Genomic DNA, 113015 nt, shown 5'->3' with positions numbered 1-113015 from the left:
CGGTTGCGCAAGCGATCGAAGCGGCTGAACGTGGTGCCGATGTAATTATCGCGCAGGGCGGTGAGGCGGGCGGCTACGGCGGCATCGTAAGTACGATGGCTCTTGTTCCGCAGGTCGTCGATGTCGTTTCACCCATCCCAGTGGTCGCAGCCGGTGGCATCTTTGACGGACGCGGCATCGCCGCGGCGTTCATGCTAGGGGCGGTCGGCGTCAACATGGGGACCCGCTTCCTCGCGTCCAAAGAGGCTCCTATCGAGGACGCATGGAAGGCGGCAATCGCTTCGGCCCAATCCGAGGATGCGGTGAAGGTAGAAGTTCTAAACGATATTCAACCCCTTCCGGGCACAGCGGGGTACGGCACGGTCTTGCGCTCTTTGCGCACGCCGTTCATGGACGAGTGGGGTACAAAGCGTGAGGAGGCGCGCCGGGATGGCGAGCGCCTTTGGACAGAGATCCAGGCAAGAGCCCGGGTCGGACGGCGCCACGAGACGCTGCTCACAGCGGGGCAGACCTCCGGCGGTATTACGGAAATCCTGTCAGTAGCCGAGATCATACGGCAATTAACCGCAGAGGCTGAAAAGGTTTTGTCACGAGGGCCGAGTTTGGCCTCACGCTGACAAAGAAAGCGTCCCGGCCGGATTGACCCAACACCTAGACCAGTGCCGCTCCGCGGCCCGGACTCCTGGATTATTCACAGGCATTCACGTCGGCTGATGGCCTCCAGCGGCCCTTAGCCAAGGTCCACTAATCCGTAGCTGAGTGAGGACTAGCGGACATTGGATCGTCTCATCGAGTCACCTTGTAGTTCCCCACGCCTATGGCTGGCTCAGCTCGAAAGCTCTACCCTGCCCTCCGATCGTCCAATGCGACCACCTTGGTGCTAGTCAGGAATGCGGCCCAATCTTTCATCAGAGCTCGACGCTTTTCGAGCTTCTGACCACGTTGATAAGCCGCAGTCGTCTCGCTCTTGTACTTATGGGCGAGCGCAGCTTCTCGGACTCCATCAGGATAGTCGGTGCATTCCTCGGCCCAGGTGGCAAAGGTAGACCGGAAGCCATGCACAGTAACATGTCCGTAGCCGAGACGATCGAGTACCGCCAGCATCGCATTTTCGGAGAATGCTCCGCCATCGGGATTAGTAAAGATCAGCTCACCTTGGCTGCCATTCCGCATCTCGTCGAGCACAGCTAGCGCAGGATCTGTCAAGGGAACGTGATGGTCTAGGTCCATCTTCATCCGCTCGCCAGGGATTTTCCAAGTGGCGGCCGGACTATCGATTTCACACCAATGCGCTTCGACGGCCTCGTTCGTGCGGCAAGCCGTGAAGATTAGGAAGCGCAACATGGCGGCGGCGGTTCCAGACGCGCCGGCGAGTACCCTCATGAACTCCGGCGCCTCGCTGTATGGCAAGGCTGGATGATGGCGAACCACCCGCTTGGGGCGCTTTGGCAGCTTCTCGCGCAATTGCCTCGTCAATTCAGCCGGGTTGCGAAAGTCTGGATCGTCGATATCGACGTTCTTCGCGATGATCGTTTCGATCCGGCCGCGGACCCGGTTCGCGGTCTCCCGCTTTTCTACCCAAATCGGCTTCAGCAGATCGTGGATGTGGCTCGGCTTGATCTCGGAGATCGTCAGTTTGCCGATGGTGGGATAAGCGTAGCGCTTCAGGGAGGATGGCCACTGATCGCGATGCTTTTCGCTCCAGGTCGACCAGTTCGCCCGGATGTAGGCTTCCGCGCATTCCTCGAACGTCGACAACATCACCTTGGCCTCGACGGCTTTCGCCTCTTCGCGCCCCTTTCGCCTCTCCTGGACGATGTCCACGCCAGCGGTGCTACGATCGCCTTTCACCCGCAGCCGGGCTGCATCACGGGCGAGTCGCGCATCCTTTAGCGACACATCCTTAAAGGAGCCGAGGCCGTGCCAGCGCTCCTTGCCGTCTTTCCAATATCGGTAGGACCAACTCTTCGATGTCGGTCCGTTGACGATCAAGTAGAGACCTTCGCCGTCGGCGTATTTGCCGGCCTCGTTTTGGCGCTCTACGTCTATAGGTTTCAGCCTTCCAGCCATTGTTCCTCCGGGAAACCGTCCTCCGAACCCACGGTCTAAAGCTACGGTCAGCGTCCCGATTAAGGAGAACACCGGCGAACTGCGAAGTACAGTCTTTCGGCGCAAGTCACTGATTTTGCTGTGGAGTTCGAACGACTGAGAACAGTGGTGAACAATATACTGGCGGAAGGGGTGGGATTCGAACCCACGGTACCCTTGCGGGCACGCCGGTTTTCAAGACCGGTGCCTTAAACCACTCGGCCACCCTTCCAAGCTCGGAATGCAAGTCCGGAATGGCTGTCGCTTAACGCAGTCGGCCGCGCAAGGCAACGCGAAGTTGGGCCGCTCGCACCGCCCGCCCTGCCTTTTTGCGGGAACGGGGATCTGTCAGGCGCGCGTCAGTTTGGTCCTCTAGCCTCGGTCGGGACTGACGATGCCGCCCAGGGCGTCGGCGGTCGCGAGGCCCGGTTGGAGTAGCCTCCATTTCCGGGCCTCGCTTGGCTTCGCCCGCAAAAGAAAACGCGGCGCCCTTTTGGGCACCGCGCGAAGTCTGTTTGTTGCGATGGTTGTTGTTGCGTTGGCTCAGTAGCCGCAGTTTCCGCAGCTCGGCGCCACCGGCGCGTAATAGGAATAGCCCGGCGAAACCATCTCGACGCGCTGGCGCGTGGCGTATTGCGGCGGGATGCGCTCGTATTGGACGCTCGGCGGCGCAACCATTACGGTCTGCGGCACCATCACGGTGCGATACTGCGCGGGCGAGCGATGCGCGACCGTGGCGCCGGGCGAAACCATCACGGTCTCGTCGACGGTGCGGTATTGCGGCTGCACATATTGCTGCTGATAGCAGGTCGTGCACGGCGGCGGCGTGTAGCAATTGTAGCAGCCGGCGGAGGCCGCGGTCGTCATGGCAAGAGCAGCGACGGCCGTGGAGAAAACGACAGCAAGAGTACGAGACATTATGGTGGTGCCCCAGTTGCCCAAAATGGATTTGCGAAGGTCGCTGGCAGTATACGCCGCAAAATCCTGAGCTGCCGAAGTTCGTTGGGGCATCCTTAATGCGAACGGCCGGTTTTCACCGGCCGTTCAGAACTTGTTGACCATGCGCGTTGCGCGACCGCGATGTTTGCGATCGCGTCCACGCGAGTCGCGTCTACTTCGTGCGCCGCTTCACTTCACGCACAGCGCCGCGTGCGGCACTGGTAGTGAGTGCGGCATAGGCCTGCAGCGCGGTCGAGACGTTGCGCTTGCGTGCGGCGGGCTGCCAGGCGGCATCGCCCTTCGCCTCTTCCGCGGCACGGCGGCTGGCGAGTTCCTCGTCGGAGATTTCGAGGCTGATGCTACGGTTCGGGATGTCGATCGCGATGCGGTCACCGGTGCGCACCAGACCGATGTTGCCGCCCTCGGCGGCTTCCGGCGAGAGATGGCCGATCGACAGGCCCGACGAGCCGCCGGAGAAGCGGCCATCGGTGACGAGCGCGCAGGCCTTTCCAAGACCCATCGATTTCAGATAGCTCGTCGGATACAGCATTTCCTGCATGCCGGGACCGCCACGCGGACCTTCGTAGATGATGACGACGATCTCGCCGGCCGTGACCTTGCCGCCCAGAATGCCTTCGACGGCGGCATCCTGGCTCTCGAACACGCGCGCGGGGCCTTCGAATTTCAGGATCGAGGCGTCAACGCCGGCGGTCTTCACGATGCAGCCGTCCTGCGCGAGGTTGCCGTAGAGCACGGCAAGCCCGCCGTCCTTGCTGAAGGCGTGCGCGAGATTGCGGACCACACCCTTCTCGCGATCGGTATCGAGCTCGTCGTAGCGGCGCTCCTGGCTGAAGGCGACCTGGGTCGGAATGCCGCCGGGCGAGGCACGGAAAAAGGTGCGGACCGTTTCGCTCTTGGAGCGCTTGACGTCCCAGCGCTCCAGCGCATCGTTCATGGTCGGCGCGTGCACGGTCGAGACCGACGTGTCGATCAGGCCGGCGCGGTCGAGCTCGCCCAGAATGCCCATGATGCCGCCGGCACGATGCACGTCCTCGACATGCACGTCGGCGACCGACGGCGCGACCTTGCAGAGCACGGGCACGCGGCGCGACAGCCGGTCGATGTCCTGCATGGTGAATTCGACTTGCCCTTCATGGGCCGCGGCCAACAGATGCAGCACCGTGTTGGTCGAACCGCCCATCGCGATGTCGAGCGTCATCGCGTTCTCGAACGCCTTGAAGTTCGCGACGTTGCGCGGAAGCACGCTGGCGTCGTCCTGCTCGTAGTGGCGGCGCACGATATCGACGATGGTGTGGCCGGCCTCGACGAATAGCCGCTTGCGGTCGGCGTGCGTTGCGACCACCGTGCCGTTGCCGGGCAGCGCGAGGCCAAGGGCCTCGGTGAGGCAGTTCATCGAATTCGCCGTGAACATGCCCGAGCAGGAGCCGCAGGTCGGGCACGCCGAGCGCTCGATCACCTTGACGTCCTCGTCGCTGACTTTGGAATCGGCGGCTGCGACCATGGCATCGATCAGGTCGACCGCCTTGGTCTTGCCCTGGAGCGTGACCTTGCCGGCCTCCATCGGGCCGCCCGAGACGAACACGGCGGGGATGTTGAGCCGCAGCGCCGCCATCAGCATGCCGGGCGTGATCTTGTCGCAGTTGGAGATGCAGACCATGCCATCGGCGCAATGCGCGTTGACCATGTATTCGACGCTGTCGGCGATCAGCTCGCGCGACGGCAGGCTGTAGAGCATGCCGTCATGGCCCATGGCGATGCCGTCGTCGACCGCGATGGTGTTGAATTCCTTGGCGACGCCGCCGGCCTGCTCGATCTCGCGGGCGACGAGCTGGCCGAGATCCTTGAGGTGGACGTGGCCGGGCACGAACTGGGTGAAGGAGTTGACGACCGCGATGATCGGCTTGCCGAAATCCGCATCCTTCATGCCCGTCGCGCGCCAGAGGCCGCGGGCGCCCGCCATGTTGCGGCCGTGGGTGGTGGTGCGGGAGCGATAGGCTGGCATGGCGGTTTCCGTCCTCGGGTTTGACCGGCCGGGCGGGAAAATATGGAGCCGCCTCAGGCCTTTCCGGCCGGATAGCGCACGGGGTGGGCTGGCGCAACGGGAACTTGGGCCGAACGGAGCCGGATCGGCCTATCGCAGGCCTCCCCTGCTCCCTGCGCGGGCTCTTCGTAGCCCGGATGGAGCGGAGCGTAATCCGGGACCGGTCTCGCCCCGATGCACCCGCCCCGGATTTCGCTGCGCGCCATCCGGGCTACAGGGGCCCAACTTGCCCCTACTGCAGGGTCGGATCCAGCCGGTCGCGCAGCCAGTCGCCGATCACGGAGACGGCCAGCGTGGTCACCACGATTGTGGTCGCCGGCGCCAGCATGATCCAGGGCGCCCGCGTCAGGTACTCGCGGCCATAGCCGACCATGTTGCCGAGGCTGGTCATCGGCGGCTGCACGCCGAGGCCGAGGAAGGACAGGCCTGACTCCATCAGGATCACCTCGGGAAACACCAGCGTGGTCGAGACGATCAGGGTCGAGGCGATGTTGGGCAGGATGTGGCGCAGGTAGATCCGCGCCGGCGTGGCGCCGAGTTGGCGGACGGCGGCGGCGTAGCCCTGCGCATTGGCTGAGATGGCGAGGCCGCGGGCGATGCGGGCGTAACGCTCCCAGCCGAACAGGCCCATCAGGCCGATCAGCAGCGGCAGCGAATTGCCGAAGAAGGCGAGCACCGCGAGCGCCATGATCAGGAACGGCATGCTGGCCTGGAAATCGGTCAGCATCAGCACGAACTGTTCGACGGCCCCACGAAAATGCGCGGCGAGGAAGCCGAGCGCGGTGCCGACGACGGCCGAGATCGCGGTCGCGCCGAACGCGATCAGCAGCGAGATGCGGATGGAGACTAGCAGCCGCGACAGCACGTCGCGGCCGAGCTCGTCGGTGCCGAGCCAGTGCGCGACATTGCCGGGCGCAGCCAGGCGATTGCGCAGATCGAATTGGGTGTAGCCATAGGGCGCGATCTTCTCGGCGAGCGCAGCGATCACCAGCATGGCGATGATCCAGCTGACCGCAAGTGCGACGGAGACGGGGATCGTCGGCAGGCTGATGCGGCGGCGGACGGCCGTATCCTTCAGCGTCGCATCGGTCATGCGTGAGCCCCTTTCGCGCGCAGCCGCGGATCGAGGAAGCCATAGAGGAAATCGACGATCAGGTTTGACGTGACCATGGTCAGCGCCACCAGCAGCAGGATGCACTGCACGACGGCGAGATCGCGGTTGGCGACCGCAACGACGAGGAGGCGCCCTACCCCCGGCCACGAGAACACGCTTTCGACCACGACCGCGCCCGCAATCAATGAGCCCACCATGAAGCCCAGGATCGTCACGGTCGGGATCGCCGCGTTCGGCAGCGCGTGCGAGATCACAACACGATGCCAGGGCACCCCTTTCGCCGACGCCGTGCGGATATAGGGCTGGCCCAGCACCTCCAGCATGGCGCTGCGGGTGAAACGCGCCAGCACGGCGGCGCCGCCAAGGCTGAGTGTCACGATCGGCAGAATGGCGTGACGCCAGCTGTCCTGCCCGCCCGACGGCAACCAGCCGAGCTGCACGGCAAAGACCAGCACGAGCAGCAGCGCGAGCACAAAACTCGGCACGGTGAAGCCGGCGACCGCCGTCATCATCACGGCGCGGTCGATTCCCGAACCGCGATGCAGCGCGGCGTAGATTCCGGCGGGAATGCCGAGCGCGACCTTGAAGACGAAGGCCGGCAAGGTCAGCGCCAGCGTTGCCGGGATCCGCTCCAGCACGAGCTGGATCGCCGGTCGTCCATCACGCATGGAACGGCCGAGCTCGCCCTTGGCGATGGCGCCGAAATAATCGAGATACTGAAACCAGATGGGGTCATCGAGGCCCCACGCCTTGCGGAAGGCGGCAAGGACTTCAGGAGGTGCTTCCGGTCCCAAAATCATCAGCGCGGGATCGCCTGATAGCCGCAGCACCACGAAGGCGAAGGTGAGGACGAGCACGATCGTGAGCGCCGCGCGCCCAATCCGAATGGCGAAATAGCGTCCCATCACGCCGCGTCCCGGGTCTCGGCCTGCGGCCCCGTCACGAGATGGCAGGCGACTTGGCGGTCGCCGCCGACCAGCGAGAGCGTCGGCACCTCGCTTGCGCAGCGTGCGATCGCGCGCGGGCAGCGCGGATGGAACGCGCAGCCGCTCGGACGAGCGGCTGGGTTCGGCGGATCGCCCGCCAGCACGATGCGGCTTGCGCTGCGGCGGCCGGGAGCGGGTGAAGCCGACACCAGCGCCTGCGTGTACGGATGCTCAGGGCGTGCAAAGAGATCATCGGCGCTGCCGATCTCGACGATGCGACCGAGATACATCACAGCGACGATATTGCTGATCTGGCGAACGACACGCAGATCGTGGCTGATGAACACCAGCGTGAGCCCAAGCTGCGCCTGGAGATCGGCGAGCAGATTCACCACCTGGGCCTGGATCGAGACGTCGAGCGCGCTGACAGGCTCGTCGCAGACGAGGAAATCGGGCTTTGTCGCCAGCGCCCGTGCCAGCACGATGCGCTGGCGCTGACCGCCGGACAGCGCGCCCGGATAGCGCGCGCCATGCGCGGGCGTGAGCTCGACGGCGCGCAGCAACTCGCGGGCGCGATCCTCGCGCTCGGCCGGTGTGCCGAGGCCATGAATATCGAGGGGCTCGCGGATCTGGGTCGCCACCGGCAAACGCCGGTCCAGCGCGCCCAGCGGGTCCTGAAAGATCATCTGCATGCGGGCGCGCTGTGCACGCCACGCCTGTGTCCCGGGCGCGGCCATCGGCTTGCCGCCGAAGCAGACCTCGCCACGATCCGGCGGCTCGAGGCCGAGCACGACGCGCCCCGTCGTAGACTTGCCCGAGCCGGACTCGCCGACAAGGCCGAGCGTTTCGCCCTTGGGAATGCTCAGCGACACGGCGTCGACGGCGTGCACGGCCGTGCTGCGGCCGAACATCCCGGAGCGCATCGAGTAACTGCGCGAGATCGAGGACACCTCGACGAGCGGCGCGCTCATTCGGCCGCGATCCCGAGCAGCGCGCGGCGCGAGGCCTCGGCGCGGATGCAGGCCACAGTGCGGTCGTCTGCGATCGGCGCGAGGGTCGGCACGGCGAGGCGGCAGGGCTCGGCCGCGAGCGCACAGCGTGGCGCGAACGCGCATCCATCAGGCATGTGCGCGGGATCGGGCACGGTGCCGGGAATGGCGGTGAGACGGCGGCGCGGCCCATCAAGCGGCGGCAGCGCGCCGATCAGGCCTTGCGCATAGGGGTGCACGGGATCGGCGAAGAGCTGATTGGCGGGCGCCTGCTCGACGATGCGGCCGGCATACATCACCGCGACGCGGTCGCAGTTTTCAGCAACGACGCCGAGATCGTGGCTGATCAGGACCATCGCCATGCTCATCTCGCGGCGGATGGTGGAGAGCAGCTCCAGAATCTGCGCCTGGATGGTGGCATCGAGCGCGGTGGTCGGCTCGTCCGCGATCAGCAGATCGGGATTTCCGGCGAGCGCCATCGCGATCATGATGCGCTGGACCTGGCCGCCGGAGAATTCATGCGGATAAGCGGACAGGCGCCTCGTCGCGTCGGGAATGCCGACAAGATTGAGCAGCCGCAGCGCTTCTGCCTTCACGGCCTCACCGGAGAGATCGCGATGCAGCACCAGCGCCTCGCAGAGCTGCTTGCGGATAGTCAGCACCGGATTGAGCGCGCTCGCCGGGTCCTGGAAGATCATGGCGACCCGCCCGCCCCGCACCTGGTCGAGCTCGGACGCCGGCGCCCCGAGAATCTCGCGTCCGTCGAGACGGACAGAGCCCGAGATCTTCGCATGCCGCGGCAGCAATCCAAGAGCGGCGAGCCAGGTCACGGACTTGCCGGAGCCGGACTCGCCGACGAGGCCAAGGGCCTCGCCCTTGCCGAGAGCGAGATCGACGCCGCGCAGCACCGGCACGCCGTTGAAGGCGACGCTGAGGCCTTCAATGCTGACCAGCGGCGCCATGGATTAAGCCTCGAAATTGCCGGCGCGGAAATCCATCGCGAAAGCGGGCGACGCCTTCCATTTGATCGACTTCGGCTTGGCCGTGAAGGTCGCGTTCTGGTGCAGCACCGTATAAGCGGGGTCCTCGCGCTCGGCGATCTCCAGCATGCGGTGGAACGCCTTCTTGCGCGCGGCGCGGTCGGTCGAGGTCTCCAGGAACTCCGAGAGCTTGTTCAGCTCTGCGTTGGTCCACTCGCCGATCTGCTGCTGCTGGCCGTTCGGACCGTGCTGGGCAACGATCGACGACACCGGATCGTTGAAGGCGGCGGAGTTCGACCAGTCGCGCACGGCGCGGGTCGGCGCGCGCTCCATGATCTGAGACCAGTTTTCCTTGGTCTCGATCTCTACGTTGAGGCCGACCGATTTCCACATCTCGACCAGCACCTGCCCGGTCGCGACCTGGTTGGTGTAGTAGTTGTTGAGCAGGCGATACGGGATCGGATCGCCCTTGTAGTTGGCCTGCTTCAAAAGATCCTGCGCGAGCTTGGGATCGTAAGCCGGCACGCTCCAATCGGCGTTGAACATGTCGCCGTAAAATTCCCACTGCAGGCCCTTCGGCACGCGGGTGCGGCCGGCCCACAGGCTGTCGACGATGGCCTGGCGATCGATCGCGTGGGTGAAGGCACGCCGCACCAGCGGATTGGCGAGCTGGGCGTGGTTCTTGTCAAACACGGTCAGGCGGTGATTGAGAATGGTGCCGCCCTGCACTTCGAACGCGGAATTCTTCTCGATGCCGGCGATCTGGTCCGGCGGGATGTCGCAGGCAAACTGGTATTCGCCGGACAAAAGCCCGTTGATGCGGCTCGCGACCTCGGGCACTTCCAGGAAGCGGATGCGCTTGAGCGGCGGCCGGCCGCCCCAATATTCGTCGTGCGCTTCCAGCGTCAGCGACACGTCGGGCTTGAGCTCGACGACTTTGTAGGGACCGGTGGTGACCGGCTTGCGCGCCCAGTCGAGATAGCTCGCGGCTTCATCCCAGGCGCGGCGGTTGGCGATATCCGAGCCATACCGCGACAGCCGGCCCTCGATAGTGACGTCGGGCGTCGCGTTGTAGAAGCGCACCGTGTACTTGTCGACGGCGTCGACGCGGACGAGGTCGGGCCAGATACGGCGCGCGACGGCGGGCACGTCAGGCGGCAATTCCTTGCCGGGCTTCGGCATCGGGATCTTTTCGAAAGCCTGGATGGTGGAGCGGCTCTTGGCTTCGGTCTCGCCGAACATGCGCTCACGGCTGAAGGTGAAGACGACATCTTCGGCGGTCAGCTCGTCGCCATTGTGGAATTTCACGCCCTGCCGCAGCTTCACTTCCACGGTCTGATCGTCGATGCGTCGCCATTCGGTGGCGAGGCCCGGCACGGCCTCGAGATTGCCGCGGAAATTCTTCGAGATCAGGCCTTCCCAGATCGAGGAGAAGAACACGCGCTCGCCGACATTGGACTGCTCGCGCAGCACGTCGAGCACGTTGGCGTTCGTCACCTTCTGCACGGCGATCGTCACCGACGGACGATTGTCGGCCTGCCCGATCGCAAAGCGCGGTAGCAGCAGCGTGCCGGCGGCAGCGCTGCCGGATTTCAGGATGGTGCGACGGGTGAAGTTGCTCATGACGGTGACCCCTGCCCTCTGTGATCTGGTTATTCGGCGAGACCGAGCGCGGCGAGATGCGCGGCGCCCTTGCGGACGTCGTCGTGGTTGCGGAGCTCGAGGATCAGCCGCGGGTTCGAGGTCAGCCGGCCCAACGCGCGGAACACGGCGACCCAGGGAATGTTGCCTTCGCCCGGCGCCCAATGGCGATCAGCAAAGCCGTCGGTGTCCTGGAGGTGCACATGCGTCAACATGTCACCGGCGATTTCGACGTAATAGTCGACCGGCGGCGCGCCGGTGGAGACGTGGGCGTAGTTGGCGTGGCCGGTGTCGAGGGAGACTCGGACCTTGCTGCTCTCGAGCGCCTTGGCGAGGCGCACGCGGTCGCGCGGGTCCTTGTCCTCGATGTTCTCGATGACGATCTCGCAGCCGATGGTCTCGGCGCGCGCGATCACCTCGGCCAGCGTCGCCTTGACACGCTCGACGATGTTGGCGCGACTGTCCGGATAGAGATCGAGATTGTTGTGGTCCCAGGTCGTGAACGGCGAATGCATCACCATCTGGGTCGCGCCGAGGAATTCAGCGGCATCAAGGCCCTGCAGCAGGCGCTTGGTCACGGCCTGGCGGATCATCGGATCATGGCTGTCGATCTTGAAGCCCCAGAACGGGCCGTGGATGCCGAGGCGACCGGTATGGCCTGAGAGCATCTGCTTGATGTCGGTGGCAGCGCTGCGCCAGTCGCCGTCGAGCAGATCGGCGCGGAAGAAGTCCTGGACTTCGAGATCGCGTTGTCGTTCCAGAAGCCAGTCACGGTGAGCGGGGATCGATTTGATGGAAAGTGCGGCGCCCAACACCGGCTTCGACATGGCTTTCTCCCTTGGCCGTCAGCGATGACGGGGAGCAGCGCTAGACCAGTTCAATGACACGCCGGTGAAATGCGGATTCGGCAGATGTGGACATCCTGCCGCTCGCTTGCATCGAATTCGGGCAGCGGCGAGCGCACCGCGCGCAGACGCATGCATCCGCGCGCGAAATCAAGCACGATTAAATCCGTAGTGATCCGGAATGGAGTCCTAATCCGATCTCGCGTACATCGCGGGACATCGATCGGCGGCCTTCCAAGGGCATCACCCTCTGATCGCGCACCACGGGGTTGGGGGACCACTTGGGGCGGGGGGATCAAAGGCTGGGGCAAGGTTACGAGGTCCGGACTCCTAGGCACTCCGGACCTCGTGCTTTCTAGATTGAACGCAATTTCTTCGCGCCGCCGGCTGTATGAGCCGCGCGGCGCGAAGTCGTTTTGGACTGCCCTCTTCGCTTATTTCGGCACGTTCCGCTCGAGATCCTCGAGCCAGGCCGCAGCACTCGAATCCGACGGCGCTCGCCAATCGCCGCGCGGCGACAGCGAGCCGCCGGCCGAGACCTTCGGTCCGTTCGGCATCGCCGAGCGCTTGAACTGGCTGAACGCGAAGAAACGGCGCAGGAACACCTCAAGCCACCGCCGAATTTCCGGAAGATCGTAGGCACGGCGCTGGTCGGCCGGGAATGCCGGCGGCCATTCGCCCTCGGCGACGTCCTTCCAGGCCTGGAACGCCATGAAGGCGATCTTGGACGGCCGCAGGCCGAAGCGCAGCGTGTAGAACAGGTTGAAATCCTGCAGCTCGTAGGGCCCGACGGAGGCCTCCGTGCTCTGCGGCTTCTCGCCCGGCTTGACCGGAACCAGCTCCGGCGAGATTTCGGCCGACAGGATCGAGGTGAGAGTCCCGTTCACATCGCCGCTGAACTGCTTCGAGGCGATCACCCAGCGGATCAGGTGCTGGATCAGCGTCTTCGGCACGCCGGCGTTGACATTATAATGCGCCATCTGGTCGCCGACGCCGTAGGTGCACCAGCCGAGCGCAAGTTCCGAGAGATCGCCGGTGCCGATGACGATGCCGCCGTGGTGGTTGGCGAGCCGGAACAGATAGTCGGTGCGCAGGCCCGCCTGCACGTTCTCGAAGGTGACATCGTAGACCTTCTCGCCCTTGCCGAAGGGATGGCCGATGTCTTTCAGCATCTGCGTGGCCGTGGTGCGGATGTCGAGTTCCTGCCAATTGGTCTGCAACGCCTTCATCAGTGCCAGCGCATTGGTCTTGCTCTCGCTGCCGGTGGCAAAGCCCGGCATGGTGTAGGCGAGGATGTTTTCGCGCGGCAGGCCCAAGAGATCGACGGCCTTGGCGGCAACGATCAGCGCATGGGTGGAATCGAGACCGCCTGATACACCGATCACGACGCGCTTGGTGCCGGTGGCGCGCATGCGCTGCACCAGGCCTGCGACCTGGATGTTATAGGCCTCGTAGCAATCCTGCTCGAGCAGGCTTTCATCGCTCGGCACGAACGGAAAGCGCTCGATCTTGCGCAGGAAGCCGATGTCGGTGGCCGGCGGGGTCACGGCGAATGTCACCTTGCGGAAGCTGCCCCCGCGCTGCCGGCGGTTGTCGTCGAACGTGCCCATCAGGGCGCGCTCCTGCCTGAGCAGGTCGAGGTCGACGTCGGCCAGCGTGATCTGGCCGTCCTGCCGGAACCGCTCGCCCTCGGCCAGCAGCACGCCGTTCTCGTAGATCGAGGTCTGGCCGTCCCAGGCCAGATCTGTGGTGGATTCCCCTGCCCCGGCGGCGGAATAGACATAGGCCGCCAGGCAGCGTGCCGAGGTCGACTGGCACAACAGCGCGCGCGAGCGCGCCCGGCCGATCGTGATCGGGCTGCCCGACAGATTGATCAGCACACTCGCGCCGGCCAATGCGAGTTCGGACGCCGGCGTCACCGGGATCCACATGTCCTCGCAGATCTCGACGCCGATGGTGAGGCCGGGGACGTCCTCGGCCGCAAACAGCAGATCGGCGCCAAACGGCGCGTGCAGCCCGCCGAACGCGATCGCCTCCCCCGCGATGCCGGCGCCGGAGGCGAAATGACGGCCCTCGTAGAATTCGCGATAGGTCGGCAGATAGCTCTTGGGCACGACGCCCAGAACATTCCCGCGGTGAATGACGACGGCGCAATTGTAGATGCGATTGCCGAACCGTAACGGCGCCCCGACGATCAGCACAGTCATCAGCGCCGCGGAGGCCTCGACGATCGACGCAAGTCCACGCTCGACTGCGTCGAGCAGCGGATCCTGCTTGACGAGGTCCTCGATCGCATAGCCGGACAGGCACAGCTCGGGAAACACGGCCACCGCGACCGATTGCGCGTCACAATTTTTCGCCGCCGCCATGACCGCCTTCGCATTGGCCGCGGGATCGGCCACATGGGAGGTGGTGACGCAGGCCGCGACGCGCGCAAACCCGTGGGCGTAGATCGAGTGGAAGCTCATCGAGCAAAGAACCCTTAAATCTTGTCGGACCGGCCGCAGCCAGCTCTCGTCTCTATTTAACCCATCGATAGGCCCCCGTGCAGGCCATCCGGCATCATGCATAACGGATTTGCAGCTTCGGAGGCCGTCAGGCGCTACGTGCCAACACGCTGGAGAGGTCGCTGCGCAGCCATTCCGCGATCCGGGGCCAGGCATGGGCGTGTGTCCGCGCGCCCATGAACAGGCCGAGATGATTGCTGGGCTCGGAGCTTGCTGCAACGAAAGCCGGCGGCGTGCCGACAAGCCCGGCGGTGGCGAGCGCCTGTGTGGCCGGCACGACATCGTCGTCGAGTCCGGCCAGCAGGAAGATGGGCGACTTGACGTCCTTCAGCTTGATCGCGCGGCCGAGGGCCGTGAAATGGCCTGACGCGATCCGGTTCTCGCGAAAGATCCAGTTGACGATCTGGAGATAGTAGGTGCCCGGCAGGTTCAGCGGCTCGCTATTCCAGCGCTCGAAGCGGGCGAGCAGGGCCGCACCCTCCTCGTCCGAGATATCTCTCTGCAATGCCGCCGCGATGTCGTCGGGGCCAGGCGCCTTCGACCAGACACGCAGCATCTCCTCGCCGCTGACATTGCCGCCGCCGCGCGCGACGAGCTGATCGTAGACGATCTCGGGCGCGTTGCGGGCGAGCTGCGACAGCCTGGACTCGACCGAGAGGTCGACCGGCGCACCCGCTAGCACCAGCCGCCGCACCTTGGCCGGAAACCGCGCCGCATAGAGCAGCGAGAGCCAGCCGCCCTGGCACAGCCCGACCAGATCGACCGGTGCGCCGATCTCGTCGACGGCAACGTTGAGATCGCCGAGATAGCTGTCGATCGAGAGATAGCGCATGCTAGGCGTGGCCGAGCGCCAGTCGGTGAGATAGATCCGATCGATGCCGCTCTGTTGCAGCGACTGCACCACGCTGTGGCCGGGTGCAAAATCGGCGATCAGGGCCCGATGTAGCGCATAGGGCGCGCAAACCAAGGCCGGCTGACCTGATCGCGACCGCGAACAATCGCGCAGCCGCATGGTGGCCAACTCCAGGGCCACGGTGCCAGACGTGGTCCAGGCGAGGTCGCCCTCGCCCTGCCCCGCCGGGACGCGCTCAAGCCACCAGAAGCAGGCATCCGTGGCAAGCCGTGCCGCCGCAAACGGCCATAGCATGGGGTCGTCGGGACCGCGCCCCGCTTCGCCGGGCTGCTGACCGCTCTTCTCCGCCACCATTACTGCATGATCCTCACAAAAACGCCTCCAGGCTGACGACGGAAATGCCGAGCTCCTTAAAACTTTGATGGGTCGCTGCGACCGAGCCGTCGAGGTCGATGCCGCGAGAGGCATCCTCGATCACGGCAATTTCGAACCCGGCCTTGCGCGCATCCTCCGCGGAAAAGCGGACGCAGAAATCGAGCGCCAGGCCGGCGACGAAAACCGTCTTCAGCTCGCGCTCGCGCAGATAGCCAAGCATACCGGTCGGCGTCTTGTGGTCATTCTCGAACAGCGCCGAATAGGAATCGATCCCGCGGCGGAAACCCTTGCGCACCACAAGGTTCGCGCGGGTGACCTCGAGCTCGCGGTGGAATTCGGCACCGGCCGTGCCCTGCACGCAATGCGTCGGCCAGAGCACCTGGGTGCCGTAGTCGAGCTCGACGGTCTGGAACGGCTGCTTGCCCGCATGGTTCGGCGCGAAGGAGACGTGGTCGGCCGGATGCCAGTCCTGCGTCAGCACCACATTGGCGAATTTTTGGGCGATCCGGTTGATGTCGGGGACGACCTTCTCTCCGCCGGGAACGGCGAGCGCCCCGCCCGTGCAGAAGTCGTTCTGCACGTCGATCACCAGCAGCACGTCGCGGTCGGATATCTTCATCGCAGACCCCATCTCGTCCGTCCGGCGCAATCGGCGCCAATCGCTGCCTGCAATGTCGATCTTCCCGCGCGGCTTCGCAACCTCCGACACCCTGCAACGATGTCGCGCAAACGGCCGGCTGATCCCCGCGCTGATCCCCACCTGGATGCAACGCTTTGGCCTCGTCCGTGTTGACTAGCTGTACCTGAGGGCGGAATCTCTGATATCCGCGCCATGCGGATCGCGGCGAAGGTGTGGAGGAAAGGGTTCCCAAAGCCTGCAAGGCTACGGCAGCCAAATGGTCATGAGTATCGGCAAGACAGGCAACATTCTTCTCGCCGATATCGGCGGCACCAATGCGCGCTTCGCGCTGAGCAATGGCGAGCAGATCGGCGCGATCGACTATGTGAAAGTCGCTGACCATCCGACGGTCCGCGAAGCCATCGTCGACGTGCTGCGGCGGGCCGACAGCGAGAAGCCGGCCAGGGCCGTCCTCGCCGTCGCCGGTCCCGTCACCAACAATCGCTGCGTCATGACCAACAGCCCCTGGGTGATCGACGGCAACGAGCTCCAGCCGGCGCTTGGCTTCGACAGTGTCCACGTGCTCAACGATTTCGAGGTGGTGGCCTGGTCCCTGCCGGCCTTGCAGCCGGCGGACCTGATTCCGCTCGGCGGCCAGGACGGCATGTCCGGGGAGCCGCTGCTGGTGGTCGGGCCCGGGACGGGTTTCGGCGTCTCCTGCCTGGTCGAGCGTCACGGCTCCCGGCTGGCCGTCGTCACGGAGGCCGGTCACGCTACGCTCCCGGCGGAGAACGAGCGCGAGGAGCGTGTGATCGCCGCCATGCGCCGGCGCTTTGGCCATGTCTCCATCGAGCGCGGCGCCCTGTCCGGCTCCGGGCTGCAATCCCTCTATGAAGCGATGGCCGAGGTCGACCAAGCCCAGGTGCCGCAACGCGATGCGGCAGCGATCACCAGGGCGGCGCTGGACGGGACTTGCGAGCTCAGCCGCGCGACGCTGGAGATGTTTTGCGAGATCCTCGGCTCGGTCGCCGGCAATCTTGCGGTGACCTTCGGCTCCAGAGGCGGCGTCTACATTGCCGGCGGAATCGTGCCGCGCTTTCCGGAGTTCCTTTCGGCTTCAGCGTTCCGCGCGCGTTTCGAAGCCAAAGGGCGCTTCCAGGACTATTTGCGCAACATCCCGACCCGTCTCGTCGTGAAGCCCGACGCGAGCTTCGTCGGCCTGAAGATGTTCGCCGACCACAATCTGGACTGAAGCGCGCCCGCCCTCGCACCTTCCGTTAAGCAATTCACAGCTGATTGCAGCGTACACGCGGTTCCACGTAGGATCGTGCTTGCCCCGTTGTTTCCGATGGGAAACAATTCGCGCCTGTGTGTGGCGTAGGCACGGGGGCGTGACATGCGTAAGCAGGATGTGGGCTTCGACTATCACCGCTATCACCGGCTGCTGACCGAGGCAGACGATGACGACAAGCGCATGGCGCTGATCGAGCTGCTGATCGAGGAGAAGGCCCGGGACCGGTTGGCGGCCCAGCGTGCCTCGGATCGCGCCGCCATGACGGCCCATACCATCGCCAAGGTGCTGAAGGCCGGCCGCAACTAAGGCTTGCAGGACCTCCTGTCGGCCGGTTGCGAGTCCGCGATCGATTGCGATTCCGTTAAGGATCTCTCGCAAGCCTATGTCAAACTTTTTGCTCTAAGAGTTCCCTCACCTGATGCAATTCAGGATCAACAAGGGGGGAATGAACATGAGCATGATTTCGCTCGCCGAAATGCCGGCTGCCATCCAGACCCGGTCGACCGATTATTCTTTTAAAGCCATTATCATCTTCTGCGGCCTGGGGCTCATCGCCTCGTTCAGCCTGATGGCACACGGCGTTGACCTCAGCGCCGGCCTGATGTGAGACACTGACGGACCTTCCGTCCCAAATGGCCGCCCCTGTCGGGCGGCCATTTTCGTTGACCAAGTCTTCGTTGACCAAGTCTTCGTTGATCGCCTCTCGATCGTTGACAATGTCAGTGTGGCGCCCTGGATCAGTACGATGCCTTGGCCGGCGCATCCGGAAACAGCGAGTCGATCATGATCTTGAGCTGGTCGAGCGCAATCGGCTTGCGCAAAATCGGCCGGCGCCGGAGCAACGACGGCAACAATTCCGGCCCATAGCCCGTCGCGAACAAAAACGGCTTGCCGCGGCGCTCGATCAAATCGGCGACCGGATCGACGTAAACGCCCATCAGATTGATGTCGAGGATCGCGAAATCGTACTGCGCGGTCATCGCAAAAGCGCTCGCATCGCGCACATTGTCCGCTTCTGCGACGACATGGTGGCCAAGTTCCTCCACCATGTCAGCCATCATCATCCGGATCAACGCCTCGTCTTCGACCAGGAAAACGGAGAGTCCGTCCGCCATATCAACCCCGCAGCCATCTTGCGGAGATAAGCATACCCGATTTGCGAGAAGGATTCACGAATTCGTGGGCTTCAAATTCCACGAATGCATGCAATCCAACTCAAGCTTGATCAATCCAGGCCGCGCTCATGGCTGAGCCGAACCATCTCCTCGATGAACACCTGCTTCTGCTTGTCATCGAGGCTCGAGAACAACGGTTCGGCAGCATCGGCGACATTGCGCTGATCGGCGGCGCGGTCGATCAGGAATTGCGACTCGTTGCGCATCTGCTCGATGATGTCGTCGGGCGGATCGCGCTTGGCGCGCTCCATCCGCAGGTTGAGCCGCTCGGCGCCATTATGCCCGAGATAGTGCATGGCGCTGGAGAAGCCGAACCAGTGCTTTTCCTGATCGGGGGTCAGGTTCAGCTCCTTCTTGATGCGCTCGATATAGGAATCGCTGTTGGAGACGATCTGGTCCGCGGTCAGCTGCGGCGCGCCGGGCTGGGTCAGGACGGTGACGTCCTCGTTGTCCTGGGGCGTGTTCTTGGCTTCCTTGGTCGCCTTGGCACCCTTGCCGCCCTTGGCATTGTCCTTGGCGCCCTTGGCATCCTTGGCGCCGCCCGGCTGCTTGGAGTCCTTCGCATCCTTGGATGCGTCCTTGCTGGCATCCTTGTTCGCATCCTTGGCAGCCGGCGCCTGGCCATTATTGTTGTTGACGCCCAGCACGCCGGTGAAGACGCCGACTACGCCGCCGATGGCACCGCCAAGGACGCCACCAACGGGACCCGCCGCTTTGTTACCGGCCGCGGCCCCATCCTGAACGCCCTTGACCAAACCTTGTGCATTCGCAACCGCGGCCGCGCCAATCAGCACTGTCAGCACGGAGCCGAGCGCGAGCCAACGTCGCAGGCCAAGCCGCGCAGGCGGCGTCGGGGGGATCATTTGGGTCTTCATGTCGATCTGCTTGCCTTCTGGGAAACGGCAGGCCTCCTGCCGGTTGCAACTCTACCGTTTTCGCGACACCGAGGTCTAGGCGCGGACCATCGCTGTCCCCCTTTGAAAGGCCTGTGGCGCGAAGCGGTTATGCAGGCTTATTCGGAACTGCGGCGTAATTGCGCACGGATCGTCTCCAGCCGTCGCACGCCGAAGTGTGCGTCGCAATAAGAGCAGCCACAGCCCACCACCGACGCAGGCCGCGATCATTTCGTACACAACGTTAGTTCTAGAGCGCGAGGCATTCGGCTTTCTCGACAGACGCAATCAATCGTGGTCTGATCGCGCTACCAATTTGCCGCGTCCCCGCGCGATTTGCCGCAGGGATGACGACGCTAATAAGAAACGTCCAACAACAAAATCAAAAACAAACTCAGGAAAGTCAGAGGAAACGACAGAACAATAAAACACACCAAGGCGAGGAAACGAGATGTCACGCAAGACACTGACGCGACGTCAATTTGTAGCTGCCACTGCAATGTCCTCCACGGCGCTGATCGCGGCGCCCTATGTCCGAGGCGCTTACGCCGCCGGCAAACTCTCGATCGGCTTCTGGGACCATTGGGTGCCCGGCGCCAACGACGCCTCCACCGCCATGGTCAAGGAATGGGCTGAAAAGGAGAAGGTCGAAGTCTCCATCGATTACATCACCAGCAACAACAAGAAGATCGAGCTGACGGTCGCGGCCGAAGCGCAGGCCAAATCCGGTCACGACATTCTTCAGATGTACACCTGGTGGCCGCATGCTTACGCCGAGCAGTTTGAACCGGTGAACGACGTGGTCGAGGAGGCGATCAAGCAGAACGGTGAGGTCAACGATACGGTCAAATATCTCGGCAAGGCCGACGGCAAATGGCTTGCTGTCCCCGCAACCCCGGGGAGCCAGATCAAGGGGCCCTGCTCGCGCATCGACCTGATGAAGAAGCATGCGGGGATCGACGTCCAGGAACTGTACCCCGTCGGCGCGCCGCCCAAGGCCGATAGCTGGAATATGGACACATTCCTGAAGGCGGCGGAAGCCTGCCAGAAGGCAGGTTTCCCATTCGGAATCGGTCTCGGCGAGACCACTGACAGCGTCGATACCGCGGGCGCCATCTTCCAATCGTTCGGCGCCGAACTCGTCAACGCCAAGGGCGATGTCACGGTGAAGACCGATGAGGTTCGCCAGGCGCTCGAATATTACAAGAAGCTGATCGCCTTCCTGCCGCCGGACGCACCGTCCTGGGACGATGCCTCGAACAACAAATGGCTGATCTCCGGCCGCGGCGCCCTCATCATGAATCCGCCGAGCGCCTGGGCGGTGGCCAAGCGCGACGCGCCGCAGGTCGCCGAGCAATGCTGGACGCACGGCTTCCCCTCCGGTCCTAAGGGCCGGTACGCGCCGTTCCTGCCCTATTTCTGGGGTCTCTGGAATTTCTCCAAGAACAAGGCATCGGCCAAGAGCCTTCTCGCTTTTCTGTCACAGCCGTCATCGATCGAAAAGTTCGTCGCGGCGAGCGGCGGCTACGATTTGCCGGCTTATGCAAAGATGACGACGCTGAAGACCTGGGCCGAGGTAGGCCCGCCGAAGGGCACGCTCTATCACTATCCAAATCCCTACAATCATCAGACGCTGTCGATTGCGGCCTCTCCGGCGCCGCCGAAGATCGCCCAGCAGATCTACGCGCAGGCCACGCTGACCAAGATGGCGCTGCGCTTTGCGCAGGGGGAAAAGTTGGAGACCGCGCTCGCCTGGGGCGAAGGCGAGTGTGAAGGCTTCATGCGAACCTAAGCCGGGGTGTGCCACGGCGGTTCACGCATCCCAGCGTGAGCCGCCAGGGCACCCCGCCGTTCGGTGGACTTGACCAGATTGGGCCGACACGCAGGTGCCGGCTTCGCCGTTGGACATTCCGCAAGGAAGCTTGACCCAAGGAAACTGACATGGCCGATGTCGTCGTTGAGCACGGTCGCGTCGCCCGCACGGCGAGCGCGCGCAAACGGACGGGCCTGCACAATGCGTTGAAGCGGAAATCGACTGTGGCGTTCTTCCTGACGCTGCCGCTGATCCTGCTGATCGCACTGTTCGTGCTTTACCCTGCCTTGTTCTCGATCCACCTCGCGACGCTGAACAAGTCGATGCAGAAATTCGTCGGCTTCGGCAACTTCACCTTCCTGTTCAAGCGCGAGACGTTCTGGATGGTGGTGAAGCAGTCCTGCATCTTTGCGGTTACCGCCGTGTTCTTCAAGGCGCTGATCGGCTTCATCGTCGCGCATTTCGTGCACAACATACCGGCCAAGGGCCAGCGCAAATGGCGCGGCATGCTGCTGGTGCCCTGGGTGATCCCGCCGGCGATGAGCACGCTCGCCTGGCTGTGGCTGTTCGACCCATCCTACAGCGCGTTCAACTACACGCTCTCATTTTTCGGCATCGGTCCCATCAACTGGCTCGGCGATGCCGCCTGGGCGCGCTTTTCCGTCATCCTCGTCAACGTCTGGTACGGCGCGCCGTTCTTCCTGATCATGTATCTGGCGGCGCTGAAATCGGTGCCGGACCAGCTCTACGAGGCCGCCGCAATCGACGGCGCCAATTGGTGGCAGAAGATCTGGTTCATAACGCTGCCGATGATGCGCAACATCATCGCGATCACGACGCTGTTCTCGCTGATCGTCACCTTCGCCAATTTCGACATCGTCCGCATCCTGACCTCAGGCGGGCCTCTCGACCAGACCCAGATCTTTGCCACCTATGCGTTCCGGGTCGGCATCGAGAGCAACGACATTCCGCTCGGTGCCAGCGTCTCGTTATTTATGGTCCCGATCCTCGCCGTCGCAGCGATCTTCATCCTGCGCGACGTCAACAAACGCGGGAACGAATCCTGATGAGCACAATCGCGATCGACAAGGCCGGACCAACCCGCAAACTCGGCAGCATGAGCCGGGACCGTACTTGGGCGCTGCGCTGGTCCTATTTCTTCCTGGTGCTGTTTGCGATCTTCTTTCTGACGCCGCCGCTGTACATGGTGATCACCTCGCTCAAGAGCAGCGCGGAGATCTCGGCTGCGACCAATCCGTGGTGGGTGTTCCACCCGACGCTGGCGAACTATGTCGAACTGCTGACGTCGAGCCAATTCCTCCGGTTCTTCTGGAATTCGACCATCGTGTCGCTGGTGGTTGTGCTCGTCACGATGCTGATCAGCATCCCTGCCGCCTTCGCGCTCGCGCGGATGAAGTTCTGGGGCTCGACGACGCTCGCGACCGGCGTGTTCCTGACCTACCTGGTCCCGGACAGCCTCCTCTTCATCCCGCTGTTCAAGATGCTGGCGCTGGTTCAGGACATCACCGGCATCACACTCCTGAACCGATGGTACGTGCTGCTATTCGTCTATCCGACGCTGACGGTGCCGTTCTGTACCTGGATCATGATCGGCTATTTCGCCTCGATCCCGAAGGAGCTCGACGAGGCCGCGATCATCGACGGCGCCTCCTGGCTCCAGACCCTGCTGCGGATCTTCATTCCGGTGGCGCTTCCCGGCCTGATCGCGGCGACCATCTTTGCCTTCACGGTGTCCTGGGCCCAGTTCCTCTATCCCCTGGTGTTCACGACGTCGATCGACCAGCTGGTGCTGCCGGTCGGCATCACCACCACGCTGATCAAGGGCGACGTCTTCAACTGGGGGCAGATCATGACCGGCGCACTGCTCGGCGCAGCACCGCCGCTGATCATCTACGCCTTCCTGATGGACTACTACATTGCCGGCCTGACCGCCGGCGCGACAAAGGGTTGATGTCTCATGGCTGACGTTGCATTGCGGAAGGTCGTCAAGCGGTACGATGATGTCGAAGCCGTGCGCGGCATCGACCTGGATATCGCCGACCACGAGTTCATCGTGCTGGTCGGACCCTCCGGCTGCGGCAAGTCGACCACGCTGCGCATGATCGCAGGCCTCGAGGACATCAGCGACGGCGACATTATGATCGGGGGCGACGTCGTCAACGACGTGCCGCCGAAGGACCGCGACATCGCCATGGTGTTCCAGAACTACGCGCTCTACCCGCACATGACGGTCGCCGAGAACATGTCGTTCGGGCTGCGCCTGAAGCACTACCCGAAGGCCGAGATCAAGGCGCGGGTGACGGAAGCCGCACGCCTGCTCGACATCACCGATCTGATCGACCGCAAGCCAAAACAGCTCTCCGGCGGCCAACGCCAGCGCGTCGCCATGGGGCGCGCCATCGTGCGCAATCCAAAGGTCTTCCTGTTCGACGAACCGCTGTCCAATCTCGACGCCAAGCTGCGGGTGCAGATGCGGATCGAGATCAAGAAGGTGCACCAGAAGGTGCGCACCACGACCGTCTACGTCACCCACGACCAGGTCGAGGCGATGACGCTGGCCGACCGCGTGGTGGTCATGAACAAGGGACGGATCGAGCAGATCGGTACGCCGAACGAGCTCTACCACAAGCCAGCGACACGCTTTGTTGCAGGCTTTATCGGCTCGCCCGCAATGAATTTTATCCCGTGCCGGCTGGAGGATTCAGGCGGCAAGCTCAACATCCGCTTGACCGACCGCATCTCGTTCCCGCTGCCACCCGCCAGGGCCGGCCGCTACAACGCGTTGCCGCGCACCGACAAGCTGCTGCTCGGCGTCCGTCCTGAACACCTCACGGAATCGAATGCGCATCTGGAGCCCGGCGTCGAAACCTTCGACACCGTGCTCGACGTCACCGAGCCGATGGGGATGGAGACTCTGGTCTATTTCGGGCTCGACGGCACGCCGGTCTGCGGCCGCGTCAATCCCAATGCCGGCGCCAAGGACGGAGCTCCCATGCGTTTGGCGATGGACCTCAACAACATGCACCTGCTAAACGAGGAGACCGGCGTCGTGCTGTGACGCGGGCTCAAGAAAGGCTAGCAGGCGGGGAGCGATGACGACCAACAAGAAGAAGATTTTCATTACACAAACTTTGTCGCAAGGGGCACGCGCCCTCCTCACCCAGCGGGACGATATCGAGCTCATCGAGTTTCCGAACCTGATCTCCGCCAAGGACTTTGAGGCCCTGCTGAAGAGCCATGCGCCGGTTCACGGTGTGGCACTCGGTGCCACCGCTTTCGGCGAGACCGAGCTCGAGGCCTCCAAGGACATGAAGGTGGTGACCCGCATCGGCGTCGGCTACGACGCCGTCGACGTGCCCGCCCTCTCCCGCCGCAAGGTGCCGCTGATGGTTGCGGGCAGCGCGAACTCACCGTCCGTCGCCGAGCAGGCCCTTTTCATGATGCTGACCCTGGCAAAACGCGCGAATGAAATGCACGCCTGCGTCAGGGATGGCCAATGGGCCAACCGGCTCGGCATGCTGCCGTTCGATCTCTACGGCAAGACCGTGCTGATCATCGGCTTCGGCCGCATCGGCACCCGCACCGCCAAGCGCTGCCAGGCGATGGAAATGAAGGTGCATGTCTACGATCCCTACAAGCCCGCCGCCGACATCAAGGCCGCCGGCTGCGAGCCGGTCGCGGATCTCGACGCGGCGCTGCCCAGCGCCGACTTCGTCACCATCCACTGCCCGAAGACGCCGGAAACGGTCGGCCTGTTCGATGCAGCGCGGATCGCCCGGATGAAGCCGAAGTCCTATCTCATCAACACCGCGCGCGGCGGCATCGTGAAGGAGGCCGCGCTGTACGACGCGCTGGTCTCCGGCAAGCTCGCCGGTGCCGGTATCGACGTGTTCGAAGTCGAACCGCCGCCGGTCAGCAATGCGCTGTTCGCGCTGCCCAACGTCATCATGGCCCCGCACGTGGCCGGCGTGACCGTGGAGGCGGTGAGCCGCATGAGCGAGCAGACCGCGCGCAACATCCTGAGTGTGCTGGACGGCGATCCGATCCGGCAGAACATCATCAATCAGGACGTTCTGGGCTGAGGACAATCCGAAGGCGGCCAATCGGGCCGCCTTCGGAAGGCCAGAATGCGTCCCATTTTGGTGCAGATCGGGCCCCAACTCAGCCTTAATCAAACCCGCGTAATGTATCCGGCCGCGGCGGCAGTGGGACAGACTTTGCCGGCCGCGTCGAGCTGGAGGATGCACCCTTGTCAGAGATCGACCCGACCGACCAAGCGCTGGCGACCATCGCCAGCATTTTCGAGCACCCCGAGCCCGTTCTCGTCGTCCGCGACACCGAGACGGAAGCGGCGGCTGCCGATGACTATGCGGTCGCAGACGAGCATCATGCCTCCGACGAGGATCATGCCTCTGGCGAGCATCAAGCCTCCGACGAGCATCCGGTGGTCGAGGAGCAGCCGCTGGTGCCGGACCACACCGACGCCGACGGCTACAGCAAGGTCGGTCCCGGGCCGATGGTCGCGATCCGCCTGAAATGGACGGTCCATCGCGGCGACGACGGCCAGTACTATGTGCACGAGACCATCGGCGAGCAGTCCGCCCCGGTGATCAGCGGCCCGATGACCAGCGAGGCCGCCGTGCATTTCGTCGACGAACACGAGAACGAGGCGCATCGGCGCTTCGAGCTGCTGCGCAGCGAGATCGCGGGCCGCAGTTCGCTCGCCGACTACGAGCGCAAGGGCGAAGCGTAAGCCTTATTTTTTGAGCATGATCTTTTCGGAAAACCGCTTCACACTTTTCCGGATCATGCTCTACTTCCTCCCGAGGAAGTCCTTCTTCACGAGCTCGACGCCCGCGTGCCGCAACAGGTCGTACGCGGTCGTGACGTGGAAGAAGAATTGCGGGACGCTGTTGGTGAGCAGCAACGTCCGCCCGGTAAAGGGCAGCTCGGTCCCGTTCTTCAGCCTGAAGAAGACCTTCAGCTCCGCGGCCGCATCGATCTCGGCGCGCGGCAGGCTTTCAATAAATTCGATTGAGGTGGCGATCCGCGCCTGAAGCCCGGCCATCTCGTGCTCCAGCGGCGGCAGCGCGACCGGCTCGCATTGCGCCAGCAAGGCCGGAGCGACGGTGGCGTGGCGGCAGGCCTCGCCGATCTGCTGTGCCAGATCGTACATGTTCGGCGCCATGCGCATGCCGAGCAGGACCGCCGGATTGAACTTGCGGGTCTCGGCATAGGCAACGCCCTTGTCGAGCAGCACGGACAGATTGCGCAAATAAGGCACGAACAGGCCGACCGAGGCCTCGTACATCGAGATCGTCACTTCAAGATTCCCTTCAATTGCGTCTCGCCAGAAACTGGCATCTGGTCTAAATCCACGTTCAAGAACTGCACAATGACAGCTTGGGCATGGGTGGAAAAGAGATGATCGTTCGTATTCTGGCGGCTTTGGCCGTGATGTTGCTGGCAAACCTTTCGGCGCACGCGCAGCAGCCAGCGCCCTCGCGTCTCGACGAGATCATCAAGCGCGGCACTCTGCGCGTCGGCATGACCGGCGACTACAAGCCCTTCACCTATCTGGACAAGACCACGCAGCAGTTCTCTGGTTTTGACGTCGACATGGCGGAGGCGCTGGGCAAGGCGCTCGGCGTCAAGGTCGAATACGTAGCCACGGCCTGGCCGAAGCTGATGAAGGATTTCGAGGCGGACCAGTTCGACATCGCCATGGGCGGTGTCTCGGTCACGCTCGACCGCCAGAAGAAGGGCTATTTCACGATGCCGATCATGCGCGAGGGCAAGACGCCGATCGCGCGCTGCGCCGATGTCGGCAAGTATCAGAGCATTTCCGACATCGACAAGAAGGGCACCCGCGTCATCGTCAATCCCGGCGGGACCAATGAGCGTTTCGCGCGCGCCAACGTCAAGGACGCCGACATCACCGTCTTCCCCGACAATACCGCGATCTTCGACGAGATCGCCAAGGGCAACGCCGACCTGATGATGACGGACGCCTCCGAAACCCGCTATCAGCAGAAGCAGCACTCCGGCGTGCTCTGCGCGGTGCATCCCGAAGAACCATTCGACTTCTCGGAGAAGGCTTACTGGCTCCAGCGCGACATGGCGCTGAAGGCATTCGTAGACCAGTGGCTGCACATCTCCATGGAGGACGGCAGCTACAAGAAGATCTACGCCGCGTGGTTCGATTAGAGCGTTTTCCAGCGAAGCGGGTACCGGTTCGCGTAAGAAAACGCGTCAAAACGAGAGTCCCGCGTCCTCCTGTCGCTTGCCCCGGTCAAACTTTGGGCTGGCTCCGGGTCTATTGAACCCGGAACCGCCAAAAGGCGACTCATACCGAGAAACAGTGATCTAGATCACTTTTCGCGATCGAACCGGGGCGTATGCATCGGTGCGGGGACCACCTGTTCGGGAGATGGAAATGAGGAAGCTGTTGGCTACGGCCGCATTCCTTTTGGCGAGCACCGCTGCGCAGGCGCAGTACACCTTCGAATATGGCGGGCGCACCATCCGCATCGATCCGGATCGCGGCACGGTGCAGATTCCCGGCGTCTACGACAACACCGGTCAGGGCAAGGCCAAGAAGGCCAAGAAGAACGACACGAAGCCGGACCAGCAGGCGCCGCAGCAGGCCAAGGTCGATCCGCAAACACCGGGCGCCCCGGCTCCGGCACCTGCTCCAATCGCAGCGCCGCCCGCAGTGGAACAAGCTCCTGCGGCACCTGCCCCCGCAGCCGCCGCGCCGCCTCCCGCCGCGCCGCCACCTCCGGCTGCCAGCGCAAACAACGCGCCGACCGACGACGCGATGGTGCCGCCGCCTCAGCCGGCGCCGAGCGCTGCCCCGACCGTGGCCGCAGCACCGCCCGCACCGCCTCCGCCGCCCGCTCCGACCGTCGCAGCTGCGCCTCCGGCGCCGCCTCAGCCGGCTGCTCCGGCGTCCGCTCCCGCCCCCGTTCAGTCCGCCGCCGTCGCGCCTCCGGTTCCGGCGGCAGCGCCCGCGCGCGATCTCAATTCACCGCTCGGCGTCTGGCTCACCGAGGAGAAGGAAGGCAAGGTCCGCATCGAGCAGTGCGGCAATAACCTCTGCGGCTATTCGGTCGACAGCAAATCGAACCAGAACGGCGAGCAGGTTTTGATCAACATGAAGCCCGGCAAGGAGCAGAAATGGTCCGGCCGCATCCTCGATCCCAACACCGGCTCGACCTACGATTCGACGATCTCGCTGAAGGGCGGCGACCGCCTGCGCGTGCAGGGATGCGCCTTCGGCGGCATGTTCTGCGGCGGCCAGACCTGGACACGCGTGAACTAGGTTCGCACCCGCTATTTTTTGGAGAGACAGGGGGCCCGTGATCCGGGCCCCTTCGCTTTTGCCTGCAGTGTCGCTGCGATGTGCGTCACCTCACAGAGAGCCCGGCGCGCGTGACAGCCCTCACATCGCCGGTTCCGCGCCCGTGACACGATCCCCGCATGGTCAACCCCAAGGGGCGTGTCATGAACGGATTTCGCAAAGCACTCTTCGCCACCATCATCGCCATCGTCGTCCCGCTCACGCAGGCGAATGCCGCGGGCTCGACTTTCGACGGTGCATGGAATGTCCGCATCTCGTCATCGAGCGACACCTGCGGCAACGGCGCGACCGTCGCGATCGGCATCAGCAACGGTCAGATCGCTTCGAGCAGCGCTGCGGTGACGGCGTCGGGCCGCGTCGCCGATGCCGGCGCCATCAACGTCAGCCTGAGCACGGGCATTAAGCACGCCGTCGGCTACGGCCGGCTCAGCGGCACCTCAGGCTCCGGCACCTGGCGCGGCGCCCTGTGCTCGGGCACGTGGACGGCCGAGCGGATGTAGTCCCAAGCCGGAGCTGGCGACGCATCGCCTTGGTGGCGATGCGTCTTGTCAGAGAACGGAGCTAGCCGAGCGGCGCGCCGTATTCCGCGTCCGTCACCGGCTCGAGCCAGGTCGAGAACACGCCGTCGAGGGCTTCCTGCATGGCGATGTGGCACATGCTGTTACCCGGCGAGGCGCCGTGCCAGTGCACTTCACCCGGCGGGATCCAGACAGTGTCGCCGGGACGGATTTCCTTGACCGCGCCGCCCTTGGTCTGGACGCGGCCGACGCCCGAAATCACGTAGAGCGTCTGCCCGAGCGGATGATGGTGCCAGTTGGTGCGGGCACCCGGCTCGAACGAGACGCGCGAGACGTTTAGCCGCGCCGGCGCAGGCGCCATGTTGATGGGATCCTGCAGCACGGTGCCGGTAAAGTTTTCCTTGGGCGCGCGGCGGGTCGGCCGCGTGCCTGCGAGCGTGATGTCCATGGGGGTCCTCGTTTCCTGTTACTTCTTGCTGGCGGCGTAGCGCGCCTTGGTCTCGGCGTTCATGGGATAGAGGCCCGGCAACGCCGCGCCGTTGTTCACCTCGTTGACGATCCAGGCTTCCATCCGCTCCTGCTCGACGCCTTCATTGAGCACGTGCTCGAGCATCGCCTGCGGGATCAGCACGCAGCCGTCCTGGTCGGCGACCACGATGTCGTTCGGGAACACGGCGACGCCGCCGCAGCCGATCGGCTCGCCCCAGCCGACGAAGGTCAGGCCCGCGACCGACGGCGGCGCGGCATAGCCGTCGCACCACACCGGAAGATTGGTGCCGAGCACGCCCTCGACGTCACGCACCACGCCGTCGGTGACGAGCGCCGTGACGCCACGCTTCATCATGCGGGCGCAGAGAATGTCGCCGAAAATGCCGGCGTCGGTAATGCCCATGGCATCGACCACGGCGATGCAGCCTTCCGGCATCGCCTCGATCGCGGTGCGGGTCGAGATCGGCGACGACCAGGATTCCGGCGTCGCCAGATCCTCGCGCGCCGGCACGAAGCGCAGCGTGAAGGCGGGGCCCACCAGGCGCGGCAAGCCCGGGCGCAGCGGACGCGCGCCGCGCATCCACACATTGCGCAGGCCCTTCTTCAGCAGGACCGTGGTGATGGTGGCAGTGGTGATGCCGGCGAGGGTCTTGCGGGCTTCGGGGGACAGCGACATGGAAACAGACGAGCTCCGGATGGGCGGGAAAGAACGCGCGCATCTTGCGAGCCGGGCGCTTGCCGTCAAGGGCCAAGAACGCGGCCCTGCCGGGCTGTTATGCGACGCGATAACAAGGCTTTATCGGCACCCCCTGCATTAATTTATTGGACTTGCGGGTGCATTTACGCGAAGCAGGTCAACGCGGAACTCAAGGACGAGCCCGCGTTTTCACCAGAAGCCCGATTTCGACAGCCCTTTGACAGCTCAATGGCCGCGACGCTTCCCCCGCCCCGCCTTCTGCCCAGTGGCGACAGCGCCGTCACGGTCGAGTTCAGCCGCACCATCGACGACGCCGCCAACGAGCGCGTGCTCGCGCTCGACAAGGCACTTGCAGCCGCGCCGATCGAGGGCATCTCCGAGACCATCCCAACCTACCGATCGCTGCTGGTGCATTACGATCCCGGCACGATCGGCTTTGACGCGCTGGGCGAAAAGCTGCTCGCGATCGCGAGCCAACCGCTGCCGCCCGCGACGAAGGCGCGGCGCTGGCGCATCCCTGTCGCCTATGGCGGCGAGCACGGCATCGACCTCGAGGATGTCGCCAAAGCCCTGAACACCACGCCCGACGATATCGTCGCCCGTCACGCCGGGGGTGACTACCGCGTCGCCATGATCGGCTTCACGCCGGGCTGGTCCTATCTGAGCGGCCTCGACAAATCGCTGCACATGTCGCGACGGCAGTCGCCGAGACTGTTCACGCCGGCAGGTACGATCTCGATCGGCGGTATCCAGGCCGGGATCCAGTGCCTGGCCGCGCCCAGCGGCTGGCACCTGCTTGGCCGCACCCCGGTGCGGACCTATCAGCTCCACCGGAATCCGACCTTCCTCACCGAACCCGGTGATCGCGTGACGTTTTTTGCCATCGACCACAAGACGTTCGAGGAGCAGGATCGCGCCGCGGAAGCCGGCGAGATCATTGCGGAGCGGGTAGACGCATGAGCCGGCTCGTCGTCGCCAGCATCGGGCCTGCAAGCTCCGTCCAGGATGGCGGACGCTACGGCGCGCAGCGCTATGGCCTGACGGTCAGCGGCGCGATGGACCGGCTGGCGCTGTCGGCGGCGAACACGCTGGTCGGCAATCAGCCGTTCGCAGCCGTGGTCGAGATCGGCCCGTTCGGTGCCACGTTCACCGCCAAGGACGGTGCCGTGCGCGTCGCCATTGCCGGCGCGCCGCGCAATGCAGACATCGCCGGGCGGCCGGTGGCGATGGACACATCCGTCACGCTCAAGGACGGCGAGACGCTGACGCTGGGCTTTGCCCGCGGCGGTGCGTTCACCTATCTGGCGATCGAAGGGGCCATCAAAGGCGAGCTGGTGTTCGGCAGCCTGGCGGTCAATGCCCGCGCCGGTCTCGGCAGCCCCTACCCGCGCCCGCTTCAGGCCGGCGACGAGTTCACGGTCAACGCCGCAAGCGGCGCACCCGAGCTGCGCATCGAGCTGCCGAAGCCTTTGGCCGGCCCGATCCGCGTCGTGCTGGGGCCTCAGGACGACGAGTTCGACGACGCCAACAAGGCGCTGTTCCTCGACAGCGAGTGGAAGATCTCGGCAACCTCCGACCGCATGGGCTACCGGCTCGAGGGCCCCGCGATCAAGCATCTGCACGGCCACAACATCGTCTCCGATGGCACGGTCAACGGCAGCATCCAGGTACCCGGCAACGGCGCGCCGATCGCGCTGATGATGGATCGCGGCACCTCCGGCGGCTATCCCAAGATCGCAACCGTGATCACGGCCGATGTCGGCCGCCTCGCCCAGACCTCGGCGGGCATGGCTTTCCGCTTCAAGGCCGTCACCATGGCCGAGGCGCAGGACGAGGCGCGCAAATTTCAACAGCTGATCCGCACCCTGCCCGATCGCCTGCGGTCCTCCGATACGGTCGAGCTCAACATCGAGGCGCTCAGCGATGCCAACGTCGCGGGCTATGCAGTGAGCGCGATGGATGCCGGGACCTGGCAGGTGACGGCCGAGCCGTAAACAACAAGATCAAAGGCGGAGTGCAACCATGAAGACGATCGATCTCAATTGCGACCTCGGCGAAGGTTTTGGCGCGTGGGAGATGGGCAACGACGCCGCCATGATTGAGCTCGCGAGCTCGGTCAACGTGGCCTGCGGCTTCCATGCCGGCGACCCCAACATCATGCGGCGGACGGTGGAGCTGGCAAAGGCGCGCGGCGTCTCGGTCGGCGCGCATCCCGGCTATCGCGACCTGCACGGTTTTGGCCGGCACCCGATCGCGGGGCTGAAGTCATCCGAGATCGAGAACCTCGTCGCCTACCAGATCGGCGCGCTGCAGGCGATCGCGACCGCGGCCGGCCACAAGGTGACGCATGTGAAGGCGCATGGCGCGCTTTCCAACGTCGCCTGCGAGGACGACATGACAGCAAAGGCCATCGCCGCCGGCATTAGGGCGGTCGACCCCAGCCTGATCTTCGTCGTGCTCGCCAACTCGAAGCTGGTGAAGGCCGGCGAAGAGGCCAACCTGCCGATGGTGCACGAGGTGTTTGCCGACCGCGCCTATGAGGACGATGGCAATCTCGTCTCGCGCAAGAAGCCCGGCGCGGTGCTGCACGACGCCAAGGCGATCGCTGAACGCGTGGTGCGCATGGTGCAGGACGGCGCGGTGGTGTCGGTGACAGGCAAGGTCATCAAGATGCGCACGGATACGGTCTGCATCCATGGCGATACCCACGGCGCCGTCGAGATCGCGCGCACCTTGCGTCAGTCCCTGAAGGATGCCGGCATCGAGGTCGCGCCGTTCAAGCGCGGGGCGTGATCAGAACGGGTGCACCGAGAGCGTGCCGAACAAGATCGCGGCGATGACGGCGAAGGCGCTGTAGAGACCGATATGATGGGCGTTCGCCGCGGTCCGACGCGAGAGCGAGCGCGCGTAGAAGTGCAGTCTGGCTTCCGCCGATAGTTCGCGCATGGTCGATCTCCAACGCCCCATTTGCGGGATTATGAGGGATCGACCGGGGTGGCGGGCAAGACGGCCACGGAAATAGCGATGAGCCTTCTCTGGAAACCGCCCATCGCAGGCGCAAATTCTTTTCACACCCGGGTTCCGAGAATCTTATTCGTTAAGATTCACGCCAGATGGAACCGGCCGGATGACGCTGGGATGACAGCGAGTCAGCGCCCACCCAGCTCAAATCACGAAAACAACCCCATGCACAATAGAACGCGACCGCCGGCCCCCTGCGCGGCGCCGGCGATTTTCGGAGATTCCGCCGCGGCTTAGTAGACGTCAGCCTGGAAGCGGCCCTTCTTCTTGAGGTCGGCGACGAAACTGACGGCCTCGTCGGTCGAGCGGGCACCGAACTGGGCGACGATGTCGACCAGCGCACGCTCGACGTCCTTGGCCATGCGCTTGGCATCGCCGCAGATGTAGAGATGGGCGCCCTCGGCGAGCCACGTCCAGACCTCGCGGCCGAGCTCGCGCATGCGGTCCTGCACGTAGAACTTCTTCTCGCCGTCGCGCGACCAGGCGAGCGACAGGCGCGTCAGAAGCCCTGAGGTCTTCATCGCGTTGAGCTCGTCCCGATAGAAGAAGTCGCAATCGCTGCGCTGGTGGCCGAAGAACAGCCAGTTCTTGCCGGGGGCGCCGGTCGCCTTGCGGTCGAGCAGGAAGGCGCGGAACGGCGCAATGCCGGTGCCGGGGCCGATCATGATGACCGGAATCTTCGGATCCTCCGGCAGACCGAAACCATGCGCCTTCTGCACATAGACCTTGAGCTTGTCGCCCTCGTTGATGCGCTCGCCGAGGAAGGTCGAGGCGACGCCGAGGCGCTTGCGCTTGCCGATCACGTAACGCACGGAATCGACCGTCAGCGACAGCTTTCCGGGCGTCGCATTGTGCGACGAGGAGATCGAGTAGAGCCGCGGCTGCAGCGGCTCCAGCGCCTCGACGAAGGCTTCCGGATGCGGCCGCGTGCCCGAAAACTTCTGCAGCGCGGCCATCACGTCGAGGGTCGCGGCATCGCCATCAGGATCCTCGCCCTGCGCCAGCGCCCTGGCCTTCTCGCGCTGCGCGCCGCCGGTGATGAAGGAGAGCAGTTCGAACAGCTTGTCGGGCGCAGGCGAGAGAGAAACGTCCTCGACCAGCGCCTCGCGCAGCGTCTTGTTGTTGACCTTGGTGGTGTGGGACGCCCCGAGCAGCGCGATGATCTGGTCGACGAGGCCAAGTTCGTTGCGCGCGAACACGCCAAAGCTGTCGCCCACGACGTAATCGAGCTTGCTGTCGGAGAGATCGAACTCGACATGATAGGTCTCCTTCTCCGAACCGCCCTTGTTGAGCAGGCGCCGCGACAGGAAGGTGGCGTCGGCCGGATTTTCGCGGGCACGGCCGAGCTCGGCCTTCACCTCCGGCGCAGCCGGCGCACTCGTCGCCGCAGCCGCTCCTGCCGCAGGCTTCGCGGCCGGCGCCTTGTCGACCTCCTCGAACAGCTGCTTGAGCATCCGCGCCGTCTCCTTGCCGCCGGGGGCGCAGAGGTTAAGGCGCGCTTCGCTCTTGTTGGCGATCGAGTCCGAATAGTCTGCGCAATTGTAGCCGCACTGGCCGCAATCCTGCTGCGCCATTGCCGCCATCATGCGGCGGCGGAGTGGACGCCCCTCCGCGAGCTTCATGCGGTCGGCAATCGCCATCGCCGGATCGTGCCAGGGTGCCTCTCCGTCATCGCCGTCGCCCTGCGGCGCCAGTATGGCGCCGTTCTCGATCGGCGACAGCGCCGTCGAGCCGTCGAGGCCGAGCATGCCGACGAGAAACCCGTTCAGCCACAGGCGCTGGCTTTCGCTGAACGGGGCATTGGCCGGAATGATTTCGATCTTGGGAGGCATGGACATCTGGGTCATGCTGCTACTTCCGCTTCGGCGAGTTTGCGCAAGGCGCCCCCGTCATGGCGACGGGAGAAGGTCAGGAACGTCTCTTCAGGCGAGGCGCGGTTGGCGAGATAGGCCTTCAAAAGCCCCTCGACGGTCTTCGGCACGTCCTCGGCCTTCACATCGTGGAACACCTCCTGCCCGATATCGGCATCGGGACCGAAGCCGCCGCCGGTGAAGAGGTGATAGCCCTCGACCTGGTCATCCTCCGTCGCACCCGGCACCTTGGCCGCGATCAGGCCGATGTCGGAGATGTAGTGCTGCGCGCAGGAGTGATGGCAGCCGGTCAGGTGGATGTTGAGCGGCGTGTCGAGATTGACGCGCTCGTCGCACCAGTCGCCGATCGCGGCAGCATGACGCTTGGTATCGGAGGCCGCGAACTTGCAGCCGGCATTGCCGGTGCAGGCGATCAGGCCGGCGCGGACGTTCGAGACTTCAGTGGCGAGGCCAAGCTGCTCGACCGTGGCGGTGACGAGCGCAACGTTCTCGTCGCGCACGCCCGAGATCAGCAGGTTCTGCCAGACCGTCAGGCGGATATCGCCGTCGCCGAGATCCTGCGCGATCTTGGCGAGCCCTCGCATCTGCTCGCAAGTGAGCTTACCGACCGGCAGCGCCACACCGACCCAGTTGAGCCCGTCCTGCTTCTGCTTGTGCACGCCGATATGGGCCATACGGTCGGACAAGGGGCGCGGCAGCAGCGCCTCGGCCGGCACACGCGTGAACGGCTTCTTGAGCCGCTCCTCGACCAGCTTGAGGAAGCCGTCGTGCCCCATATTGTCCAGCACGTATTTCAGCCGCGCCTTGTTGCGGTTGGTGCGGTCGCCGTGCTCGATGAAGACGCGCACGATGGCATCGGCAACAGCGGTCGCGTCTTCAGGACGAACGACGATGCCGGAATACTTCGCAAAGTCCTTGTGACCGGTGATGCCGCCAAGGCCGAGCTTGAACCAGACACCGGGCTCGACGCCAAAGCCGTCCTTCACCTCGACCGCAGTGAAGGCGATATCATTGGTCTCCTCCAGCGCGGCGATCTTGCCGGCGCCGTCGAAGGCGACATTGAACTTGCGCGGAAGGCCAAACAGCGAGCGGTCGTTGAGGATGTGGTAGTGCCATTCGCGCGCATAGGGGCGCGTGTCCAGCAGTTCCTGCGGATCGATGCCGGCGGTCGGCGTGCCCGTGACGTTGCGGATGTTGTCCGCGCCGGCGCCGCGCGAGCACAGGCCGATGTCCTGGACGCCCTCGATCAGCGCCACTGCGTTTTTCGGTTCGATCTCGCGGATCTGGAAGTTGGCACGGGTGGTGACGTGGGTGTAGCCGCCGCCGCAGCTTTCGGCGATGTCGGCGAGGCCCGATATCTGCCAGTGCTTCAAAATGCCGTTGGGAATACGCAGGCGCGCCATGTAGGAGGTCTGCGCCGGCGCGACCCAGAATATGCCGTAGTAGCGCCAGCGGAAATTGTCCGCCGGCGTCGGATTGGCGTTGTTGCGCGCCTGGTCCTTCAAGCGGTCATAGGCATCGAACGGGTGCAGCTCGCGCTTGAACTTCTCCTGGTCGGCGAGCTTCTTGCCCGCGGCCGTGAGCTTGTCCTGTGCCTTGATATGCGCGGCGTCAGGCCCGATCGGCTCGGCATTGCCAGCAGGTGCGCCGCCGGCTGCGAAAGCGCGCCCGACACGTCCGACCTGCATGCCGGACATGAAACCTTCGAGGTAACGCTTCTGCTCGTCGGAGAAATCGGCGGCGGGAGTGGAGTCCATTTTCATGATCAGCGCACCTGCTCAGCGGTTGCCGGCATCGCGACCTGGCTCGCAGCGCTAGCCTGCGGTTTGTAGGTTGCGTAGAGCGCGAGGCCGGTGAAGACGAATCCGCCGACGAGATTGCCGAGCGTCACGGGAATCTGATTCCAGATCCACCAGTCGGTGAGTGAGACCTTGGCGCCGAGCAGCATGCCGGTCGGGATGACGAACATGTTGACGACGGCGTGCTCGAAGCCGAGCGCGAAGAACAGGAAGATCGGCAACCAGGTCGCCGCGATCTTGCCGATCGTGGAGGTCGAGGTCATCGCCATGACGACGCCGAGGCAGACCAGCCAATTGCAAAGCACCGCCTTGACGAACACCGAGACCATGCCCGCTGTACCGATCGCGGCGTTCCCGATTGTCTTGGCTTCGGCCACCGCAACGATGCGGGCGGCGACGCCGGCGACTTCGACCTTGCCCATGTTGGTGAGCGAGATCGCGATCAGCGCGCCGAACGCAAGACTGCCGAGCAGATTGGCGACGAAGACCCAGGACCAGTTGGCGATCACCGCATTCCAGCTCGCCTTGCCTTCGAGGCGCGCCAGCGGAACGATGGCGAAGCTGCCGGTGACGAGCTCGAGGCCGAGCAGAACGATCATCACGAGGCTGACGGGGAAGATCAGCGCGCCGACGAGCGGCTGGCCGGTGGTGAGAGCGCCGGTGAAAGCGAGTGTGGTGGCGGCGCCGAGCAGCGCGCCGGAAATCGCGCCGCGGATCATGATGTCGCGTGGGGCGAGCGCCAGCTTCTTCAGGCTGGCATCGACCATCGAGGCCACAACGTCGGAGGGTTTCGCGTAATCCATATCGAAGCTCCAGCTTGCCGCGCGAAAGGCGGCGTCAACGGGTTGAACGGACGTTGATCGCTGGGAGCCGGTTGGAGGCGCATAAGCGCCCAGCCGGAACCCGGAACGATCCGATCAGCTTCGTTGCTGCGGAAATCCACCATGGACTTGGAGCCGCCAGCGTCCACGCTGGGCGGCTGGTCCTCCCTATTCAAGGAGTGTGCCAACGCAGCATGAACTACAAACTCACGTAGAATCAGTGAGTTAGATTTGTGTGCGGTGCATGAAATGGATCATGGTTCATGCTACTTCGGGCAGCAATGGCCCAAAGAATAAGCTTCGAATCAATGTGACTAAGCTTTGAGCAGGCCTATGGAACTCGCCGCCCGACCGCGAATGACGCGAGATAACCGGCGACATCCCGGGGGTCGAATGTGGGGCCAGCGAAGGCGCTGAACGGGGGGCTGGCGTGGCCGTCGCCGACCCGCTCCAGCGCGGCGTCGTAGAGGTCCGGCCGGAATACGGCCATGGCGGTCTTGAGCGCCTCACCGCTGAGCGCCGTCTGTCCCCAGCGCACCATCTGCGCGTAGAGCCAGGCGGCCTGGACCGGATCCGGGCGCCCTGCTCCTTCGCGCCCGACCAGGAGGTAGCGACCGCTTTCGCGGAACGTGCCGTCTGGCGATATCTTGAGGCGTCCCGTCAGGGTTCGCTGAATCACCTCGGCATCCACACCGATCCGCTCGGGCCGCGCGAGGAGCTGCGTCGCTTCAGCCAGATTTTCCGGCTGCTCGATGAACTCGGCCGCCTTCACCGCCGCACGCACCAGCGACGCGACGACATCCGGATTCTTGTCAGCCCAGACCTGGCGCACCGCCAGCACCTTCTCTGCCACGCGCTCCAGAATGTCGGAGACGAAATGCAGGATGTGGCCGATGCCGAGATCGACCGCGACCGAATTCCAGGGCGCGCCGACACAGAACGCATCGACATGGCCGTTGGCGAGGCTGTCGACCATATAGGGCGGCGGCAGCACGACGAGACGCACGTCCTCGTCGGGATCGACGCCGGCCGCCGCCATCCAGAACCGCAATTGGTAATTGTGGGTCGAGAACGGAAAGGTCATGCCGAAGGTCAGCGGATCGGCGCCGGCCTTGCGCCGCTTGGCCACCACCTTCGCCAACGCCTTTGCGGTCGCAAGCGGATCGAAGCGGTCGCCGTCGATCTCCTCCATCAGCGCGGCGTGGAGCGCGGGCGACACCGTGATCGCATTGCCGTTGATGCCGAGATTGAAGGGTGCTGCGATCGGCACCTTGACGTGACCGAGCCCGAGCGACGACGCGATCGCCACAGGCGCGAGCAGATGCGCGGCATCGAACAGGCCGATGTTCAGCTTGTCGCGCACGTTGGACCAGGACACCTCACGCACCAGCTCGACCTCGAGCCCTTCGGCCGCGGCAAAGCCCTTGTCGACGGCGACGATCAGGGCGGCGGCATCGACCAGCGGGATGAATCCGATGCGGAGGGGCGCGGTCATTTCAGCATCTCCGACGCGGTGATGATCGATTGCGCGATCTCGCCGATTTTCTTTTTCTCGCGCATGGCGGTGGAGCGCAGCAGCACATAGGCCTCGTCCTCGGTGAGGCCCTTGACCTTCATCAGGATGCCCTTGGCCTTCTCGATGATCTTGCGGTCCTCAAGCTGCGACTTGGTCCGCTCCAGCTCCTCCTGGAGTTTTGCGAAGGCGTTGAAGCGCGACACGCAGAGATCGAGGATCGGCTTGATGCGCTCCTTCTTCAACCCGTCGACGATATAGGCGGACACCCCTGCCTCCACGGAGGCCTGGATCGAGGATGAATCGCTCTGGTCGACGAACATCGCAATCGGCCGCCGCACGGCGCGGCTGACCTGGAACATCGCCTCCAGCACGTCGCGGCTGGGGTTTTCGAGATCGATCAGGATGATGTCGGGGTCCACCGCATAAATACGGGCGAGCAGGCTCTGCATCTCGCGGATATGGACGATCTGCGTGAAACCGGCCTCGCGCAACCCCTCCTCGAGGATCGCGGCCCGGATCGGGCTCTCGTCGACAATCACGATTTTAGGCGACTGTTCGGCGCTCATAGCTCACCCGCAACCCGGCGATTCATCCATAGCATGCCGGACGGCCATGCAAAGGGTTGTAATTATGGGCAATTGGGACTAGCTCAAGCCCGTCAATCAGGCAGATTTGGATATGGATCAGACGGCTGCGCCCAAGGTCAGCTTCGTGTCACTCGGGTGTCCCAAGGCATTGGTGGATTCCGAGCGCATCATCACGCGCCTGCGCGCCGAGGGCTATGAGCTCGCGCGCAAGCATGACGGGGCCGACATCGTCATCGTTAACACCTGTGGCTTCCTCGACAGCGCCAAGCAGGAATCGCTCTCGGCGATCGGCGAGGCCATGGCCGAGAACGGCAAGGTGATCGTGACCGGCTGCATGGGCGCCGAGCCCGAGCAGATCGAGGAGGCCTATCCTGGCGTGCTCTCGATCACCGGCCCGCAGCAATATGAGAGCGTGCTGGATGCCGTGCACCGCGCGCTGCCGCCGGCCCACAATCCGCATCTCGACCTGGTACCGCCGCAGGGCATCAAGCTAACGCCGCGCCACTACGCCTATCTGAAGATCTCCGAGGGCTGCAACAACCGCTGCACCTTCTGCATCATCCCGAAGCTGCGCGGCGATCTCGTCTCGCGCCCGGCCAATGACGTGCTGCGCGAGGCCGAGCGCCTCGTCAGCGCCGGCGTCAAGGAGCTGCTGGTCATCTCGCAGGACACGTCGGCCTACGGCGTCGACCTCAAATACGCCGAGAGCCCGTGGAAGGATCGCCAGGTCCGCGCCAAATTCCTCGACCTCGCCCGCGAGCTCGGCGAACTCGGCGCCTGGGTCCGGCTGCAATATGTCTACCCCTACCCGCATGTCGACGAGGTCATCGCGCTGATGAACGCGGGCAAGGTGCTGCCCTATCTCGACATCCCGTTCCAGCATGCGAGCCCCGACGTGCTGAAGGCAATGAAGCGCCCGGCCGCACAGGACAAGACGCTGGCGCGCATCAAGCGCTGGCGCGAGGAATGTCCCGATCTTGCGCTGCGTTCGACCTTCATCGTCGGCTTCCCCGGCGAGACCGATGCCGACTTCGCCTATCTGCTCGACTGGCTCGATGAAGCCGAGATCGATCGCCTCGGCTGCTTCAAATACGAGCCGGTCGCCGGTGCGACGTCGAACGCGCTCGAAGGTGCCGTGCCCGCTGAGATCAAGCAGGAGCGCTACAACGCACTGATGGCGCGCCAGCAGAAGATCTCGGCGCGCAGGCTGAAGCGCAAGGTCGGCACGCGTCAGCAGATCATCATCGACGAGGTCGGTCCGACGGTCGCCAAGGGCCGCTCCAAGGCCGATGCGCCGGAGATCGACGGCGCGGTGTATCTGACGAGCCGCCGCCCGTTGCGCGTCGGCGAGATCGTCACCGCAAAGATCGAGCGCGCGGATCAGTATGATCTGCACGGCAGCGTCGCGGGGTTTTGAGAGCGCTAACTGTTTGCTGTGACGACAGCGATTTCCGCTTCATCACCGTCATCCCCGCGCGAGCGCATAGTGCTCGTCGCTGGAGGTGCTTGCTTGCTCTGCGGCGCTATCGCGCCGTAGAGCGAGCCTCGAAGGACGACGGCCCCGCTGCATCCGGGCCATTCATCCTTCGAGGCTCCGCTCGCGATGCGTTCGCATCGCAAGCCTCGCACCTCAGGATGACGGGTCCGTTATCACCTTTGCCGCGCTCGGAATGACGATGCGGAGGCGATCACGCCAGCCATTTCGGCACCCAGCGCTCCGGGCGCGGGGCGCGGGCGAGATCGGCCTGGGCCTCGGCCAGCTTCGCAGGCTCGCCACCGATGGCCGGGCGCACATCGTATTCGAAGTTCGGCATGACGCGGCCGTCGGCATAGAGGCCGAATTTCATCGCGTACCACAGCCCGAGCTCGGGCTGCGCGCGGCGCATCTCGTCACGCAGATCGCGCAGCAGGGATTCGATCGAGGCGGCCTCCTCGAACGGCTGCGGCCCGCGCGACAGGACGCGCGCCTCGTATTGCTTGCCGACGATCGCGACCTCGAAATGCGTCTTGTCCCAGGCGTTCTTGCCCTTGGGCAGATGCGCGGCGAGCCGCCAGCCGAGCTCGGCCATCAGGCGGTGATTGGCCCAGTATTCCTCGCGGTCCCGGCTCCACTTCTCGACGAAGCCACGGAAGTCGGGCAGCTCGAACACGCCATCCTCGGACGGCACCGGCTCGCCGGTCGGCCGTCGGGCGAGCCATTGCGCAAGCTCGACGGTCTGAGGCTCGACCTCGTCGTGCGGCCGCAGATCGTGCCAGGCCTTGTCGAATTGCTGCGCCGTCAGTTTTGCAAGCAGCGCGTCGAGGGACGGCGCGAGCAGTTCGTAATCACCCTCCGAGCCCAATCCCACGATCGGGGGATCGTCGCGGTCGAGGCCGGCACCGTACCAGCCGCCGACGGCCGAGCCGTCCGGCAGGCGCATGAACAGCGCGAAGCGGTCGCGGAGCGGACTACCGTCGAAGATCGGGGCCTGGTCGGAGAACTGGCCTTGCAGCGAGAAACAGCCGACGCTGCCCCAGGCGCGCCCGTTCAGCCAGCCGGCAAAATCCAGCAGCAAAGGCGGCGCCTCGATGCCCGGCGGAAACGCGCCGCGAATGCTGTCGAGGTCGATCGGATAAGGGGTTTCGGACAAGGCTGAAAACTGTCTGGTTGGTCCCGTGCCTGTTGGTCTGTCCCGGCTTGCATCCGGTTCGAACCAATTCGCGTTCCGAGATCACAAACGCGCTAGAGGCTTGATGGTTTCTGCGCAGCAATCAAATGACATGCAATCACAAGATCGATATCCGGACCTGCCTGTGCGCGATCGCCGCAGCATTGACTTTGCTCACGTTCCCGGCCGCGGCGCAATCCCTGTCGCCTGCCCAGGCGCGCCAATGGTGCTTCGCCAGAGACGACAAGGTCAGCGACGATCAGCGCATGGATGGATGCACACTCGTGCTGAAGGCCAACCCGTCGAATGCGGCCGCGCTTGCCAATCGCGGCGAAGTCTATCGGCGCAAGGGCGATTCCGAGCTGGCTGTCGCCGATCTCAACCGCGCCCTCGATCTCGATCCGAACGACGTTATCGCCTGGTACAATCGCGGCATCGCCTATGACGATCTCGGTGACCGCGATCACGCCATCGCCGACTACACGCGCGCGATCCAGCTCGAGCCCGACGATGCGCGCTACTACAACAACCGCGGAAACTCCCGCATCGCCAGGAACGACTACGAGCGCGCGATGGCGGATTACGATCGGGCCATCAAGCTCAACCCGAAATTTGCGCTGGCCTATTTCAATCGCGGCACAGCCTATCGCGAACACCACGAGGCCGACCGCGCGCTTGCCGATCTCGACATGTCGATCAAGCTCGATCCCAATTATGGCCCGGCCTATGGCAATCGCGCGCGCATCTTCCGCGACAAGGGCGACCGGCCGCGTGCGCTGGCCGATTTCGGGAAGTCGCTCCAGCTCAATCCGAACAACGACCGCGATGCCTATGCGCGCGCGAACATGTATTTCGACGCGCACGACTATGCCCGGGCGCTGGAGGATTACGATCGTTCGATCAAGGCCAATGCGAGCTATTCCGGCGTGTTCAACGCGCGCTGCATGACGCACGCGATCCTCGGCCAATTGCAGGAGGCGCTCGGCGATTGCGAACAGGCGCTCCGGATGCGCCCGAACGATCCCTATACGCTCGACAGCCGCGCCCTCACCTACCTCAAGCTCGGCAATCTCGACGCCGCGATCGCCGATTACGACGCGGTGCTGAGCGCAAAGCCGGGGCTCGACAGCTCGCTCTATGGCCGCGGGCTTGCGAAGCGCAAAAAGGGGGATACCGACGGCGCGGAACGCGACATCGCGGCGGCGAAGGCGATCAATGCCGGTATCGCCGATATGTTCGCGCCTTACGGTGTTCAGTAGCTCCCGCTTGACAAGCCCTGCCATTCGGCTGTACGGACCCGCCCCATGATCAATTCCCGGACCCATCTGCGCCAGGCCATGCGTCGTCGCTCCCGCGACGATGATGGGTTGCGCCATGTCCGACGACGCCGCTGAACCAGTAAATTCAGCACAGTTTTCGAGAAGGCCGCACCCGCAAAGTGCGGCCTTCTTGCTTTTTGCGTCCCTTTTACCCGGCCCCAAATCTTCCCTACCCAAAGTCTTCGCTGCCTCAAGAGGAGTTCGACATGACCACCGCCACCCATCCGTATGATGCGCTGATGGACATCACCGCACGGCCCAAGGCCGTGTTCGTCCGTGGCGCCGGCTCATACCTCTGGGACGACAGCCGCAAGCGCTATCTTGATTTCGTGCAGGGCTGGGCCGTGAACTGCCTCGGCCACTCCCCGCCGGCGGTTGCGGATGCGTTGGCTGCGCAGGCCAGGCGGTTGCTGACGCCGAGCCCGGCCTTCTACAACGAGCCGAGCCTCAAGCTCGCGCAGGCGCTGGTCGAGAACAGCGCGTTCGACCAGGTGTTCTTCGCCAATTCGGGCGCAGAGGCCAATGAGGGCGCGATCAAGCTCGCGCGCAAATATGGCAGCCTGCGCAAGAGCGGCGCGTTCGAGATCATCACGTTCGAAGGCGGCTTCCACGGGAGGACGCTCGCGACGATGTCGGCCTCGGGCAAGAAGGCGTTCGAGCCGCTGTTCGAGCCGAAGGTTGCCGGCTTCAAGAAGGCAAAACTCAACGACATTGCCTCGGTCGAGAAACTGATCAGCAGCAACACCGTTGCGGTGATGCTCGAGCCGATCCAGGGCGAGTCCGGCGTGTGGCCGGCAACCGACCAGTTCTTGCGGGAGCTGCGCGCGCTGACCGAGGCTCATGGCCTGCTGCTCATTTTTGACGAGATCCAGACCGGCATGGGCCGGACCGGAAAGCTCTTCCACTATGAGCACACAGGCATCGCGCCCGACATCATGACGCTCGGCAAGGGCATCGGCGGCGGCGTACCGCTCGCGGCTCTGCTCGCAACCGAACGCGCCTCCTGCTTCGAGCACGGCGACCAGGGCGGCACGTTCAACGGCAATCCGGTCATGTGTGCCGCCGGCCTTGCGGTACTCGACGAGGTCGGCAAGCCGGCGTTCCTGAAGTCGGTCACCGAGACCGGGCTGCTGCTCGAGAGCGAGCTGCAAAAAGTCTCGGCGCGACACGGCCTTGGCGGCGTGCGGGGCCGCGGCCTCTTGCTCGCGCTCGACCTCAAGCTGCCGATCGCACCCGGCATCGTCGCGCAGGCGTTCACGGCCGGCGTGCTCCTCAACGCGCCGCAGCTCGACGCGCTGCGCTTCATGCCGGCGCTGAACGTCACGAAGGCGGAGATCTCCGAGATGATCGATTGTCTCGACGGGATCTTGACCAAGGCCGGCGCGGCGAGACGGGTCGCGTAGGACTCGTCATTGCGACGAGCCCGCGACAAAATTGCGAAGCAATTTTGCGCTGGCGACGAAGCAATCCAGACTGCTTCCGCGGAGGTAGTTCTGGATTGCTTCGCTTCGCTCGCAATTAGGGAGTTACGGCTTCAAAATCGACGCGCCGGTGGTGTTGCGGCTTTCGAGGTCGATATGGGCCTTGGCGGCGTCCTTCAGCGCGTAGGCGTGGTTGATCGGCACGTGCAGCTTGCCGTTGATGACGGCGGAAAACAGCGTGTCGGCGCCTTCGAGCAGTTCCTTGCGCGTGCCGACGTAGTCGTTGAGCTTCGGCCGGGTCGCAAACAGCGAGCCATGATTGTTCAGCTCGGCGATCGAGAACGGCGGCACGGGACCCGAGGCGTTGCCGAACGAAACGAACATGCCGCGCGGCTTCAGGCACGACAGCGAGCCCGGGAAGGTCGCTTTGCCGACGCCGTCATAGACGACGTCGCAGCCCTCGTTGCGGCTGATTTGTTTGACGCGCGCGACGAAGTCCTCCTCGTTGTAGAGGATGACGTGATCGCAGCCATTGGCCTCGGCAAGTTCGGCCTTCTCGCGCGAGCCGACCGTGCCGATGACGTGGGCCCCCAGCGCCCTCGCCCATTGGCAGGCCAAGAGACCGATCCCGCCGGCAGCGGCATGAATCAGCACGCGATGATGCGGCTCGACCTTGAAGGTCTTGTGCAGGAGGTACCAGACCGTCAGGCCCTTGAGCATCAGCACGGCACCCTGCTCGTGGGTGATGTGGTCGGGCAGCTTGACCAGCTTCTCCCAGGGGATGTTGCGCTCGCTCGTATACGCGCCGAGATTGTGGTAGTAGGCGACGCGATCGCCGGGATGGAAATTCGTCACGCCCGGCCCGACGGCCAGGACCTCGCCCGAGGCCTCGTTGCCGGCAATGAAGGGCAGGCTCGGCGCCTTGTAGAGGCCGGTGCGGTAATAGACGTCGATGAAGTTCAGGCCGACCGCATGCTGACGGATGCGCACTTCGCCAGGTCCCGGCGCCGGGACGTCGACGCTCTCATAGACCAGCGCCTCGGGGCCTCCGACCTTGTGCACACGGACGGCTTTGGTCATCACATGACCTCCTCATTCTCCAGACCCAGCGAAAGACATAGCGCCCGCCTTGTCAACTCGACCCAAATTGGAGCGGCTAGACGGACGGCTTGCTGGCCTTCTTGCGGTTGCTCTTCGCCAGCACGTTGAAGAACTCCACCGCCGCCGAGAACACAATCGCGAAGTAGATGTAGCCGCGCGGGATGTGGAATTGGAATCCGTCCGCGACCAGGGCGACGCCGATCAGCACCAGGAACGCCAGCGCCAGCATTTTTGTGGTCGGATGCTCGGCGACGAATCGCGCCACCGGTCCCGACGAAATGTACATGATCAGGCAGGCGATCACGACGGCCGCGATCATGATCTCGAGGTCCTGCGCCATGCCGATCGCGGTGATGATCGAGTCCAGCGAGAACACGATGTCGATGACGATGATCTGGACGATCACCCAGAAGAAGGCGTTGCCGCCGGACTCCTTCTTCCCCTCGCCGTCATCGGCCTCGACCTCGGCATGGATCTCGTGCGTCGCCTTCGCGATCAGGAACAGGCCGCCGCCGATCAGGATCAGGTCGCGCCACGAGAAATCGTATCCCCTGAACGAGAACACCGGCGCGGTCAGGCCGATCAGCCAGACCAGCACGCTGAGCAGGATGATCCGGAAGACCAGCGCCAGCGCCAGCCCGATCTGGCGGGCGCGATGGGCCTGCGGCTCGGGGATGCGCGAAACGATCACCGACAGGAAGATGACGTTGTCGATGCCGAGCACGATCTCGAGCGAGGTCAAAGTCAGCAGCGCGGCCCAGGCCTCGGGGCTGGTCAACAAATGCATCATGCGAAGGACCTGGCGAGGCGGATCAACGCGTCGCTGAAGGCGATCCAGAGCGCGATCGCGCAGAGCGCAATCGTCACGCCGGTACCGACCCGAAAATCCATTTCGAGCGCGTAGAGCGCGAGCACCGCCCCGATGGCGATCAGCGACATCGTCAGCCAGCGCAGCCGCACGACGCGAACCGGATGCAGGACGTGGAACGGCACGAAGGTCAGCACCACCAGCGCCCCGACCAGCAGCGTCGACGACAGCGGAGGCCAGTGCAGCAGGAACAGATAGAATGCCGCCGCGTTCCACAGCGCCGGAAAGCCGCGGAAATGATTGTCATCCGCCTTCATGCGCAGATCGGCGAAATATAATGCGCTGGTGACAATGATGGCGATGCCGAGCAAGGGCGCCGCCACCGGCAGCAACAGGCCGCTCGCCACGATCGCATAGGCCGGCACGAAGACATAGGTGACGAAGTCGACGACGAGGTCGAGCACGTCGCCCGACCAGTTCGGTTGCACATCCTTGACCTTGAGCCGGCGCGCGATCGGCCCGTCGACCGCGTCGATGATCAGGGCGACGCCCAGCCAGCCGAACATCGCCGCCCAGTGCTCGCGCACCGCCTCCAGCATCGCCAATAGCGCGATCGCCGCGCCGAAGGCGGTGAAGATGTGCACCGAAAACGCCGCGGCCCGGATCGCGGGCGTCGGCTTGAGGGAATCCTCTTGGCTATCCATGGCCTCTGCTACCAGAACGGGGCCGGTTTGCACATCCGCCGTCGCGGCATTGCGCCGCGCAATTCGTCATAAAATCAGGCAAAATTGGTGGGCTTGTATTTGCCGCAGGCCGTGTCAAATGTCGTTCCATGACAGACGCATCCACACCCTTTGACGTCAGCGTTATCGGCGGCGGACCGGCAGGCCTTGCGGCGGCAATTGCACTGGCGCAGGCCGACGCGCGGACCGCGCTGGTGGCGCGGCGCCTGCCCTACGCCGACAACCGCACCACCGCGCTGTTGGGTGCCTCCGTCGAGCTCCTGGAAAGCCTCGACGTCTGGCCGCGCTGCAAGGACAAGGCGGCGGCGCTCGAAATCATGCGCCTCGTCGACGACACCGGGCGGCTGTTCCGCAGCCCCGAGGTCCGGTTCTCCTGTCATGAGATCGCGCTCGACGCGTTCGGTTACAACATCGACAACCGCTCGCTGATGCTGGCGCTCGAGGCGCGCGCGGCCGAGTTTCCGAACCTCGTCCGTTTCGACGACGAGGCCGAGAACGTCGTCATCGAAGCTGATGACGTCGCAATCCGCACGGCGTCCGGACAATTCCTGACCGCGCGGCTCGTGGTCGGCGCCGATGGCCGGCACTCGCTGTGCCGGGAGGCCGCCGGCATTGCGGTGACGCGGCGCGACCTGACGCAGACCGCGCTGACCTTCAACGTCGGCCATGCCCGCCCGCATCGCAACGTTTCGACCGAGTTCCACACGCCGTACGGCCCGTGCGTGTTCGTGCCCCTGCCCGGCAACCGCTCCAGCATCGTCTGGGTCTCGGCGCCCGCGGAGGCCGAGCGACTTCGCGGCTTGAGCGACGAAGAGCTCTCCATCGCGATCGAGAAGCAATCGCATTCCATCCTCGGCCGCATGACGGTCGAGCCCGGCCGCAGCCTGTTTCCGCTGGCGATCGAACGGCCAAAGTCCTTTGCGCGCGACCGCATCGCGCTGGTCGGCGAAGCCGCCCATGTGGTTCCCCCGATCGGTGCCCAGGGCCTCAATCTCGGTCTGCGGGACGCTGCCGATATTGCCCAGCTGGCTGGCGAGGCCATCGCATCTGGCCAGGATCCCGGCGCCGACGAGGTGCTCAAGCGCTACGACCGGGCGCGGCGCCCGGACATTTTGAGCCGGACCTTTGCGATCGACATCGCCAATCGCTCGCTGCTCAACGATTTCCTGCCGCTGCAGCCGGTCCGCGCCGTCGGCATGCACCTGCTCGGCGCCATCGGCCCGCTCCGGCGTTTTGCCATGCGCGAGGGGCTGACGCCGACCTGGCGACGATAGCTTGAGACCGAACCGGAATCGGACCATTTCACTCTAAACTGCTGACTACACTAACTTTTTCGTCCATCAACCAGCGATACGCAGGATGGAGCGATTGATGGTGCTGAGCGGCCGGCAGCCGGTTTCGGTGACGATGACGGTCTCGCTGACGCCGACGGTGAATTGGCCGAAATCTCGCATTGCGACCGGAAGGTGGAACGTCATGCCCGGGCGTAATTCAGTGGTCACGCCCGTGTACAGGCTGAGCACGCCGCCCTCGCCCCAATCCGGCGCAAAGGCGATCCCGATGCTGTAGCCGACTCGCTTCTTGAAGTTCTCGGTATAACCCGCGCGATCGATGATCCGTTGACAGGCCAGATGCGGCGCCTCGCAAAGTGCGCCCGGCTTGATTGCCTCGAGCGCTGCGGAAAGCCCGTCCTGACAAGTCATCTCCATGTCGATCGCGCGCTGCGGCATGGCGCCAATCCAGGCGCTGCGCATCAGCGCCGCGTGGTAGCGATCATGGCTGCCGGCCATTTCCAGAAATGCGGGGTCGTCGGCCCCGATCCGTCTGCGCCGCCAGGTGCCGTGCGGCACGCCGCTGCGGCGGCCGACGGAGACCAGCGGCTCCATGCCGACGTATTCGGAGCCCGCAGCGATCGACGTTCCCACCATGGCGGAGACGAGGTCGTTTTCGCTCGCGCCGCGCTTCACCGCGGTAAGGCCTGCGCGCATGCCGGCTTCGACATAGGACGCCGCAGTTATGATTTTTTCCAGCTCGGCCGCCGACTTCACGATACGGAGCTGCTCGATGATCCCTGCCCCGTCGTGGACCGTCCCGAGCTTATCCTGGAGCGCTTCATAGGTTGCGACCGGGAGAAACCAGCCGCGCTTGTCGATCGCGATCCGCTTCGACGCCCAGCTGCGGTCCTTGATGACGTTCACCAGGAAATTCACCGGCTGATCGCCGTCCTGGTAGACTTGCGCATTGGCAATAAAGGTGTTTGCGATGAAGTTGAAATATTCGAGCTGACGGACGACGAAGGCGGGTTCGCCCTCGAGCGGCAGGAGCAGCGCCTGAAACGTGTAGTAGCCCGGCGTCTGCTGACCCGTGAGGTAGAAGATGTTTTCGGGCCCGGTGACGACCATAACGTCGATGCCGGCCTTGGCGAGCAGCGCGCGCGCGCGTGCGACCCGTCCATCATACTCCTGTTTCGGGAACGCTGATTCAGAGCCCTGCTGCACGCTATCGCTAGTCATATCTGTAGTCTCCGATAAGCTTGGTGGTGGCGGCGTCGAAGACGACGCCGAGCCCAGGAGCGCGCTCTGCATGGACCGCCCCGTCGGTGTAGGAAATGCCTGAAACCGGATCATCGACCAGCCCGTCAGCTCCATAGAGCTCGGCGAATTCAGGCATGGTTGCGCAGGCGACGTGCAGCGCCGCCGCGGTGGCAGCGGCTCCCTCGTTCATCTGGCCGATCATGAAGAGCACACCGGCCTCCGACAGCTTCCGCGCTGCCGCGACGGTCGGTGCAATGCCGCCGAGCTTGACGAGCTTGAGGTGCGCAAACACCCGCCCTTCATATGCGCATATCCGCGTGACGTCATTGGTCGTCGCGATACTTTCGTCAAGCATCACGGGAATCGGGCTTCGCTGTGCGAGTTCATCGATGCTCGCCCAATCGTCGGCCGGCACCGGCTGCTCGACATAGGCGAGGTCGTACGCGGCGAGCGCGTCAAGCTTGGCGAGCGCCTCATCGGCCGTCCAGCGTCCGTTTGCATCCGCCGCAATCTTAACCCGCTCGCCGAAGCGCTCCCGCAAGGCCGTGATACGGCGCAGATCCTCGGCGAAGTCGTCGACGGCGATGCGCACCTTGAGATCCCTGTAGCCGCGATCGACGTAAGCCTGCGCCTGGGCAAGGAAGTCTTCGTGCGACGACCAGAACAGGGTCTGGTTCGTCTTGCAGGTCACATCCCCGCGTGGCGCGCCAAGCCAGGCGGCCACGCTCTTGCGCTCCCGGCGCGCGACGAGATCATGCAACGCGCAATCGATCAGCGTGCGGACCGGCGCGATATAGGGCGCCTCCCAGAGCGTCATCATCGCGATCAGGTCGAGCGGATCGCGCCGCCAGTCGACGTCACGAACGGCGGAGATGACGGCCTCCACCACGGTCCTTTCGTCATAGCCGTTGAGATAGGCGATGTTGGCCCTCACCTCGCCGAGGCCGACCGTCGCTCCGTCATCGAGCCGCAGGTAGACTTCCGTCAAGGACGGAATGCTGCCCGACGACGCGGTGTGCAGGACGAGCCCGCCGCCGTAGTGCAAATCAGCCAAGTGCAGTGAAACGCGCAAACGTTCAGGTCCTAGTTGCGCAGCATGGCTCTCGCCACGTCGCGATAGATCAGGCTGGCAGTGACGAACTCGTCGACCGGCACGAACTCGTCGGGCTTGTGGGCGACGGCGAGATCACCCGGTCCGATCACGGTCCCCTGCGCGCCGACGCCGGTGAAATGCACGAGGTCGCAAGCGCCCTGGAAGCCGAACGGACCGGGCTTTGTCACACCGTTGGCGCGGCTGGCAGCAAGGCTCGCCTGCACGATCGAACTGTCCGACGCCGTTTCCGTCGCACCGCCGGTTGTCGCCTTGTAATCAACGACTTCGGCACGCAGGCCGAAGCGCTCGCGCGCGGCCACGAGGAGCTCCTCGATCCCGCGCTTGACAGCCTCCTCATCCTCCCCGGGCACCATCCGGCGATCGAACAGAAGGTCACAGGCGCCGGGCAGCACGTTATCGGCATGGCCACCATTGATCCTGGTGACCGTGAGGCTGGCTGCTCCGACCAGGGGATGGCTACGATGACGGACCACCTTGTCGTGATGCTCGGCGACAAGCCCGAGCAATTCGCCGGCACGGTAGATCGCGTTCTCGCCAAGGTGCGGTGTGCCGGAATGCGCCGACACGCCGGACACCCGCACGATCGGCCGGAGGCTGCCCTTGTGTGCCGAGAAAACGGCATTCGATGTCGGCTCGCCGATCACCGCAGCGTCGATCCTGGGATGACCCGCGGCGTAGAACCTGGCGCCCTCGCTGGCAATCTCTTCGTCGGCCGCGAAGACACCGAGCAGCGTGCCAGACCATGCCGTGCGATCGCCGGCCAGCATGCGCATGGCCTCCAGCATGGCGGCCAAAGGTCCCTTGCAGTCGCAGGCGCCGCGGCCATAGAGCCGTCCGTCCCTTTCGGCCAGGGCAAAGGGATCCGAGGACCAGCCATCGCCGGCCGGTACCACATCCATATGAGTGTTGAAGGCGAAAACCGGTCCGGGGCCGTTCTCGAGCCGAGCGACGACGTTGACGCGTCCCGGCTTGTACTCCTGCTCCAATACGTCGAAGCCTTCGGACGCGAGCAACTCATGCAAATACTGCGCAGCCGGAGCTTCGCGACCGGGCGGATTCTGCGTGTCGATCGCAATGAGCCTTGCGAGTTCTTGCTTCATGCGTGCAACGTCGGGAGAGCTGAACATCGAGAGGTTCCGGATAACGGGACTTAGTGGAGGATCTGATCAAGAAAGCGGCGCGTCCGGTCGTTGACCGTACCGCCAAAGAACTGGTCGCTCGGCGCGCTCTCGATGATCTCGCCGTGCTCCATGAACACGATCCGATCGGCGGCACGCCGGGCGAAGCCCATCTCATGGGTGACGACGATACTCGTCATGCCCTCGGCGCTAAGGGTCGCCATGACATCGAGCACCTCGCGGATCATTTCCGGATCGAGCGCGGAGGTCGGTTCGTCGTACAGCATCAGCTTGGGCCGCATCGCGAGCGCACGCGCGATGGCGACGCGCTGCTGCTGGCCGCCGGACAGCTCGTCCGGGAAGGCGTCCGCCTTCTCGGGGATCTGGACCTTGCGCAGAAGGTCGATCGCGATGTCATGGGCATCGGCGCGGCTCACTCCGAGAATCTTCACTGGCGCCAGCATGACGTTCTCGGCTGCCGAGAGATGGGCAAACAATTCGAAGTTCTGGAACACCATACCGATCTGCCGGCGCAACAGATGAGCCGTACGCCGGGCGCGCGTGATGTTCTCGCCCTCGAAGAAAATGTCGCCGCTGTCGACCGTCTCCAGCAGGTTAACGCAGCGCAGGAGCGTGGACTTGCCGGACCCTGATGGCCCGATCAGGACGACCGTCTCCGACGGATCGACCGCCAGCGTGCAGGTCTTCAGGACCTGTGTCGCACCAAAACTCTTGTTGATGCCAACGATTTCGAGAAGGTGTGGCATGTCGCTACCGCACCGCCAGAATCTTCGATGTGCGAAGCATCCGGTCGGTCAGCGAAAGCCGTCGCATGCCCCGCCGTTTCTTGGGGTCGAGGACGATTTCCATGACGATCTGCAGACCCATGAAGACCGTGGTCATCGCGAGATAGTAGATGCCGGCCGCGGTCAGCGCCTCGAAGTAGCGGAAGTCGGCACTCGCCGCCTGGTTCGCGACCAGCAGCAACTCCTCCACGGCGATCACGGAGACGAGCGCGCTGAGCTTCAGCATGCCGATCATCTGATTGCCGATCGGCGGAAGAACGATCCGCGCGGCCTGCGGAATCACGACGTAGCGCAGCATCTGGGTTCCGGTCATGCCGAGCGCGAGACCGGCTGTGCGCTGCCCTTTTTTCACGGCCTGAAGGCCGGAGCGTAGGATTTCCGCCATGTAGGCGCCCTCGTTCAGCGACAGCGCCAGCACCGCGCATACGAATGCCGACAGCCTGATGCCGAACGACGGCAGCACGTTGTAGATGAAGATGATCTGGAACAGCACGGGCGTACCGCGGAAGAGCCAGAGATAGGCGACCGTCACGACCGTACCGATCCGCGTCTGGCTCTCCTGGATCAGCGCGAGCACGAGACCGATCAGGATGCCGAAGACGAGTGCCGCGAGCGTGAGCAGCAGCGTCATCTCCGCGCCGCGCAGGAAGTTGGGCGACGTCAGATATTTCAGGACAAGCTCGATAGACATCGGCCGGTTCCTTTAGTCGAACAGTGACACCGAGGCGGGAAACTTCCAGGTTTGGATCAGCTTCTTGTAGGTGCCGTCGGCAACGATCTCCTTGAGCGCGGCTTCGATCGCCGATTTCATGGCGCCATCGCCCTTGCGCACCGCCATGCCGATCTGTGTGTTGGCCTCGAACTCCGAGCCGGCCACGGCGTAGACGCCCGGCACTTTCTCCATCAGCTCGACCACGCCCGGAGTGGAATTGAACAGGGCGTCGGCACGTCCCTGCCGCAGCGTCAGCGCCGAATCCTGCGCCGTGGGGAGCGTCATTACGTTAATGGTGGCAAGCCCCTTATCGCGGCAGCGCTTGTCGTCCTGGCGCGCGTAGCTCTCCTGAATGCCGCCGAGCGTAACAGCTATGGTCCTGCCGCAGAGGGAATCGTCGCGACCGGTGATCTTGGTGGGATTGTCCGCCTGCACCACCACAAGCGTCCCGATCTTGAGATAGGGAACGAAGTCGACCTGGCCGGCACGCTGCTCGTTGATGTACATGGCCGAGTTGATGAGATCGACGCGGCCGCCTTGCAGCGCGACGATCAGTCCCTTGAACTCCATGTTCATCGGCTTGGCCTCGGCCCCGAGCTTCTTGCCAAGGAGCCCGATCATGTCGATGTCGAAGCCGGAGAGCTTGCCGTCCTTCTGAAACTCGAAGGGCGCGAAGGTGCCGGCGACGCCGTAAGTCAGCGCGCCTTTCTCGATCAGCGAGACCGAAGACAGATCCGCGGCCATCAACGGCCCGGACAGAACAAGGGACAGGACTCCGCAGGCAAGGCGCAAACGAGACATCGGCAGCTCCTGACTTGATTGTTCTATTGTTGATTATTATACAATCCTTGCCGCCTTCTACGTCAAGCCTGTTCAGCGGGCATTTACTGATCAAGGCATGATCAGTGGAGTTTCCGGCGCGAATCGCAGCCTGTGGTTATTGTATCAATAGCCTCAACTCGTACTTTGGGATGGATCCGAGAGCTCTTTCATGGCGCGGTCAACGCAACAAAGTCGCTATCGCCTCGCCAACCAGATTCTCGATGTCATCCGGGAAGCCAGGCTGGAGCCCGGCCATCATCTGCGCGAGCAGCAGCTTGCAGACCTGATCGGTGTCTCGCGAACGCCGATCAGGTCCGCGCTCGACCTTCTGGCCGAACGCGGCATCGTGGAGACGCGGAAGAACCACGGGTTCTTCCTGCGCAAGCCGTTCGAATCCCTGCATCGGATCGAGATCGAAGTCCCCTCGACGATCGACGAGGAGCTTTACACAAGGCTCGTTCGCGATCGCCTCGAACATCACATTCCGAACTCCATTACACAGAGCGAGATCGCGCGGCGCTACAATGTCGACCGCGCGGCGCTGGCGCGCACCCTTTCGCGGCTCGCAGAGGACGGCCTGATCGCGCGCAAGCAGGGGCATGGCTGGACCTTCCTGCCGACGCTAGATTCCCTCGTCTCGCTTCGCGCCAGCTACGAATTTCGACTGACGCTCGAGCCCTCAGGCTTTCTGCTGCCGACGTTCAAACCGGAGCTCGCCGCGATCGAGCGGATGCGGCTGCAACATTTGTATCTCGCATCACATCCCGACATCGCGTCGATCTCCAGTACGCAGTTGTTCGAGACCGATGCCGCCTTCCATGAGATGTGCGCCGAGTTCTGCGGCAACGCCTTTTTTGCCCAGGCCATCCAGTACCAGAACCGGCTGCGGCGCCTGCTCGAGTTCGGCAGCTATTTCGACCGCCGGCGCGTCCGCGAATGGTGCCGCGAGCACCTTGCGATCATCGAAGCCATTGCCGAGGGCGACGCTCCGCTGGCCTCGACCCGTATGCGTGCACACCTGGAACAGGCGTTTCTCGCCGCACGGACAGCGGCACCATGACGAAAAAAGAGAACTCCTGAATCCGGCGCCCGTCAGCTTTCACTGAACTGCCTGGCCGCCTCCCTCACGGAAACGCCAGCCGGCCGGTCTGGAGCAACCACATCACGCTGGTCAGCGTGACCACGGATGCAAACGTTCCGAGCAGCACGGCGACGGAAGCGGATTCGATCCAGGCATCGTTCTGACGGGCGATCACGAACACATTCAGCGCCGGCGGCAGCGAGGCCATCAGGATCGCGGTCGCGGCCCAGGGCGGTGCGAACGGACCGAACGCCAGCATCAGGCCGAACGCTGCGAGCGGATGGACCAGGAGTTTGACTGCGATCACGCCCGGCACTTCCCAGGGCACACGGTCGAACGGCCGCAGCGCCACGGTCACGCCGAGCACGAACAACGCAGTCGGAGCGGCTGCGTTCTGGAGGAAGGTGATGGTGCGGTCGAGCGCCACCGGCAGCTCGATATGGAGCGCGGCGACCGCCGCACCAAAGCAGGCCGACATGATCAGCGGGTTGAGCACGATCTGCTTCAGCACGACGCCGAAGGCATGCACGATCGAGGGATGGTCGCGGTCGGATAGTTCGATCAGCAGCGGCACGATCGTGAACAGGAAGATGCTGTCGCAGCAGAAGATCAACGCGGTCGGCGCCGATGCTTTCGGTCCGAGCACGGCCAACGCCAGCCCCGGCCCCATGTAGCCGATATTGCCGTAGCCGCCGGAGAGGCCCGCGAGTGTCGCCTCCCGCAGTGTCAGGCCGCCGAGCACCTTGCCGACAACCAGCGCCAGCGTGAACGCGGCAATCGTCGACAGCGTGGTCGCGACCAGGAACGGCGGGTTGTTCAATTCCGAGAACGGCGTCTTCGACATGATCGCAAACAGCAAAGCCGGCAGCGACACGTAGAGCAGGAAGAAATTCATCCAGGCGAGGCCCGATTCCGGTAGCGACTTGGCCTTGCCACACGCGAATCCGACGAAGATCAAGCCGAAATAAGGTAGTGCCAGATTGAGGATATCGACCATTGATGAAGTGTTTTCTGAAGACCTGGGGGCTATCTGCCCCCCAAGCAGACGTTAATTGCAACTGAGGGCACTAGCATCGGCCACAATCCTGGTCTATCGACGGGGAATGATTAAAGCGCGGACCGCCAAATTTCAGATCGGTCAGGTCGTTCGCCACCGGATCTTCTCGTTCCGGGGGGTGATTTTCGACATCGATCCGGAGTTCAACAACACCGAGGAGTGGTGGCTGTCGATCCCCGAGGAGGTGCGGCCTCACAAGGATCAGCCGTTCTACCATCTGCTCGCGGAGAACGCGGAGTCCGAGTACGTCGCCTACGTGTCCGAGCAGAACCTGCTGCCCGACGAGTCCGGCGAGCCGATCCGGCATTCCCAGGTCGCCGAGATCTTCATCAAGAACAAGGATGGCGGCTACCGCCCGCGTAATCCGTCGCTGAACTAAGCCGTCTGGCTCTGCTCGAAATGTCGCCACCATCAAGCGGCCAGCAAAAAAGGCGCTCGAACCGAGCGCCTTTTTCATGTCCGGGATCTGAGCCCGATTACTTCTGGGCAGTCGGAGGTGCGCCGGGCGCGCCACCCTGCTGCTCGAGCTTCTTGCGCTGCTCGTCAGCCTTCTTCTGAAGCTCTTCCTGGAGCTTCTTCTGGGTTTCCTCGAACACCTTCGGATCGGTCGGCGGACCGTCATAGGCCTTCTGGAATTCGCCGGCGAGCGGCAGCGGCAGGGTCAGCGGCGCGCCGTTGGCGTTGATCGCCTGCACCACGAGATTCTGGCCCTTCTTCATATTGGCGAGGAGCTCGGGCGTCGCCTCGTAGTCCGACATACAGCCGTTCTGGAAGCAGATCACATACGGGCTCTGCAGCGGCGGGTTGTTGTCGACGATGACGCGGGTGCCGTGCACGAGCTGCATGCCGAGCGGCAGCGTCACGCGCAGAATCTTCTTGGGCTCGCCTTCCGGCTCGATGATCACGGCCGCGATGACAGGCTGGCCCGATTCGATGCGGCCATCCTTGCCGGTGAAGCAGACCTGCTTGGCGTTGGCGTCCTGGCCCTTGAGGCAGAACTTGGTCCAGGGGGCGTAGATCAGCTGGATCTGCTGATCGGCGGGCTGAGCCGCGCCCTGCGCCGCCGGAGCACCCTGCTGCGCCGGAGCGCCCTGGGCGGGAGCCGGCTGGGCGGGTGCCTGGGCGGCCGGTGCCGGCGCCTTGGGGGCCGCCTTGGGAGCGGCTTTCGGGGCTGCCTTCGGCGCGGGCGCGCCCGGGGCCGGCGCGGGATTCTGAGCCTCGGCGGCAAACGGGACGACCAATGCCGTCGCCGTCAACAGGGCGAGAACTCGCCCGCGCGGCCGCACGGACGCGGCCAAATAACGGAAATTCATTGCAGAAAACCCTTTCTGAACGGGAAGTGCCCGAACCGCTCCGAAGCACCGAACCAAGCCGCCTTGGGCGCGGCTCTCTCCCCGTCAATTGAGGCAGATAAGTGACGGGCTCGGCGCTCGTGCGCGATTGCGTGCCTTCTTAACGCGGTCGACGGAAAGATCAATGCCGACAAGCGTTTTTGCCCACTTCCGGGCAGGCGCTCAGTGAAATCCCTGTGATAGGATTCAAGCCCGCCGGCCCTCGAATCAACGTGTCCGAATGTTCATGTTCCAGCGCCTGCTCGAGGGCCCAAGTGTCCGACTCTGTAGCTTCGCTCTGGTCCTCACGATCGGGCTGTCGGCGTTCGGCGACGCGCGGGCCGAGGAGGCCCATGCGATCGCCATGCACGGCAAGCCGGCGTTGCCGGCCGATTTCACCCACATGCCCTATGCCAACCCTGATGCCCCCAAGGGCGGCCGGCTGACCTGGGGCCTCCTCGGCACCTTCGACAGCCTCAACCCCTTCATCGTCAAGGGACTGGCCGTGCAGCCGATCCGGAACTACGTCGTCGAAAGCCTGCTGGCGCGCGGCCAGGACGAGCCGTTCACGCTCTATGGCCTGCTCGCCAGATCCGTCGAAACCGACGACGAGCGAAGCCATGTCACGTTCCGTCTCGATCCCCGCGCGCGCTTCTCCGACGGCAAGCCGGTGCTTGCAGAAGACGTGCTGTTCTCCTGGCAGCTCCTGCGCGACCACGGCCGTCCCAACCTCCGGCAATATTACGCCAAGGTCGCCAAGGCCGATGCGCCCGATCCCCTCACAGTCCGCTTCGACCTCACCGGCGCCAACGACCGCGAGCTGCCGCTGATCCTCGGCCTGATGCCGATCCTGCCGAAGCACGCCATCGACGTTGCGACCTTCGAGGAGACGACGCTGACCGGGCCCATTGCCTCGGGCCCGTATCGCGTCACGGCGGTCAAGCCCGGCGCCAGCGTGACGCTCTCGCGCAATCCCGATTATTGGGGCCGCGATCTCCCGATCAATCGTGGGCTCTTCAATTTCGACGAGATCCGGCTCGACTATTTTCGCGAGGCCAACGGCCAGTTCGAAGCCTTCAAGCGCGGCCTCTATGATTTCCGCGTCGAGAACGAGCCGTTGCGCTGGCACGACGGCTACGATTTTCCGGCCGCCAGAAGCGGCGACGTGATCCGCGACACCATCAAGCCCGGCGTGCCGCAGCCGTCGGAATTCCTGGTGTTCAACACCCGCCGTCCGATCTTCGCCGACATCCGCGTGCGCCAGGCGCTGACGCTGCTGTTCGATTTCGAACTGGTCAATCGCAACTATTTCTTCTCGCTCTATTCGCGCGTCGCCGGCTATTTTGCAGGCTCCGACCTGTCGGCCTATGCCCGGCCCGCGGATGCGCGCGAGCGCGAGCTCCTAAAGCCTTTCGCCGCACAGATCCCGTCGGACATCATGGATGGCAGCTACCGCCTTCCCGTCACCGACGGCTCGGGGCGCGACCGCACGACGCTGCGCGCAGCGCTCAGGCTGCTGTCCGACGCTGGTTACGATCTCGACGGCACCGTGCTACGCAACCGCGCGACCAAGGCCCCCTTCACCTTCGAGATGCTGGTGACGACCCGCGACCAGGAGCGCATCGCGCTCGCCTTCCAGCGCGACCTCAAGCGTGCCGGCATCTCGCCGAGCGTGCGTTCCGTCGATCCCGTGCAGTTCGACCAGCGCCGGCTATCTTACGAGTTCGACATGATCCAGAACCGCTGGGACCAGTCGCTGTCGCCCGGCAACGAGCAGTATTTCTATTGGGGAAGTGCTGCCGCCGACAATCCGGGCACCCGCAACTACATGGGCGCCAGGGATCCCGCCGTCGACGCGATGATCAAAGCGCTTTTGGAGGCCCGTGATCATACGGATTTTGTCCCGGCGGTACGGGCGCTCGACCGTGCTTTGATCGCGGGCTTCTACACAATCCCCCTGTTTAACGTATCCGAGCAATGGATCGCGCGCTGGAATCGGATAGAACGACCATCGACCACTGCGTTGTCCGGCTATCTGCCGGAGACCTGGTGGTCGAAGGGTGAGCCTCAAGCCAGTCCAGCGAAGTGACGTCGTGAACCAGCCAGCCGTATCGCCGACGCTCGACACGCTGTTCCAGCGGACGCTGATGCGGCAGCCGCACGCGCCCGCTTTGCTCGATCCCCTCAACAAATCCCGCATCACCGGACACCAGCCGCGGCGGCTGACTTACGCCGAGGCCGACACCGCCATCGAGGCGCTGTCAGCGCATTTCGTCGAATCGGGCCTGCCGGCCAATTCGGTGATCGCGATCCAGTTGCCTTCCACGGTCGAATTCGTGCTGACGGTGCTCGCCGCCCATCGCGCCGGCCTCGTGGTCGCCGTGCTGCCGCTGCTGTGGCGGCAGGCAGAGCTCGCGGCCGCGCTCAACCGCACCGCGGCGCGCGCCATCGTCACCATGAGCAAGGTCGACGGCGTCAGCTATGCCGACCTCGCGATGCATGCAGCCGCCGAGGCCTTTTCGATCCGCCACGTCTTCGGCTTCGGTGGCGATCTGCCCGAGGGCATGGCCTCGCTCGACGATGTGCTCACGCGCCCGCCCGGCACCACGCGCGCGGTGATCCAGGACGGCCGCAAGGCGGCGATGATCTCCTTCGACGTCACAGCCGAGGGCTTCCGCCCGGTGCCGCGGCCGCATTTCAGCCTGATCGCCGGCGGGCTTGCGATGTCGCTGGAAGCCGACATCCAGCAAGGCGCGACCGTGATGGCGGCGTTCACGCCGATGTCGTTCGCGGGCCTCGCCTCCTCGCTCGCGGTGTGGCTGCTCTGCGGCGGCACGCTGGCGCTGCATCATCCCTTCGAGAGCGAGGTGCTGGAGCAGCAAATCAACGAGCACGCATGCGACGTGCTGATCGCGCCGGCCCAGCTCGCTTTGCGCCTCGGCGATTCCGGTCTCGCAGCGCGGATGCCGACCTTGCGCAACGTCATCGGGCTCTGGCGCGCGCCGGAGCAGGTGGCCGCAAGCGAAGCCTGGATCGCGCCGCATGCGCCGCTCACGGACGTCTATCTGTTCGGCGAGGCCGGGCTGTTCGGCGCACGACGCGGCGAGAACGGCATGCCGGTAGCGGTGATGCCGGGACCGCATGGCGCCCCGCGCGAGCAATCCGGCTCCTCGATCGCAGGCGAAATTCTGCTGACCCCGAAGGGCACGCTCGGCCTGCGCGGCCCGATGGTGCCGATCGCGGCCTACGCGCCGCCCCAGCCGGTCGGCGAGACGCTGACCGCACAGCCGCCGCGCGACTATGTCGACACCGGCTATGCCGCACGGATCGACCGTGCCAATGGCGCGATCTGCATCACCGCGCCGCCCTCCGGCATCATGGCGGTCGGCGGCTATCGCTTCCTCTCCAACGACCTCCAGGAATGGGCGCGCCGGCTCGGCCAGGGCGCGCTGCTGACGGCCCTGCCCGACCGCCTCTCGGGCCATCGGCTGGCCGGCCGGGCCCAGGACAATACCCGCGCCCGCGAGGCACTCAGCGAGCTTGGCCTTAACCCCCTGATGGTCGAGGCTTTTCGCGACCGCTCCGGGCCGGTTTGAGCGCAGTTTCGCCCGAAACATTGACGCTGCATTAAGGCAGCCGGACTAGATTGCGCAGCATCGATTGCGTGATCAGAGTATCCTATGTCCCAGGCGGGCCCGATCCTGTTTGTGTCCAATGCCGGGCGCCCCGCCTTCATTGCGGCGCTCGACGAGGCCCGTCTCTTTCCCGTCGTCGACACCGACTGGGCGAACGCGGCGCGCGCCGTCGGCGAGGTTCAACCGGCCGCGGTCCTCGCCGCGATGTCCCTCGGGCACGAGCCGTATATGGCTTTGCTCGCCAGGAAGATCGCCGATCAGCCGCTTTATCTCCCGCTGGTCGCGCTGGATGCGCAAGCTTCGCTGCCCCACAACGCCCTGCCCTTCGCCACCCGCGGCAACGCTGCCGAACGCCTGATCGCGCGTTTGCGCGCCGCGATCCGCATCCGCACGCTGCACGCCACCGTGCTGCGCCGGCTGCCGGAGTCGAAGGTGACGCTGCCGGAGGCCGATCCGGTGCGCGATGCCATCGTGCTGCTGATCGGCCGCGGTGCGGCTTATCCTGCCCTCTCCGTCGCGCTCGGCGAGCGCACGGGCGTGGTCGGCGCGCTCTCGATCGAGGCCGCGGCAAAACATCTCAACACGCGGGACATCGACGGCGTGGTGCTCTCGGACGGTTTCACCCCGCGCGTCACTGATGCTTTCCTCACGGTGCTTGCGGAAGATACGCGCTTCCGCAACCTGCCCGTGGTCGTGACCGCGCACCAGCTCACCCAGAGCTACGACCTGCCCAATCTCGAGCTGATCGTGGGCGAGCCCACGAAGGTCGCCGCCAATGCGCTGCCACTGATCCGCCAGCACGCGATGGAAGCGCAACTGAGCCGCACGCTGCGCTCGATCGATGCCGGCGGCTTGCTCGATCCGCGCAGCGGCCTGTTGACGGTCGAAGCCTTCGCCCGCGATTTTGCCAAGGCGGTCGAGCAGACGCTCGCCCGCGGCGGCGGCCTGTCGGTGGCGCGCTTCGCGTTCGATCCCGGCAATCCCCGCGCGCAGCTCGATGCCGCGCGCATTCTGAGCCGCCTGATGCGGCAGATGGATTTTGGCGCCGCGCAAAAGGACGGCTCGGTGATCGTGGTGTTCGCCGAGACCGATTTTCGCACGGCGCATATGATCGCCCGCCGCCTATCGGCGGTGATGAAGCACACGTCCAATGGCAAGCACGAGATGCGCAGCGATCCCGTGGTGAGCGTGGATTCGTTGTCGCCGTCGGACACGGCAAGGTCGCTGCTCGGGCGGCTGTCGGCAGACGCCTCGCGCGCGGCGTCGTAGACGCCCGCGACTACGGCTTGTAGCGAAGCGCAGCAATGAGCGCAGCCAATGCGGGCGGCGTCTGCCGCCGGCTGGGATGATAGAGATAGTAGCCCGGGAAGATCGGGCACCATCTCTCCAGAATTCGCTTCAGCCGTCCGGCCCTGATATCCGACGCCACCTCATCCGCGTAGACATACGCAATGCCTTGCCCCGCCAGGGCGGCCTCTCGAGTCAGATCGGCGTTGTTGAACACGAGCGGCCCCTCGACGCGAACCTCGAACGGCCGCCCCTTCTCCTCGAAGTCCCAGGCGTAAAGCCCACCCGTCCTGACGTGCCGGTAGTTGATGCAGCGATGGCCGGCGAGATCGCGGGGCGTCTTCGGCACCGGATGATCGGCGAAATACGAGGGCGCGCCGACTACGGCCATCCGGATATCCGGCCCGATGCGGACCGCGATCATGTCCTTTTCGACGATGTCGCCGAAACGGATGCCAGCGTCGATACGATCCGCAACGATGTCGGTCAGATTGTCGTCGACGATGATATCCAGCCGGATATCGGGATGCGATGCAAGGAAGCGTGGCAAGACCGGCATCACGACGGACGAGACCGCATGCTTGGTAGCCGTGACGCGAACGGTGCCGGACAGCTTGCCGCGCAGCGCGCCGACAGCATTCACGCCTGAGGATATCTCGTCCAGCGCGGGACCCAGCGAACGCAGCAGCGTCTCGCCAGCTTCCGTCGTCGACACCGAGCGCGTGGTCCGCGACAGCAGCCGCACCCCGAGCCGTTCCTCCAGGGCCTTCATGGCATGGCTCAACGCCGACTGCGACATGCTGAGCTCGGCCGCCGCGCGAGTGAAGCTGCCGTGCTCCGCGACGACGGCGAAGGCCGCTAGGTCGTACAGATCGTCCCGCTTCATTCATGCACCACATACATAAGCTCATGCGGATTATAGCGCCTAATCGGAATCGCCAGCCAGGGTTATCTGGTTGGCGGCGGGCGTCGGTCTGCTCGATGGTCGATAAGGAGCGAATCCATGAAGCTTGTGGTGAACGATCGGGAGGTCACGATCGACGCCGATCCCGCGATGCCCCTGCTCTGGGCGCTACGCGACGTCATCGGGCTGACGGGCACCAAGTTCGGCTGCGGCGCGGCACAGTGCGGTGCTTGCACGGTGCATATGGATGGCGAGGCCATTCGTTCCTGCATCACGCCGATCTCAGACGCCGAAGGCAAGAAACTCACCACCATCGATGCCGCGACCGACGGCACTGATCGCATCGGTGCCGCCGTGCATGCAGCCTGGGTCAAGCACGACGTCGCGCAGTGCGGCTACTGCCAGAGCGGCCAGATCATGAGCGCTATCGCCCTGCTCAAGTCGCTGCCCGCTGGCCAGCAACCGACCGCGGACAAAATCGACGAGGCGATGGCGGGCAACATCTGCCGCTGCGGCACCTACGCTCGCATCCGCACCGCCGTGGCCGACGCCGCACGCACGCTCGCCTGAAGGAGCCGCCATGTTGTCCAATATCGACTACAGCGAGCTGCCACGCGCGCTTCAGCACATGATGGAGCGGGATCAGACCGCGACCAAGCCGCTGCCGCGCCGCAGCTTCCTGAAACTGGCTGGCGCCACCGGGCTGGCGCTTGGCGCCTTTCCTCACATCGCGATGGCGGAGGCCGCCGGTAGCGGCAAAGCCGCCGGCGCCCTCAAGCCAACGCAGCAGCCATCAGCCTTCGTTCAAATCGCCGGCAATGGCGAGGTCATGGTGACGATCAACCGGCTGGAATTCGGCCAGGGCGTGCACACCGCCCTGCCGATGATCCTGGCGGAAGAACTCGACGCCGATTGGAGCCTGGTGCGCAGCCGGCACGGCACCAATGATGCCGCCTATGTCGACCCGCTGTTCGGCATCCACCTCACCGGCGGCTCCCACTCGATCAAGAACAGTTTTGCGCAGTATCGCGAACTCGGCGCGCGTGCACGGGCCATGCTGATCGGCGCCGCCGCGGCACGCTGGAAAGTCAACGTGGCTACGCTGCGCACCCAGGCCGGTACAGTGCTTGGTCCCGACGGCCGCAAGCTCGGTTATGGCGAACTGGCCGCGGCCGCGATGGCGCAGCCGGTGCCTGAGAAGATTACGCTGAAGGATCCAAAGGATTTTCGCATCATCGGCCGCCCGACGCCGCGCCTCGATGCGCGGGCCAAGAGCAGCGGACTACAGGACTTTGGCATCGACATGCGCCTGCCAGGTCAGTTGACCGCGGTCGTGGCGCGTCCGCCGGTGTTCGGGGCGCGCCTTGCTTCGGTGGACGACAGCGCCGCACGCGCCGTCAAAGGCGTCAAGGCCGTGCTGCGCGTGCCGCTGGATGGCGGCGCCGAAGGCATCGCGGTGGTGGCCGACGGATACTGGCAGGCCACGCAGGGCCGTGACGCCCTGAAGCTGAATTGGGACACCGCGAAGGTGGAGAAAGTCGACAGCGAACGGCAGCTCGCTCAGTATCGCGAGCTGGCTGGCCGCCCCGGCCCGCACAAGTTCGACGCCGACATGGCGCCGCTCGCCACAGCGCCCCTGCAACTGGATGCCGAGTTCGTCTTCCCCTATCTCGCCCACGCGGCGATGGAGCCCTTGAACTGCACCGTCGCGCTCACGGAGGGCGGCGCCGAATTGTGGGTCGGCAGCCAGTGTGCCGGATTGGACGCCGGCGCGGCGGCACGCGTGCTGAACCTCAAGCCCGAGCAGGTAACGGTGAACGTGCAGATGGCAGGCGGTGGCTTCGGCCGGCGCTTCTCGAGTACGAGCGACACGGTGGTCGAGGCCTGCGAGATCGCCAAGGCTGCGCACGCCGCCGGGCTGAACGCGCCGGTGCGCACGCTGTGGAGCCGGGAGGATGACATGCGGGGCGGCTTCTACCGTCCCATGCACCTGCACCGCGCCCGCATCGGCTTCGACGAACGCGGCAACGTGCTGGCCTGGGACCACGTCATTGTCGGCCAATCCATCACCACGGGCTCCGTGTTCGAACAGTTCCAGGTGAAGAACGGCATCGACGGCACGGCCACCGAAGGCATGCGCGATCCCTACCCGCTGCCGATGCGGCTGACCGTGCATCATCCCAAGCTCAACGTGCCGGTGCTGTGGTGGCGCAGCGTAGGCTCGACCCACACCGCCTTCGTGATGGAGACCCTGCTCGACGAGATCGCCCGCGCGACAGAGCAGGATCCGGTCGCCTATCGCATGCGGATGTTCGGCGACAAGCACGCGCGCCACAGGGATGCGTTGCAACTGGCGGTCGACGAGAGCGGCTACGGCAAGACGCGCCTGGCCGAGGGCCGAGCCTGGGGCGTGGCCGTGCACGAGTCCTTCGATTCCGTGGTTGCCTACGTGGTCGAAGCCTCGGTGAAGGATGGCCGGCCGGTGCTGCATCGCGTGACCGCCGGCGTGCATTGCAATCTCGCAGTGAACCCGCGCACCGTGGAAGCCCAGGTGCAGGGTGCTGCGGTTACCGGCCTGTCGATGTGCCTGCCGGGTTCTGCGATCACGCTGAGGGACGGCGTGGTCGAACAGAGCAACTTTGACGGCTACACAGTCGCGCGCATCACCGACATACCCGAGTTCGATGTCCACATCGTGCCCAGCGCCGAACCGCCCACCGGCATGGGCGAGCCCGGCCTGCCACCGCTGGCACCCGCGTTCGCCAATGCCATCGCGCGGCTGACGGACAAGCCACTGCGTCAACTGCCCTTCAAGATCGAAAGCAAGAGCTGAACATGAGCAAGGTCTGGTTCATCACGGGTGCCGGCAGCGGCATCGGCGCGGCAACTGTCCGGGCGGCATTGAAGGCAGGCGACCGTGTGGTCGCGACCGGCCGCAACCTTGACAAGGTCCGCACGGCCCTGAACGACGTCACGGGCGACAATCTCGCATTCGTCCCGTTGGACGTCGCCAACGAGGCACAGGCAAAGCCTGCGGTCGACTTGGCGATCAGCGCGTTCGGGCGCATCGACGTTCTCGTCAACAATGCCGGCTACAGCCTGCTCGGCAATTTCGAGGAGCTGCGCACGGCCGAAATCGAGCAATTGATGGCGACCAACTTCTACGGCGTGATGTACGTGATGCGCGCGGTGCTTCCCGTGATGCGGAAGCAGAGGTCCGGCCGGATCATCAATATCAGCTCGCTCGCGGGTGTCGTCGGCTTCAAGCATTGCGGAGCCTACAGCGCCGCGAAATTCGCGGTCGAAGGCCTGTCGGCATCGGTGGCCCACGAGGTCGAGCCGTTCGGGATCAGGATCACGGCGATCGAACCCGGCTTCTTCCGGACGGACCTTCTCGAAGCTCGCAACGCCAAATATGCCGGCAGCACGATCGAGGACTACGCCGCAGAAGGTCCCGCGGAAAATATCTGGTCAGGCTATCACGGTGCCCAGCAGGGTGATCCGGCCAAACTCGGCGACTTCCTGGTCAGCATCGCCGGGATGGACAATCCACCCAAGCAGTTCGCGGCCGGCAGCGACGCGCTTGCGGTGGTCCAGCCCGCCCTGGACGCGCGCCTTGAAGAACTACGAGCGTATTTCGAGCTGTCCAAGTCGACAGACGGCTCCTTCTAAGGTCACGTTGCCCGCCTGATCGTCAGTGTGGACTCGCTGTCGCCGTCGGATACGGCAAGGTCGCTGCTCGGGCGGCTGTCCGCCGACGCGTCGCGTGCGGCGTCGTAGGTAGGCCAGCGCAGACGCAAGAAGCGACGCGGCCGCATGTCATGTCGACGCAACCCTCATGATATCCAGCGTTCCGCGAAAGATCATGTCGACTGCCACGTACAGAATCACGGCCAGGCCGACGTAAGCAATCCATCGATGATTTTGCAGCAGGCGCGCGATGAAAGAAGCGGCCACGCCCATCATCGCAATGGAAAGCCCCAAGCCGAAAATCATGATCACTGGATGCTCGCGTGCCGCCCCTGCGACAGCCAGGACATTATCGAGCGACATGGAAACGTCGGCCACGATAATCTGCCAACTCGCTTGGACGAGTGTCTTGCGGGGCTTGCTTCCTGCGCTTGCTCCGGCCTCTTTCGCACCTGCGGGCCCTGTGGAGGAGGCGCGCAACTCCCGCCACATTTTCCAACAGACCCACAACAACAGGATTCCGCCAGCGAGCAGGAGGCCGGCGATCTGGAGGATTTGCGTGGCTAACCCGGCGAACAGCATGCGCAGCATCGTCGCGACGACGATGCCAATCAAAATCGCCTTGGCCCGTTGCGTCTGAGGAAGTCCGGCGGCGGCAAGACCGATGACGATGGCGTTATCGCCAGCGAGCACGAGGTCGATCAGAACGACCTGCAAAAGCACGTTCAGGACATCTGTGATGAGAAATTCAATCACGGGTCAGCGGCTCGAAAAAAAGTGCCACTTGATCCGGTTCGCTGAAAATCGCCGCGGCGCAACCCATCATCGTGAATGCACCGGCAATATCCCATAGCGTTACATCTTCCAGCGTCACATTTTTCGAATCTGTTCGGGCTAAAAGGGCCGCGATCATTGCGCCTGAGAAAAACAGAATGCTGAGCGCAGGCAGGACGAGTTCGGACTCCAGCAAATGGATCATCAACATTGCGGGAGCCGCGATCAGCATGCTCAATAGCGCGAGCATGCTGAAGGAATCCCGCCGGGGAGCATTCGTGCTTGTCCAGCTTGCATGAGGAGCAATCATTTTGTCCTCTTGCAGAGAGGGCGTCCTAACCGAGCCGGCGCCACTCATTGACCGAGCCATTTCTGGTCCGAATGGCCGGCTTGCCGACACCGCCCTCGATCAATGTTTGGTCGGACGCCGACGTTCCACCAGAGACATAACGCCAGCAGCCACCACGGCAATCACGACGACGGTGGCAAGCGTCTCGACCGTGACCAGGGTCTCGTACCATTTGTTCCAAAGCTCAAGCATGCGCTGGCCTCTATCGCGAGCCCGCCCGCGATCGATCAAATCCAGTCTCTAAAGGACGTGCCTTTGCGGCCAAAAACGCAATGCTACCTATCGCCGCGCGGGTTTTGACCGCGCGGCAACATGACTATGCACCGCAATCGAAATTAAGCCGCCTTCTTTTTCTGCGCGAGCTGAGCCAATTGCCGCATGATCTCCGTCGTGCCGGCGAGGCGCTCTTCCGGGGTCTCCCAGTCCTGCAGGAACACGACCTTCATGTCGGGCCGCACCTTCGCCGCCTGGCCGTAGCTGCGGATGAACGACACCAGGCGGTCGGGATGGGCGAAGGAATTGTCGCGGAAGGTGATGACGGCGCCCTTCGGACCGGCATCGATCTTCCCGACATTGGCCTGGCGGCAGAACGCCTTGATCGCAGCCACCTTGAAGAGATAGCGCACCTCGTCCGGCAGCACGCCGAAGCGGTCGCGCATCTCGGCGCCAAAATTCTCGATCTCCTCCTCGCTGTCGAGATCGGCGAGGCGCCGGTACAGCGAAAGTCGCACCGAGAGGTCGCCGACGTAATCCTCAGGGATCAGCACGGGCATACCGATGGTGATGGTCGGCGACCAGCGATCGGCGGCGGGCTCGGACACGCCGGCCTTGAGGTTGACGATCGCCTCCTCCAGCATCGACTGGTAGAGCTCGAAGCCGACCTCCTTGATGTGGCCGGATTGCTCCTCGCCCAACAGATTGCCGGCGCCGCGAATGTCGAGGTCGTGCGAGGCGAGCTGGAAGCCCGCGCCCAGCGTCTCCAGCGATTGCAGCACGGTGAGCCGGCGCTCGGCCTGCACCGTGATCTTCTGCTGCGCCGGCAGCGTGAACAGCGCATAGGCCCGCAGCTTGGAACGGCCGACGCGGCCGCGGAGCTGGTAGAGCTGGGCAAGGCCGAACATGTCGGCGCGGTGCACGATGAGCGTGTTGGCGTTGGGAATGTCGAGGCCGGATTCGACGATGGTGGTCGACAGCAGGATGTCGAACTTGCCGTCATAGAACGCGGTCATGATGTCCTCGATCACGGCGGGCGGCATCTGGCCGTGCGCGACCGCGACCTTCATCTCCGGCACGTTCTTGTCGAGGAAATCCTTGACCTCGGCGAGGTCGTCGATGCGCGGCACCACGTAGAACGCCTGCCCGCCGCGATAACGCTCGCGCAGCAGCGCCTCGCGGATCATCAGCGGATCGTGCGGGGCGACGAAGGTGCGCACCGCGAGACGGTCAACTGGAGGCGAGGCGATGATCGAGAGCTCGCGGACGCCGGTCAGCGCCAGTTGCAGCGTGCGCGGGATCGGCGTGGCCGACAGCGTCAGCACGTGCACCTCGGAACGAAGCGCCTTCAGCCGCTCCTTGTGGGTGACGCCAAAGTGCTGTTCCTCGTCGACGATGACGAGGCCGAGGTCGCGGAACTTGATCGCCTTGCCGAGCAGCGCGTGGGTGCCGACGACGATGTCGACCGAGCCGTCGGCGATGCCCTTCTTGACCAAATTGAGCTCCTTGGTCGGGACCAGGCGCGAGGCCTGCGCCACGTTCACGGGAAAGCCCTTGAAGCGCTCGGTGAAGGTCCTGTGATGCTGGCGCGCCAGCAGCGTGGTCGGCACCACGACCGCAACCTGCTTGCCTTCGAGCGCCACGGCAAAGGCCGCACGGAGCGCGACCTCGGTCTTGCCGAAGCCGACGTCGCCGCAGATCAGCCGGTCCATCGGACGGCCGAGCTCGAGGTCTTTCAGGGTGGATTCGATGGCCCCTAGCTGGTCCTCGGTCTCGTCATAGGGAAAGCGTGCGCAGAACTCGTCATAGATGCCTTGCTGCACCGGCAGCTTGGGTGCCTCGTGCAAATGACGCGCGGCAGCAATCTTGATCAGCTCGCCCGCGATCTCGCGGATGCGGTTCTTGAGCTTTGCTTTTCGGGTCTGCCAGCCGGAGCCGCCGAGACGATCGAGCTCGACCGTGGTCTGGTCGGAGCCGTAGCGCGACAGCAGCTCGATGTTCTCGACCGGCAGGAACAGTTTTGCGTCGGCGGCATAATGCAGCTCGAGGCAGTCATGCGGCGCGCCGGCGACGTCGAGCGTTTGCAGGCCGACAAAGCGGCCGATGCCATGATCGGCGTGGACGACGATGTCACCCGCGGTGAGGCTCGTGATCTCCGAGATGAAATTGTCGAGCTTGCGGCTGGCCTTGCGCGTCCGCACCAGGCGGTCGCCCAGAATGTCCTGCTCGCTGATCAGCGCGATCTCGTCGGTCTCGAAACCGGCCTCCAAGCCGAGCACAGCGAGCATGGTCTCGTTGCGCGGGGTCGCCTGCACCGTCCGCCAGGCGTTGACGCTGGTGGTGTGGGTCAGCTTGTGGTCGCGCAGCATCGAGGTCATGCGGTCGCGCGAGCCTTCGCTCCAGAGTGCGATCACGACTTTCTTGCGGTTCGCCTGCAGGCCCATGACATGCGCGACGACGGACTCGAACACGTTGACCGTGCCGTCGTTACGTTCCGGCGCGAAGTCGCGGCCTTTTCGCGCGCCGGCATCGACGACGCTCACGCCGTCGGCCGGTACGGAGAACTGCGTCAGCCGCGCCAACGGGATGTCGCCGAGGCGTTTGCCCCACTCGCTCTCGGTCAGATAGAGCCTGTCAGGCGGCAGCGGCTTGTAGATGGCGCCGCCGGCGGGATGCTCCATCGCATCGCGGCGGGCCTCGTAATAGTCCTGGATCTGCTTGAAGCGCTCACGGACGGCGTCCTCGGCCTGCGGCTCGATCGCGACGGCGGCCCCTTGCAGATAGTCGAACAGCGTGTCCATCCGGTCCTGGAAGAGCGGCAGCCAGTGCTCCATGCCGGGATGACGGCGGCCTTCGCTGACGGCCTCGTACAGCGCGTCATCGCGCTCGGGGGCGCCGAACTCGGCGACGTAGCCCATGCGGAAGCGGCGGATGGTGTCGGTGACGAGCTGGAATTCCGAGATCGGGACGAGGTCGAGCGCGCGCATGTCGAGCAGCGTGCGCTGGGTCTCGGCGTCGAAGGTGCGGATCGATTCCAGGCTGTCGCCGAAGAAGTCGAACCGGACCGGCTGTTCGAGGCCGGCCGGAAACAGGTCCAGAATGCCGCCGCGCACGGCATATTCGCCGGGCTCGCGGACGGTCGAGGAGCGGTTGTAGCCGTTGTGCTCGAGCCAGGCGATGATGGTGTCCATCGGCACGACATTGCCCGGCGCAACCGACAGCGCCTGCGCCGCGACCAGCTCGCGCGCGGGCACACGCTGCACGATTGCGTTCACCGTGGTCAGCACGATCAGCGGCTTGTCGCTGCCGGTCAGCGGGGCCAGCCGCGCCAGCGTGGTCAGGCGTTGCGCCAGAACGCCGCCATGCGGCGAGACACGGTCATAGGGCTGGCAATCCCAGGCCGGGAAGGTCAGCACCGGCAGATCCGGCGCGAAAAATTGCAGCGCGCGTTCGAGCTGCTGCATCCGGGCACCGTCGCGGCAGACCACAGCAAGGCTGACGGCCGGCTTTTTCGGCCGTGCCGCGATGGCCCGCGCCAGATCGGAGATGACGAGGCCCTCAGCGCCCTCGGCGACATTGGCAAGCGTCAGCGCGCGGCCGGGCGTCAGCAGCTCGGCCGGAGATTTCATTCCCGGTTTCATACCTCGCGGTCCGCGATCGGATAGGCCTTGATGCGGGCAAACAGCGCACCGGTGACATCAGGTGGCAGCACCTTGTCACCGGTGATGGCGGCATAGAGATCGGGATCGGACTCTTCGAGAAGGGTCTCCAGCTCGGTCAGCTCGGCGTCGGAGAGGTTGGCGATCTCGGCATCCGCGAAGCGGCCGAGAATCAGGTCCATCTCGCGCGTGCCGCGGTGCCAGCAGCGGAACAGCAACCGCTTGCGGCGGTCGTCCAGCCCGTTGCTCGATCGTGTCGTTCCCGTCATGTCTCAAATCCAGTCAAACGCAGAAAGCCCGGACGTGCCGGGCCGGGGTGATATAGCCATTGGGACCGCCTGTGTCAGCCCTCGATTTGGCATGGCCCGGTGCCCGCGAAGGACTACGAAAAAAGCCGTGGATGCCCGGCATAAAGCCGGGCATGACAAGCCGAAACGATCCTAGATTCGCATCCATGCGTCCCAGCCTGCTCAATCCGCTGTTTGCTCCCGTGACCAGCCTGTCCGGCGTCGGTCCTAAGCAGGACAAGCTGCTGCAATATCTGCTCAGCCGCAACGAAACGCCGCGGCTGGTCGATCTGCTGCTGCATCTGCCGAGCCAGGTCATCGACCGCCGGGCGCGGCCGAAAATCCGCGACGCGGTCCAGGGAACCATGGTGACGCTGGAGATCACCGTCGACCGCCACCGCCCGCCCCCGCCGCGCAACGCACGCGCGCCGTATCTGGTCTATGCCAGCGACGACACCGGCGACGTCGTGCTGACCTTCTTCCGCGCCAAGCCCGGCTATGTCGAAAAGCTGCTGCCGATGGGCGAGAAGCGCTACGTCTCCGGCACGCTGCAGATGTATGACGGCATCCCGCAGATCGTGCATCCCGACCGCGTGCTCGACGAGGAGGCGATCTCGAAGCTCTCGGGCATCGACCCCGTCTATCCCCTCACCGAGGGCCTCGCGCTCGGCTCGCTCCGCCGCGCGGTCGCGCAAGCGCTGCAGAAGCTGCCGGCCCTGCCGGAATGGATCAGTCCGGACGTGCTGCGCCGCTGCAATTTCCCGCCGATCGCCGAAGCGCTCAATCGGGTGCACCAGCCGGTCGAGCTGACGGACATTCTGCCGGACCAGCGCTACTGGTCCCGTCTCGCCTTTGACGAACTGCTTGCCGGCCAGCTCGCGCTCGCTCTGATCCGCGCGCAGCTGCGCCGCCCCGCTGGCGTACGCAATGCCGGCGACGGTCACCTGCGCCACAAGATCATCGACGCCCTGCCCTACGCGCTGACGTCCTCCCAACGCGACGCAGCCGCGGCGATCGCCAACGATCTGCAACAACCCGTGCGCATGCTGCGCCTGCTCCAGGGTGATGTCGGCTCCGGCAAGACCGTGGTCGCGCTGCTGGCGGCCGCTGCGGTCGCCGAGGTCGGCAAGCAGGCCGCTCTGATGGCCCCGACCGAAATTCTGGCACGCCAGCACATCAAGACCATTGCCCCCCTCGCCGAGCGCGCGGGCTTGCGGGTCGCGATCCTCACCGGCCGCGAAAAGGGCAAGGAGCGGCGCGAGATCATCACAGAGCTCGCAGAGGGCGAGATCGATCTCCTCGTCGGCACCCATGCGCTGATCCAGGACGACGTGATCTTCCACGATCTGGCGCTGGCCATCGTCGACGAGCAGCACCGCTTTGGCGTGCGCGAGCGGCTGGCGCTGACCTCGAAGGGCGAAGCGGTCGATGTTCTCGTGCTGAGCGCCACGCCGATCCCGCGCACGCTGGTGCTGACCTATTTTGGCGATATGGACATCAGCGAGTTGCGCGAAAAGCCCGCCGGCCGCCAGCCGATCGACACCCGTGCCGTCGCCATGAGCCGGCTCGGTGAAGTCATGGACGGCGTCGGCCGCGCGATCGAATCCGGCAAGCTGGTGTACTGGATCTGCCCGCTGGTCGAGGAATCCGAGGCTGAAGGCACCGAGCATCTCACCAACGCGACCAAGCGCTTCGAGAGCCTCCAGCAGCGTTTTGGCGACCGCGTCGGCCTTGTCCACGGCCAAATGAAGGGCACCGAGAAGGATCGCGTGATGGGCCAGTTCGCGGCCCACGAGATCGGGCTTCTGGTCGCGACCACCGTGGTCGAGGTCGGCGTCGACGTGCCGGCCGCCACGATCATGGTGATCGAGAATGCGGAACGCTTCGGCCTCGCCCAGCTGCACCAGCTTCGCGGCCGCATCGGGCGCGGCTCGGAGGCTTCGACCTGCATTCTGCTCTACAGCGAACCGCTCGGCGAAATGTCGAAGGCGCGGCTGAAAGTGATCCGCGAGACCACCGACGGGTTTCGCATCGCCGAGGAGGATCTGAAGCTGCGCGGCGAAGGCGATGTGCTCGGCGTTCGCCAGAGCGGCCTGCCCGGCTACCGCATCGCGCGCTCGGAGGTCCACGGCCAGCTCATCACGCAGGCCCGCGACGAGGCGCTGCGCATCATGAAGGACGATCCGAAGCTGAAGGGTGAGCGCGGCGAAGCGCTGCGCTGCCTGCTGTATCTCTACGAGCGGGACGAGGCGATCCCGCTGATCGGGGCGGGTTAGCTCGCGGCCCTTTGCCGCCCAACCTCATAGGCGGCCACATGCGCCCGGGCGATATCCAGCATAGGGGTTTCGATGCCGAGCGCACGGCCCCGATTGGCCATGTCGCCAAGGATGTGTTCCGCCTCGGTCACCGAACCACGTTCGATGTCCCGCAGCATCGACGCCTTCAACGGCGAGTTCTGGGTCGTGAATAGTTTTCGGTCGAACTCGATGAACGGCGCCCGCGGCTCGAAACCGGACGCTGTTGCGACGGCGCAGTGCTCGGCGAACAGGCGGAAGATCAGTTCCTCGCCCTTTGGCACAATCAGGATGTCGCCAACGCTCGCGCGCATCAAGCAGGTGATGCCGGCGAGCGTGCTGAGCTGGACGAACTTTTCCCACATGTCCTGCATGATCGTGTCGCTGGCGCGCACGTCGATACCGGGGACCCGGAGCAGCTTCTCCAGAGCCAGCACACGCTCGCTCAACGCCCCCTTGGTCTCGCCGAAGACGATGGTCTGGTTGGCCATGAATTGAACGACGCGACCGTCCGCGTCGAGCCCGGCGCTGACATTCGCCAGCCCACCGAGGACGTGCCCGGCGCCGAACCGCGCAGTCAGCGCGTCGATATGTTTCAACCCGTTCAGGATCGGCAAGATCATCGTGCTCGCGCCGACGGCCGGGGCAAACTGGCTCATCGCGTCGTCGAGCGAATAGGCCTTCACGCCAACAAGCACGACGTCGAACGGCTCCTTGAGCTCGTTCGCCAGGACGATCTTCGGCTGCACGGCGAAGTCGCCGTGCGGGCTCGTGACCCTCAACCCATCCCGCCGCAATTGCTCCGCCCGCGCGGACCGCACCAAAAACGTCACGTCGGCGCCCGCTCGGACCAGGCAAGCTCCGTAATAGCCTCCGAGCGCTCCCGCGCCGATCACCAGCACTCTCATTGCAACTCCCGTGTCACGTTGGCGATATTCAGCCATCACCGCATTGCAACGGCAAGCGGATTCAGCTTCTAGCCTGGCGCGGGGGCAATTCGATGGGAGTTTGATGCGGGAGGTGTGGCGCTACAACGCAGAGCGCGCTCACTCCAGATCCGGACCCGTCTTTGTCGGCTGCGGCGCAGCGTCACGGTCCATGACTGCGCGGCATTCCGGGCTGAGCTCGGATTTATGCTGCATCATGCACGCGGTGATGCGCGGGATGTTCGGGATCTCAGAGCTGCAAAGACGGAGGGCGTCGCTGGTGCACATCTGTTGTGCTTCCGCACTGTAGGCGTGTGCAGCATTGGGCAAGGTCAAAGCGGACGCGGCAAAGGCGATGGCAAAACTGATCTGGCGAAATGAATGAGACATGATCAACCCCATTGTCGATGGGGCCAACATTAGCCGTGGCGGATTTCCCGGCATCTTCGAGACCGGCGCAAATGGGCTTCGCCGGTCGCGCAAACGGCTTCATGAGCGCCGGCCATGTTTCGTCACGCGGGACGCCGCGAAGTCAGCTCACGCGTTCGCGATCCCAAAGCCCACGCTACGGGTCAGCCGAACTGACGTTCCGACCGTGAAATGCCTGCCAATCAGGCCTTTTTCGTCCCGATATTGGCGGCAAACGCCTTCAATAGCGACGCATCGACCGCCTCGCCCTTGGCGTCCCCGGCCAGATGCTCGAACCATCTGGCAAAACCCTGGTAGATCTGGCTTGCCGGATGATCCGGCCCGAGGAAGCCGGAAATCTCCTGCATCTCCGCGACCCAGCGATAGGCCTTCGGGATCATGTCGGGCAGCGCGACCTCGAGCCGCGCCAGGATCGCGGGCTGGCTGAGCGCGAGCTCGTCGCGCAGCGCATCCGCGGCCCCTGCTTTGGTCGCAGCGACCACCATGGCCGAGCTAATCCCGGCGAGACCTTTGACGATGCCGGCGTAGGACATCTTGAGCGCAGAGGCCGCCCCCACCGGGCCTTCGACGATGCGCATGTCGAGCCCGAATTCCTTCAGCACCGCGACATCCCTGGCATGTTCGCCCGACATGTAGAACGCCGGGCTCTTGCCGCCCGGCTGCGGCGGGAAGCCGATGATGCCGCCGTCGACGAACGGCGCCTGCGCCGAGCCGATGATCTCCTCGATCCGCTTCACCGTGTCGACATTGACGGCGTTGCAGTCGACCACGACCGGCTTCTTGTTACGCTTCACGATCAATGCGGCGAGCCGCTCGGCCAGCGCCACCGCCTCGCCGGGCGGCACGATCGAGAGGATGATGTCGGCGTCCGCAATCGCCTCGTCCTCGGCGCCGACCATGCCGGCATCCGCGGCCCTTTTCAGCGTCGCCTCGCTGCGCCCCTTCAAGGACGTCAGCACGCGTGCGCCGTTTTCGCTCAGGCGGCGGGCCACCGCGCTGCCCATGGCACCGGGCGCAAGGATCGCAATGGTCTTGGACGTCGACTTGGACATCGGGGCACTCCAGTTCGAATTCCGAGTGTTGGCGCTCAGTTCGACCGGAACATTAGCAGAGGATGCGAACGCCCGCGTGATCCGCGGCCATCCCGCCGCGGAATAGCCCTACTCCGCCTTCGCAGGCTCGGGCCGGAGCGTCGAAGCGTTGGCAATGCGCGCGGCGTTCGCCATGCCGGCGAGCGCGGCTGCCTTTTTTGGATCCGGCGCCGAACCCGGCTGCACCACACCGGCCGACATAATCACCGTCGCCGCGTCCTCGGTGCTCATGTCGACTTCGATGATCTTGCTCTTGGGAACGTAAAAGAAGAATCCGGTGGTCGGGTTCGGCGAGCACGGCAGAAACACCGAGACATGTTCTTCCTGCCCCGGCAGGCTGCGCGCAACGTCCTCGTTCGGCGATTGCGAGATCAGCACGATCGACCACATGCCGGGCGATGGAAACTCCACGAGGCCGACTTTGCGGAAGCTCGAGCCCTTGCCCGAGAACAGCGTCTCGAACACCTGCTTGAGGCCGCGATAGATCGCACGCACGGCCGGGATTCGGCCGAGGAAGGTCTCGCCGACATCGACCAGCGTCCGGCCGATCAGGTTCGCCGCAAGGAAGCCGACCAGCGTCAGCGTGAAGAATGCGACGATCAGTCCCCAGCCGGGAATGACGTACGGCATGTAGGTTTCGGGCCGATAGGCCAGCGGGATGAACGGCCGCACCACGCCATCGACCCAGGTGACGAACCACCAAACCAGATAGAAGGTGATCGCGATCGGCCCCGTGACAATGAGGCCGGTCAGGAAATAATTACGAAAACGGCCCATCAGGCCGGTGTGCGGCTCCGGGGTGGGATCGAGAGGCGCAGGCGCGTCGTCGCGGGGGGTCATTCTGGTTCCAGGTCGGTCGCTTCGTCCAAGCTAGGGGCTTCTAGCAGGTTTTGGAAGAGCGCGGCCTGGTCCCTTCTGCCTATTCCACCGTCACGGATTTCGCGAGATTTCGCGGCTGGTCGACGTCGGTGCCCATCACCACCGCCGTGTGGTAGGCGAGCAGCTGCACAGGGACGGCATAGACCATCGGCGTGAAGGCCGCGGCCATGTCGGGCATGACGATGGTGACGAGCGACTCCACCGTCGCCTCCGCCGCACCCTTGGCGTCGGTCATCAGGATGATGTTGCCGCCGCGGGCGGCGACCTCCTGCATGTTGGAGACGGTCTTCTCGAACACGCGGTCATAGGGCGCGATCACGACGACCGGCATGGTCTCGTCGATCAGCGCGATCGGGCCGTGCTTGAGCTCGCCGGCGGCATAGCCCTCGGCGTGGATGTAGGAGATTTCCTTCAGCTTCAGCGCGCCTTCCAGCGCCAGCGGGTAGCTGGTGCCGCGGCCGAGATAGAGCACGTCGCGGGATTTTGCGATCCTGTGCGCGAGCTTCTCGATCTGGAGCTCGGTCGTAAGCGCATCCGACATCAGGCGCGGAATTTCGACCAGGCCGTGCACAAGCTTGGTCTCGTCCTCGTCGGACAATTCGCCGCGAGCCTTGCCGGCCGCAATCGCGAGGTTCGCGAGCACCATGAGCTGGCAGGTGAAGGCCTTGGTCGAGGCAACGCCGATTTCGGGGCCGGCCAGCGTCTGCAGCACGGTCTCGCTTTCGCGCGCGATGGTCGAGGTCGGGACGTTGACGACGGCAATGGTGTGGGCGCCCTCGGCCTTGGCGTAGCGCAGCGCAGCCAGGGTGTCGGCGGTTTCGCCGGATTGCGAGATGAAGATGGCGAGATCGCCCTTGCGCAGCGGCGCTTCGCGGTAGCGGAATTCGGAGGCGACATCGACCTCGACCGGCACGCGCGCAAAACGCTCGAACCAGTATTTTGCAACGATGCCGGCGTAGCTCGCGGTGCCGCAGGCCGTGATGTTGATGCGCTGGATGTCCTTGAAGTCGAACGGCAGCGTGACCGGCAGCGAGACGCGCTCGGTCGCCATGTCGACATAGCGCGCCAGCGTGTGGCCGACCACTTCCGGCTGCTCGTGGATCTCCTTCGCCATGAAGTGGCGGTAGTTGGCCTTGTCGACCAGCGAGGTCGAGGCAGCGTGCTTGATCTTGTCGCGCTGGACGGCCTGGCCGTCCTTGTCGAAGATCGTCGCGCTCTTGTGGGTCAGGACCACCCAGTCGCCGTCTTCGAGATAGCTGATCGTGTCGGTGAACGGGCCGAGCGCAATCGCGTCCGAGCCGAGATACATCTCGCCGTCGCCATAGCCGATCGCAAGCGGCGGGCCGTTGCGGGCGCCGATCATCAGATCATCGTCGCCGGCGAAGATGAAGCCGAGCGCGAAGGCACCGCGCAAGCGCGCCAGCGTCAGCTTCACTGCCTCCACCGGCTTGTTGCCGCGCGTCAAGAGATCGTCGACGAGGTGCAGCACGATCTCGGTGTCGGTCTGGGTGTGAAATACCGTGCCCTTCTTTTCGAGTTCCTCGCGCAGCTCGCGGAAATTCTCGATGATGCCGTTGTGAACGACAGCGACGCGCTCGGTCGCATGCGGATGGGCATTGTTGACGGTCGGCTTGCCGTGGGTGGCCCAGCGGGTGTGCCCGATGCCGGTCGTGCCCTTCAAGGGCTCGGCTTCCAGCCGCCTCTCCAGATTCTTCAGCTTGCCCTCGGCGCGGCGACGCTCGAGATGCTTGCCTTCAAGCGTGGCGACACCCGCGGAATCGTAGCCGCGATATTCAAGACGTTTGAGCGAATCCACCAATTGCTCTGCAACCGGCTCGCGCCCGAGAATGCCGACAATCCCGCACATGCGGATCAATATCCCCCAAATCGTCGAAAAATCGCCTAAACGGCGCGCTCGGTTTTTAGCGAAGTTCCTAAGGAACCAGTTACTCAATAATTATGACGGATTGCGACAGCGTCGCATGGCGGCATGCCTTTGCCTGCGTCGATGTCGTCGGCTTTAACCGCGCGAATTAACTCGTTGTCAACATGTTTGGCCAACGATTCTCGCACGGAGATCAAGGCCATGAAAGCCACGTCCGACCGCAAAGGTCTGCCACCCACGTATCTGCTCGCCAGCGAGAGCACCGGCACCCACCTCGCGCATTGGCCGCCGCCCCACCGCGCCATGGAGCGAGGCAAGGAAAGCAAGCCTGTCCTCGTCACGCAGGCTGCCGGCGAACCGGCAAAGCGCGCCAGGCCGCGCGGCTGGCGCTTGAAGCGAGCGTTGTTCTCGGAAGTCGCCGACGACGACTAGCAGCGTTTACTTCTCGGTCTTCTGCTCTGTTTTCTTGCTACCGGTCTTCATCTCGCGGTAACGCGCAGCACCACCCTCGCGAATGGTCTGCGGGCTGCGCTCCAGCGCCATCGCATCATCAGGCACGTCGCGCGTGATCACCGAGCCCGAGCCGATATAGGCGCCGTTGCCGATCTTCACGGGTGCCACCAGCGAGGAGTTGGTGCCGACGAAGGCGCCCTGCCCGATGACTGTCTTGTGCTTCTTGAAGCCGTCGTAGTTGCAGGTGATGGTGCCGGCGCCGATGTTGGAATTGGCGCCGATGGTGGCGTCGCCAATGTAGGAGAGATGGTTGACCTTGACGCCGGCCTCCAGCGTCGCGGCCTTGGTCTCCACGAAATTGCCGATCCGCGCGCCGTCGCCGAGCGAGGTGCCGGGACGCAGCCGCGCATAGGGACCGATCGAGACGTTCTTGCCGAGCGTGGTCTGCACGATATGCGAGAAGGAATGGATCACGCTGCCGTCGGCGATCGATACGCCCGGACCGATCACCACGAACGGCTCGATGGTGACGTCCTTGCCGAACAATGTGTCGGCGGCGAGAAAAACGGTCTCGGGGGCGATCAGCGTGACGCCGGCCTCCATCGCAGCCTTGCGCAGCCGCGTTTGCATCACGCCCTCCGCTTCCGCAAGCTGGGCCTTGGTGTTGATGCCGCGCACTTCGTCCTCGCTGGTTTCGATCACCACGGACTCCCATCCCTTGTCGCGGGCGACGCCGACCGCATCGGTCAGGTAATACTCGCCCTTGGAATTCGCATTGCCTATTTTGTCCAGGATCGCGAGCGCGCGGCGACCGTCGATCGCCATCACGCCGGCATTGCACAGATCGATCTTGCGCTCGTCCGCGCTGGCGTCGGCATGCTCGCGGATCGCGACCAGGCGGTCGCCCTCGACGATGAAGCGGCCATAGCCGGTCGGATCCGCCGCGCGAAAACCGAGCGCGGCGATTGCAGCACCCTTGGCGAGCGGCGCACGGAGCCGCGCAAACGTCTCGGCCGAGATCAGCGGCGTATCGCCGAAGGCGATCAGGACGTCGTCCACGCCGCGCGCGATCGCCTCCCGCGCCGCCAGCACCGCGTGCGCGGTGCCGAGCCGCTCGGCCTGCACGAAGATGAGCGCGTCGGAGCGGATCCGCTTCGCCTCGTCCGCGACCGCCTGGTGATCGGGGCCGATCACGACCGCAAGCGCAGTGCCGGTTCCGCGCGGTGCGGCACCGAGCACATGGGCGAGCAAGGTCTGATGTGCGACCGGATGCAGCACCTTTGGCAGGCTGGATCGCATACGCGTGCCTTCGCCGGCGGCGAGCACGATCGTGAGGCTTGAGCGGGCGGTCATCGCAATCCTGTCCAGTACGGTCGAATCAATCATCACATCCACGGGCGACAAGACGGTGTCGCCTGAGCTTGTCGCCTTGCTACCCCCGCAAACGCCCGGAATTCAAGTGCGAGTGGGTTTTCCTGTTAATGTTCCCTGATTGATTCGGGGAAGCCAGACAGGGCTGGGCACTATACGTTCATGGCAAAGGATTCCGACCCACTGGCGGACGCCTTCGGCGATAAGGAGACCGGCGGGCTGTTCTCCGGACTTTTGGCCGAGGAAAGCACGTTCGATCGCCGTATGATGTGGCGGCTGGGCTCGTGGGGCGCGACCGCCGTCGGCGCCGTCGTGATCGCCGTGTTGGCCAACCAGGCCCAGCTCGGCTGGCGGCGCGACCAGGTCGCCTCCGCCGATATCGCCCGCCAGTCCGACCGTCTCCAGGTGCTGACCAAGGAAAGCCAGATCGAGGCCCGTCGCCTCGCCTCCGCCATCGACACGCTGAACACCGATCGCGACCGGCTCTATTCGCGCGTCACGGTGCTCGAGCAGGGTCTTGATTCCGTCACCGGCGCCATCGCCAAGCAGAGCGCGCCATCGCCGCAGGCCCCTGGGTCGAAGCCGCAGGACACGCCCGTCGCCGCCGCGCAGCCCCCGGCCCCGGATGTCGCACCGGTCGCCTCGACCGCGGCCTCGCTGGTCGACAAGCCGCGCGCAGGCGCAGGCAAGGAGCCCAAGGAAACCTCGAAGGAAGCGTCGAAGGAAACGTCCAAGGAAATTTCAAAGGACAGTTCGAAAGAGGCTGCGAAGGATCAGCCGGGCCCGCCGCCGCAGACTGCGGCCGCCGCTTCGCTCGTTCCGCAGTCGCCGCTGACGACGTCGGCACTTCCGATCCTTCCGCTGGTGCCGTCGAAGTCGATCATGGCGCCGCCTGATCCGGCAGCCTCGAAACTGATTCAGCCGGACACCTCAGAGAAGAAACCCGAGGCGGCGCCCGCTCCCACCGAAATCGCCGCGGCCCCAGCCAAGCCGCCCGAGGCAACCGAAGCCGAGTCGCCCGCAATCGCAGTCCAGCAGACGCGCTTTGCCATCGATCTCGGCGGTGCGAATTCGGTCGACGGCCTGCGCGCGCTCTGGCGCGGCCTGAGCAAGTCCAATCCGGAGGTCGCAGCACTTCGGCCGATCATCATGATCAAGGAAGGCAATAACGGCCTCGGGATGCAGCTCCGTCTCGGTGCCGGCCCCCTGATCAACGCCGCCGCCGCCGCAAAGCTCTGCGCAGGCCTCGCCGAGAACGGCCGCCACTGCGAGACGACCGTGTTCGACGGCCAGCGCCTGTCGATGCGCGGCGGCTCGGAGAAGGGCCAGGATAAGAACCAGGACAAGGGTTCAGACAAGAACCAGGACAAGAGCTCGGAGAAGAGCCAAGAGAAGAGTCCGGACTCGGTGCCGCAAGCCGAGACCGCCCCACCGGCGCCCGCGCCCGCCGCCAAGCCTGACAGGCACCGCCGCAGCTACTCATCCAAGCGCTCGTCAAAGCGTGAGGAGCCCGCACCTACGCCAGCGCCACAGCCAGCAGCGGCCGCTGCCAAGCCGGAGACGGCGTCGGCGAGTTCGACGATATCGTCGTTCTTCAGACGGTAGGACTGTCAGGGATTCCGGTTGAATCGGCGAAGCGTCTCCCTGAGACTGCGCCGTTCAAAGAACAGCCGCCAGCTGGCTGATCTTGATGACCGCGCAAATGATCATGCCCCAAAGCGCAAAATTGACCTGCAACGCTTCAACCATTGCCAACCTCACTCGCATCCTCGCAGTCGCGTTCTTGAACGGCGTGATCTGCTCCTGACTGGATCTGCGATCACGCCCACGCTTCAAGTCCGATGTTAGGCGAGGTTGGAACCCTCGCAAATCCGTAGGGCTACGGTTCTGAGACGTTCGCGTTGCCGCAAATGAGTGCAACGGTCCGCGCGATGCCCCCCGGTGTAAAAATGCCTCGCCCCTGTTGCTCCCTCCCGCCATCCCGACCATATTGCCCGCATGACAAAAAAGCCGTTTCGCCTCACGCCCTATCAGGTGCAGTTTCTCATCGTCGTCGGTTTCGTCACCGTCGGCTGGGCGCTCTATGTGCGCTATCTCGCCGTCGAGTTCTCGCAGGTGGCGCTCGCGTGCGATGCCGGCTTGCAGACCATGATCTGCAAGGCGCGCGCGGTATCGACGTCGCTGTTCAAGAATTCGGTGTTCGGCATCGTCGCGCTGGTGATCGCGACGCTGAACCTGATGCGGCCGTCGATCGTGCTGCTCACGCTCGGCGTGGTCGCAGCCGGCCTCGGCATCGTGCTCTACAACATCGTGCTGTCGGGCCTGGCGATCGGCCTGCTCATCCTTGGCTTTGCTCGGCCCGCGCCCGCCACAGCGTGAGCGCGAACAAGAGATAGATCGCGCAGGTCCACATCGCCTGCCAGTTGTCGCGGCCTTCGTTCAGGATCACGTAGACGGCCGACAGCGCCAGCAACCCTGCGAACACGGCTTCCGCGATCGGGCGCGCGCCGATCTGCGGGCGGTTCAGCATCAACAGCGCAAACGGCACCACCGCCATCGTCAGCGAGGCGTAGGGGAAGTCGCGGTAGCGCGGGTCGAACACGAAGCCGAGCGCGGTCTCGGCCGCGATCACCGCCGTCACCGCCAGGGTCAGGCCCAGCACGGCCGAGAGCTTTGACCATTTCCGTCCCTCGAGCGGACCGAGCAGGTCGAGGAAGCTCGGCAAATTGCGGCCGATCACGAGCGCCTGCGCGCAGAAGATCGGGGAGAGGATGCCGGCGAGCAGCAGCATACCCCATTGCAGCCAGCCGCCCCAGCCGTAGCTCTCGTAAAACATCTTGTCGGCCGCGATCCCAAGCAGGATGCCCGCCGATGTCGCGGAGATGCCGACGCCGAGCCAGGCCGAGAAGCGCGGTGTCCAGGGCCGGCGGCGCAGCGTGATACCGGCCACCGCGAACACCAGCACGCTGAGGACCATGCCGGCGCCCATGTACCATTTCCAGAACGGGAAATTGCTGATCGGCTCGCCCGGCGGATATTTCAGCTGCCGCCGTACCGAATCGATCAGGCCCCAATAGCCGCCGACGGTGCCTTCGAGCCGCCGCTTCCACGGCTGGTCATAGGCCTCGATCAGGTTGACGCGAAACTTCAGGGCCTTCGCGAGCCCCAGGATTTCCGAGACGACACGCGCCTGGTTGGTGCGTGACGGCAGCGCGCCCTCGCGCATGCGGCCTTCGCTCGGCCAGCCGGTCTCGCCGATCAGGATCTCCTTCTCCGGAAACGCCACCGCCATGCGCTCGCGGATCGCCTCGACATGGCTCGCCGCGAACTTCGCCTTCACCGGCATATCCTCCCAATAAGGCAGGATGTGAATCGTGACGAAGTCGACGGCGTCATAGACCTCGCGGTTCTTCAGCCAGTATTCCCAGACGTCGGCATAGGTCACGGGCACGGTGACCTGCGCCTTCACCGAGCGGATGATCGCGGTGAGGTCCGACGTCGTCATCTCTCCGCGCAGCAACACCTCGTTGCCGACGACGAGCGCGGAGATGGTGTCGGGGAATTCCTTGGTGAGACGGACCGCGGTCGCGACTTGCGCAAAATTCTTGGCGCGGTTGCTGCCGAGCCAGATGCCCTGGATCACCTTCAGCCCGCCGACCTTGGTCGCGACCGCGGGCACCTGGTCGAGCCCGTTCTCGATCGAATAGGTGCGGACGCAGTCGGTGATCTCTTTGAGCTGGCGCAAATCCTGCTCGAGCTGGTCGGCCTCGATATGGGTCCATTCGTTCAGCGGCGTCTGGTCGCCGCGGAACGGCGCGTAGGACACGCACTGGACCTTGTCATTGGGATCGATGGGGGCGCGCGTGAGCGTGATCGGCGTGGCAAGCCACCACCACACGGCAGCAATCGCACCCAGGGAGACGAGCAGGAGCGCCAGTGGCGTACGAAGTGAAATCGGTTCCGTCCTCCGCGAGGGTCAGTCGATTACCTGCTCGCACGCCGTCTGCCAAGGGGGTGACGCCGGCGAGGCGCTCGCTCTCCCCGGCGAATTGGGCTGCGGCCGTTCGACCGGGCCTTAGGATCGTGACTTTGCTGGACAAAAATCCAATTACAGGTCATTGGATTTTGCGGGACTTTTCCGCCGCATTGGAGACCCATTTGGACGCCATCACGTCGGCGTCCGCGAGGTTCTCCCGCGCGGGCGGACGGCTGAGATATTGGGGAATTCATGCGGCGACGGGTGTTCGAGTTACGAAATGCGGTCCTGCGGCAGTTCGCCGCCACCTTGGCCGTGACCTCCCTTGTCCTCCTGGCGGGCCTCCATGCCGCCTCCGCCCAGAGCGGGACGCCGACCCCGGATCAAGGCAAGCAGCCGGCGGCGCAGGCCACCGACGCCGCCAAGGATGCCAACCAGAAGCGGACTGACGAGTTCGCCGAAGCTGCCCGCGCCATTAATGGCCCGGCCGGCAATCCCGAATGCGTCTGGCTCGGCCGTCGCGCGGTTCAGTTGATGTACAGGGACGACCTCGATACCGCCTTCCGCCACATCGATCTTTACGACCGCTTCGGCTGCCCCGGTGGTCACATCCAGGCCGCGTTCCGCTGCCTGACCCGCTTCCTCACCCAGATCGACGACAAGGTCCCGAACAGCCTGAATAATCTAACCCAGGCCTGCTGGATCAACCCGGCTGCGCAGCCGCAGCAGACAGCCGCGGCCGCCTCGCAGCCTCCGGCGCCGACCACCGGCAATTCGCAGCCCCCCCAGCCGGCCGCGAGCCCCGCGCCTGCGGCTAGCCCTTCGCCGCCCGCGCCCCAGAAATAGCCGCGATCGTTTCAGCCTCCGTTCATGAACGATCGGCGATAGCAACTGACGGCACTGCCGCGCGTTGATCGGACCGGACAAGGCCATGCCCTGATAAGGACATGAGGCCATGACAGTTGAGAAACCGCGCGGCAGAGGTATGCTCCCTTTGCCGCGGACTTGGTCGGATCTCGGGGTCGGATCCGCTTCCCTGCCCCCTCAGCCCCTTTTGGTTTAGCCGCGATGCGCGTTGTCGCCGCCGTTCTGTTGCTCGTGTCCGTGCTCCATGCCGGCCTCTGGGGAGTCCTGCGCGACAAGGAACCCGCGCCGGACTTCAAGGGCCTGCTGCCCAGCCTGTCTTATACGCCGTTCGAACCGGGACATATTGTCGATAGCAACGTCGACCCTGACAAGATACGTGCCGATCTGAAAAAGCTCTCGACCCTCACGCGCGCCATTCGATCTTACTCGGCAACGGAAGGCAACGAATTGGTGCCGCCGATCGCCGCCGAGTTCGGGCTCAAGGTCACGGTCGGAGCCTGGATCGGCAAGGATCCGGAGCGCAACGAGCGGGAGATCAAGGCTGCGATCGCGCTCGCGCGCAAGAACAGCAACGTGAATGGCGTCGTCGTCGGTAACGAGGTGATCTATCGCGGCGAGCAGAAGGTCGAAGACCTTATCGAGATGATCAAGCAGGTGAAGGGCGCGGTCCGCGTGCCCGTCACCACCGGCGAGATCTGGAACATCTGGCGCGACAACCCCGAGCTCGGCTCTAACGTCGATTTCATCGCCGCCCACGTGCTGCCCTATTGGGAAAATTTCCGCTCGGACCAGGCGGTCGACCAAGCTGTTGACCGCTACAATCTTCTGCGCAACCAGTTCCCGGGCAAGCGCATCGTCATCGCCGAGTTCGGCTGGCCGAGTGCGGGCTACAATTTGCGCAACGCAGACCCCGGTCCGTTCCAGCAAGCCCTGACGCTGCGCAATTTCGTCGGCCGCGCCGAAGCGCTTGGCATGGACTACAACATCGTCGAGGCGATCGATCAGCCTTGGAAATACTTTGAAGGCGGCGTCGGTCCGTACTGGGGCATCCTCAACGCCAGCCGCGAGCCGAAATTCGCCTGGACCGGCCCGGTCCAGAACCCCGATTATTGGAAGCTGATGACGATCGCGCTGCTGGTCGGCATCCTCTTGTCGCTGCCGATCCTGCGGCTGGAGCAGCCGACCGCCAGGCAGGCGTTCCTGCTGTCGGCCACCGCCAACGGCGTCGGTGCCTGGGCCGCGACCGTGTTCGCGTTCTGGAACGGGCACTATTTCCTCTTCGGCTCGGCCTTCGCGCTGACGCTCGGCATGATCCTGCTTGTGCCGCTGGTGCTGATCGCGATGGCCCGCGTCGACGAAATCGCGGCCGTCGCGTTCGGCCGGCCGCCGCAACGGCTGCTCGCCAAGGGCAAGCCGATCGAGAACGTGCCGGAGAATTACTACCCGAAGGTCTCGATCCACATCCCCGCATATTTCGAGCCGGTCGAGATGCTGAAGCAGACGCTCGATGCGCTGTCGCGGCTCGACTATCCGAACTACGAATGCGTGGTCATCATCAACAACACGCCCGATCCCGCCTTCTGGCAGCCGATCCAGGATCACTGCCGCGCGCTCGGTGAACGCTTCAAGTTCATCAACGCCGAGAAGGTGCAGGGCTTCAAGGCCGGCGCGCTCCGCATCGCCATGGACCGCACCGCCGTCGACGCCGAGATCATCGGCATCCTCGATGCAGACTATGTCGTCGAGCCCGACTGGCTGAAGGACCTCGTGCCGGCATTCGCCGACCCGCGCGTCGGCCTGGTGCAGGCGCCGCAGGAGCATCGCGACGGCGATCTGTCGATCATGCACTACATCATGAACGGCGAATATGCCGGCTTCTTCGACATCGGCATGGTCCAGCGCAACGAGCTCAACGCCGTCATCGTGCACGGCACGATGTGCCTGATCCGCCGCGCCGCGATGGACATGGCCGGCGGCTGGTCATCCGACACGATCTGCGAAGATTCGGATCTCGGGCTTGCGATCCAGGAGCTCGGCTGGACCACCCACTACACCCGCCATCGCTACGGCCAGGGCCTGCTGCCCGACACCTACGAGGCCTTCAAGAAGCAGCGTCACCGCTGGGCCTATGGCGGCCTCCAGATCGTCAAGAAGCACTGGCGCCGCTTCCTGCCGGGCCGGAGCCGGCTGACGCCGGACCAGAAGCGCGAATACGGTCTCGGCTGGCTGAACTGGTTAGGGGCCGAAAGCCTCGGCGTGGTCGTGGCGCTGCTGAACCTCGTCTGGGTCCCGATCGTCGCCTTCGCCGACATCGCCATCCCCGACAAGATTTTGACACTGCCGATCATCGGCGCCTTCATCGTCTCGCTCGCACACTTCCTGTCGATGTACCGCGCGCGCGTCGCAATCAAACCCGGCCAGATGCTGGGCGCCATGATCGCCGCGATGAGCGTGCAATGGACGGTGTCGCGCGCGGTCGCGCAAGGACTGATCACCGAGCACATCGCCTTCGCGCGCACCTCCAAAGGCGGCCTGTCCAGGATGTCGATCGAGTTCCAGGCGTTCTGGGAGGCCGTGATCGGCGCCCTGCTCCTGATCGGCTCCGGCGTGCTGATCGCCTCCAACAGCTTTAGGCAGATCACCGAGATCTACATCTTCGCCGGCGTCCTGGTGCTGCAGAGCCTGCCGTTCCTGGCCGCGGTCGCGATTGCGATCCTCGAGCTCAGCCGCATCAACTCGTTCCAGTTCTGGCACGACAGCGCGATCCGCACCGCCGAGCTGATCGGCCTGCGCCCCGTTGCCCTGCCGGCACCCGGCAACGCGCAGCCGGTGCCGAGCGAGGTGCGGCAGGAGGCGAACTGATCTCGACGTGGATGACGGCCGCCAATCAGGTTGAAAATCCCGGGCTAAGCGGCGGAAACGTAGGACGAATCCCCGCCTCTGGCGCGATCTTCGGCCGCCGCGCGCGCTATTGACCTCAGCGCCTCATCCCCCTACACAGCGCGGGCCGAAAGCATGATCCGGAAACAGCCGGTTTTCCCCGCAGCGCTTCAGTCAAACGCGGCGGCAAGACATGCTTCTCCAAATGACCGAAGACGATGGCGATCGATTTCTGAAGCCATCGGCGGCCATGGGAGCGCGTAGCTCAGCCGGTAGAGCACGTGACTTTTAATCACGGGGTCCTGGGTTCGAGCCCCAGCGCGCTCACCACCTCTGTGCTGCCGCTGGCGGCCCGGGCACCGAGCCACGTGGATGACCTGCTTCTTCTTCCACTCCACAGCGACGAAGCGCCGGTCGATCCGACAAGTTCTCCCGAATATGGCGAGGCTGACGAAAAGCGGCGGGCGGAGCAGCGCGAAAGCGCCCCACGTTGGGGGTACGGCCCGATCAAGCCCGTTACTGCCTACCCCTTTTTAGCCGTGGCCTTTTCGACCGTTTGAGATCAGCTTCGGTCCTGAAGAGAACTCTAATCAAGTGCGTTCTCATGGCTAACTCACCATCCATCGTGCCGCAGAGTGCGGCCAACCGCGATGTCTACATTGTGCTTGAGGACTTCGGCGGCCGTTTGGGGCGGGCCTGGTCCGAAACGGCAGAAGAGGACAGCAATCGTGCGACTCTGCTGCGGCACCTGATCGAAGGCCATTACATTCGTCCAGCTCGCATCGTCGCCTTCAACACGACCGAGGGATGGTCGCGCGATGTGACCGCGGATATCGCGGATGAGCTGCGCCGTCGCTTCGTCGAATTCGAGGACGTGGCGCCCTCCATGCTGGAATTCCTTGAGAGAGCGGTGAAGCACTGAGCGACAGATTCGCAAAGCGCACCGGACGAAGCTGCACGCGAAGTCCTCGAGCATCGGATGAGTTGGTCGCGCGAGTTTGACGAGCCGATATTGCTGCCTGAAGGTCGCACGCTGGCGACGCGGCGCGATGCCGAAGAAGGAGCATGATGCGCCGGAGTGGCGTGCGGCCATGGAAGCCTAGCGCCTGGTGATCGAGCGTGGCGGCCCCACGCTGTTCGCCCGGATCGGCATAATGCGGGCGCTGAATCGGCACTACGTCCCGGAGCTCAACCCCAAGGGCAAAGAGCCGCATTGGGGCCGGCGCAAGCTCAAGAGGGATCAATGACCGTCTTCAAACGGGGAAAGGCCGCAGGGTGGTTCCAGCCCCCACTGCGGCCATCCCGGGCAACTAGAAATTTATTAGTACTCAAATCTTGCCGGTGTTCTCACAGTAGAACACCCCGTTCCGAATAAGGAATCCGTATAACTACCGGAGACCACTGTTCCACCCATTGTCATTAACAGCCGAACATGGCACGGCTCGCTTTCCAGCCCCCCAATGCTCCCGGCGGCCGATCCAATTGCGGACCAGAGTGCCAGGAGTGCTAGGCCCGCCAGTGTGACCGGCGGGCCTTTTGCTGTCGCCGCCTCAGCCGCCGACGGTGCGTCGTCAGCCGGTGCCGGTCGCGCCTTTTGTGTACTCGACGACGGCGCTTCTTGTGCGTGCGGGAATTGCGGTGACAATTGCGGTGACAGTGCTGGACTGTCACCGTATTCCGACACGCTCCATGCGCGCGAGCTCGTCGGTGTCGTCCGGATGTCGCCCCATGTGGCGGGATCACACTCCGGCACCCACCCCGCCGTCAAGAGGCTGCAACGTGGCGGGCTATCCGCCACAGCTTGAGCAGGCGTTATTGTTGTCCATCCATCGCCGGGTGGCCTCGTCGCTCCAACCCGGGACGGCGAAGCCGGGGGTCGCCACGCCTTGACCGGGAGCAACGAGTTGAGTGGGGGGAACGAATACATGCTGGCGCGTGCGCAATGGTGGTGTTGAGCGATGCACCGTGGCGGCATTCCCCGTAGCACTCAGAGCAAGCAATAGGCCCAGGGCCAAAACGGACCGCATCATCGCTGTTTCCAATCGAGCGTTGCCGGCCAGACATGTGGTTCGGCCGTCAATCATCCCCAAGTGCCGGTGGCTTCACGATCGCTCAATTCAGCGGGATCGCTGCGATGCCTGACCGTCCGACCAAGATCACCTTCGGCGAGATGGAATTGCAGTCCAGTGCAGTCCAGCACTGTCACCGTATTCTACTTTACGGTCTCTTCGTCTCTTGCCATCGCGTCAAGTCTATCCAATTGACCGGCTAAACCCGCAAAGCTCTTGGCGATGTTCCCGAGTACAAAGGCGCGGCTTTCGGAAATGTCGGGACTTGAAGAGAGGGCCTTGTAATGATTTGCAAGTTCCTTGCATCTGGCGGCCGTCATCATGTGGGGCTCCATAAATTTCCCGAGTGGGGCGAAGCTCTGTTCCGTCGATGAGCTTTCAGAACACGGCTTGAGCAAAGAGGCCGACACCTGAGGTGGCCTCTCGACAGCACAACGCCACCAAGCTGAATATTGCTCGGTGGCGTTGGATTAGACCTGGACAGCGCAATCCGCCAAGAGTGGCACAAAGTGCACATGCCCGCTGTCGAGTCTGGTCAAAATTGCTCACTCGCCGTCGTTCGCGACGTGTTCTATGGAAACAAATGCCTTGATCTATCCCAAGGGGATCGGCCCCATGCCGACGAACGCGATCTATCTCTATTCGGCGCCGGGGACGGCTGCGGTTTTGATTGAAGGCACCTGGCGCGGCAGCGCCGAAGAGGACATGATTTCCATGCCATCGCCGGGGATTGCAGCGTCCGGCGCCAGCGCAACGCCACCAAGCATTATTCGGCTTGGGGGCGTTGTGAGCGACGGAGCTGCCTAGCTACGAGCGAGCTGCTTCGCATATATCCGAACGCGACCCTGCGTGGTCATTCGCAGTCTTCCCGTCAAGTGGACCACGTAGCCCAGTGCGATTAACCGGTCCCTGTGTGCGGCTGGAATTAGGGGCGCCCGGCCATTTACAGGCACGTTGCCAACCAAAAGCAGCGATGCGCACTCTTCATCGGTTAGTATTTCTGTCTCTGAGGCCATGACCTGAGGATGGACCGCTTCGGCAATCCTGCAAGTTCAATTTTGATCAGACCTCAAAATAAAGGCCGCCTCAGCTGGCGGCGATGCTCGGCGCCGTCCCGACCTCCTAGCAATCGATAATTTGACACCGGCCGGCGCCGCGTTTCGATGGCGGCATGACCAAGGCAGAGAACCGAGCAGCCGCGAAGGCCTATCACCGGGAACAGGCTTAGAAGCGCCAAGCCGCCGAGCGGGCGGAAGCCGTCAAGGCCGATCTGGCCGAGCTCGAGAAGCTGCGGCTCTATCTCATCTTCGGCAAGAACGCCGGCGAGCCAGCGCACGAGCTTGTCAGCCGCGAGACGGTGTCGGCCCTCCGCCTTGACGCGCCTTCAGCTTTCCGGCGCTGCAACTGTCGCCGGCGCAGTCAGCGGAGCGCCTCCAACCGAAACGGGCCCGATGGTTTTCGACTGCCGATCCATCCGTTTGCGCATCGCTGGGGACAGTCCATAACGCGCATGCGCTCTTCTAATGGAGGAAGTGACGTCCGACGTCATTGTATTTTGCAGCGCGTCGATCTTCGCGATCAGCGTCGAAAGCTGCGGCGATATCTTCCTCACATCGCCCCGTTCGTCCGTGATGCTCTGTCGGAGAGACAGGAGGGTCGTTGAATCCTGCTGCCGCAGAGCCGCACTTTGCTGCAATGAGGAATTGATCTCCTGCAGCGAGGCGGCCTGTTGCTGCTGGGCCGACTGGATGTCCTTCAGGGCGGCGACAATCGGATCCGGTTTTGCGGCGGGCTCTTCCTGGCGCGGAAGCAGCGCAGCCAGGCTGCTGATGTTCGGCGACGGAAGCTCAAACGACGGAAGATCAAACGGCAATGTATAGATCGCCGCCGCGCCATTGATCGCCAGGGCACACACCGCCAGTGCCAGGACGGATTTCCGGCTGGACCGTTTGCCCGGTGCCGGCGCCTCCAAGGCTTCGTGTTCGGCGTCCGGCTCGAATGCTGCGGCTGCAAGGGCTGCGGCGTCGAGGTGTTCGACAAAGCCCGGCGTTTCCGATGTCGTGGTCATGCGCATTGACCTCATGAGCAAGCAAAAGGAGGCCGTCGCCGGAACGTCATCGCGACGCCTCCCTTACGCAGCACTCACTTACAACTGCCTAAAATTGTGGGCTTTTTGGATTAATTCCACGTTAGCGACGTCGCCCCCAGGCATGTCCGGACACCCCGGCCGATTACGGGGCCATGCGATGGAATTGCGGTGGAAACGTTAGTCCTGTTCCACCCGCTTTGCCGAAAAAGCCAGAGGACAACCGGCTGGAAAGGTGTAGGATTCGACCAAACGGGAGGTGCGGCATGTTTGAAATCACCGGTTTCGACACGGCAGGCGTCGTCAATTTGAAGCGGGAGTCGCTCGCCGCCGCCCTCAAGAAGGCCAGGGAGCTGATCGCGGACGGATGCCGCGACGTCCAGATCGTCGATCCCCAAGGCCGGGTCTACACCTCGTTTGAGGAGCAGGCAGCCTAGCCGCCCCGCGCGCCTTCGGCGTCGCAATTGCTAATGAGACCCTGACGCCTGGGAGCGCGGGGCCCTTTCGACATATCAATTGGTAACGCGACAGGCTTTCCCGCGGTCAGCCTCAGCAACTTCCTCTGACCCGTTTCGCCCCTCCGCCGCCTCGATCGTTGCTGCGCGCGCGAAAGCAACGCCATTGCCTTGCCGCGTGCCCCCCTTGGCTCGCGCGGGCCACGTCGTTGCCAACCAACTCATTTGAGCGCACCCTTCGGCGAGGCGCGCAGACGCCGCACGGGAGAGACACATGAAGGAACCGGGCCTGGACGGTCGCCATCGGGACAAGGATGGCGCGATCGGCAAGAAGCACGGCAACACGCTGGTTGGCACGTTGCGCAAGATCTACGGCAGGGGTTTTGCGGCCGGCTATCCGGATGCGACAACACTCAGTGAGGTCTTGCATCAGTTGAACGAGACGTCGCTGAGCCAACTGCGTCGCGATCACGAAACAGGGCATCTGGGGCATAAGATCGACCACGCCCCGAAGTGACGGACTTCGCTCGGCCAAATTGATGTCGTCAAACCTGACAGCCGGTCGGCAGCGACCTGGGGCGGTCGGGCTGGGCTATTGATCGGCCCCACCGCACTTGCCCCACCGCATTTGCCGTTTGAGCCTTCCGAAACGCGCCGCTAGGATGAGCCTTTTTACGGAGGCTCATTTGAAACAGTTCATTATTGTCGCAGCCATCGCGCTGCTTGCCACGGCGCCTGCCCGATCCCAGGGCCTGGTCGATCCCAGCAAGGTTGCTCCCGAATACCGCGAAGCGGCCGAAAAGCGCCGCGCCGAGCAGATCCGTCAGCGCGAATGCGCCCTGAAGGCGGATCTGGCGAAGGTGCTGCCGCGAGACCGGACCGACTATCTCAATCACTGCCTCGACACGATGGCCGCGAAGCAATAGCGGGTTGCGGCCGGTTGCGCTGCAAGACGTACGTGCAAGACCTGCGTGCAAGACGTACTTGAAAGTCGCAACCGGCCTTCAGGCTTTCTTCAGATGTTCGGCTCACCGTGGGCGCCGATTTCCAATCATCATTGATTGTCGGCGCATGAGTTTCGTCCAGGTCCAGTGCACGCGCTGCAAGACGATGTTTCGCGATCGCGCGGGACGGTTGCAGGACGGCTATTCCAGGCAATGTCCCGGTTGCGAAGTCGTGTTGTTCTTCGCCGAGGACTCGCAGCATCCCTTCATCAAGCGTGCGATGCGAAATGCGCGGAAGGCCCGCAAGGAACAGCACGAGGCCGCGGCCATCAGGCGTGCTGCTCCGCCGGAACCGCGTGCGGCTCCCCGGTCGCGATCGTCCATCGGACGGACGCGGGCGCAGGAACGATCCGAGTAACGCGCGGGCGGCCGTTTACGTCGCCTCGATCCAGATCCCGGCATCGGAATGCGCGCGGATGTGATCGACCAGAAAGTCCGAAAACACCCTGATCTTCGCCGGCAGCCGGACACGGTTCTGGTAGGCCACGTTCATCGTCAGCAGCGGTAACTCCCAGTCGGTCAGGACCGGCACCAGCTTGCCGGCCGCGATGTCGCTCTGCACGATGTAAAGCGGCTGGATCAGGATGCCGAGTCCTGCGCGCGCGGCGCCGCAGATGATCTGGCCGTCATTGCTGTCGAGCGTCGGCGCGATGCGAATGGTCTGCGTCGCGCTGCCCTGGCTCAGTCGCAGCGAATAGGGATCGTTGGCGAGGTTGTAGACCAGCATGTCATGGCGCGCGAGATCGGCGGGATGCTCGGGGATACCGTGCGTCGCGAGATAGGATGGTGCCGCCGCCAGCACGCGGCGCATCTGTCCGATCCGGCGGATGATGATGTTGGAATCCGGCTCCTGCTCCCGCGTGCGGATCGCGACGTCGATGCCGGCTTCGATGAAGTCAGGATAGCGATTGGCGGCGATGATCTGCACATCGAGCTTCGGATAGAGTTTTCGAAACGCCGGTAGCATCGGCGCCATGTAGATCATCGCAAAGGACAGCGAGCTCGTGACGCGCAGCATGCCCTTGGGCGACAGCGCGCGATCGCTGACGGCGTCCTCGGCCTCAGCAAGCTCGTTGAGCAACGTGCTGCAACGCTGCAGCAGCTCCTGCCCGGCTTCGGTCAGCCACTGCCGGCGGGTGTTGCGCTCGATCAGCCGGACCGCGAGCCGCTCCTCCAGCGCGCTCAGGTGCCTGCTCGCCGCTGCGTTCGACATCCGCAAGGTGTCGGCGGCCTTGGAGAGGCTGCCGAGCTCGGCCGTCTTTGAAAACACCTCGAGTTGGAGAAGGCGGTCCATTCTTCCTCAAAATGGAAAAGAGACTTACGGTTTTTGGCCTTTATTTCCGATTTCTGCAAGGCAAGATAGGCCCAACAAGTAAGATACAGGCGAGGAAATCTGGAAAATGTCGGGCCCGATCAAGCACATCGTGATGTGGCGGCTGCGCGGGGAGACCCCTGCGGAGCGGTCGGCGGCCAGATCCAAGGTCAAAACCCTGTTCGAGGGCCTCAAGGGCCGGATCGAGGGCCTCACCCATATCGAGGTCGGCGCTGACATCAGCGATGTCGATTACGCCTGCGACGTTGTCCTCGTCTCCGAGTTTACCAACAGCGCGGCCCTGAAGGCCTACGCCACCCATCCAGAACATCTGCGGGTGCGCGAGGAGCTCGGCGACTTGCGGATCGGGCGCTTCCAGGTCGATTATCCCATCAAAGAGACCGGCGCATGATCGGTTCGTTCACCTTTGAAAATCTGCCCTGCCGCGTCGTGTTCGGCAGCGGAACGCTTGCCTCGGCCAAGGCCGAGATCGAGCGTCTCGGCGGCAAGCGCGCGCTGGTGCTGACCACGCCGCAGCAGGAGGCGCAGGGCGCCAAGCTCGGCGCGGCCTTAGGCCCGCTCTATGCGGGCATCTTCGCGGGCGCCACCATGCACACGCCCATTGAGGTGACCGAGCGCGCGATTGCGGCGATGAAGGCGTGCGACGCCGACTGCGTGGTCGCGCTCGGCGGCGGCTCCACGACTGGCCTCGGCAAGGCGCTCGCCCTGCGCACCGGCGTCAACCAGCTCTGCATTCCCACCACCTATGCCGGCTCGGAAATGACCCCGATCCTGGGTCAGACCGAAAACGGGCTGAAAACGACGGTGCGCGACGTGGCCGTGCTGCCGGAGACCGTGATCTACGACGTCGACCTGACGCTGACGCTGCCGGTCGGGCTCACCGTGACCTCCGGCATCAATGCCATCGCGCATGCGGTGGAGGCGCTCTACGCCCGCGACACCAATCCCGTGACCTCGCTGATGGCGGAAGAAGGCATCCGCGCGCTCGCACGTGCCCTGCCCGCAATTGCTGCCAAGCCCGACGATCGCGCCGCCCGCAGCGATGCGCTCTATGGCGCCTGGCTATGCGGCGTGTGCCTGGGCACCGTCGGCATGGCGCTGCATCACAAGCTCTGCCACACGCTCGGCGGCACGTTTGATCTCCCGCATGCCGAGACGCACACCATCGTGCTGCCGCATGCGCTTGCCTATAACGCACCCGCGGTGCCCGAGGCGATGACGCGCATTGCGCGTGCCATCGGCGCTTCGGACGCATCTCAGGGGCTGTTCGACCTTGCCAAGAAATTGGGTGCCAAGGTCGCGCTACGCGACATCGGCATGCCCGAGAGCGGCATCGACAAGGCGGCTGACCTCGCCGTCACCAACGCCTACTGGAATCCGCGTCCGCTCGAACGGGGCGCCATCCGCGACCTCATTGCGCGGGCCTGGGCCGGCGAGCCGCCGGTCGCAACCAAAGCGGCAGCCTGACGACATGCGACGCACCCTCATCCAGTCAGCAACAATCATCAGCATGGACGCGTCGATCGGCGATCTCCGTGTCGGCGATGTGCTGGTGGAGAACGGGCGGATCGCCGAGGTGCGTCCCGGCATCGACGCCGCCGACGCCGAGATCGTCGACGGCCGCGGCCGTATCGTCATCCCCGGGCTCATCAACGCGCATATGCACACCTGGCAGACGGCGCTGCGCGGATATGCTGCGAACTGGACGCTGCTCGAATATTTCCGCCGCATGCATGCCGGGCTCGCGACCTTGTTCGCTCCCGACGACATCTACATAGCCACCCTCGTCGGTGCGCTGAACCAGATCAATTGCGGCGCCACCACGCTGGTCGACTGGTGCCACAACAACCCGACGCCTCATCATACCGACGCCGCCGTGCGCGGCCTGATCGAGAGCGGCATCCGCGCCGCCTTCTTCCACGGCTCGCCGAAGCCTGAGCCGAAGCCGGGCGAGCCGCATTTCTCGGAGGTGCCGCATCCGCGTCGCGAGGTCGAACGGCTGCTGGCAGGCCCCCTCGCCGACCGCGACGGCCTCGTCACGCTCGGGCTTGCCATTCTCGGCCCGCATTATTCGACGCTCGACGTGTCCGTGCATGACTTTCGTCTGGCGCGGGAGCTCGGCCTGATCGCCTCGATGCACCAGGGCGGTGGTCCCGCAAAGACACAAGGCGGCTGGGAGAAGCTGATCGAGGCCGGCCTCGTCGGCCCTCACGTCAACATCGTCCATGGCAACGACCTGCCCGATGATCTCCTGCAAAGGCTGATCGATCTCGGCGTCACCTTCTCGGTAACGCCGGAGAACGAGATGATCCAGGGCCATGGCTTCCCGATCACCGGACGGCTGCTCAAGCGCGGCGTCCGTCCCACCATCGGCATCGACCTGGAATCCGTGCTGGCCGGCGATCTGTTCTCAGCCGCCCGCGTCGCGCTGTCGATGCAGCGCGCCCTCGACAATGCGGAGTCACGCAAGAGCCAGGGCACCATCCCGGCGACGACCACGATCCCGGCCCGGGAGGCGCTGCGCTGGATCACCACCGAAGGCGCCCGCATGCTCGGCCGCGAGAGCCAGATCGGCTCGCTGACGCCGGGGAAACTCGCCGATCTCGTGGTCATCAATGCGGACGATCTCAATCTGTTTCCGGTCCACGATCCCGTCGCCACCGTGGTGATGCAGACGAGCCTTGCCAATATCGAGGCGGTGATGATCGGAGGCCGCTGGAAGAAACGGAACGGAAAACTGCTGGTCGACGGTCTCGCGCAGAAGAAAGAACTGCTCGAACGCTCCGGCCAGCGGCTGGTGCAGAACATCGAACGACAAGGGCACGCCGCGTGACGCGGCCAACGGACAACAACAATGACTGACACAAGCAAACAGATCGCCTTCATCGGCATCGGCAAGATGGGCCTGCCGATGTCGCTACTCGTCGCCAAGGCCGGCTATGCCGTCACCGCCTTCGATCAGAGCGCCGCGCGGCTCAGCGAGGCGCGCGAGCACGGCATTGCTGCCGCGGGCTCGCCCACTGAAGCCGTCAACGGCCGGCCTACGGTCATCACATCGCTCCCCGACGACGCCGCCTTGCGCGCGGTGATGCTCGGCCCGACCGGACTGATCGGCGCGATGGCGCCGAAGGCCGTGCTGATCGAGACCAGCACGGTCAGCGCCGAAGCCTCCGCCGAGGTCGATGCCGCCGCACAGGCGCGTGGCGTCGCCTATCTGCGCGCGCCGGTCTCGGGGAACGCCAGCATCGTCCACACCGGCGCGCTGAGCTGCTTCGTCTCCGGGCCCAAGGACGCCTTCGAAAACGCAAAACCGCTGTTTGCGAGCTTTACCCACGCCCAGACCTATCTCGGCCCAAGCGAAGAAGCCCGCTACGCAAAGCTCGCGGTCAATCTCATGATCGCGGTCTCGGCGGCGATGATGGCCGAGAGCCTGGCGCTGGCGCGCAAGGGCGGCATCGGCTGGCAGGACATTCTGAAGGTGCTGGATGAGAGTGCGGTCGCCTCCCCCATGGTGAAATACAAGACCGCGCCGCTGCGCAGCCGTGACTTCGTGTCGAGCTTCTCCTGCAAGCAGATGGCCAAGGATCTCGACCTCATCCTCAGCGCCGGCCATGTCGTCGGCGTGCCGCTGCAGCTCGCAGCGCAGGTGCGCGAGACCTACGGCGCGCTGGTCGCGCAAGGCGATGGCGAGACCGACTTCATCGCGACCGTGAAGCATCTCGAGCGGCTGTCCGGCCTGGACGAACCCAAACTCTGATCGGCGGAGGCGAATGTGCGTAATTTCAGCGAGACCAACATCACCGACGCCGTGCTCGAGCGCATCGCAGGCGCCACCGATCCCCGGATCAAGCAGGTCAGCGAAGCGCTGGTGCGTCACCTCCACGCCTTCGTGCGCGAAATCAGGCCGACCCAGAAGGAATGGGAGTACGGCATCGACTTCCTGACCCGCACCGGCCACATGTGCGACGACAAGCGCCAGGAGTTCATCCTGCTGTCGGATACGCTCGGCGTCTCCATGCTGGTCGACGCGATCAACCATCCGGTGCCCGAAGGCGCGACCGAGACCACCGTGTTGGGTCCGTTCTTCGTCCAGGCCGCGCCGGAGAAGCAAAATGGCGACGATATCTCCGGCGCCATGGAAGGCGATCCCATGATCGTCACCGGCTCGGTCTCGACCGTCGACGGCCGCCCGCTCGCGGGCGCCGTGGTCGACGTCTGGCATTCCGACAATGACGGCTATTACGACGTGCAGCAGCTCGACGAGATCGGCGATCTCGCGATGCGCGCCCGCTTCCACACCGACGCCAACGGCCGCTTCCATTTCTGGTCGATCAAGCCGGCGGCCTATCCGATCCCGCATGACGGCCCGGTTGGCGAGATGCTGGAGGCGCAGGGTCGTCACCCCTGGCGCCCGGCGCATGTCCACTTCATGATTTCGGCACCGGGCTTCGAGCAGCTCGTGACGCATGTGTTCGTCGCCGGCGACAAATATCTCGACTCTGACGTGGTGTTCGGCGTCAAGGACAGCCTGATCCACGACTTCGTCCGCTGCCCGGCCGGCCGTGCGCCGGATGGTCGCATGGTGGATGCCGCCTACTATCACCTCAACTATGATTTCGGCCTGAAGCAGGCCGCAAGCAACGCGCAGGCGGCATAAGCCGAACGTCGAATCGACGGACTGACAACAGTCCGCGACAAGGACGGATAACAGGGAGAGACGATGGGACCGCGGGTCAACAGTGCCGCTTTGGCTGAACGCCTCACGGGCGTGATCGGTCCGCGTGCGACCATCGCGCGCGGCGTGCTCGACCAGCATGGCCAGAGCGAATCCTATTATCGCGCCCTGCCCCCAGACATCGTCGTCTATCCCGAGACGACCGCGGAAGTCGTTGAGATCGTCAAGCTCTGCGCCGGCGTGAACATGCCGATCGTGCCGTTCGGCGCCGGCACCTCGCTCGAGGGCAACGCGTCCTCGGTCGAAGGCGGCGTCTGCATCGACTTCGCGCGCATGAACAAGGTGCTGACGGTCCACGACAGCGACATGAATGTCGTGGTCCAGCCCGGCATCACCCGCAAGCAGCTCAATGCGGAACTGCGCGGCACCGGGCTTTTCTTTCCGATCGATCCCGGCGCCGATGCCTCGATCGGCGGCATGACGTCGACGCGCGCATCGGGGACCATGGCCGTGCGCTACGGCACTATGAAAGACAACGTCATGGCGCTGGAAGTGGTGCTGGCCGACGGACGGGTGATCCGCACCGCCAGGCGCGCCCGCAAATCGGCGGCGGGCTATGATCTAACGCGGCTGTTCGTCGGCGCCGAAGGCACGCTTGGCGTCATCACCGAGGTCACGCTGAAACTGCATCCGCTGCCCCAGGCGATCTCGGCGGCCGTGTGCAGCTTCGACACCCTGCACAACGCGGTCGATACCGCGATCGGCATCATCCAGGCCGCCATTCCGGTCGCCCGCGTCGAGCTGCTCGACGACGTCATGATGCGCGGCATCAATGCCTACGCAAAACTCGGCTATCGCGAGGCGCCGACGCTGTTCTTCGAATTCCACGGCTCGGAGAGCGCCGTTGCCGAACAGGCCGAGCTGGCGCAGGCGATCGCCGCCGAGCACGGCGGCCGCGGTTTTGAATGGGCCAGGGCGCCGGAGGATCGCAGCCGGCTCTGGCATGCCCGCGACAACACGCTGTATGCCGGTCTGGGCCTGCGGCCCGGCGCGCGCGCCGTCATCACCGATGTCTGCGTGCCCATCTCGCGGCTCGCCGAATGCCTGACCGAGACGCGCCGCGATGCCGATGAGCACGGCTTCACCGCCCCCATCGTCGGCCATGTCGGCGACGGCAATTTCCACATGCTGATCCTGGTCGATCCCGCAAAGCCTGATGAGATCGACGGCGCCAAGGCGCTGCAGGCCCGCATGGTGGACCGCGCCATCGCCATGGACGGCACCTGCACCGGCGAGCACGGCATCGGGCTTGGCAAGATCGATTATCTCACCGACGAGCTCGGCGAAGCCGTCGACGTGATGCGGTCGATCAAAACCGCGCTCGATCCGGAAGGCTTGATGAACCCCGGCAAGATCTTTGCGGGAGCAAAGCCATGACCCCTCCCAGCGAGACCTCAGCAACGCCGCTGCTCGAGCTGCGCGGCATCAGCAAGACGTTTCCCGGCGTCAAGGCGCTGGACGATGTGTCCTTTGCGCTCTACGCCGGCGAAGTCCACATGCTGCTCGGCGAGAACGGCGCCGGCAAGTCGAGCCTGATGAAGGTGCTGTGCGGCGCTTACCAGGCCGATGCCGGGGAATTCTTCTACAAAGGCGAGAAGGTCACGATTGCGTCCACCGCGGACGCGCAAAAACTCGGCATTGCCGTGATCTTCCAGGAATTCTCGCTCGTCCCCTATCTCGACATCGCCCAGAACATCTTCCTCGGCCGTGAGCCGAAGGGCCGCATTCCCGGCACCATCGACCGCCGCAAGATCCTGGCCGATGCCAAGCGCCTGCTCGACACGATCGGCTTCGACATCGACCCGTCCGTCGTGGTCAACACGCTCGGCGTCGCCCAGCAGCAGATGGTCGAGATCGCAAAGGCCATCAGCCAGAACGCGCGCATCCTGGTCATGGACGAGCCGACCGCCGCGCTGTCCGACCGCGAGACCGAGCTCCTGTTCGCGCTGATCGCGCGGCTGAAGGTCGACGGCGTCTCCATCGTCTACATCTCGCACCGCATGGCCGAGGTGTTTTCGCTCGGCGACCGCATCACGGTGCTGCGCGACGGCCGCCGCATCGACGGTGTGCGCCCGGCCGACGTCACGCCCGACCAGCTGGTCCGCATGATGGTCGGCCGCACCGTCGACATGACCTATCCGCGCAATTTTGCCGACAAGCCCGGCGAGCTGCTGCTCCAGGTCAAGGGCCTGACGTCATCCAGCGGCATCTCGGACATCAACATCGAGGTGCGCCGCGGCGAGATCGTCGGCCTCTGCGGCCTGGTCGGATCCGGCCGCAGCGAGGTCGCGCGCGCGATCTTCGGCGCCGACCCCACCACATCGGGCGAGATCGTGTTCGACGGCAAGCCGATCTCCGGCGAGCCGGATATCGCCGCCCGCCGCGGCATTGCGCTGATCCCGGAGAGCCGCAAGAGCGAGGGGCTCGCGCTGCTGCGTTCGGTCGGCGACAATCTCGTGGTCTCGGCGCTGCGAAAGCTGTTCCCGAGCGGGCTGTTCGATCCGCGCAGCGGCCAGCGCACCGCCGACGGCCTGATCCGGCAACTCCGCATAGCAACGCCAAGTGCGCGACAGACAGTCGGCCTGTTGTCCGGCGGCAACCAGCAGAAGGTCGTGATCGGCAAATGGCTGGCGGCCGGCGCAAAACTCTTCATTTTCGACGAGCCGACGCGCGGCATCGATGTCGGCGCCAAGTCCGAGATCTTTGCACTGATCGACCGGCTGGTCGCCGAAGGCGCAGCCGCCCTGATGATCTCGTCCGAGCAGGTCGAGATCTGCCACGTCTGCGACCGCGCCTATGTGATGCGCGAGGGCCGCGTCGCCGGACATTTGGCGCGCAACGAGCTGACCGAGGAGAACATCGTGCGATTGGGGATGCATCATGCGTGAGGCCGCAGTCGTTTCACAACCCAATCCGCTGCAGCGCATTCCCGGCGTCGCCATCGTGCTCGGCACCCTGATCGTGCTGTTCGGGGCGATCGCACCCGGCTTCCTCACGCCGGCCAATCTCTCCAACGTGCTGGTGCAGTCGACCATCCTGACCATGCTGGCGCTGCCGATGACGCTGATCATCATGACCGAGGGGCTCGACCTCTCGATGGGCGCGGTGCTGACGCTGACCTCGCTCTGCGTCGCCATCGTCTCGCTCGCGACCCAATCGATGCTGCTTGGGCTGGGCGCAGGCGTGCTGGTCGGCGCGGCCTTCGGCATCGTCAATGGCTGGCTGGTCGCGATCCTCGGCATTCCGCCCTTCGTCGCCACCCTCGGCACTCTCGGCATGGCGCAGGGCCTGTCTCTGATCGTCTCCGACGGCCAGAGCGTGGTCGGCATTCCCCACAGCGTCCGCGACATCTATTCGGCGACCTTGCTCGGCATTCCCGTGCCTGTCGTGATCGCGCTCGTGACTTACGTGGCCTTCCACGGCCTGCTCTATCACACCCGCTTCGGCAGCTATGTGTTCGCGCTCGGCGGCAATCGCGAGGCGCTGCGCTATGCCGGTCTGTCGCCCAACAAGCTCCTGATCGCGGTCTACGCAATCGGCGGCACCATGGCCGGCATCGCCGGCCTCTTGATGACCGCCCGCATGAATTCGGGGCATCCGACCGCGGGGCTGGGGCTTGAGTTCGATGCGATCGCGGCGGTTGCGGTCGGCGGCACCTCGTTCGAGCGCGGCAATGGCTGGCTGCTCGGCACCCTCCTTGGCGTCATCGCCGTCGGCGTGCTGCGCAACGGGCTGAATTTGATCTCGCTGCCCTCCTCGGTGCAGGTCGCAAGCGTCGGCGTCCTCGTCATTGTCGCGCTGTTCCTCGACGGCCTGCGGAGCCGCACATGACCGACATCACCAAGGAGGCTCTGTCGCCGCCACGTTCGTTCCTGTCCCAGGACGCGATCCAGCTGTTCTATCGGCTGCTCGCCGTGTTCCTGATCTGCGCCGTGCTGGCGGTGTTGAACGACTCCTTCCTCAGCCTCGGCAACATCCTCAACGTCCTGCGCCAGGCGAGCCTCACCTTCTTCATCGCCTCGGGCCTGACGCTGGTGGTGCTCACCGCCGGTCTCGATCTCTCGGTCGGCGCCAATGTCGCGCTGTCCGCGTGCGTCGCCGGGACCGTGATCCACACCACCGGCTCACCCACGCTCGGCATCCTGACCGGGCTTGCCTGCGGCGGCATCGTCGGCCTCCTCAACGGCATCATGGTGACGGCGCTGCGCATCCCCTCGTTCATCGCCACCTACGGCATGCTCTGGGTGCTGAACGGACTGACCTACTGGTACATGGCGGGCGAGACGCTGCACGGCTTCCCCGCCGGCTTCCGCCAGATCGGCAGCGGCTATCTGTTCGGCCTGCCGATCCCGGTCTATCTGCTGCTGGTGTTCCTCGGGATCGGAACGCTGTTTGCCCAGCGCACGATCTGGGGCCAGGAGATCTATGCGATCGGCGCCAATCCCGTTGCCGCCCGCCTCTCCGGCATTCCGGTCACACGGCGCCTTCTGCTCGTCTACGCCGTCTCCGGCACCATGGCGGGGCTCGCCTCGATCATCTTCCTGTCCCGGCTCAACTCCGCGGAGGCCGACATCGGCGAAAGCCTGACCTTGCCCGCGATCGCGGCCGTGCTGATCGGCGGCACCTCGCTGTTTGGCGGCGTGGGCACCGTGTTCGGCACCTTCATCGGCGCGCTGATCCTGACCTTGGTGCTGAACGGCATGAACCTGTTGTCAGTCAGCGCCAATTGGCAGCCGCTGGTCACCGGCATCATCGTCATTCTCGCGGTCTGGCTCGACATGAAGACCCGCCGCCGGACGTAACGAGTTTTCAAGCAATCCAACAAAGCAAGATGGGGATGGAGACGAACATGAAACAGAGACTGGGCTATCTCGCACTGCCGCTCGTGATGGCGGCCGCCTTCACGACGCAGGCGCGCGCCGACGGCGAGACCATTGCCGTGTTCACCAAGAACCAGACCAACCCGTTCTTCCAGACGGTGCGGGTCGGCGCCGACAACATGGCGAAGACGCTGAACGCCAAGACCCTGCAGTACATTCCGACCAAGCCGGACTCGATCCCCGAGCAGCTCAGCCAGATCGAGGACGTCGTGGTGAAGAAGCCGAGTGCGATCGTGTTCACGCCGGTCGACTACAAGGCGATGGTTCCGGGCGTCGAGAAGATCAACGATGCCAAGATTCCCGTCGTCAACATCACCGACCGCTCCGCCGGCGGAAAATTCCTCTCTTTCGTCGGCGCCGACGATTACAGCCTTGGGCTCGAGACCGCGCGCTTCCTGCTCAAGACGCTCGGCGGCAAGGGCAACATCGTCATCATCGAGGGCGTCAAGGGCTCGCTGACCAATGTCGATCGCGTTCGCGGCTTCAACGACGCGCTGAAGGAAAATCCGGGCGCCAAGCTCCTGGCCTCGCAGCCCGGCAATTATCAGCGGCTTCAGGCGCTCCAGGTCATGGAAAACCTGATGCAGTCGAATGCGCAGATCGACGGCGTGCTCGCTGCCAACGACGCCATGGCGGTCGGCGCGATCGAGGCGCTCGACGGCGCCAACCGCAAGGCGCAGGTGATCGGCATCAACGGCACCAAGGAGGCGATCGACGCCATCAAGTCCGGCAAGCTGCTCGCAAGCGGCGACTACAACGGATTTGCCCAAGGATGCCTCGGCACCATGATGGCGGTCCGCAGCTTGCGCAACCAGCCGATCGTCAATGAGATCGTTCTGAAGCCGACCGTCATCACCAAGGACAATTACCAGCCCTTCGACCAGCCGCTCGAGCAGCGCGTCTGCCCGACCTTCGAAGAGGCCAGCAAGCTCAGCGCGAAGTAGTCGCAGCCTGTTCTGATCAAACGCCGGGACGGCTGAGATGACAGCCGTCCCCGAAAATCCCGGAGACATCATGCTGTTTGCCATCCACGCCATCGACCGCACCGGCGCGCTGCCGACGCGGCTTGCCAATTACGATGCCCACAAGGCCTTCCTCGGCGACACCTCGCGCTTCGGCGTCAAGATCGTGATGTCGGGACCGCTGGTCGCCGACGACGGCACCACCATGATCGGCAGCCTGTTCCTGATCGAGGCGCCCGGCCGCGCCGAGGTCGAGGCCTTCAATCACGCCGATCCGTTCGCAGCGGCCGGCATCTGGGAGAAGGTCACGATCACCGGCTTCCTGCGGCGGCAAGGCTGAGCAGCGCCGCGTTCTTCGGTGTGCACTTGTTGGATGGCCGGCCAACTGATGTCCGGTCATCCACCAACAGCGGCCGAAATGCGGACATTTCCTGAGGTCGCAGATGGGCCAACAGCGGAAATTCCGCCAACCTCAGATCGTCTCATTGCGGAAACCAGCCCGCCGCAGGCCGTTCTCAAATCGTTTGAGACCATCGCGTTCTCGCGGGTGCCGGACCGGTCATAGGATTTGCCTAACCAGGATGAAGTAGACGCCCCGCGCGAGTGGTGCCACCGATTTGACTAATCGTGAAGCAGGACTCGTTGGAACGGCGTGACCCAATCCCTAGCTAAGCAGGCGTGGTTCTCGATTGGAGAAAATGCAATGCGTTCCATTTTGGCCTTGGGCCTTTTGATCGCCCTGTGCGGCGTTGCGAACGCGGCGCCGGCGCACCACACCCACCGGCACGCTGAGGTTCGCTCCAATCAGGGCACGTTCGCACCGGGCTCCGCTTCGAGCTTTGCCTACGCGCCACCTCGCCTGCCGCTCCAAGACCGGTCCGGCACCCCGGACTGCGACAAACCTGAACCGTATTTCGGCGCTTGTCAGGGATATGCGCCTGGCGAAAAGGAGCAATTTCTCGATGGTGTGAGACAAGGTGGTTAGATCGCCCAAACATATCGGATGATCTTAACAACTGCGATCGCTGAGGGGGCAAACGAAGGTCTCACCGACGTCAGCAACGGGTCAAAATGCGAAATACTCAACCTGCGCAAATGTAGTCCGCTATGCCTCACTCAGCGGACCTCAACGAGGTGCGCCGCTACTTCGCATTCGGGCCAAAACGCGACATTCCGTTGCTTGCCGCGTCTACGCAAGTGCCCGTTCGCGATCTATAACTGTTTCAGGAATTCCAGGAGCGCATTGCTTACGTCTTTGGCGCGCTCTTGCTGAGTCCAATGACCGCAACCTTTCAAGACTATTGTCTCGCGAAGCAAGGGCACGAACTGTTTCAGGCTAGGGACGAGATGGCTCCAACTCGGCGATCTGTAAACCCCGTCTCGATCGCCAACGACATAGAGTGCCGGGACCTTAACCTTTGCGCCGGACCATGGTGCGAGCAACTCCCAATTGCGATCAATGTTGCGATACCAATTCAAACCTCCTCCAAAGCCGGTGCGCTTGAACTCCTCAACGTAAAATTCGATGTCACTGTCCGTGAGCCACGTCGGCAATGATTGGGTTGTAGGCTTCCCATCAAGCCACCCCCCCTCACTAGGAAGCATCGTGAGCGACGCAGGATCCTCAACCGGCGCATCGCCAGATAGGGCGAACAATGTCGTCTTGATTGCGTTGTGGACGTCTTTTTCGAGTTCTGCCTCGGCAACGCCCGGCGTCTGGAAATACAGTTGATAGAAGCGCTGCTTTTCGGCCCTCGGCATGACAGTGCTTGGTCGGTCGGGACCACGTACCGGAAACGGCACGCTCAAGCCAACGACAGCCCTAAATCGATCCGGTCTAAACAGAGCGCAGCGCCAAGCGACCGGCGCTCCCCAATCATGTCCGACAACGACTGCTTGATCCGTGCCGATCGCGTCGAGCAATCCGACCATGTCTCCGGTCAAATGCAATAGAGTGTATTGATCGATCGCATCCGGTTTGTCCGTCTGCCCATAACCGCGCATGTCGGGCGCGATGGCGCGATATCCGGCGGCAGCGAGCGCTTCCAATTGGTGCCGCCACGAATACCAGCACTCCGGAAAGCCATGGCAGAGAAGCACGGTGGGGCCGCTCCCTGCTTCGGCCAGGTGCATTCGAATGCCATTTGTCTCTATAAATCGAAGTGAGATCGTCATTGCCAACCTCCGCAAGATCATTGATCTGATAGCTAATCAGTCACATTGTGAGCTCCAGCCACAACCGAAGGGGCTCCGCCGACACCCAGTCGAACGGCGGACCGCCAAAACGACATGCTCTACGAATTTATCTTCGAGCCCGCACCCGCCTCCGGCAGCATCGGCGCAAGGTCGGCTTCGGGTCACAACCGGGCTTCCCTGCGCGGTCCGTCCGTGGTCCGCTTCCAGCCCGAAGGCTGACATTCCGTTGCTTGCGGCAGAAGACAGTCATGGGCCCGTAGCCGATGCATTTGGCTGTTCCGCAAAAAGGAGCAGATACGGCGGCTGCAACTGGGTTACCTCCAAACGCGAAAAACCCCAGTGCGCGGAAGCACTGGGGGCGTTTCAAGGAAAATGGATTGGTAAGGCAATGACGTGTCTATAGCAGCCCTCGCCGTGGCAGCTTGTGAACTGGTTCACACATTCGCGGGGAATAATCGGACGATTTGTCACACCCTGCGCGACTAGCTCCGCCGCGGCTTCCGCGGAAACAGGCGATCGCGGATGTAGCGCGAGGTGGCGGTCAGACGGATCCCGCGCGGCTTCTGCCAGGCGGCGCGGTCGAGCTCCTTCTTGTCGCCGATCGCCAGGCGTCCTTTGGCGTTCTTGGCGATGAAGATCGCATCGCTCATCTTGCGCCCGGAACGCTTGTTCTTGGCCGTGACTTCCTTCCAGAGGCTGATCCGGCCGAGCTTCAGTTTGGGCAATTCCTCCTTGATCTCGCGGCGCAGGCAGTCCTTGTCGGACTCGCGCGCACGCTTTCGGCCGCCCGGGAACATCCAGAGGCCGTCCGACCGTCGCCTGACCAACAGAACCTTGCCGCGCTTGGCGGCCACCAGCTTGGAAGACTTCGCCATTACAACTGTCGCAAACTGAAAACAGAATCGCGCCATCGTAACTTGTCTATTTCATTAGACAAGTTTGTCGACCGCCCCGGATACCGTCGGTACCCATCGTTATCCACACGCATGCGAGGTGCGGCAAACGTCCAGGCGGCCCAGCCGGGCGATCGCATATGGCATTTGCACGACCTGAGTGCGCGCCTCGTCCTTCGAGACGACCGCTTCGCGGTCTCCTCAGGATGAGGCTAAGCGGCATCGGCGCTCGTCAAACTACGGCCGCACACTCGGTCCTCATCCTGAGGGCCCGCCAACGGCGGGCGTCTCGAAGGATTGCCACAGGGGAAGCGCTCCCAAATGCGATTGCCCTGAGGCAGCCCTTCGGGGCTACCCGGCTAGCGAACCTCGTCGGCTGGCGGCATCGCATTCGGCTTCGCCGCCGCGGTTCGGTCCTCGGTCCGGATCCACGCCGCCGCCATTTCCCACGCCACCGACAGGATGATCGGCCCGATGAACAGGCCGACGATGCCGTGGGCGAGTGTGCCGCCGATCACGCCGACGAAGATCACGATGGTCGGCGTGTTGAGACCGCGTCCCATCACGAGCGGCTTCAGCATGGTGTCGAGGAAGCCGACCAGGACGAAGAACACGGTGAACACCAGCGCCGTGGTGACGTCCTTGGCGGTCCAGATCCAGATGATCACCGGCAGCAGCACGAGGAAAGCGCCGATCTGCACGATCGACAGCAACAGCACGATGAAGGCGAGCAGGCCGGCGCTCGGCACGGCCGCGAGCTTGAAGCCGATGCCGGCAAGCAGCGCCTGCACGATGGCGACGCCGATCACGCCTTGCGCCACCGCGCGGATGGTGGCGCCGCCCAGTTCGAGAAAATGCTCGCCCTGCTCCGGCACGATGCGCGAGAGGAAACCGCGCCCGGCCGCGACCAATCGCGGCCCGTGCGGAAACAGGAAGCCGGCCACGAACACCGAGACCAGGAACTGGAGCGTGCCGAGGCTGGCATCGCCTGCGAGCGACAACAGCGGTCCCGCCAACGGCTGCAGATAGGGCGCGACCTCGCGCAGCACGGCGCGGATGTTGTTATAGGCCTGGTCCCAGAGCTCGTAGAGCGTCGGGCCGATCACCGGCCATGACTTGATCGACTCCGGCGCCGTCTGGAGCGCGAGGTCGCCGGTGCCGAGCTGGTGCGCCAGCTCCCTGCCCCCGTCCACGGCGCTCACGCCGAGCCATGTGGCCGGGCCGAGGACGATGCCGAGCGTGATCAGGGTAAGGATCGCAGCCGCGGTCTTGGGCCGGCCGCCGAGGACCTTGGAGACCCAGCTGAAGGCCGGATAGAACGCGACCGCGAGCACGCCGCTCCAGGCCAGGATCGGGATGAACGGCCGGATGATGTAGAGCGTCCACAGGATCAGCAGCGCCAGCAAACCGAGGCGGATTACGAGCTGGATGACGTCCTCGCCCGTCAGGAGCTGACGCAGACTTTTCACAGGCACGGCTTTCCTTGCGGCATCAACGCGAGTTCCGGCACTTGCGCGGGCTAGGGTTATTGCCAGCCAGGAGCCGGGCGTCAAGACGACCGGGCGCGCGCACGGCCCCTCGGGGACCGGCCGCGTCGTGCTTCAAGATGAAACCGCTGTGACGAAGGCGCCCGGACGCGCCCTCAGAAGATCGGGAAAATCCCCCAATATCGCGGCCGGAGCCCGGTTTGGCTAACGACGATTAACCGGATTTCAGCCGGCCGATTTACGCCGATGCAAAGGCCCGCCCTTACGCTTTGCCTCGAGGTCCCAAACAGAATTGCGGTGCAATGGCCAACAGTCTCTGGACGATCGAAGAATTCACCTGCCCCGGTTGCAGCATGAACTACACCGCGACAAGGGAAGAGCACGCCGAGCCGCATTCAGGCCAGTTCAAATGCAGCATCTGCAGCGGCGTGGTGCACTCCTGGTCGGGGAAGCATCACTTCTTCAGCTGGTCGGCCGTGAAGACCAAGCCGCCGGTGTTCGGACGGCGCTGGGCCGGGGTTGGGTGGTAGCTCGCGCGGCTCGAAAGTTGGCGGAGTCTGATTGCAACGATCGCCCCGGGATTGGCGCGGCCGGAACTAGCACTACTTTGGCAGATCTGTCTCTTATACACATCT

At 64.3% G+C, this 113015-nt stretch carries 108 protein-coding genes and 2 tRNA genes (1 of these 110 running past the window's edge); 54 read left to right on the top strand and 56 right to left on the bottom strand.

The window, feature by feature from the left end:
• Window positions 1-617 carry the 3' portion of an NAD(P)H-dependent flavin oxidoreductase gene (locus FXB40_RS13565; protein WP_148772690.1) on the top strand. It extends 385 nt beyond the left edge of the window, so only the last 617 of its 1002 coding nucleotides appear in the window; its start codon lies beyond the left edge, outside the window; its stop codon occupies window positions 615-617.
• A 223-nt stretch (window positions 618-840) separates the two neighbouring features.
• On the opposite strand, the gene FXB40_RS13560 is transcribed toward FXB40_RS13565, so the two are convergent.
• The 13 genes from FXB40_RS13560 to pncA form a co-directional block, all read right to left on the bottom strand.
• A complete protein-coding gene (locus FXB40_RS13560) occupies window positions 841-2070 on the bottom strand; it encodes a tyrosine-type recombinase/integrase (RefSeq protein WP_148772689.1) in 1230 nt (409 codons plus the stop codon).
• Between the two features lie 160 nt (window positions 2071-2230).
• Window positions 2231-2320 (bottom strand) — tRNA-Ser (locus FXB40_RS13555).
• A gap of 311 nt (window positions 2321-2631) precedes the next feature.
• Entirely contained in the window at window positions 2632-2955 is a 324-nt protein-coding gene (locus FXB40_RS13550; protein ID WP_187436864.1) for a hypothetical protein, read from the bottom strand.
• Between the two features lie 244 nt (window positions 2956-3199).
• Entirely contained in the window at window positions 3200-5050 is a 1851-nt protein-coding gene (gene ilvD, locus FXB40_RS13545; protein WP_148772687.1) for a dihydroxy-acid dehydratase, read from the bottom strand.
• A 271-nt stretch (window positions 5051-5321) separates the two neighbouring features.
• Window positions 5322-6182, bottom strand: a complete 861-nt coding sequence (locus tag FXB40_RS13540; protein ID WP_148772686.1) for an ABC transporter permease — start codon at window positions 6180-6182, stop codon at window positions 5322-5324.
• A complete protein-coding gene (locus tag FXB40_RS13535; RefSeq protein WP_187436861.1) occupies window positions 6179-7108 on the bottom strand; it encodes an ABC transporter permease in 930 nt (309 codons plus the stop codon). Before FXB40_RS13535 ends, FXB40_RS13540 begins: the two co-directional genes overlap by 4 nt.
• Window positions 7108-8100 carry an ABC transporter ATP-binding protein gene (locus FXB40_RS13530; RefSeq protein WP_148772684.1) on the bottom strand — a complete coding sequence of 331 codons (993 nt, stop codon included), beginning with the start codon at window positions 8098-8100 and terminating at the stop codon, window positions 7108-7110. The genes FXB40_RS13535 and FXB40_RS13530 overlap by 1 nt, the downstream gene beginning before the upstream one ends.
• Window positions 8097-9080 carry an ABC transporter ATP-binding protein gene (locus tag FXB40_RS13525; protein WP_148772683.1) on the bottom strand — a complete coding sequence of 328 codons (984 nt, stop codon included), beginning with the start codon at window positions 9078-9080 and terminating at the stop codon, window positions 8097-8099. The genes FXB40_RS13530 and FXB40_RS13525 overlap by 4 nt, the downstream gene beginning before the upstream one ends.
• Before the next feature lie 3 nt (window positions 9081-9083).
• Window positions 9084-10721: an ABC transporter substrate-binding protein gene (locus tag FXB40_RS13520; RefSeq protein WP_148772682.1), complete on the bottom strand. Its 1638-nt coding sequence runs from the start codon at window positions 10719-10721 to the stop codon at window positions 9084-9086.
• 29 nt (window positions 10722-10750) lie between these two features.
• Window positions 10751-11566, bottom strand: a complete 816-nt coding sequence (locus FXB40_RS13515; protein ID WP_148772681.1) for a sugar phosphate isomerase/epimerase family protein — start codon at window positions 11564-11566, stop codon at window positions 10751-10753.
• Window positions 11567-12018: 452 nt separating this feature from the next.
• Window positions 12019-14052, bottom strand: coding sequence for an NAD(+) synthase (locus FXB40_RS13510; RefSeq protein WP_148772680.1), 2034 nt, complete (start codon window positions 14050-14052; stop codon window positions 12019-12021).
• 127 nt (window positions 14053-14179) lie between these two features.
• On the bottom strand, window positions 14180-15295 hold the full coding sequence (locus FXB40_RS13505) for an alpha/beta fold hydrolase (RefSeq protein WP_148772719.1): 1116 nt from the start codon (window positions 15293-15295) through the stop codon (window positions 14180-14182).
• 16 nt (window positions 15296-15311) lie between these two features.
• Window positions 15312-15950, bottom strand: coding sequence for a bifunctional nicotinamidase/pyrazinamidase (pncA, locus tag FXB40_RS13500; RefSeq protein ID WP_148772679.1), 639 nt, complete (start codon window positions 15948-15950; stop codon window positions 15312-15314).
• Between the two features lie 271 nt (window positions 15951-16221).
• Between pncA and glk the strand changes: the two genes are divergently transcribed.
• From glk to FXB40_RS47900, 3 genes are all read left to right on the top strand, one after another.
• A complete protein-coding gene (gene glk / locus FXB40_RS13495) occupies window positions 16222-17190 on the top strand; it encodes a glucokinase (RefSeq protein WP_148772678.1) in 969 nt (322 codons plus the stop codon).
• 144 nt (window positions 17191-17334) lie between these two features.
• Complete coding sequence (locus FXB40_RS13490) at window positions 17335-17538, top strand: hypothetical protein (protein WP_148772677.1); 204 nt, start codon at window positions 17335-17337, stop codon at window positions 17536-17538.
• Window positions 17539-17683: 145 nt separating this feature from the next.
• The gene (locus tag FXB40_RS47900) at window positions 17684-17839 is read left to right on the top strand and encodes a hypothetical protein (RefSeq protein WP_187436860.1); all 156 of its coding nucleotides are present in this window, start codon (window positions 17684-17686) and stop codon (window positions 17837-17839) included.
• 130 nt (window positions 17840-17969) lie between these two features.
• Here FXB40_RS47900 and FXB40_RS13485 read toward each other — a convergent pair whose 3' ends face one another.
• The gene (locus tag FXB40_RS13485; protein WP_148772676.1) at window positions 17970-18347 is read right to left on the bottom strand and encodes a response regulator; all 378 of its coding nucleotides are present in this window, start codon (window positions 18345-18347) and stop codon (window positions 17970-17972) included.
• 110 nt (window positions 18348-18457) lie between these two features.
• On the bottom strand, window positions 18458-19270 hold the full coding sequence (locus FXB40_RS13480) for a Spy/CpxP family protein refolding chaperone (protein ID WP_148772718.1): 813 nt from the start codon (window positions 19268-19270) through the stop codon (window positions 18458-18460).
• A 481-nt stretch (window positions 19271-19751) separates the two neighbouring features.
• On the opposite strand from FXB40_RS13480, the gene FXB40_RS13475 reads away from it, so the two are divergent.
• The 6 genes from FXB40_RS13475 (at window position 19752) to FXB40_RS47895 (ending at window position 25887) form a co-directional block, all read left to right on the top strand.
• The gene (locus tag FXB40_RS13475) at window positions 19752-21092 is read left to right on the top strand and encodes an ABC transporter substrate-binding protein (RefSeq protein ID WP_148772675.1); all 1341 of its coding nucleotides are present in this window, start codon (window positions 19752-19754) and stop codon (window positions 21090-21092) included.
• 149 nt (window positions 21093-21241) lie between these two features.
• Window positions 21242-22180 (top strand): carbohydrate ABC transporter permease, encoded by a 939-nt coding sequence (locus FXB40_RS13470; RefSeq protein ID WP_148772674.1) that lies wholly within the window; start codon window positions 21242-21244, stop codon window positions 22178-22180.
• Window positions 22180-23085, top strand: coding sequence for a carbohydrate ABC transporter permease (locus tag FXB40_RS13465; RefSeq protein ID WP_148772673.1), 906 nt, complete (start codon window positions 22180-22182; stop codon window positions 23083-23085). Before FXB40_RS13470 ends, FXB40_RS13465 begins: the two co-directional genes overlap by 1 nt.
• A gap of 6 nt (window positions 23086-23091) precedes the next feature.
• Window positions 23092-24192 (top strand): ABC transporter ATP-binding protein, encoded by a 1101-nt coding sequence (locus FXB40_RS13460; RefSeq protein ID WP_148772672.1) that lies wholly within the window; start codon window positions 23092-23094, stop codon window positions 24190-24192.
• Between the two features lie 34 nt (window positions 24193-24226).
• Window positions 24227-25216 carry a hydroxyacid dehydrogenase gene (locus FXB40_RS13455; RefSeq protein ID WP_148772671.1) on the top strand — a complete coding sequence of 330 codons (990 nt, stop codon included), beginning with the start codon at window positions 24227-24229 and terminating at the stop codon, window positions 25214-25216.
• 167 nt (window positions 25217-25383) lie between these two features.
• A complete protein-coding gene (locus FXB40_RS47895) occupies window positions 25384-25887 on the top strand; it encodes a hypothetical protein (protein ID WP_187436859.1) in 504 nt (167 codons plus the stop codon).
• 60 nt (window positions 25888-25947) lie between these two features.
• On the opposite strand, the gene FXB40_RS13445 is transcribed toward FXB40_RS47895, so the two are convergent.
• Window positions 25948-26445, bottom strand: coding sequence for a DUF1993 domain-containing protein (locus tag FXB40_RS13445; protein ID WP_148772716.1), 498 nt, complete (start codon window positions 26443-26445; stop codon window positions 25948-25950).
• A 113-nt stretch (window positions 26446-26558) separates the two neighbouring features.
• On the opposite strand from FXB40_RS13445, the gene FXB40_RS13440 reads away from it, so the two are divergent.
• The 3 genes from FXB40_RS13440 to FXB40_RS13430 all read left to right on the top strand — a co-directional run bounded on the left by FXB40_RS13440 (window position 26559) and on the right by FXB40_RS13430 (window position 28997).
• On the top strand, window positions 26559-27341 hold the full coding sequence (locus FXB40_RS13440) for a transporter substrate-binding domain-containing protein (protein ID WP_148772670.1): 783 nt from the start codon (window positions 26559-26561) through the stop codon (window positions 27339-27341).
• A gap of 229 nt (window positions 27342-27570) precedes the next feature.
• Window positions 27571-28458, top strand: coding sequence for a DUF2147 domain-containing protein (locus FXB40_RS13435; RefSeq protein WP_148772669.1), 888 nt, complete (start codon window positions 27571-27573; stop codon window positions 28456-28458).
• Window positions 28459-28640: 182 nt separating this feature from the next.
• Entirely contained in the window at window positions 28641-28997 is a 357-nt protein-coding gene (locus tag FXB40_RS13430) for a hypothetical protein (RefSeq protein WP_148772668.1), read from the top strand.
• A 61-nt stretch (window positions 28998-29058) separates the two neighbouring features.
• Here FXB40_RS13430 and FXB40_RS13425 read toward each other — a convergent pair whose 3' ends face one another.
• Together FXB40_RS13425 and FXB40_RS13420 are read right to left on the bottom strand one after the other, a co-directional pair.
• Window positions 29059-29463: a (R)-mandelonitrile lyase gene (locus FXB40_RS13425; protein WP_148772667.1), complete on the bottom strand. Its 405-nt coding sequence runs from the start codon at window positions 29461-29463 to the stop codon at window positions 29059-29061.
• 18 nt (window positions 29464-29481) lie between these two features.
• Window positions 29482-30180 carry a ribonuclease activity regulator RraA gene (locus FXB40_RS13420; protein ID WP_148772666.1) on the bottom strand — a complete coding sequence of 233 codons (699 nt, stop codon included), beginning with the start codon at window positions 30178-30180 and terminating at the stop codon, window positions 29482-29484.
• A gap of 249 nt (window positions 30181-30429) precedes the next feature.
• Here FXB40_RS13420 and pxpB point away from each other — a divergent pair, with 249 nt between their 5' ends.
• From pxpB to FXB40_RS13405, 3 genes are read left to right on the top strand one after another with little or no spacing between them, the layout of a single operon-like run.
• Window positions 30430-31161 (top strand): 5-oxoprolinase subunit PxpB, encoded by a 732-nt coding sequence (gene pxpB / locus FXB40_RS13415; protein ID WP_148772665.1) that lies wholly within the window; start codon window positions 30430-30432, stop codon window positions 31159-31161.
• Entirely contained in the window at window positions 31158-32195 is a 1038-nt protein-coding gene (locus tag FXB40_RS13410) for a 5-oxoprolinase subunit C family protein (protein WP_148772664.1), read from the top strand. Before pxpB ends, FXB40_RS13410 begins: the two co-directional genes overlap by 4 nt.
• Before the next feature lie 28 nt (window positions 32196-32223).
• Window positions 32224-32994, top strand: coding sequence for a LamB/YcsF family protein (locus FXB40_RS13405; RefSeq protein WP_148772663.1), 771 nt, complete (start codon window positions 32224-32226; stop codon window positions 32992-32994).
• On the opposite strand, the gene FXB40_RS13400 is transcribed toward FXB40_RS13405, so the two are convergent.
• The 6 genes from FXB40_RS13400 to FXB40_RS13375 all read right to left on the bottom strand — a co-directional run bounded on the left by FXB40_RS13400 (window position 32995) and on the right by FXB40_RS13375 (window position 39795).
• On the bottom strand, window positions 32995-33147 hold the full coding sequence (locus FXB40_RS13400; protein WP_187436858.1) for a hypothetical protein: 153 nt from the start codon (window positions 33145-33147) through the stop codon (window positions 32995-32997).
• A gap of 308 nt (window positions 33148-33455) precedes the next feature.
• Window positions 33456-35069, bottom strand: coding sequence for a sulfite reductase subunit alpha (locus tag FXB40_RS13395; RefSeq protein WP_148772661.1), 1614 nt, complete (start codon window positions 35067-35069; stop codon window positions 33456-33458).
• Entirely contained in the window at window positions 35066-36856 is a 1791-nt protein-coding gene (locus FXB40_RS13390) for a NirA family protein (protein WP_148772660.1), read from the bottom strand. Before FXB40_RS13390 ends, FXB40_RS13395 begins: the two co-directional genes overlap by 4 nt.
• 2 nt (window positions 36857-36858) lie before the next feature.
• Window positions 36859-37695, bottom strand: coding sequence for a formate/nitrite transporter family protein (locus tag FXB40_RS13385; RefSeq protein WP_148772659.1), 837 nt, complete (start codon window positions 37693-37695; stop codon window positions 36859-36861).
• 349 nt (window positions 37696-38044) lie between these two features.
• The gene (locus tag FXB40_RS13380) at window positions 38045-39208 is read right to left on the bottom strand and encodes a CmpA/NrtA family ABC transporter substrate-binding protein (RefSeq protein ID WP_148772658.1); all 1164 of its coding nucleotides are present in this window, start codon (window positions 39206-39208) and stop codon (window positions 38045-38047) included.
• On the bottom strand, window positions 39205-39795 hold the full coding sequence (locus tag FXB40_RS13375; RefSeq protein ID WP_148772657.1) for an ANTAR domain-containing response regulator: 591 nt from the start codon (window positions 39793-39795) through the stop codon (window positions 39205-39207). Before FXB40_RS13375 ends, FXB40_RS13380 begins: the two co-directional genes overlap by 4 nt.
• A 112-nt stretch (window positions 39796-39907) precedes the next feature.
• Here FXB40_RS13375 and rimO point away from each other — a divergent pair, with 112 nt between their 5' ends.
• A complete protein-coding gene (rimO, locus tag FXB40_RS13370; protein ID WP_148772656.1) occupies window positions 39908-41233 on the top strand; it encodes a 30S ribosomal protein S12 methylthiotransferase RimO in 1326 nt (441 codons plus the stop codon).
• A 271-nt stretch (window positions 41234-41504) separates the two neighbouring features.
• On the opposite strand, the gene FXB40_RS13365 is transcribed toward rimO, so the two are convergent.
• Window positions 41505-42446, bottom strand: a complete 942-nt coding sequence (locus tag FXB40_RS13365) for a hypothetical protein (RefSeq protein ID WP_148772655.1) — start codon at window positions 42444-42446, stop codon at window positions 41505-41507.
• A gap of 125 nt (window positions 42447-42571) precedes the next feature.
• On the opposite strand from FXB40_RS13365, the gene FXB40_RS13360 reads away from it, so the two are divergent.
• Both FXB40_RS13360 and FXB40_RS13355 read left to right on the top strand, forming a co-directional pair.
• Complete coding sequence (locus FXB40_RS13360; RefSeq protein ID WP_148772654.1) at window positions 42572-43723, top strand: tetratricopeptide repeat protein; 1152 nt, start codon at window positions 42572-42574, stop codon at window positions 43721-43723.
• A 266-nt stretch (window positions 43724-43989) separates the two neighbouring features.
• A complete protein-coding gene (locus tag FXB40_RS13355; RefSeq protein ID WP_148772653.1) occupies window positions 43990-45186 on the top strand; it encodes an acetylornithine transaminase in 1197 nt (398 codons plus the stop codon).
• 123 nt (window positions 45187-45309) lie between these two features.
• On the opposite strand, the gene FXB40_RS13350 is transcribed toward FXB40_RS13355, so the two are convergent.
• From FXB40_RS13350 to pcsA, 3 genes are all read right to left on the bottom strand, one after another.
• The gene (locus tag FXB40_RS13350) at window positions 45310-46284 is read right to left on the bottom strand and encodes a quinone oxidoreductase family protein (RefSeq protein WP_148772652.1); all 975 of its coding nucleotides are present in this window, start codon (window positions 46282-46284) and stop codon (window positions 45310-45312) included.
• Window positions 46285-46360: 76 nt separating this feature from the next.
• Complete coding sequence (locus FXB40_RS13345) at window positions 46361-47095, bottom strand: TerC family protein (RefSeq protein WP_148772651.1); 735 nt, start codon at window positions 47093-47095, stop codon at window positions 46361-46363.
• Entirely contained in the window at window positions 47092-47817 is a 726-nt protein-coding gene (gene pcsA / locus FXB40_RS13340) for a phosphatidylcholine synthase (RefSeq protein ID WP_148772650.1), read from the bottom strand. The genes FXB40_RS13345 and pcsA overlap by 4 nt, the downstream gene beginning before the upstream one ends.
• Window positions 47818-47945: 128 nt before the next feature.
• On the opposite strand from pcsA, the gene FXB40_RS13335 reads away from it, so the two are divergent.
• Window positions 47946-49130 (top strand): UbiH/UbiF family hydroxylase, encoded by a 1185-nt coding sequence (locus FXB40_RS13335; protein ID WP_148772649.1) that lies wholly within the window; start codon window positions 47946-47948, stop codon window positions 49128-49130.
• A 66-nt stretch (window positions 49131-49196) separates the two neighbouring features.
• Here FXB40_RS13335 and FXB40_RS13330 read toward each other — a convergent pair whose 3' ends face one another.
• Genes FXB40_RS13330 through FXB40_RS13305 form a run of 6 tightly spaced genes read right to left on the bottom strand, consistent with a single transcriptional unit; the run spans window position 49197 to window position 54941 of the window.
• Complete coding sequence (locus FXB40_RS13330) at window positions 49197-50369, bottom strand: M24 family metallopeptidase (RefSeq protein ID WP_148772648.1); 1173 nt, start codon at window positions 50367-50369, stop codon at window positions 49197-49199.
• On the bottom strand, window positions 50362-51462 hold the full coding sequence (locus FXB40_RS13325) for a mandelate racemase/muconate lactonizing enzyme family protein (RefSeq protein WP_148772647.1): 1101 nt from the start codon (window positions 51460-51462) through the stop codon (window positions 50362-50364). The genes FXB40_RS13330 and FXB40_RS13325 overlap by 8 nt, the downstream gene beginning before the upstream one ends.
• An 11-nt stretch (window positions 51463-51473) precedes the next feature.
• Complete coding sequence (locus tag FXB40_RS13320; RefSeq protein WP_148772646.1) at window positions 51474-52631, bottom strand: M20 family metallopeptidase; 1158 nt, start codon at window positions 52629-52631, stop codon at window positions 51474-51476.
• Window positions 52632-52654: 23 nt separating this feature from the next.
• Window positions 52655-53389 (bottom strand): amino acid ABC transporter ATP-binding protein, encoded by a 735-nt coding sequence (locus FXB40_RS13315; RefSeq protein ID WP_148772645.1) that lies wholly within the window; start codon window positions 53387-53389, stop codon window positions 52655-52657.
• 4 nt (window positions 53390-53393) lie between these two features.
• A complete protein-coding gene (locus tag FXB40_RS13310) occupies window positions 53394-54119 on the bottom strand; it encodes an amino acid ABC transporter permease (protein WP_148772644.1) in 726 nt (241 codons plus the stop codon).
• A 12-nt stretch (window positions 54120-54131) separates the two neighbouring features.
• A complete protein-coding gene (locus tag FXB40_RS13305) occupies window positions 54132-54941 on the bottom strand; it encodes an ABC transporter substrate-binding protein (protein WP_148772643.1) in 810 nt (269 codons plus the stop codon).
• A gap of 190 nt (window positions 54942-55131) precedes the next feature.
• Between FXB40_RS13305 and FXB40_RS13300 the strand changes: the two genes are divergently transcribed.
• Window positions 55132-56022: a GntR family transcriptional regulator gene (locus tag FXB40_RS13300; RefSeq protein WP_148772642.1), complete on the top strand. Its 891-nt coding sequence runs from the start codon at window positions 55132-55134 to the stop codon at window positions 56020-56022.
• Between the two features lie 64 nt (window positions 56023-56086).
• On the opposite strand, the gene FXB40_RS13295 is transcribed toward FXB40_RS13300, so the two are convergent.
• A complete protein-coding gene (locus FXB40_RS13295) occupies window positions 56087-57040 on the bottom strand; it encodes an AEC family transporter (RefSeq protein WP_148772641.1) in 954 nt (317 codons plus the stop codon).
• Between the two features lie 106 nt (window positions 57041-57146).
• Between FXB40_RS13295 and hspQ the strand changes: the two genes are divergently transcribed.
• Window positions 57147-57479 (top strand): heat shock protein HspQ, encoded by a 333-nt coding sequence (gene hspQ / locus FXB40_RS13290; protein WP_018317973.1) that lies wholly within the window; start codon window positions 57147-57149, stop codon window positions 57477-57479.
• A gap of 97 nt (window positions 57480-57576) precedes the next feature.
• Here hspQ and FXB40_RS13285 read toward each other — a convergent pair whose 3' ends face one another.
• On the bottom strand, window positions 57577-58413 hold the full coding sequence (locus tag FXB40_RS13285; protein WP_148772640.1) for an invasion associated locus B family protein: 837 nt from the start codon (window positions 58411-58413) through the stop codon (window positions 57577-57579).
• 259 nt (window positions 58414-58672) lie between these two features.
• Here FXB40_RS13285 and FXB40_RS13280 point away from each other — a divergent pair, with 259 nt between their 5' ends.
• The 3 genes from FXB40_RS13280 (at window position 58673) to FXB40_RS13270 (ending at window position 63335) form a co-directional block, all read left to right on the top strand.
• Window positions 58673-60520, top strand: a complete 1848-nt coding sequence (locus FXB40_RS13280; protein WP_148772639.1) for an extracellular solute-binding protein — start codon at window positions 58673-58675, stop codon at window positions 60518-60520.
• Window positions 60521-60524: 4 nt separating this feature from the next.
• Entirely contained in the window at window positions 60525-62027 is a 1503-nt protein-coding gene (locus FXB40_RS13275; protein ID WP_148772638.1) for a class I adenylate-forming enzyme family protein, read from the top strand.
• A gap of 84 nt (window positions 62028-62111) precedes the next feature.
• Entirely contained in the window at window positions 62112-63335 is a 1224-nt protein-coding gene (locus tag FXB40_RS13270; protein ID WP_148772637.1) for a GGDEF domain-containing protein, read from the top strand.
• 10 nt (window positions 63336-63345) lie between these two features.
• Here FXB40_RS13270 and FXB40_RS13265 read toward each other — a convergent pair whose 3' ends face one another.
• Window positions 63346-64239, bottom strand: coding sequence for a LysR family transcriptional regulator (locus tag FXB40_RS13265; RefSeq protein ID WP_148772636.1), 894 nt, complete (start codon window positions 64237-64239; stop codon window positions 63346-63348).
• Between the two features lie 117 nt (window positions 64240-64356).
• Between FXB40_RS13265 and FXB40_RS13260 the strand changes: the two genes are divergently transcribed.
• From FXB40_RS13260 to FXB40_RS13250, 3 genes are read left to right on the top strand one after another with little or no spacing between them, the layout of a single operon-like run.
• Window positions 64357-64827, top strand: coding sequence for a (2Fe-2S)-binding protein (locus tag FXB40_RS13260; protein WP_148772635.1), 471 nt, complete (start codon window positions 64357-64359; stop codon window positions 64825-64827).
• Between the two features lie 10 nt (window positions 64828-64837).
• Entirely contained in the window at window positions 64838-67090 is a 2253-nt protein-coding gene (locus FXB40_RS13255) for a xanthine dehydrogenase family protein molybdopterin-binding subunit (protein WP_148772634.1), read from the top strand.
• 2 nt (window positions 67091-67092) lie between these two features.
• Window positions 67093-67929 carry an SDR family NAD(P)-dependent oxidoreductase gene (locus tag FXB40_RS13250; protein ID WP_148772633.1) on the top strand — a complete coding sequence of 279 codons (837 nt, stop codon included), beginning with the start codon at window positions 67093-67095 and terminating at the stop codon, window positions 67927-67929.
• Window positions 67930-68076: 147 nt separating this feature from the next.
• Here the strand turns inward: FXB40_RS13250 and FXB40_RS13245 are convergent, their stop codons facing one another.
• The 5 genes from FXB40_RS13245 to FXB40_RS13230 all read right to left on the bottom strand — a co-directional run bounded on the left by FXB40_RS13245 (window position 68077) and on the right by FXB40_RS13230 (window position 73211).
• Window positions 68077-68703, bottom strand: a complete 627-nt coding sequence (locus tag FXB40_RS13245) for a TerC family protein (protein ID WP_148772632.1) — start codon at window positions 68701-68703, stop codon at window positions 68077-68079.
• Window positions 68696-69031 (bottom strand): hypothetical protein, encoded by a 336-nt coding sequence (locus tag FXB40_RS13240; protein WP_246207585.1) that lies wholly within the window; start codon window positions 69029-69031, stop codon window positions 68696-68698. The genes FXB40_RS13245 and FXB40_RS13240 overlap by 8 nt, the downstream gene beginning before the upstream one ends.
• 99 nt (window positions 69032-69130) lie before the next feature.
• Complete coding sequence (locus tag FXB40_RS49875) at window positions 69131-69262, bottom strand: hypothetical protein (RefSeq protein ID WP_283812905.1); 132 nt, start codon at window positions 69260-69262, stop codon at window positions 69131-69133.
• Window positions 69263-69405: 143 nt separating this feature from the next.
• Window positions 69406-72924, bottom strand: a complete 3519-nt coding sequence (mfd, locus tag FXB40_RS13235) for a transcription-repair coupling factor (protein WP_148772630.1) — start codon at window positions 72922-72924, stop codon at window positions 69406-69408.
• On the bottom strand, window positions 72921-73211 hold the full coding sequence (locus FXB40_RS13230; RefSeq protein ID WP_148772629.1) for an FAD assembly factor SdhE: 291 nt from the start codon (window positions 73209-73211) through the stop codon (window positions 72921-72923). Before FXB40_RS13230 ends, mfd begins: the two co-directional genes overlap by 4 nt.
• 185 nt (window positions 73212-73396) lie before the next feature.
• Here FXB40_RS13230 and recG point away from each other — a divergent pair, with 185 nt between their 5' ends.
• Window positions 73397-75505, top strand: coding sequence for an ATP-dependent DNA helicase RecG (gene recG, locus FXB40_RS13225; RefSeq protein ID WP_148772628.1), 2109 nt, complete (start codon window positions 73397-73399; stop codon window positions 75503-75505).
• Here the strand turns inward: recG and panE are convergent.
• The 5 genes from panE to glmS form a co-directional block, all read right to left on the bottom strand.
• On the bottom strand, window positions 75502-76431 hold the full coding sequence (gene panE / locus FXB40_RS13220) for a 2-dehydropantoate 2-reductase (RefSeq protein WP_148772627.1): 930 nt from the start codon (window positions 76429-76431) through the stop codon (window positions 75502-75504). The genes recG and panE overlap by 4 nt on opposite strands.
• A gap of 138 nt (window positions 76432-76569) precedes the next feature.
• On the bottom strand, window positions 76570-76851 hold the full coding sequence (locus tag FXB40_RS13215) for a hypothetical protein (RefSeq protein ID WP_148772626.1): 282 nt from the start codon (window positions 76849-76851) through the stop codon (window positions 76570-76572).
• A 209-nt stretch (window positions 76852-77060) separates the two neighbouring features.
• Window positions 77061-77930, bottom strand: a complete 870-nt coding sequence (locus FXB40_RS13210; RefSeq protein ID WP_148772625.1) for an NAD(P)-dependent oxidoreductase — start codon at window positions 77928-77930, stop codon at window positions 77061-77063.
• 108 nt (window positions 77931-78038) lie between these two features.
• Entirely contained in the window at window positions 78039-78809 is a 771-nt protein-coding gene (locus FXB40_RS13205) for a DUF502 domain-containing protein (RefSeq protein ID WP_148772624.1), read from the bottom strand.
• A 79-nt stretch (window positions 78810-78888) separates the two neighbouring features.
• On the bottom strand, window positions 78889-80715 hold the full coding sequence (gene glmS, locus FXB40_RS13200; protein ID WP_148772623.1) for a glutamine--fructose-6-phosphate transaminase (isomerizing): 1827 nt from the start codon (window positions 80713-80715) through the stop codon (window positions 78889-78891).
• 219 nt (window positions 80716-80934) lie between these two features.
• Between glmS and FXB40_RS13195 the strand changes: the two genes are divergently transcribed.
• Window positions 80935-81165 carry a hypothetical protein gene (locus FXB40_RS13195; RefSeq protein WP_148772622.1) on the top strand — a complete coding sequence of 77 codons (231 nt, stop codon included), beginning with the start codon at window positions 80935-80937 and terminating at the stop codon, window positions 81163-81165.
• A 6-nt stretch (window positions 81166-81171) separates the two neighbouring features.
• Here FXB40_RS13195 and glmU read toward each other — a convergent pair whose 3' ends face one another.
• Window positions 81172-82539 (bottom strand): bifunctional UDP-N-acetylglucosamine diphosphorylase/glucosamine-1-phosphate N-acetyltransferase GlmU, encoded by a 1368-nt coding sequence (gene glmU, locus FXB40_RS13190; RefSeq protein ID WP_148772621.1) that lies wholly within the window; start codon window positions 82537-82539, stop codon window positions 81172-81174.
• Between the two features lie 180 nt (window positions 82540-82719).
• On the opposite strand from glmU, the gene FXB40_RS13185 reads away from it, so the two are divergent.
• Both FXB40_RS13185 and FXB40_RS13180 read left to right on the top strand, forming a co-directional pair.
• A complete protein-coding gene (locus tag FXB40_RS13185; protein WP_148772620.1) occupies window positions 82720-84162 on the top strand; it encodes a prolipoprotein diacylglyceryl transferase in 1443 nt (480 codons plus the stop codon).
• A gap of 393 nt (window positions 84163-84555) precedes the next feature.
• Window positions 84556-84936: a hypothetical protein gene (locus tag FXB40_RS13180; RefSeq protein WP_148772619.1), complete on the top strand. Its 381-nt coding sequence runs from the start codon at window positions 84556-84558 to the stop codon at window positions 84934-84936.
• Here the strand turns inward: FXB40_RS13180 and FXB40_RS13175 are convergent.
• Window positions 84896-86455: a glycoside hydrolase family 17 protein gene (locus FXB40_RS13175; protein WP_246207583.1), complete on the bottom strand. Its 1560-nt coding sequence runs from the start codon at window positions 86453-86455 to the stop codon at window positions 84896-84898. The genes FXB40_RS13180 and FXB40_RS13175 overlap by 41 nt on opposite strands.
• Window positions 86456-86785: 330 nt before the next feature.
• Between FXB40_RS13175 and FXB40_RS13170 the strand changes: the two genes are divergently transcribed.
• From FXB40_RS13170 to FXB40_RS13155, 4 genes are all read left to right on the top strand, one after another.
• The gene (locus tag FXB40_RS13170; RefSeq protein WP_148772617.1) at window positions 86786-87379 is read left to right on the top strand and encodes a beta-1-3, beta-1-6-glucan biosynthesis protein; all 594 of its coding nucleotides are present in this window, start codon (window positions 86786-86788) and stop codon (window positions 87377-87379) included.
• A 222-nt stretch (window positions 87380-87601) separates the two neighbouring features.
• Window positions 87602-90262, top strand: a complete 2661-nt coding sequence (locus tag FXB40_RS13165) for a glycosyltransferase (RefSeq protein WP_148772616.1) — start codon at window positions 87602-87604, stop codon at window positions 90260-90262.
• 272 nt (window positions 90263-90534) lie between these two features.
• A tRNA-Lys gene (locus FXB40_RS13160) sits at window positions 90535-90610 on the top strand.
• A gap of 274 nt (window positions 90611-90884) precedes the next feature.
• Window positions 90885-91202, top strand: a complete 318-nt coding sequence (locus FXB40_RS13155) for a hypothetical protein (protein ID WP_148772615.1) — start codon at window positions 90885-90887, stop codon at window positions 91200-91202.
• 1290 nt (window positions 91203-92492) lie between these two features.
• On the opposite strand, the gene FXB40_RS13140 is transcribed toward FXB40_RS13155, so the two are convergent.
• On the bottom strand, window positions 92493-92672 hold the full coding sequence (locus FXB40_RS13140; protein ID WP_246207581.1) for a hypothetical protein: 180 nt from the start codon (window positions 92670-92672) through the stop codon (window positions 92493-92495).
• A gap of 292 nt (window positions 92673-92964) precedes the next feature.
• Between FXB40_RS13140 and FXB40_RS13135 the strand changes: the two genes are divergently transcribed.
• Window positions 92965-93156: a hypothetical protein gene (locus tag FXB40_RS13135; RefSeq protein ID WP_148772613.1), complete on the top strand. Its 192-nt coding sequence runs from the start codon at window positions 92965-92967 to the stop codon at window positions 93154-93156.
• 262 nt (window positions 93157-93418) lie between these two features.
• Here FXB40_RS13135 and FXB40_RS13125 read toward each other — a convergent pair whose 3' ends face one another.
• The gene (locus FXB40_RS13125; RefSeq protein ID WP_148772611.1) at window positions 93419-93685 is read right to left on the bottom strand and encodes a hypothetical protein; all 267 of its coding nucleotides are present in this window, start codon (window positions 93683-93685) and stop codon (window positions 93419-93421) included.
• 48 nt (window positions 93686-93733) lie between these two features.
• On the bottom strand, window positions 93734-94423 hold the full coding sequence (locus tag FXB40_RS13120) for a hypothetical protein (protein ID WP_187436857.1): 690 nt from the start codon (window positions 94421-94423) through the stop codon (window positions 93734-93736).
• A 278-nt stretch (window positions 94424-94701) separates the two neighbouring features.
• On the opposite strand from FXB40_RS13120, the gene FXB40_RS47890 reads away from it, so the two are divergent.
• From FXB40_RS47890 to FXB40_RS13105, 4 genes are all read left to right on the top strand, one after another.
• Entirely contained in the window at window positions 94702-94872 is a 171-nt protein-coding gene (locus FXB40_RS47890) for a hypothetical protein (RefSeq protein ID WP_187436856.1), read from the top strand.
• A gap of 292 nt (window positions 94873-95164) precedes the next feature.
• Window positions 95165-95407 carry a hypothetical protein gene (locus tag FXB40_RS13115; RefSeq protein ID WP_148772609.1) on the top strand — a complete coding sequence of 81 codons (243 nt, stop codon included), beginning with the start codon at window positions 95165-95167 and terminating at the stop codon, window positions 95405-95407.
• A 145-nt stretch (window positions 95408-95552) separates the two neighbouring features.
• Window positions 95553-95816: a hypothetical protein gene (locus FXB40_RS13110; protein WP_430647199.1), complete on the top strand. Its 264-nt coding sequence runs from the start codon at window positions 95553-95555 to the stop codon at window positions 95814-95816.
• A 145-nt stretch (window positions 95817-95961) separates the two neighbouring features.
• Complete coding sequence (locus FXB40_RS13105) at window positions 95962-96252, top strand: hypothetical protein (RefSeq protein WP_148772607.1); 291 nt, start codon at window positions 95962-95964, stop codon at window positions 96250-96252.
• A 15-nt stretch (window positions 96253-96267) separates the two neighbouring features.
• Here FXB40_RS13105 and FXB40_RS13100 read toward each other — a convergent pair whose 3' ends face one another.
• Complete coding sequence (locus tag FXB40_RS13100) at window positions 96268-97188, bottom strand: LysR family transcriptional regulator (RefSeq protein ID WP_148772606.1); 921 nt, start codon at window positions 97186-97188, stop codon at window positions 96268-96270.
• A gap of 106 nt (window positions 97189-97294) precedes the next feature.
• On the opposite strand from FXB40_RS13100, the gene FXB40_RS13095 reads away from it, so the two are divergent.
• From FXB40_RS13095 to FXB40_RS13040, 12 genes are all read left to right on the top strand, one after another.
• Window positions 97295-97618, top strand: a complete 324-nt coding sequence (locus tag FXB40_RS13095; RefSeq protein ID WP_148772605.1) for a Dabb family protein — start codon at window positions 97295-97297, stop codon at window positions 97616-97618.
• Window positions 97615-98694 carry a maleylacetate reductase gene (locus FXB40_RS13090; protein WP_148772604.1) on the top strand — a complete coding sequence of 360 codons (1080 nt, stop codon included), beginning with the start codon at window positions 97615-97617 and terminating at the stop codon, window positions 98692-98694. Before FXB40_RS13095 ends, FXB40_RS13090 begins: the two co-directional genes overlap by 4 nt.
• Before the next feature lie 4 nt (window positions 98695-98698).
• Window positions 98699-100060: an amidohydrolase family protein gene (locus tag FXB40_RS13085; RefSeq protein ID WP_148772603.1), complete on the top strand. Its 1362-nt coding sequence runs from the start codon at window positions 98699-98701 to the stop codon at window positions 100058-100060.
• A gap of 21 nt (window positions 100061-100081) precedes the next feature.
• The gene (locus FXB40_RS13080; protein WP_148772602.1) at window positions 100082-100984 is read left to right on the top strand and encodes an NAD(P)-dependent oxidoreductase; all 903 of its coding nucleotides are present in this window, start codon (window positions 100082-100084) and stop codon (window positions 100982-100984) included.
• A 15-nt stretch (window positions 100985-100999) separates the two neighbouring features.
• Window positions 101000-101884 (top strand): intradiol ring-cleavage dioxygenase, encoded by an 885-nt coding sequence (locus tag FXB40_RS13075; RefSeq protein WP_148772601.1) that lies wholly within the window; start codon window positions 101000-101002, stop codon window positions 101882-101884.
• A gap of 63 nt (window positions 101885-101947) precedes the next feature.
• Complete coding sequence (locus FXB40_RS13070; protein WP_148772600.1) at window positions 101948-103339, top strand: FAD-linked oxidase C-terminal domain-containing protein; 1392 nt, start codon at window positions 101948-101950, stop codon at window positions 103337-103339.
• Window positions 103336-104850, top strand: coding sequence for a sugar ABC transporter ATP-binding protein (locus FXB40_RS13065; RefSeq protein ID WP_148772599.1), 1515 nt, complete (start codon window positions 103336-103338; stop codon window positions 104848-104850). The genes FXB40_RS13070 and FXB40_RS13065 overlap by 4 nt, the downstream gene beginning before the upstream one ends.
• Window positions 104843-105793 carry an ABC transporter permease gene (locus FXB40_RS13060; protein WP_148772598.1) on the top strand — a complete coding sequence of 317 codons (951 nt, stop codon included), beginning with the start codon at window positions 104843-104845 and terminating at the stop codon, window positions 105791-105793. The genes FXB40_RS13065 and FXB40_RS13060 overlap by 8 nt, the downstream gene beginning before the upstream one ends.
• Window positions 105790-106764 (top strand): ABC transporter permease, encoded by a 975-nt coding sequence (locus FXB40_RS13055; RefSeq protein WP_148772597.1) that lies wholly within the window; start codon window positions 105790-105792, stop codon window positions 106762-106764. The genes FXB40_RS13060 and FXB40_RS13055 overlap by 4 nt, the downstream gene beginning before the upstream one ends.
• A 47-nt stretch (window positions 106765-106811) precedes the next feature.
• Window positions 106812-107786 carry a sugar ABC transporter substrate-binding protein gene (locus tag FXB40_RS13050; RefSeq protein WP_148772596.1) on the top strand — a complete coding sequence of 325 codons (975 nt, stop codon included), beginning with the start codon at window positions 106812-106814 and terminating at the stop codon, window positions 107784-107786.
• Window positions 107787-107856: 70 nt separating this feature from the next.
• Window positions 107857-108144: a YciI family protein gene (locus FXB40_RS13045; RefSeq protein ID WP_148772714.1), complete on the top strand. Its 288-nt coding sequence runs from the start codon at window positions 107857-107859 to the stop codon at window positions 108142-108144.
• Window positions 108145-108507: 363 nt separating this feature from the next.
• Complete coding sequence (locus tag FXB40_RS13040; protein ID WP_148772595.1) at window positions 108508-108789, top strand: hypothetical protein; 282 nt, start codon at window positions 108508-108510, stop codon at window positions 108787-108789.
• Between the two features lie 227 nt (window positions 108790-109016).
• On the opposite strand, the gene FXB40_RS13035 is transcribed toward FXB40_RS13040, so the two are convergent.
• The 3 genes from FXB40_RS13035 to FXB40_RS13025 form a co-directional block, all read right to left on the bottom strand.
• Window positions 109017-109979 carry an alpha/beta fold hydrolase gene (locus FXB40_RS13035; protein ID WP_148772594.1) on the bottom strand — a complete coding sequence of 321 codons (963 nt, stop codon included), beginning with the start codon at window positions 109977-109979 and terminating at the stop codon, window positions 109017-109019.
• A 503-nt stretch (window positions 109980-110482) separates the two neighbouring features.
• Window positions 110483-110875: an NUDIX hydrolase gene (locus FXB40_RS13030; protein ID WP_148772593.1), complete on the bottom strand. Its 393-nt coding sequence runs from the start codon at window positions 110873-110875 to the stop codon at window positions 110483-110485.
• Between the two features lie 377 nt (window positions 110876-111252).
• Window positions 111253-112368: an AI-2E family transporter gene (locus FXB40_RS13025; protein ID WP_148772592.1), complete on the bottom strand. Its 1116-nt coding sequence runs from the start codon at window positions 112366-112368 to the stop codon at window positions 111253-111255.
• 314 nt (window positions 112369-112682) lie between these two features.
• Here FXB40_RS13025 and FXB40_RS13020 point away from each other — a divergent pair, with 314 nt between their 5' ends.
• The gene (locus FXB40_RS13020; protein ID WP_148772591.1) at window positions 112683-112910 is read left to right on the top strand and encodes a hypothetical protein; all 228 of its coding nucleotides are present in this window, start codon (window positions 112683-112685) and stop codon (window positions 112908-112910) included.
• The last annotated feature ends 105 nt before the right edge of the window (window positions 112911-113015 follow it).

It is taken from the genome of Bradyrhizobium rifense (genome assembly GCF_008123425.1).
In the GTDB taxonomy this organism is placed as follows: domain Bacteria; phylum Pseudomonadota; class Alphaproteobacteria; order Rhizobiales; family Xanthobacteraceae; genus Bradyrhizobium; species Bradyrhizobium rifense.
This window is presented reverse-complemented; position numbering and strand designations above follow the sequence as displayed.

Bases quoted from the DNA above. Each gene is read 5' to 3' on its own strand.
- FXB40_RS13560 (WP_148772689.1), bottom strand. From the start codon at position 2,070: ATGGCTGGAAGGCTGAAACCTATAGACGTAGAGCGCCAAAACGAGGCC.
- FXB40_RS13550 (WP_187436864.1), bottom strand. From the start codon at position 2,955: ATGACGACCGCGGCCTCCGCCGGCTGCTACAATTGCTACACGCCGCCG.
- ilvD (WP_148772687.1), bottom strand. From the start codon at position 5,050: ATGCCAGCCTATCGCTCCCGCACCACCACCCACGGCCGCAACATGGCG.
- FXB40_RS13540 (WP_148772686.1), bottom strand. From the start codon at position 6,182: ATGACCGATGCGACGCTGAAGGATACGGCCGTCCGCCGCCGCATCAGC.
- FXB40_RS13535 (WP_187436861.1), bottom strand. From the start codon at position 7,108: ATGGGACGCTATTTCGCCATTCGGATTGGGCGCGCGGCGCTCACGATC.
- FXB40_RS13530 (WP_148772684.1), bottom strand. From the start codon at position 8,100: ATGAGCGCGCCGCTCGTCGAGGTGTCCTCGATCTCGCGCAGTTACTCG.
- FXB40_RS13525 (WP_148772683.1), bottom strand. From the start codon at position 9,080: ATGGCGCCGCTGGTCAGCATTGAAGGCCTCAGCGTCGCCTTCAACGGC.
- FXB40_RS13520 (WP_148772682.1), bottom strand. From the start codon at position 10,721: ATGAGCAACTTCACCCGTCGCACCATCCTGAAATCCGGCAGCGCTGCC.
- FXB40_RS13515 (WP_148772681.1), bottom strand. From the start codon at position 11,566: ATGTCGAAGCCGGTGTTGGGCGCCGCACTTTCCATCAAATCGATCCCC.
- FXB40_RS13510 (WP_148772680.1), bottom strand. From the start codon at position 14,052: ATGAGCTTCCACTCGATCTACGCCCACGGGTTTGCGCGCGTCGCGGCC.
- pncA (WP_148772679.1), bottom strand. From the start codon at position 15,950: ATGGGGTCTGCGATGAAGATATCCGACCGCGACGTGCTGCTGGTGATC.
- glk (WP_148772678.1), top strand. From the start codon at position 16,222: ATGAGTATCGGCAAGACAGGCAACATTCTTCTCGCCGATATCGGCGGC.
- FXB40_RS13490 (WP_148772677.1), top strand. From the start codon at position 17,335: ATGCGTAAGCAGGATGTGGGCTTCGACTATCACCGCTATCACCGGCTG.
- FXB40_RS47900 (WP_187436860.1), top strand. From the start codon at position 17,684: ATGAGCATGATTTCGCTCGCCGAAATGCCGGCTGCCATCCAGACCCGG.
- FXB40_RS13485 (WP_148772676.1), bottom strand. From the start codon at position 18,347: ATGGCGGACGGACTCTCCGTTTTCCTGGTCGAAGACGAGGCGTTGATC.
- FXB40_RS13480 (WP_148772718.1), bottom strand. From the start codon at position 19,270: ATGATCCCCCCGACGCCGCCTGCGCGGCTTGGCCTGCGACGTTGGCTC.
- FXB40_RS13475 (WP_148772675.1), top strand. From the start codon at position 19,752: ATGTCACGCAAGACACTGACGCGACGTCAATTTGTAGCTGCCACTGCA.
- FXB40_RS13470 (WP_148772674.1), top strand. From the start codon at position 21,242: ATGGCCGATGTCGTCGTTGAGCACGGTCGCGTCGCCCGCACGGCGAGC.
- FXB40_RS13465 (WP_148772673.1), top strand. From the start codon at position 22,180: ATGAGCACAATCGCGATCGACAAGGCCGGACCAACCCGCAAACTCGGC.
- FXB40_RS13460 (WP_148772672.1), top strand. From the start codon at position 23,092: ATGGCTGACGTTGCATTGCGGAAGGTCGTCAAGCGGTACGATGATGTC.
- FXB40_RS13455 (WP_148772671.1), top strand. From the start codon at position 24,227: ATGACGACCAACAAGAAGAAGATTTTCATTACACAAACTTTGTCGCAA.
- FXB40_RS13445 (WP_148772716.1), bottom strand. From the start codon at position 26,445: ATGTACGAGGCCTCGGTCGGCCTGTTCGTGCCTTATTTGCGCAATCTG.
- FXB40_RS13440 (WP_148772670.1), top strand. From the start codon at position 26,559: ATGATCGTTCGTATTCTGGCGGCTTTGGCCGTGATGTTGCTGGCAAAC.
- FXB40_RS13435 (WP_148772669.1), top strand. From the start codon at position 27,571: ATGAGGAAGCTGTTGGCTACGGCCGCATTCCTTTTGGCGAGCACCGCT.
- FXB40_RS13430 (WP_148772668.1), top strand. From the start codon at position 28,641: ATGAACGGATTTCGCAAAGCACTCTTCGCCACCATCATCGCCATCGTC.
- FXB40_RS13425 (WP_148772667.1), bottom strand. From the start codon at position 29,463: ATGGACATCACGCTCGCAGGCACGCGGCCGACCCGCCGCGCGCCCAAG.
- FXB40_RS13420 (WP_148772666.1), bottom strand. From the start codon at position 30,180: ATGTCGCTGTCCCCCGAAGCCCGCAAGACCCTCGCCGGCATCACCACT.
- pxpB (WP_148772665.1), top strand. From the start codon at position 30,430: ATGGCCGCGACGCTTCCCCCGCCCCGCCTTCTGCCCAGTGGCGACAGC.
- FXB40_RS13410 (WP_148772664.1), top strand. From the start codon at position 31,158: ATGAGCCGGCTCGTCGTCGCCAGCATCGGGCCTGCAAGCTCCGTCCAG.
- FXB40_RS13405 (WP_148772663.1), top strand. From the start codon at position 32,224: ATGAAGACGATCGATCTCAATTGCGACCTCGGCGAAGGTTTTGGCGCG.
- FXB40_RS13400 (WP_187436858.1), bottom strand. From the start codon at position 33,147: ATGCGCGAACTATCGGCGGAAGCCAGACTGCACTTCTACGCGCGCTCG.
- FXB40_RS13395 (WP_148772661.1), bottom strand. From the start codon at position 35,069: ATGACCCAGATGTCCATGCCTCCCAAGATCGAAATCATTCCGGCCAAT.
- FXB40_RS13390 (WP_148772660.1), bottom strand. From the start codon at position 36,856: ATGAAAATGGACTCCACTCCCGCCGCCGATTTCTCCGACGAGCAGAAG.
- FXB40_RS13385 (WP_148772659.1), bottom strand. From the start codon at position 37,695: ATGGATTACGCGAAACCCTCCGACGTTGTGGCCTCGATGGTCGATGCC.
- FXB40_RS13380 (WP_148772658.1), bottom strand. From the start codon at position 39,208: ATGACCGCGCCCCTCCGCATCGGATTCATCCCGCTGGTCGATGCCGCC.
- FXB40_RS13375 (WP_148772657.1), bottom strand. From the start codon at position 39,795: ATGAGCGCCGAACAGTCGCCTAAAATCGTGATTGTCGACGAGAGCCCG.
- rimO (WP_148772656.1), top strand. From the start codon at position 39,908: ATGGATCAGACGGCTGCGCCCAAGGTCAGCTTCGTGTCACTCGGGTGT.
- FXB40_RS13360 (WP_148772654.1), top strand. From the start codon at position 42,572: ATGACATGCAATCACAAGATCGATATCCGGACCTGCCTGTGCGCGATC.
- FXB40_RS13355 (WP_148772653.1), top strand. From the start codon at position 43,990: ATGACCACCGCCACCCATCCGTATGATGCGCTGATGGACATCACCGCA.
- FXB40_RS13350 (WP_148772652.1), bottom strand. From the start codon at position 46,284: ATGACCAAAGCCGTCCGTGTGCACAAGGTCGGAGGCCCCGAGGCGCTG.
- FXB40_RS13345 (WP_148772651.1), bottom strand. From the start codon at position 47,095: ATGATGCATTTGTTGACCAGCCCCGAGGCCTGGGCCGCGCTGCTGACT.
- pcsA (WP_148772650.1), bottom strand. From the start codon at position 47,817: ATGGATAGCCAAGAGGATTCCCTCAAGCCGACGCCCGCGATCCGGGCC.
- FXB40_RS13335 (WP_148772649.1), top strand. From the start codon at position 47,946: ATGACAGACGCATCCACACCCTTTGACGTCAGCGTTATCGGCGGCGGA.
- FXB40_RS13330 (WP_148772648.1), bottom strand. From the start codon at position 50,369: ATGACTAGCGATAGCGTGCAGCAGGGCTCTGAATCAGCGTTCCCGAAA.
- FXB40_RS13320 (WP_148772646.1), bottom strand. From the start codon at position 52,631: ATGTTCAGCTCTCCCGACGTTGCACGCATGAAGCAAGAACTCGCAAGG.
- FXB40_RS13315 (WP_148772645.1), bottom strand. From the start codon at position 53,389: ATGCCACACCTTCTCGAAATCGTTGGCATCAACAAGAGTTTTGGTGCG.
- FXB40_RS13310 (WP_148772644.1), bottom strand. From the start codon at position 54,119: ATGTCTATCGAGCTTGTCCTGAAATATCTGACGTCGCCCAACTTCCTG.
- FXB40_RS13305 (WP_148772643.1), bottom strand. From the start codon at position 54,941: ATGTCTCGTTTGCGCCTTGCCTGCGGAGTCCTGTCCCTTGTTCTGTCC.
- FXB40_RS13300 (WP_148772642.1), top strand. From the start codon at position 55,132: ATGGCGCGGTCAACGCAACAAAGTCGCTATCGCCTCGCCAACCAGATT.
- FXB40_RS13295 (WP_148772641.1), bottom strand. From the start codon at position 57,040: ATGGTCGATATCCTCAATCTGGCACTACCTTATTTCGGCTTGATCTTC.
- hspQ (WP_018317973.1), top strand. From the start codon at position 57,147: ATGATTAAAGCGCGGACCGCCAAATTTCAGATCGGTCAGGTCGTTCGC.
- FXB40_RS13285 (WP_148772640.1), bottom strand. From the start codon at position 58,413: ATGAATTTCCGTTATTTGGCCGCGTCCGTGCGGCCGCGCGGGCGAGTT.
- FXB40_RS13280 (WP_148772639.1), top strand. From the start codon at position 58,673: ATGTTCATGTTCCAGCGCCTGCTCGAGGGCCCAAGTGTCCGACTCTGT.
- FXB40_RS13270 (WP_148772637.1), top strand. From the start codon at position 62,112: ATGTCCCAGGCGGGCCCGATCCTGTTTGTGTCCAATGCCGGGCGCCCC.
- FXB40_RS13265 (WP_148772636.1), bottom strand. From the start codon at position 64,239: ATGAAGCGGGACGATCTGTACGACCTAGCGGCCTTCGCCGTCGTCGCG.
- FXB40_RS13260 (WP_148772635.1), top strand. From the start codon at position 64,357: ATGAAGCTTGTGGTGAACGATCGGGAGGTCACGATCGACGCCGATCCC.
- FXB40_RS13255 (WP_148772634.1), top strand. From the start codon at position 64,838: ATGTTGTCCAATATCGACTACAGCGAGCTGCCACGCGCGCTTCAGCAC.
- FXB40_RS13250 (WP_148772633.1), top strand. From the start codon at position 67,093: ATGAGCAAGGTCTGGTTCATCACGGGTGCCGGCAGCGGCATCGGCGCG.
- FXB40_RS13240 (WP_246207585.1), bottom strand. From the start codon at position 69,031: ATGATTGCTCCTCATGCAAGCTGGACAAGCACGAATGCTCCCCGGCGG.
- FXB40_RS49875 (WP_283812905.1), bottom strand. From the start codon at position 69,262: ATGCTTGAGCTTTGGAACAAATGGTACGAGACCCTGGTCACGGTCGAG.
- mfd (WP_148772630.1), bottom strand. From the start codon at position 72,924: ATGAAACCGGGAATGAAATCTCCGGCCGAGCTGCTGACGCCCGGCCGC.
- FXB40_RS13230 (WP_148772629.1), bottom strand. From the start codon at position 73,211: ATGACGGGAACGACACGATCGAGCAACGGGCTGGACGACCGCCGCAAG.
- recG (WP_148772628.1), top strand. From the start codon at position 73,397: ATGCGTCCCAGCCTGCTCAATCCGCTGTTTGCTCCCGTGACCAGCCTG.
- panE (WP_148772627.1), bottom strand. From the start codon at position 76,431: ATGAGAGTGCTGGTGATCGGCGCGGGAGCGCTCGGAGGCTATTACGGA.
- FXB40_RS13215 (WP_148772626.1), bottom strand. From the start codon at position 76,851: ATGGGGTTGATCATGTCTCATTCATTTCGCCAGATCAGTTTTGCCATC.
- FXB40_RS13210 (WP_148772625.1), bottom strand. From the start codon at position 77,930: ATGTCCAAGTCGACGTCCAAGACCATTGCGATCCTTGCGCCCGGTGCC.
- FXB40_RS13205 (WP_148772624.1), bottom strand. From the start codon at position 78,809: ATGACCCCCCGCGACGACGCGCCTGCGCCTCTCGATCCCACCCCGGAG.
- glmS (WP_148772623.1), bottom strand. From the start codon at position 80,715: ATGTGCGGGATTGTCGGCATTCTCGGGCGCGAGCCGGTTGCAGAGCAA.
- FXB40_RS13195 (WP_148772622.1), top strand. From the start codon at position 80,935: ATGAAAGCCACGTCCGACCGCAAAGGTCTGCCACCCACGTATCTGCTC.
- glmU (WP_148772621.1), bottom strand. From the start codon at position 82,539: ATGACCGCCCGCTCAAGCCTCACGATCGTGCTCGCCGCCGGCGAAGGC.
- FXB40_RS13185 (WP_148772620.1), top strand. From the start codon at position 82,720: ATGGCAAAGGATTCCGACCCACTGGCGGACGCCTTCGGCGATAAGGAG.
- FXB40_RS13180 (WP_148772619.1), top strand. From the start codon at position 84,556: ATGACAAAAAAGCCGTTTCGCCTCACGCCCTATCAGGTGCAGTTTCTC.
- FXB40_RS13170 (WP_148772617.1), top strand. From the start codon at position 86,786: ATGCGGCGACGGGTGTTCGAGTTACGAAATGCGGTCCTGCGGCAGTTC.
- FXB40_RS13165 (WP_148772616.1), top strand. From the start codon at position 87,602: ATGCGCGTTGTCGCCGCCGTTCTGTTGCTCGTGTCCGTGCTCCATGCC.
- FXB40_RS13155 (WP_148772615.1), top strand. From the start codon at position 90,885: ATGGCTAACTCACCATCCATCGTGCCGCAGAGTGCGGCCAACCGCGAT.
- FXB40_RS13140 (WP_246207581.1), bottom strand. From the start codon at position 92,672: ATGATGACGGCCGCCAGATGCAAGGAACTTGCAAATCATTACAAGGCC.
- FXB40_RS13135 (WP_148772613.1), top strand. From the start codon at position 92,965: ATGCCGACGAACGCGATCTATCTCTATTCGGCGCCGGGGACGGCTGCG.
- FXB40_RS13120 (WP_187436857.1), bottom strand. From the start codon at position 94,423: ATGCGCATGACCACGACATCGGAAACGCCGGGCTTTGTCGAACACCTC.
- FXB40_RS47890 (WP_187436856.1), top strand. From the start codon at position 94,702: ATGTTTGAAATCACCGGTTTCGACACGGCAGGCGTCGTCAATTTGAAG.
- FXB40_RS13115 (WP_148772609.1), top strand. From the start codon at position 95,165: ATGAAGGAACCGGGCCTGGACGGTCGCCATCGGGACAAGGATGGCGCG.
- FXB40_RS13110 (WP_430647199.1), top strand. From the start codon at position 95,553: ATGAGCCTTTTTACGGAGGCTCATTTGAAACAGTTCATTATTGTCGCA.
- FXB40_RS13105 (WP_148772607.1), top strand. From the start codon at position 95,962: ATGAGTTTCGTCCAGGTCCAGTGCACGCGCTGCAAGACGATGTTTCGC.
- FXB40_RS13100 (WP_148772606.1), bottom strand. From the start codon at position 97,188: ATGGACCGCCTTCTCCAACTCGAGGTGTTTTCAAAGACGGCCGAGCTC.
- FXB40_RS13095 (WP_148772605.1), top strand. From the start codon at position 97,295: ATGTCGGGCCCGATCAAGCACATCGTGATGTGGCGGCTGCGCGGGGAG.
- FXB40_RS13090 (WP_148772604.1), top strand. From the start codon at position 97,615: ATGATCGGTTCGTTCACCTTTGAAAATCTGCCCTGCCGCGTCGTGTTC.
- FXB40_RS13085 (WP_148772603.1), top strand. From the start codon at position 98,699: ATGCGACGCACCCTCATCCAGTCAGCAACAATCATCAGCATGGACGCG.
- FXB40_RS13080 (WP_148772602.1), top strand. From the start codon at position 100,082: ATGACTGACACAAGCAAACAGATCGCCTTCATCGGCATCGGCAAGATG.
- FXB40_RS13070 (WP_148772600.1), top strand. From the start codon at position 101,948: ATGGGACCGCGGGTCAACAGTGCCGCTTTGGCTGAACGCCTCACGGGC.
- FXB40_RS13065 (WP_148772599.1), top strand. From the start codon at position 103,336: ATGACCCCTCCCAGCGAGACCTCAGCAACGCCGCTGCTCGAGCTGCGC.
- FXB40_RS13060 (WP_148772598.1), top strand. From the start codon at position 104,843: ATGCGTGAGGCCGCAGTCGTTTCACAACCCAATCCGCTGCAGCGCATT.
- FXB40_RS13055 (WP_148772597.1), top strand. From the start codon at position 105,790: ATGACCGACATCACCAAGGAGGCTCTGTCGCCGCCACGTTCGTTCCTG.
- FXB40_RS13050 (WP_148772596.1), top strand. From the start codon at position 106,812: ATGAAACAGAGACTGGGCTATCTCGCACTGCCGCTCGTGATGGCGGCC.
- FXB40_RS13045 (WP_148772714.1), top strand. From the start codon at position 107,857: ATGCTGTTTGCCATCCACGCCATCGACCGCACCGGCGCGCTGCCGACG.
- FXB40_RS13040 (WP_148772595.1), top strand. From the start codon at position 108,508: ATGCGTTCCATTTTGGCCTTGGGCCTTTTGATCGCCCTGTGCGGCGTT.
- FXB40_RS13035 (WP_148772594.1), bottom strand. From the start codon at position 109,979: ATGACGATCTCACTTCGATTTATAGAGACAAATGGCATTCGAATGCAC.
- FXB40_RS13030 (WP_148772593.1), bottom strand. From the start codon at position 110,875: ATGGCGAAGTCTTCCAAGCTGGTGGCCGCCAAGCGCGGCAAGGTTCTG.
- FXB40_RS13020 (WP_148772591.1), top strand. From the start codon at position 112,683: ATGGCCAACAGTCTCTGGACGATCGAAGAATTCACCTGCCCCGGTTGC.